Source organism: Cohaesibacter sp. ES.047 (genome assembly GCF_900215505.1).
Taxonomy (GTDB): Bacteria; Pseudomonadota; Alphaproteobacteria; order Rhizobiales; family Cohaesibacteraceae; genus Cohaesibacter.
The window spans coordinates 632,265-747,607 of sequence record NZ_LT907844.1 but is presented as its reverse complement, the minus strand read 5'-3'; the positions used below and the strand labels follow the sequence as shown (position 1 = coordinate 747,607).

100 protein-coding genes and 3 pseudogenes (2 of these 103 cut by a window edge) are annotated in these 115,343 nt (G+C 54.7%); 52 read left to right on the top strand and 51 right to left on the bottom strand.

The genetic code is table 11. The features are described from left to right. Positions 1–46, top strand: the final stretch of a protein-coding gene (locus CPH65_RS03285) for a glycosyltransferase family 25 protein (protein ID WP_172891445.1). Its footprint begins 773 nt before the window's first position; only the last 46 of its 819 coding nucleotides appear in the window; the start codon falls outside the window, past its left edge; the stop codon is at positions 44–46. Positions 47–127: 81 nt separating this feature from the next. Here CPH65_RS03285 and CPH65_RS03280 read toward each other — a convergent pair. Continuing rightward, positions 128–1,194 (bottom strand): IS630 family transposase gene (locus tag CPH65_RS03280; RefSeq protein ID WP_096171592.1). Its coding sequence is split into 2 segments (ribosomal slippage): positions 128–690 and positions 690–1,194, totalling 1,068 coding nucleotides; the frame shifts between segments, so codons are not numbered across the junction. Between the two features lie 475 nt (positions 1,195–1,669). Here CPH65_RS03280 and CPH65_RS03275 point away from each other — a divergent pair. After that, on the top strand, positions 1,670–2,302 hold the full coding sequence (locus tag CPH65_RS03275) for a DUF3592 domain-containing protein (RefSeq protein ID WP_172891444.1): 633 nt from the start codon (positions 1,670–1,672) through the stop codon (positions 2,300–2,302). Between the two features lie 262 nt (positions 2,303–2,564). Here the strand turns inward: CPH65_RS03275 and pyrF are convergent, their stop codons facing one another. From pyrF to dnaK, 6 genes are all read right to left on the bottom strand, one after another. Beyond that, positions 2,565–3,287: an orotidine-5'-phosphate decarboxylase gene (gene pyrF, locus CPH65_RS03270; RefSeq protein WP_096172110.1), complete on the bottom strand. Its 723-nt coding sequence runs from the start codon at positions 3,285–3,287 to the stop codon at positions 2,565–2,567. Between the two features lie 90 nt (positions 3,288–3,377). Beyond that, a complete protein-coding gene (locus CPH65_RS03265; protein WP_096172109.1) occupies positions 3,378–3,962 on the bottom strand; it encodes an NADPH-dependent FMN reductase in 585 nt (194 codons plus the stop codon). 76 nt (positions 3,963–4,038) lie between these two features. After that, positions 4,039–4,641, bottom strand: a complete 603-nt coding sequence (locus CPH65_RS03260; RefSeq protein WP_096172108.1) for a class I SAM-dependent methyltransferase — start codon at positions 4,639–4,641, stop codon at positions 4,039–4,041. Between the two features lie 350 nt (positions 4,642–4,991). Further along, the gene (gene dnaJ / locus CPH65_RS03255) at positions 4,992–6,116 is read right to left on the bottom strand and encodes a molecular chaperone DnaJ (protein ID WP_096172107.1); all 1,125 of its coding nucleotides are present in this window, start codon (positions 6,114–6,116) and stop codon (positions 4,992–4,994) included. 25 nt (positions 6,117–6,141) lie between these two features. Further along, positions 6,142–7,287, bottom strand: a complete 1,146-nt coding sequence (locus tag CPH65_RS03250) for a glycosyltransferase family 4 protein (protein WP_096172106.1) — start codon at positions 7,285–7,287, stop codon at positions 6,142–6,144. Between the two features lie 118 nt (positions 7,288–7,405). Then, positions 7,406–9,325 (bottom strand): molecular chaperone DnaK, encoded by a 1,920-nt coding sequence (dnaK, locus tag CPH65_RS03245; protein WP_096172105.1) that lies wholly within the window; start codon positions 9,323–9,325, stop codon positions 7,406–7,408. Positions 9,326–9,810: 485 nt separating this feature from the next. Here dnaK and CPH65_RS03240 point away from each other — a divergent pair, with 485 nt between their 5' ends. The 3 genes from CPH65_RS03240 to CPH65_RS03230 all read left to right on the top strand — a co-directional run bounded on the left by CPH65_RS03240 (position 9,811) and on the right by CPH65_RS03230 (position 11,761). Then, positions 9,811–9,999 carry a hypothetical protein gene (locus CPH65_RS03240; protein ID WP_096172104.1) on the top strand — a complete coding sequence of 63 codons (189 nt, stop codon included), beginning with the start codon at positions 9,811–9,813 and terminating at the stop codon, positions 9,997–9,999. Between the two features lie 208 nt (positions 10,000–10,207). Then, on the top strand, positions 10,208–10,813 hold the full coding sequence (locus CPH65_RS03235) for an alpha-ketoglutarate-dependent dioxygenase AlkB (RefSeq protein ID WP_096172103.1): 606 nt from the start codon (positions 10,208–10,210) through the stop codon (positions 10,811–10,813). 21 nt (positions 10,814–10,834) lie between these two features. Beyond that, a complete protein-coding gene (locus CPH65_RS03230; RefSeq protein ID WP_096172102.1) occupies positions 10,835–11,761 on the top strand; it encodes a diacylglycerol kinase family protein in 927 nt (308 codons plus the stop codon). A gap of 41 nt (positions 11,762–11,802) precedes the next feature. On the opposite strand, the gene CPH65_RS03225 is transcribed toward CPH65_RS03230, so the two are convergent. Continuing rightward, on the bottom strand, positions 11,803–12,252 hold the full coding sequence (locus CPH65_RS03225) for an Lrp/AsnC family transcriptional regulator (protein ID WP_096176205.1): 450 nt from the start codon (positions 12,250–12,252) through the stop codon (positions 11,803–11,805). Positions 12,253–12,493: 241 nt separating this feature from the next. Between CPH65_RS03225 and putA the strand changes: the two genes are divergently transcribed. Next, a complete protein-coding gene (gene putA / locus CPH65_RS03220; protein WP_096172101.1) occupies positions 12,494–16,180 on the top strand; it encodes a bifunctional proline dehydrogenase/L-glutamate gamma-semialdehyde dehydrogenase PutA in 3,687 nt (1,228 codons plus the stop codon). Between the two features lie 251 nt (positions 16,181–16,431). After that, positions 16,432–17,322 (top strand): LysR family transcriptional regulator, encoded by an 891-nt coding sequence (locus CPH65_RS03215; protein ID WP_172891443.1) that lies wholly within the window; start codon positions 16,432–16,434, stop codon positions 17,320–17,322. Positions 17,323–17,728: 406 nt separating this feature from the next. Here the strand turns inward: CPH65_RS03215 and grpE are convergent, their stop codons facing one another. From grpE to hrcA, 3 genes are all read right to left on the bottom strand, one after another. After that, a complete protein-coding gene (gene grpE / locus CPH65_RS03210) occupies positions 17,729–18,391 on the bottom strand; it encodes a nucleotide exchange factor GrpE (RefSeq protein ID WP_096172099.1) in 663 nt (220 codons plus the stop codon). Positions 18,392–18,540: 149 nt separating this feature from the next. Beyond that, positions 18,541–19,068: a hemerythrin domain-containing protein gene (locus CPH65_RS03205; protein ID WP_244574530.1), complete on the bottom strand. Its 528-nt coding sequence runs from the start codon at positions 19,066–19,068 to the stop codon at positions 18,541–18,543. A 283-nt stretch (positions 19,069–19,351) separates the two neighbouring features. Continuing rightward, positions 19,352–20,443, bottom strand: a complete 1,092-nt coding sequence (gene hrcA, locus CPH65_RS03200) for a heat-inducible transcriptional repressor HrcA (protein WP_096172098.1) — start codon at positions 20,441–20,443, stop codon at positions 19,352–19,354. Between the two features lie 273 nt (positions 20,444–20,716). Here hrcA and rph point away from each other — a divergent pair, with 273 nt between their 5' ends. The 3 genes from rph to hemW are packed head-to-tail and all read left to right on the top strand — an operon-like array spanning position 20,717 to position 23,291. After that, positions 20,717–21,442 (top strand): ribonuclease PH, encoded by a 726-nt coding sequence (rph, locus tag CPH65_RS03195; protein ID WP_096172097.1) that lies wholly within the window; start codon positions 20,717–20,719, stop codon positions 21,440–21,442. A gap of 9 nt (positions 21,443–21,451) precedes the next feature. Beyond that, positions 21,452–22,093 carry an RdgB/HAM1 family non-canonical purine NTP pyrophosphatase gene (gene rdgB, locus CPH65_RS03190; protein WP_096172096.1) on the top strand — a complete coding sequence of 214 codons (642 nt, stop codon included), beginning with the start codon at positions 21,452–21,454 and terminating at the stop codon, positions 22,091–22,093. 7 nt (positions 22,094–22,100) lie between these two features. Beyond that, entirely contained in the window at positions 22,101–23,291 is a 1,191-nt protein-coding gene (hemW, locus tag CPH65_RS03185; RefSeq protein WP_244574529.1) for a radical SAM family heme chaperone HemW, read from the top strand. Positions 23,292–23,368: 77 nt separating this feature from the next. Here hemW and CPH65_RS03180 read toward each other — a convergent pair whose 3' ends face one another. Next, complete coding sequence (locus CPH65_RS03180) at positions 23,369–24,646, bottom strand: penicillin-binding protein activator (RefSeq protein ID WP_096172095.1); 1,278 nt, start codon at positions 24,644–24,646, stop codon at positions 23,369–23,371. A 357-nt stretch (positions 24,647–25,003) separates the two neighbouring features. Between CPH65_RS03180 and rsmI the strand changes: the two genes are divergently transcribed. The 4 genes from rsmI (at position 25,004) to CPH65_RS03160 (ending at position 28,156) form a co-directional block, all read left to right on the top strand. Beyond that, entirely contained in the window at positions 25,004–26,002 is a 999-nt protein-coding gene (gene rsmI / locus CPH65_RS03175; RefSeq protein ID WP_096176202.1) for a 16S rRNA (cytidine(1402)-2'-O)-methyltransferase, read from the top strand. Next, positions 25,995–26,411 carry a YraN family protein gene (locus tag CPH65_RS03170; protein WP_157747476.1) on the top strand — a complete coding sequence of 139 codons (417 nt, stop codon included), beginning with the start codon at positions 25,995–25,997 and terminating at the stop codon, positions 26,409–26,411. The genes rsmI and CPH65_RS03170 overlap by 8 nt, the downstream gene beginning before the upstream one ends. A gap of 134 nt (positions 26,412–26,545) precedes the next feature. After that, the gene (gshB, locus tag CPH65_RS03165) at positions 26,546–27,508 is read left to right on the top strand and encodes a glutathione synthase (protein ID WP_096172093.1); all 963 of its coding nucleotides are present in this window, start codon (positions 26,546–26,548) and stop codon (positions 27,506–27,508) included. A 153-nt stretch (positions 27,509–27,661) separates the two neighbouring features. Continuing rightward, complete coding sequence (locus tag CPH65_RS03160) at positions 27,662–28,156, top strand: isoprenylcysteine carboxylmethyltransferase family protein (protein ID WP_096172092.1); 495 nt, start codon at positions 27,662–27,664, stop codon at positions 28,154–28,156. 3 nt (positions 28,157–28,159) lie between these two features. Here the strand turns inward: CPH65_RS03160 and CPH65_RS03155 are convergent, their stop codons facing one another. Then, complete coding sequence (locus CPH65_RS03155) at positions 28,160–28,690, bottom strand: methylated-DNA--[protein]-cysteine S-methyltransferase (protein ID WP_096172091.1); 531 nt, start codon at positions 28,688–28,690, stop codon at positions 28,160–28,162. A 184-nt stretch (positions 28,691–28,874) separates the two neighbouring features. Here CPH65_RS03155 and CPH65_RS03150 point away from each other — a divergent pair, with 184 nt between their 5' ends. Next, positions 28,875–30,401 carry a YifB family Mg chelatase-like AAA ATPase gene (locus CPH65_RS03150; RefSeq protein ID WP_096172090.1) on the top strand — a complete coding sequence of 509 codons (1,527 nt, stop codon included), beginning with the start codon at positions 28,875–28,877 and terminating at the stop codon, positions 30,399–30,401. A 16-nt stretch (positions 30,402–30,417) separates the two neighbouring features. Here CPH65_RS03150 and arfB read toward each other — a convergent pair whose 3' ends face one another. The 3 genes from arfB to CPH65_RS03135 all read right to left on the bottom strand — a co-directional run bounded on the left by arfB (position 30,418) and on the right by CPH65_RS03135 (position 33,459). Further along, a complete protein-coding gene (arfB, locus tag CPH65_RS03145) occupies positions 30,418–30,846 on the bottom strand; it encodes an alternative ribosome rescue aminoacyl-tRNA hydrolase ArfB (RefSeq protein ID WP_096172089.1) in 429 nt (142 codons plus the stop codon). A 127-nt stretch (positions 30,847–30,973) separates the two neighbouring features. Continuing rightward, positions 30,974–32,443, bottom strand: a complete 1,470-nt coding sequence (locus CPH65_RS03140; protein ID WP_096172088.1) for an NAD(P)/FAD-dependent oxidoreductase — start codon at positions 32,441–32,443, stop codon at positions 30,974–30,976. Between the two features lie 212 nt (positions 32,444–32,655). Further along, a complete protein-coding gene (locus tag CPH65_RS03135; protein WP_096172087.1) occupies positions 32,656–33,459 on the bottom strand; it encodes a TVP38/TMEM64 family protein in 804 nt (267 codons plus the stop codon). Between the two features lie 398 nt (positions 33,460–33,857). On the opposite strand from CPH65_RS03135, the gene rpmH reads away from it, so the two are divergent. From rpmH to CPH65_RS03100, 7 genes are all read left to right on the top strand, one after another. Beyond that, positions 33,858–33,992 carry a 50S ribosomal protein L34 gene (gene rpmH, locus CPH65_RS03130; protein WP_096172086.1) on the top strand — a complete coding sequence of 45 codons (135 nt, stop codon included), beginning with the start codon at positions 33,858–33,860 and terminating at the stop codon, positions 33,990–33,992. A gap of 177 nt (positions 33,993–34,169) precedes the next feature. Beyond that, complete coding sequence (gene rnpA, locus CPH65_RS03125) at positions 34,170–34,595, top strand: ribonuclease P protein component (RefSeq protein ID WP_096176201.1); 426 nt, start codon at positions 34,170–34,172, stop codon at positions 34,593–34,595. Positions 34,596–34,915: 320 nt separating this feature from the next. Further along, on the top strand, positions 34,916–36,742 hold the full coding sequence (gene yidC, locus CPH65_RS03120; RefSeq protein ID WP_096172085.1) for a membrane protein insertase YidC: 1,827 nt from the start codon (positions 34,916–34,918) through the stop codon (positions 36,740–36,742). A 337-nt stretch (positions 36,743–37,079) separates the two neighbouring features. Then, positions 37,080–37,769, top strand: a complete 690-nt coding sequence (locus CPH65_RS03115) for a CatB-related O-acetyltransferase (RefSeq protein WP_096176200.1) — start codon at positions 37,080–37,082, stop codon at positions 37,767–37,769. Positions 37,770–37,862: 93 nt separating this feature from the next. After that, positions 37,863–38,600 (top strand): ribosome biogenesis GTP-binding protein YihA/YsxC, encoded by a 738-nt coding sequence (gene yihA / locus CPH65_RS03110; RefSeq protein WP_096176199.1) that lies wholly within the window; start codon positions 37,863–37,865, stop codon positions 38,598–38,600. Positions 38,601–38,757: 157 nt separating this feature from the next. Then, positions 38,758–39,663 carry an acetylglutamate kinase gene (gene argB / locus CPH65_RS03105; RefSeq protein ID WP_197703950.1) on the top strand — a complete coding sequence of 302 codons (906 nt, stop codon included), beginning with the start codon at positions 38,758–38,760 and terminating at the stop codon, positions 39,661–39,663. Positions 39,664–40,428: 765 nt separating this feature from the next. Continuing rightward, complete coding sequence (locus CPH65_RS03100) at positions 40,429–40,917, top strand: DUF2301 domain-containing membrane protein (protein ID WP_197703949.1); 489 nt, start codon at positions 40,429–40,431, stop codon at positions 40,915–40,917. Positions 40,918–40,940: 23 nt separating this feature from the next. Here the strand turns inward: CPH65_RS03100 and mutM are convergent, their stop codons facing one another. Both mutM and CPH65_RS03090 read right to left on the bottom strand, forming a co-directional pair. After that, on the bottom strand, positions 40,941–41,828 hold the full coding sequence (mutM, locus tag CPH65_RS03095) for a bifunctional DNA-formamidopyrimidine glycosylase/DNA-(apurinic or apyrimidinic site) lyase (RefSeq protein ID WP_096172083.1): 888 nt from the start codon (positions 41,826–41,828) through the stop codon (positions 40,941–40,943). A gap of 9 nt (positions 41,829–41,837) precedes the next feature. Continuing rightward, complete coding sequence (locus tag CPH65_RS03090) at positions 41,838–43,007, bottom strand: aminotransferase class V-fold PLP-dependent enzyme (RefSeq protein ID WP_096172082.1); 1,170 nt, start codon at positions 43,005–43,007, stop codon at positions 41,838–41,840. Positions 43,008–43,222: 215 nt separating this feature from the next. Between CPH65_RS03090 and ubiE the strand changes: the two genes are divergently transcribed. From ubiE to CPH65_RS03030, 12 genes and pseudogenes are all read left to right on the top strand, one after another. After that, a complete protein-coding gene (ubiE, locus tag CPH65_RS03085; RefSeq protein ID WP_096172081.1) occupies positions 43,223–44,020 on the top strand; it encodes a bifunctional demethylmenaquinone methyltransferase/2-methoxy-6-polyprenyl-1,4-benzoquinol methylase UbiE in 798 nt (265 codons plus the stop codon). Between the two features lie 17 nt (positions 44,021–44,037). Next, positions 44,038–45,624 (top strand): 2-polyprenylphenol 6-hydroxylase, encoded by a 1,587-nt coding sequence (gene ubiB, locus CPH65_RS03080; RefSeq protein ID WP_096172080.1) that lies wholly within the window; start codon positions 44,038–44,040, stop codon positions 45,622–45,624. 42 nt (positions 45,625–45,666) lie between these two features. Next, positions 45,667–46,878, top strand: coding sequence for a bifunctional phosphopantothenoylcysteine decarboxylase/phosphopantothenate--cysteine ligase CoaBC (gene coaBC, locus CPH65_RS03075; protein ID WP_096172079.1), 1,212 nt, complete (start codon positions 45,667–45,669; stop codon positions 46,876–46,878). Between the two features lie 73 nt (positions 46,879–46,951). After that, positions 46,952–47,239 (top strand): annotated as a pseudogene (gene dut, locus CPH65_RS03070) (dUTP diphosphatase); the annotation flags it as partial. A gap of 102 nt (positions 47,240–47,341) precedes the next feature. After that, complete coding sequence (locus CPH65_RS03065) at positions 47,342–48,682, top strand: site-specific integrase (RefSeq protein ID WP_096172077.1); 1,341 nt, start codon at positions 47,342–47,344, stop codon at positions 48,680–48,682. Continuing rightward, positions 48,679–50,937, top strand: coding sequence for a hypothetical protein (locus tag CPH65_RS03060; protein WP_096172076.1), 2,259 nt, complete (start codon positions 48,679–48,681; stop codon positions 50,935–50,937). Before CPH65_RS03065 ends, CPH65_RS03060 begins: the two co-directional genes overlap by 4 nt. Further along, positions 50,934–52,958 carry a site-specific integrase gene (locus CPH65_RS03055; RefSeq protein WP_096172075.1) on the top strand — a complete coding sequence of 675 codons (2,025 nt, stop codon included), beginning with the start codon at positions 50,934–50,936 and terminating at the stop codon, positions 52,956–52,958. Before CPH65_RS03060 ends, CPH65_RS03055 begins: the two co-directional genes overlap by 4 nt. Continuing rightward, positions 52,958–53,449, top strand: coding sequence for a hypothetical protein (locus CPH65_RS03050; protein WP_096172074.1), 492 nt, complete (start codon positions 52,958–52,960; stop codon positions 53,447–53,449). Before CPH65_RS03055 ends, CPH65_RS03050 begins: the two co-directional genes overlap by 1 nt. Next, positions 53,446–53,898, top strand: coding sequence for a dUTP diphosphatase (dut, locus tag CPH65_RS03045; protein WP_096172073.1), 453 nt, complete (start codon positions 53,446–53,448; stop codon positions 53,896–53,898). The genes CPH65_RS03050 and dut (CPH65_RS03045) overlap by 4 nt, the downstream gene beginning before the upstream one ends. A 10-nt stretch (positions 53,899–53,908) precedes the next feature. Next, positions 53,909–54,400 carry a hypothetical protein gene (locus tag CPH65_RS03040; RefSeq protein WP_096172072.1) on the top strand — a complete coding sequence of 164 codons (492 nt, stop codon included), beginning with the start codon at positions 53,909–53,911 and terminating at the stop codon, positions 54,398–54,400. Next, a complete protein-coding gene (locus tag CPH65_RS03035; RefSeq protein ID WP_096172071.1) occupies positions 54,375–56,432 on the top strand; it encodes an AAA family ATPase in 2,058 nt (685 codons plus the stop codon). The genes CPH65_RS03040 and CPH65_RS03035 overlap by 26 nt, the downstream gene beginning before the upstream one ends. 45 nt (positions 56,433–56,477) lie before the next feature. Beyond that, a protein-coding gene (locus CPH65_RS03030) for an IS630 family transposase (protein WP_096176197.1) occupies positions 56,478–57,538 on the top strand; the annotation gives its coding sequence in 2 pieces (ribosomal slippage) (positions 56,478–56,970 and positions 56,970–57,538; 1,062 coding nt in all). Positions 57,539–57,794: 256 nt separating this feature from the next. Here the strand turns inward: CPH65_RS03030 and CPH65_RS03025 are convergent. The 4 genes from CPH65_RS03025 to CPH65_RS24940 form a co-directional block, all read right to left on the bottom strand. Beyond that, positions 57,795–58,091 carry a type II toxin-antitoxin system Phd/YefM family antitoxin gene (locus CPH65_RS03025; RefSeq protein ID WP_244574528.1) on the bottom strand — a complete coding sequence of 99 codons (297 nt, stop codon included), beginning with the start codon at positions 58,089–58,091 and terminating at the stop codon, positions 57,795–57,797. Continuing rightward, positions 58,088–58,372 (bottom strand): HigA family addiction module antitoxin, encoded by a 285-nt coding sequence (locus tag CPH65_RS03020; protein ID WP_096172069.1) that lies wholly within the window; start codon positions 58,370–58,372, stop codon positions 58,088–58,090. The genes CPH65_RS03025 and CPH65_RS03020 overlap by 4 nt, the downstream gene beginning before the upstream one ends. A 44-nt stretch (positions 58,373–58,416) precedes the next feature. Continuing rightward, complete coding sequence (locus tag CPH65_RS03015; RefSeq protein WP_096172068.1) at positions 58,417–59,349, bottom strand: restriction endonuclease; 933 nt, start codon at positions 59,347–59,349, stop codon at positions 58,417–58,419. 493 nt (positions 59,350–59,842) lie between these two features. After that, positions 59,843–60,007: a DUF1778 domain-containing protein gene (locus CPH65_RS24940; protein ID WP_096172067.1), complete on the bottom strand. Its 165-nt coding sequence runs from the start codon at positions 60,005–60,007 to the stop codon at positions 59,843–59,845. 177 nt (positions 60,008–60,184) lie between these two features. Between CPH65_RS24940 and CPH65_RS03005 the strand changes: the two genes are divergently transcribed. Continuing rightward, positions 60,185–60,748 carry a recombinase family protein gene (locus tag CPH65_RS03005; protein WP_096172066.1) on the top strand — a complete coding sequence of 188 codons (564 nt, stop codon included), beginning with the start codon at positions 60,185–60,187 and terminating at the stop codon, positions 60,746–60,748. A gap of 179 nt (positions 60,749–60,927) precedes the next feature. On the opposite strand, the gene CPH65_RS03000 is transcribed toward CPH65_RS03005, so the two are convergent. The 3 genes from CPH65_RS03000 to CPH65_RS02985 all read right to left on the bottom strand — a co-directional run bounded on the left by CPH65_RS03000 (position 60,928) and on the right by CPH65_RS02985 (position 64,883). Beyond that, a complete protein-coding gene (locus tag CPH65_RS03000; RefSeq protein WP_096172065.1) occupies positions 60,928–62,352 on the bottom strand; it encodes a UvrD-helicase domain-containing protein in 1,425 nt (474 codons plus the stop codon). Positions 62,353–62,358: 6 nt separating this feature from the next. Continuing rightward, positions 62,359–64,143, bottom strand: a complete 1,785-nt coding sequence (locus CPH65_RS02995) for an ATP-dependent endonuclease (protein ID WP_096172064.1) — start codon at positions 64,141–64,143, stop codon at positions 62,359–62,361. Between the two features lie 320 nt (positions 64,144–64,463). Continuing rightward, complete coding sequence (locus CPH65_RS02985) at positions 64,464–64,883, bottom strand: helix-turn-helix domain-containing protein (protein WP_244574526.1); 420 nt, start codon at positions 64,881–64,883, stop codon at positions 64,464–64,466. Positions 64,884–64,981: 98 nt separating this feature from the next. Here CPH65_RS02985 and CPH65_RS02980 point away from each other — a divergent pair, with 98 nt between their 5' ends. Further along, entirely contained in the window at positions 64,982–65,728 is a 747-nt protein-coding gene (locus CPH65_RS02980; protein ID WP_096172062.1) for an SDR family oxidoreductase, read from the top strand. Positions 65,729–66,061: 333 nt separating this feature from the next. Here the strand turns inward: CPH65_RS02980 and CPH65_RS23715 are convergent, their stop codons facing one another. After that, positions 66,062–66,499, bottom strand: a complete 438-nt coding sequence (locus CPH65_RS23715; RefSeq protein WP_157747474.1) for a hypothetical protein — start codon at positions 66,497–66,499, stop codon at positions 66,062–66,064. Positions 66,500–66,950: 451 nt separating this feature from the next. On the opposite strand from CPH65_RS23715, the gene CPH65_RS02970 reads away from it, so the two are divergent. Together CPH65_RS02970 and CPH65_RS02965 are read left to right on the top strand one after the other, a co-directional pair. Next, on the top strand, positions 66,951–67,583 hold the full coding sequence (locus tag CPH65_RS02970; RefSeq protein WP_096176195.1) for a tyrosine-type recombinase/integrase: 633 nt from the start codon (positions 66,951–66,953) through the stop codon (positions 67,581–67,583). A gap of 338 nt (positions 67,584–67,921) precedes the next feature. Continuing rightward, a complete protein-coding gene (locus CPH65_RS02965; RefSeq protein ID WP_096172060.1) occupies positions 67,922–69,370 on the top strand; it encodes a DUF6880 family protein in 1,449 nt (482 codons plus the stop codon). Between the two features lie 174 nt (positions 69,371–69,544). On the opposite strand, the gene CPH65_RS23710 is transcribed toward CPH65_RS02965, so the two are convergent. The 3 genes from CPH65_RS23710 to CPH65_RS02935 form a co-directional block, all read right to left on the bottom strand. Then, complete coding sequence (locus tag CPH65_RS23710; RefSeq protein WP_157747472.1) at positions 69,545–72,781, bottom strand: autotransporter domain-containing protein; 3,237 nt, start codon at positions 72,779–72,781, stop codon at positions 69,545–69,547. Between the two features lie 188 nt (positions 72,782–72,969). Continuing rightward, a complete protein-coding gene (locus CPH65_RS02940; protein ID WP_096172056.1) occupies positions 72,970–73,788 on the bottom strand; it encodes a sulfotransferase in 819 nt (272 codons plus the stop codon). Between the two features lie 528 nt (positions 73,789–74,316). Beyond that, positions 74,317–74,757, bottom strand: a complete 441-nt coding sequence (locus CPH65_RS02935; protein WP_096172055.1) for a hypothetical protein — start codon at positions 74,755–74,757, stop codon at positions 74,317–74,319. Between the two features lie 271 nt (positions 74,758–75,028). On the opposite strand from CPH65_RS02935, the gene CPH65_RS02925 reads away from it, so the two are divergent. Then, positions 75,029–75,766, top strand: a complete 738-nt coding sequence (locus CPH65_RS02925; protein WP_244574525.1) for a TetR/AcrR family transcriptional regulator — start codon at positions 75,029–75,031, stop codon at positions 75,764–75,766. Then, positions 75,759–76,736, top strand: coding sequence for an NAD(P)-dependent oxidoreductase (locus tag CPH65_RS02920; RefSeq protein ID WP_096172053.1), 978 nt, complete (start codon positions 75,759–75,761; stop codon positions 76,734–76,736). Before CPH65_RS02925 ends, CPH65_RS02920 begins: the two co-directional genes overlap by 8 nt. A gap of 380 nt (positions 76,737–77,116) precedes the next feature. Here CPH65_RS02920 and CPH65_RS02915 read toward each other — a convergent pair whose 3' ends face one another. Next, the gene (locus CPH65_RS02915) at positions 77,117–78,016 is read right to left on the bottom strand and encodes a LysR family transcriptional regulator (RefSeq protein WP_096172052.1); all 900 of its coding nucleotides are present in this window, start codon (positions 78,014–78,016) and stop codon (positions 77,117–77,119) included. A gap of 119 nt (positions 78,017–78,135) precedes the next feature. Here CPH65_RS02915 and CPH65_RS02910 point away from each other — a divergent pair, with 119 nt between their 5' ends. Next, a complete protein-coding gene (locus CPH65_RS02910; protein WP_096172051.1) occupies positions 78,136–78,999 on the top strand; it encodes an NAD(P)H-binding protein in 864 nt (287 codons plus the stop codon). A 426-nt stretch (positions 79,000–79,425) separates the two neighbouring features. Beyond that, positions 79,426–80,421: a hypothetical protein gene (locus tag CPH65_RS02905; protein ID WP_096172050.1), complete on the top strand. Its 996-nt coding sequence runs from the start codon at positions 79,426–79,428 to the stop codon at positions 80,419–80,421. 43 nt (positions 80,422–80,464) lie between these two features. Here the strand turns inward: CPH65_RS02905 and CPH65_RS02900 are convergent, their stop codons facing one another. Both CPH65_RS02900 and CPH65_RS02895 read right to left on the bottom strand, forming a co-directional pair. Further along, positions 80,465–81,019, bottom strand: coding sequence for a TIR domain-containing protein (locus CPH65_RS02900; RefSeq protein ID WP_096172049.1), 555 nt, complete (start codon positions 81,017–81,019; stop codon positions 80,465–80,467). 65 nt (positions 81,020–81,084) lie between these two features. Next, positions 81,085–81,918 (bottom strand): macro domain-containing protein, encoded by an 834-nt coding sequence (locus CPH65_RS02895; protein ID WP_096172048.1) that lies wholly within the window; start codon positions 81,916–81,918, stop codon positions 81,085–81,087. 926 nt (positions 81,919–82,844) lie between these two features. Here CPH65_RS02895 and CPH65_RS02890 point away from each other — a divergent pair. Beyond that, positions 82,845–83,021 (top strand): annotated as a pseudogene (locus CPH65_RS02890) (dUTP diphosphatase); the annotation flags it as partial. Positions 83,022–83,255: 234 nt separating this feature from the next. Here CPH65_RS02890 and proX read toward each other — a convergent pair. The 4 genes and pseudogenes from proX to CPH65_RS24080 all read right to left on the bottom strand — a co-directional run. Further along, positions 83,256–84,266: a glycine betaine/L-proline ABC transporter substrate-binding protein ProX gene (proX, locus tag CPH65_RS02885; protein ID WP_096172047.1), complete on the bottom strand. Its 1,011-nt coding sequence runs from the start codon at positions 84,264–84,266 to the stop codon at positions 83,256–83,258. A gap of 84 nt (positions 84,267–84,350) precedes the next feature. Continuing rightward, positions 84,351–85,274 carry a proline/glycine betaine ABC transporter permease gene (locus CPH65_RS02880; protein ID WP_096172046.1) on the bottom strand — a complete coding sequence of 308 codons (924 nt, stop codon included), beginning with the start codon at positions 85,272–85,274 and terminating at the stop codon, positions 84,351–84,353. 13 nt (positions 85,275–85,287) lie between these two features. Further along, positions 85,288–86,484, bottom strand: a complete 1,197-nt coding sequence (locus CPH65_RS02875; protein ID WP_244574524.1) for a glycine betaine/L-proline ABC transporter ATP-binding protein — start codon at positions 86,482–86,484, stop codon at positions 85,288–85,290. A 99-nt stretch (positions 86,485–86,583) separates the two neighbouring features. Then, positions 86,584–86,891: pseudogene (locus tag CPH65_RS24080) on the bottom strand (IS21 family transposase); the annotation flags it as partial. Positions 86,892–87,235: 344 nt separating this feature from the next. Between CPH65_RS24080 and cysK the strand changes: the two are divergent. From cysK to CPH65_RS02855, 3 genes are all read left to right on the top strand, one after another. Further along, positions 87,236–88,204 (top strand): cysteine synthase A, encoded by a 969-nt coding sequence (cysK, locus tag CPH65_RS02865; protein ID WP_096172044.1) that lies wholly within the window; start codon positions 87,236–87,238, stop codon positions 88,202–88,204. 284 nt (positions 88,205–88,488) lie between these two features. Further along, positions 88,489–89,238, top strand: a complete 750-nt coding sequence (locus CPH65_RS02860) for a DUF2259 domain-containing protein (RefSeq protein ID WP_096172043.1) — start codon at positions 88,489–88,491, stop codon at positions 89,236–89,238. Positions 89,239–89,294: 56 nt separating this feature from the next. Further along, positions 89,295–90,053 carry a molybdopterin-synthase adenylyltransferase MoeB gene (locus tag CPH65_RS02855; protein ID WP_096172042.1) on the top strand — a complete coding sequence of 253 codons (759 nt, stop codon included), beginning with the start codon at positions 89,295–89,297 and terminating at the stop codon, positions 90,051–90,053. Between the two features lie 88 nt (positions 90,054–90,141). Here CPH65_RS02855 and CPH65_RS02850 read toward each other — a convergent pair whose 3' ends face one another. After that, entirely contained in the window at positions 90,142–91,131 is a 990-nt protein-coding gene (locus tag CPH65_RS02850) for a D-glycerate dehydrogenase (RefSeq protein ID WP_096172041.1), read from the bottom strand. Between the two features lie 349 nt (positions 91,132–91,480). Here CPH65_RS02850 and CPH65_RS02845 point away from each other — a divergent pair, with 349 nt between their 5' ends. Next, on the top strand, positions 91,481–92,005 hold the full coding sequence (locus tag CPH65_RS02845) for an SH3 domain-containing protein (protein WP_096172040.1): 525 nt from the start codon (positions 91,481–91,483) through the stop codon (positions 92,003–92,005). 126 nt (positions 92,006–92,131) lie between these two features. Here the strand turns inward: CPH65_RS02845 and irrA are convergent, their stop codons facing one another. Further along, positions 92,132–92,563: an iron response transcriptional regulator IrrA gene (gene irrA, locus CPH65_RS02840; RefSeq protein ID WP_096176192.1), complete on the bottom strand. Its 432-nt coding sequence runs from the start codon at positions 92,561–92,563 to the stop codon at positions 92,132–92,134. A gap of 595 nt (positions 92,564–93,158) precedes the next feature. On the opposite strand from irrA, the gene fabA reads away from it, so the two are divergent. The 5 genes from fabA (at position 93,159) to CPH65_RS02815 (ending at position 99,585) form a co-directional block, all read left to right on the top strand. Further along, positions 93,159–93,668 carry a 3-hydroxyacyl-[acyl-carrier-protein] dehydratase FabA gene (gene fabA, locus CPH65_RS02835; RefSeq protein ID WP_096172039.1) on the top strand — a complete coding sequence of 170 codons (510 nt, stop codon included), beginning with the start codon at positions 93,159–93,161 and terminating at the stop codon, positions 93,666–93,668. Between the two features lie 232 nt (positions 93,669–93,900). Continuing rightward, entirely contained in the window at positions 93,901–95,118 is a 1,218-nt protein-coding gene (gene fabB / locus CPH65_RS02830) for a beta-ketoacyl-ACP synthase I (protein ID WP_096172038.1), read from the top strand. Between the two features lie 12 nt (positions 95,119–95,130). Further along, positions 95,131–95,931 carry an enoyl-ACP reductase FabI gene (fabI, locus tag CPH65_RS02825; RefSeq protein WP_096172037.1) on the top strand — a complete coding sequence of 267 codons (801 nt, stop codon included), beginning with the start codon at positions 95,131–95,133 and terminating at the stop codon, positions 95,929–95,931. A gap of 154 nt (positions 95,932–96,085) precedes the next feature. After that, the gene (locus CPH65_RS02820) at positions 96,086–97,621 is read left to right on the top strand and encodes a bifunctional diguanylate cyclase/phosphodiesterase (protein WP_096172036.1); all 1,536 of its coding nucleotides are present in this window, start codon (positions 96,086–96,088) and stop codon (positions 97,619–97,621) included. A gap of 413 nt (positions 97,622–98,034) precedes the next feature. Further along, entirely contained in the window at positions 98,035–99,585 is a 1,551-nt protein-coding gene (locus CPH65_RS02815) for a bifunctional diguanylate cyclase/phosphodiesterase (protein ID WP_172891442.1), read from the top strand. A gap of 128 nt (positions 99,586–99,713) precedes the next feature. Here the strand turns inward: CPH65_RS02815 and pnp are convergent, their stop codons facing one another. The 13 genes from pnp to ybeY form a co-directional block, all read right to left on the bottom strand. Beyond that, positions 99,714–101,840: a polyribonucleotide nucleotidyltransferase gene (gene pnp / locus CPH65_RS02810; protein WP_096172034.1), complete on the bottom strand. Its 2,127-nt coding sequence runs from the start codon at positions 101,838–101,840 to the stop codon at positions 99,714–99,716. A 377-nt stretch (positions 101,841–102,217) separates the two neighbouring features. Beyond that, positions 102,218–102,487: a 30S ribosomal protein S15 gene (gene rpsO, locus CPH65_RS02805; protein ID WP_096172033.1), complete on the bottom strand. Its 270-nt coding sequence runs from the start codon at positions 102,485–102,487 to the stop codon at positions 102,218–102,220. A 9-nt stretch (positions 102,488–102,496) separates the two neighbouring features. Then, positions 102,497–103,546 carry a tRNA pseudouridine(55) synthase TruB gene (gene truB / locus CPH65_RS02800; RefSeq protein WP_096172032.1) on the bottom strand — a complete coding sequence of 350 codons (1,050 nt, stop codon included), beginning with the start codon at positions 103,544–103,546 and terminating at the stop codon, positions 102,497–102,499. A 12-nt stretch (positions 103,547–103,558) separates the two neighbouring features. Further along, on the bottom strand, positions 103,559–103,993 hold the full coding sequence (gene rbfA / locus CPH65_RS02795; RefSeq protein WP_096172031.1) for a 30S ribosome-binding factor RbfA: 435 nt from the start codon (positions 103,991–103,993) through the stop codon (positions 103,559–103,561). Positions 103,994–104,262: 269 nt separating this feature from the next. Further along, positions 104,263–107,142: a translation initiation factor IF-2 gene (infB, locus tag CPH65_RS02785; RefSeq protein WP_096172029.1), complete on the bottom strand. Its 2,880-nt coding sequence runs from the start codon at positions 107,140–107,142 to the stop codon at positions 104,263–104,265. Positions 107,143–107,152: 10 nt separating this feature from the next. After that, positions 107,153–107,824, bottom strand: coding sequence for an RNA-binding protein (locus tag CPH65_RS02780; protein ID WP_096172028.1), 672 nt, complete (start codon positions 107,822–107,824; stop codon positions 107,153–107,155). A 63-nt stretch (positions 107,825–107,887) separates the two neighbouring features. Then, the gene (gene nusA, locus CPH65_RS02775; RefSeq protein ID WP_096172027.1) at positions 107,888–109,543 is read right to left on the bottom strand and encodes a transcription termination factor NusA; all 1,656 of its coding nucleotides are present in this window, start codon (positions 109,541–109,543) and stop codon (positions 107,888–107,890) included. Between the two features lie 12 nt (positions 109,544–109,555). Beyond that, positions 109,556–110,161 carry a ribosome maturation factor RimP gene (gene rimP, locus CPH65_RS02770; RefSeq protein WP_197703948.1) on the bottom strand — a complete coding sequence of 202 codons (606 nt, stop codon included), beginning with the start codon at positions 110,159–110,161 and terminating at the stop codon, positions 109,556–109,558. A gap of 304 nt (positions 110,162–110,465) precedes the next feature. Next, complete coding sequence (trmB, locus tag CPH65_RS02765) at positions 110,466–111,203, bottom strand: tRNA (guanosine(46)-N7)-methyltransferase TrmB (protein ID WP_096172026.1); 738 nt, start codon at positions 111,201–111,203, stop codon at positions 110,466–110,468. Positions 111,204–111,486: 283 nt separating this feature from the next. Beyond that, complete coding sequence (locus tag CPH65_RS02760) at positions 111,487–111,900, bottom strand: helix-turn-helix domain-containing protein (RefSeq protein WP_096172025.1); 414 nt, start codon at positions 111,898–111,900, stop codon at positions 111,487–111,489. A 207-nt stretch (positions 111,901–112,107) separates the two neighbouring features. Beyond that, positions 112,108–113,697, bottom strand: coding sequence for an apolipoprotein N-acyltransferase (gene lnt, locus CPH65_RS02755; protein WP_096172024.1), 1,590 nt, complete (start codon positions 113,695–113,697; stop codon positions 112,108–112,110). 165 nt (positions 113,698–113,862) lie between these two features. Then, positions 113,863–115,083: a hemolysin family protein gene (locus CPH65_RS02750; RefSeq protein WP_244574522.1), complete on the bottom strand. Its 1,221-nt coding sequence runs from the start codon at positions 115,081–115,083 to the stop codon at positions 113,863–113,865. Positions 115,084–115,196: 113 nt separating this feature from the next. After that, positions 115,197–115,343, bottom strand: the final stretch of a protein-coding gene (gene ybeY / locus CPH65_RS02745) for an rRNA maturation RNase YbeY (protein WP_096172023.1). Its footprint extends 384 nt past the window's final position; only the last 147 of its 531 coding nucleotides appear in the window; its start codon lies beyond the right edge, outside the window — the gene reads right to left on this strand; it ends in the stop codon at positions 115,197–115,199.

The following is a 115,343-nucleotide window of genomic DNA, read 5'->3' as shown; positions in this document are numbered from 1 at the left end:
CATGCTTGGCCGCAGGCGCAAAGGTCAGGTGCCTTTTCTCAAATAGGTGTCTTTTCTCAAATTGGTGTCTCTGCGGCAACGGGCTTCATTTTATCTGGTTGTCCGGACCGTTTGATACCAACGGCATTTAATTCTGACCTTCTTGAGCCCATTTTCTCATACCTATTGAATGGATGATGGTTGGGTTGGCGGAGAGGCTCTTCCATGCTTGGCAACCAGCATCAAGAATGGCGGCATAGTCTTCGAAGACCCGATTGGACAGGAAGGTACCGCGCAGATACTGCCAAATATTCTCAACTGGGTTCAGTTCCGGTGATTTGGAAGGCAACAGGAGGATGGTGATATTCTTGGGCACGTTGAGTCTGCTTGTCGTATGCCATCCGGCACGATCCATCAGCACCACGGCATGAGCGCCGCGCGCCACTGTCCTTGAGACTTCTTCGAGGTGCATTTGCATGGCCTGTGTATTTGCAAAAGGCATCATCAATCCCGCGCCAACGCCACGCGCTGGACATATTGCACCGAACAGATAGGCATTTTTATATCGCTGATCGGCTGGCAGACGTGGTCTGGTTCCCTTTTTTGCCCATAGTCGGGCCAGTCCATTCTTCTGACCAAGCCTAGCCTCATCTTGCCACCAAATCTCGATGGGCTTGTTCTTTGGCAAATGGCCTACATGCGCTGCCAACGTTGCGGAGAAGTTTTTTTGAAAGCATCAATGACTTCAGGCTTTTGTTCTGGATGTTGAGGTCGACCAGATATGCGCACATACCCCATGCGGCGCAAAAGATCCCGTACTCCACGTTCCTTGTAGGAGACCCCAAACCGCTCTTGGATCACACGCACCAGATCCTGGCTACGCCAGACAGAGACGCCGTCCTTCTCAGGATCAGGACCGGTTTCAACGATAGCAACAAACTCTTCGAGCTGTTCTGGGCTCAAGCGCATGGGAGCGCCGGTTGCTTTGATGTCGACAAGACCATCGGTGCCTTGCTCATTGAAGCGAAGAACCCAATCTCGCAAAGTCTGGCGGTCCATACCGCCGACTTTGGCGGCATCAGCACGGTTCATGCCGTCATAGACAGCCGCAATGGCCAGTAGGCGGCGGCTCTGTTTGGCATTGCGGCATCCTTTGGCAAGACGGCGCAAACTATCGGCGTCAAAAGCATCGCTAAGAATCAAAGCGGCAGACATGGCAAAATCTCCTTTGCCATGTTGAATCACGCCAGTGCTAAAAATGGAATCCCTAAAGAGTCAGAACTTCACGCCCTTGGTATGACACACGGCTGACAAGAATTCCCGCGTCAAAAGCTGTTTTCTGATTTTCGTCGAATCTATAAGATGTTTCTGATCTTTGTCCCGACATAGAATTGTCGCATCACCCGTCAGTGAAGACTCTGGGCGCGGCCTGATTTTTACAAAATTTCTTGCGAAAGACTCTGGCGGAATAAATGATTAACAAAGTGTTCCCTGTGAAGACTCTGTGGATAATAAATCCTAACGAATGGTTAACAGGAAATGTCTTCTCCAATATTTACATTATAAATAAAATTTTTTCGATGACTCGAGTCTTTCGTCAAACATTTGTTATACGGTCGATATTACTTTTGCCACAATTGAAAAAGTGTGATTCCATAAGTTTATAATTGTTAACCTTTCGGTATTCATGATGCGATATCAGCCAGCCTATATTTATCCGGGCTCTCAGAAGGTGAACCGAAATCCGGTTGAAATTTCCACCTCCTGGCAATTCCCGAGCCTCAAGTTCGACGTGAGTCAGCACAGTTTCGTGCGTCTTGCGCGCTTTCTGATGGTGGTTTTCGGCATGCTGCTTCTGATCGTCGGCATGGCGCACTATTTTACAGCCTACACCGCTAAGAGCTGGGATCAGGTCTCTGCGACCGTGACCCGTGCAGAGGTGGTCCGCACCAAAAAGGACTCTGGTGCTCCGGTCTTTTCCGCCCGGATCGAATACAGCTATGTCAAGGATGGAAAGACATTCACCGGAACGCGCGTGTCGCTTCGTCCGATCCGCTCTTTGTCACCCGGTGAAGTCAAGCGCTCGTTGGCTGGCTATGCGGTTGGACGCACGATTCTCGCACACGTCAATCAGGATCGGCCACACAAGGCCTACCTCAAGACGCATCCTGAGCGCTATCTCTACGGACTCATCCTGCCGGGATTGTTGCTTTTGGCTCTGAGTTTGGCGATCGGGCAAGCGATCTACATGCACACGCTGCGACAGCGGCGAAAAGCATGGCGCTTCGGCGATTTCAAGGCACCCCAATCCGGCGTCTCGTGAGGCTTCAAGCCCGGCCCTGCTTTGAACAGACTGCCTCGACATGAGCTGTGTGGCTGCACCAGTGCTTGCAGCCCAATAATGCGCTGATCAAATCAAGCCTTCGAGCGTTGCCTATTTCACGTGAATCAAATCAAGATGTCTCTCAGGGCGCAATTCAGGCGGAATGGCGTTACAAAAAAACGGCTGTCGAGGGTGCCCGCACAGCCGTTTCCTGAATTTCCATAGGCGTGTTCAAGAGCCTCGAGGCTCTTGAACGGTCTGATTAGCTGCGTGAGGCAAGAGCCGCCTCGATTTCGTCAATGATCGACAAGGCAGTCATGGACCGTTTGCGGGCCCCCAAAATCGGACGACCGACCACCAGATAATCCGATCCTTCCGAGATCGCACGGCCCGGTGTCATGACGCGTTTCTGATCGTCTGCACTGGTGCCTTCCTGACGGATGCCCGGGGTTACAATGGCCATGTCGGGACCGACAATCTTACGCATGGCAGCCGCTTCCTGAGCGGCACACACGATCCCATCCATACCGGCTTGCCGCGCAGCCGTGGCACGCTTGGCCACGAGGTCTTCGGCTTTGGAACTGTAACCTGCTTCCTTGAGGTCCTCGTCATCCATCGACGTCAGCACCGTGACACCCAGCAGTTTGAGGTCGCTTTTACCCCGCCCGGCGACAGCAGCGCGCATCGCACTCGGATAGGCATGGATCGTCAGGAACTTAGCATCCAGGGCGCGAATGGATTCAACGCCCTTTTCGATCGTGTTGTCGATGTCGAGCAGCTTCAGATCCATAAAGACATTGTTCTCGGCTTCAATCAGCTCCTTGGCCAACTCGAATCCGCCCGCATAGGCGAGCTGGTAGCCAATCTTGTAGAACGAGACACTGTCTCCCAGATCCATGACGATCTCGCGAGCATCTTCCACGGAAGATACATCAAGGGGAACAATGAGACGGTCTTTGGCTGGGATGGAAAGGTTCGACGTCATGGGGGAGTGCTCCTTTGTTCTTCATTTGCAAAGAGCCATAGCACCGGTAGCGGATCTGGTCCAGATCCACAAGAGAACTAGCTGCGGCCCTTATGCGGATTCAAGCGGTTTGAACTTTTTGGCGGTTTTCATCAGGCTGGAGGCACAATCGGCAAGAAAACGCGCCTCTCGGTCCCCGGTCAGATCCCCCTTGTCATCAAAGGCAGTGCTGGCGGAGGCGATGGATATCTGTTGTGGAATGCAAAAGGCGCCCAAAGCGACCAGTATGTCGCGCAAATGGGCCAGCGACCGCGTCCCGCCCAGAGCTCCGGGAGAGGCAGCACCAATGGCAAACACCGGAGAGCGGAATGCATGGCGCGATTCGGGCGGCACGCGGGAGATCCAGTCGAGTGTGTTCTTCAGCAAGGGAGTGACGGAACCGTTATGCTCGGGAGATGCGAGGAATATGCCGTCCTGTCGGGCAAACAACCTGGCAAGGCGAACGGCATTTTCCGGCAGGCCCTTTTCGGCCTCGTCGTCGGCATTGAACAGGGGCAGTGGATAGTCCGTGAGCGACAGGAAGGTTACATCCATCTCGGAGAGACTAAGATGTTTGGCCATTGCTCCGGCAAGGGCCTGATTGCAGCTACCAGACCGCACGGAACCAGCCAGACAGAGGAGACGAGGAATCTGCATTGACATTCCTTTTCTTATAGTCCCGTTACGCGCCATTGGTGAGTTTGGAAGCATACCCCAAACCCTGAAATGAAACTCACGCGGCAGGCCGTCTGTAGACCCAAACACGCGCTGGCGGCAGGTTGCCAATAATCCAGTTGCTGCTCTCAATGCAGAACGCGCCATCCCCTTGCGGGACGGGCGGCACCAGAGCGTATGAGAACTGTATGAAGGGAGCGCCCGGGGACAGGGCATCAAGGCACAGTTCGATCAGGCGTCTACGCATCGGCTTGGGTTGATTGAAGAGCGGCAGACTGGACACGACAGCAGACAGAGGCTGGTGAATGTGGGCCTGCCGGATCGCTTCGAAATCATAGGCGTCGCCCTGAATGACCGTCGCACCGGCGAAGCGATCTTTAAGAATATCGACGAACTCGTCAGAATATTCGACAGCCAGGATGCGGGACGGATCGACACCGTGATCAAGCACGGCCTGTGTTACAACGCCTGTTCCCGGCCCCAGTTCCACGACCGGGCCGGTATCGTCGACATTGATGTAGGACGCCATCTTGCGGGCGAGCGCTGGGCTGGACGGTGCAACGGCCCCGACTTTGAGCGGATTCTCGAACCATTGGCGCAAAAAGCGGATTTCATCTGGCAAACGGTCGATGACAGGGTGGTTGCGTAGTTGTTTGAGCATCTAGCCCTCAAAGAAGACAATCAGAGCATGCTCCATAAAAGCGCTTCACACGCTCGAACAATGCCATGCACTGAAACAATGGCTTGAGTGGCTTTCACGGATCCTTCAATCCGTCAAAACACCCTCCATGACCCCGATGCCAGACAAACTGGACATCTGATTGGGCCCGATCACCTCCCCCAAAGTGCTTCATGTGGGATGCAATCTGACCGCTTCTTTAAGATGTAGGCGGGTTTTACGCCGAATGAAAGACCAAACCGGACTGAGCGATGCGTTTTTTTACCCTCATTATATAAAAAAGGGGGAGGCGCTCGATCAGCACCTCCCCCTTGCAACAAAACTGGGAATTCTTACTCGGCAATGCGCTCGAAGAAGTCCTTCACCTTGGCAAAAAAGCCATTGCTGTCAGGGTGATTGTCCGCATGGGTCAGCCCTTCGAATTCTTGAATGAGTTCTTTCTGCCGCTTGGTGAGCTTGCGCGGTGTTTCGAGCTCAACCTGAATATACATGTCGCCATATTGCGGGCTGCGCAGTACAGGCATCCCCTTGCCCCTGAGGCGGAACTGCTTGCCGGTCTGGGTTCCTTCCGGCACACGGACGCGGGTCTTGCCGCCATCCACGGTCGGAACCTCGAACTGGCCGCCCAGAATGGCGGTGGTGATCGAAATCGGGACGCGGCAGAAGATGTCCGCACCGTCGCGCTGGAACAGATCGTGCGGCTTTTGCGTCAGAAAAATATAAAGATCGCCCGGAGGGCCACCTCTCACGCCGGCTTCCCCTTCGCCTGACAGGCGGATGCGGGTGCCATCTTCGATCCCGGCGGGGATGTTGACCGACAGAGAGCGGTTCTCGGTTGTGCGCCCGACACCGCCGCAGCTGTCACAAGGATCTTCAATGAGTTCCCCCCGGCCATGACAGCTCGGGCAGGTTCGCTCGACCGTGAAAAAGCCCTGAGTTGCGCGCACTTTGCCCATGCCACCGCACGTCCGGCACGGTTTGGGGCTTGTACCGGGCTTGGCACCGGTTCCCGAGCAATTGTTACAGGTCACCGATGTGGGAACCTCGATCTCGGCGGTTTTGCCATGGAACGCCTCTTCCAGCGTTATATCCATGTTGTAGCGCAGATCAGCGCCACGCTCGCGGCCGCGAGACCGGCGACCACCACCCATCATGTCGCCGAAGATATCTTCGAAGATATCGGACATGGATGAGCCAAAGTCAGAACCAAAGCCCTGCCCCATGCCACCCTGTTCGAAGGCGGCGTGGCCATAGCGATCATAGGCAGCCCGTTTCTCGGCATCCTTCAGAATCTCATAGGCTTCATTGAGTTCCTTGAACTTGGCCTCCGCCTCCGGATTGCCCGGGTTGCGGTCCGGGTGAAACTGCATCGCCTTTTTGCGAAAGGCACTTTTCAGTTCCTTGTCGTCAGCCCCGCGGGACACCCCGAGCGTTTCATAAAAATCGGCTTTAGACATAATTGCGTGATCCACCTGTTAAGCGTTAGGTCGCTACCCTGTTAACATCATGTACCGGCTTTTCTGCTCGCGGCTCAAGGCCAAACGGTGCAAGAATCTGCGTGATCCGGTTGCGCCAGAGACATGCCGTGCCGTGTGCCTTGGCAGCCACACGCATGTCTTTATGCCGGGTTTTGTCGCCCAGCACGGTGAGTACGGCTTCCGAAACGTTGCCCGTCACCGTTGCATCGACCACCAAACCGCTCTTGCCGTCGACGATCGCTTCGGGAGCGCCTCCGGCGTCGCCACTGATGGCGGGCAACCCCTGAAGCGCTGCTTCGACGTAGGTAATGCCGTAACCTTCCCGCTCCTCGACAATCTGGCGTCCTGGCTGCAGGAAAAGGTCGGCACTGCGATAAAGCGCTGTTTTGGTCGAATCCTCGATCCAGCCCAGAAACTCGACATGATCCTCGACATCGAGATTTTTCACCAAAGCCTGAAGACGGTCCAGATCATTGCCAATACCGGCAATGGCCAGTTTGGCTTGAGGATGATCTAGAAGGATGGCGGGCATCGCGGCAATGGCCTGATCAAGGCCCTTCCAGTCGATCAGGCGGCAGGTGCTCAGAAGGCGTGGAGAATGGGATCCCCAGATCGCCTCAACGCGGCCTTCGTCTTCCGCCATCGGCTCCACCGCCTCGAAAATCGGCGGGTTGACGATGCTGGATGGAACCGTTTCGGGTGTGAAAGCCTTGGCCCTATCCTTGGTTTCCTGCGAATTGAAGACGATGTGATCAGCCTTTGACAGCGCTGCCTTGATGCGTTCGGCCTTGCCGCTCACATTGGGAAACTCGTTGCCATGCGCCCAAGTTACGATCGGAAAGGGAAACGGGGGGCGGAGAAGCTCGAGGCTTTTCCACGTGTCCGCAAACAACCCTTCGATGCTGTTGTCTTTGGCAAGCTGCATCACGCGCCGTGCTTTGCGCCAGCGGCGGATTGGACGGGGGCCGGAGAACCACTCCACCTTATAGGGTAGATTGGCACCTTTGGCCCATGTGCGCGCATCCTTTCCGTCATCTGCCAATACCAGTACCTCATAGCCTGCCCGGGCGATAGACTCCGCCGTCCCGGCCAGCAAATTCTGGATGCCACCGGTTCTGGGAGGAAATGCCTGTGCAGTGATAAGGATCATGGCCTGTCCCGGTTTTGAGGAAGTCTGTGTCTTGCATCCCTTTGACGCAAAAGCCGACGCCAATGTTGGTGACGCCGGCTTTTGTCATCGGGTCTCTACAAAGCCACAGCCCTTGTGCTTAGGAGCGTTTCTCTTCGTCGTCCTGGACTTCTTCGAAGTCGGCGTCGACGATGTCATCTTCCTTGGCAGCATCGCGGGCAGCGTCGGCTGCTGCGCGGGCTTCCTCTTCGGACTGCTGATCCGAATACATCGCTTCGCCCAGTTTCATGGATGCCTGAGCCATGGCTTCGGTCTTGGCCTTGATCGCTTCGAGATCGTCGCCTTCCAGAGAAGTTTTCAGCTCTGCAATGGCGGCCTCGATGGCGGATTTGTCGGCTTCCGAAACCTTGTCGCCGTAGTCGGCCAGAGATTTCTCACCGGAGTGAACAAGGGCTTCACCCTGGTTCTTGGCTTCGACCAGCTCCTTGCGTTTCTTGTCGGCTTCAGCGTTGGCTTCGGCGTCCTTGACCATCTGTTCGATCTCGTCATCGTTGAGACCGCCAGAAGCACGGATGGAGATTTTCTGTTCCTTGCCGGTGCCTTTGTCGAGAGCCGACACATTCACGATGCCGTTGGCGTCGATATCAAAGGTCACTTCGATCTGCGGAACACCGCGCGGTGCTGGCGGAATGCCGACAAGGTCGAACTGGCCGAGCACCTTGTTGTCAGCCGCCATTTCACGTTCGCCCTGGAAGACCCGGATCGTCACCGCATTCTGATTGTCATCAGCGGTGGAGAAGACCTGGCTCTTTTTGGTCGGGATCGTGGTGTTACGGTCGATCAGGCGAGTGAACACACCACCGAGGGTTTCGATGCCCAGAGACAGCGGGGTCACGTCAAGCAGCAGAACGTCTTTCACGTCGCCCTGCAGAACACCGGCCTGAATGGCAGCGCCCATGGCGACCACTTCGTCCGGGTTCACACCCTTGTGCGGCTCTTTACCGAAGAACTGTTTTACCGACGCCTGAACCTTGGGCATGCGGGTCATGCCGCCGACCAGAACGACTTCGTCGATTTCCGAAGCGGAAAGACCGGCATCCTTGAGCGCTGCTTCGCAAGGTTTGATGGTCCGTTTGACCAGATCGTCAACCAGCGCTTCGAATTTGGCGCGGGTGAGCTTCAGGGTCATATGTTTCGGACCGGATGCATCGGCAGTGATGTAAGGCAGGTTGATCTCGGTCTGCGTGGCAGAGCTAAGCTCGATCTTGGCCTTCTCGGAAGCTTCCTTGAGGCGCTGCAGAGCGAGATTGTCCTTTTTCAGGTCAATGCCGCTTTCTTTTTTGAATTCTGCGACCAGATAGTCGACAAGCCGCATGTCGAAGTCTTCACCACCAAGGAAGGTATCACCATTGGTGGATTTCACTTCAAACACACCATCGCCGATTTCCAGAATGGACACGTCGAAAGTACCGCCACCAAGGTCATAGACCGCGATGGTTTTGCCTTCGTTTTTGTCGAGGCCATAGGCCAGCGCTGCAGCGGTCGGCTCGTTGATGATGCGCAGCACTTCCATGCCAGCGATCTTGCCGGCGTCTTTGGTGGCCTGACGCTGGGCATCGTTGAAGTAGGCAGGAACGGTGATCACAGCCTGCGTCACGGTTTCGCCAAGGTAGCTTTCTGCGGTTTCCTTCATTTTCTGAAGGATGAACGCCGAAATCTGGGAAGGAGAGTATTTTTCACCCTCGACTTCGACCCATGCATCGCCGTTGTCGCCTTTGACGATCTTGTAGGAAACCAGATCCTTGTCCTTGGCCACGGCCGGATCGTCATACCGACGACCGATCAGGCGCTTGACCGCAAACAGGGTGTTCATAGGGTTGGTAACGGCCTGACGTTTCGCAGGCTGACCGGCAAGGCGCTCACCATCGTCGGTGAAGGCAATCATCGAAGGCGTGGTACGTGTACCTTCCGCATTCTCGATTACCTTAGGCTCTTTGCCATCCATAATGGACACGCACGAGTTGGTCGTGCCCAAGTCAATACCAATGACTTTGCTCATCTTATTTCTCCTTATCGGCAGGCCGGTCAAACCCTTAAAAAGCGGTTAGTAGGTGCCGATGAAATCGGCCCGACCCCCATGAAGATGCGCGTTTCCGCGCGGGTTGGACTTATATTCAAGGGGACATATAAGGCTCGCGTCTGCTTCCTGCAAGGCGCAAACCCCATCTAAACGAGCATTTTCGGCGATCTTTGATCGTCCAAAACACTCAAACCGTTTTTGGGGCCCATCCCTCTGGAGCCGGAGGGCTCTTTCAGGATACGGTCCAGATCGCTTTCGCGATAATTTCCAAAATGTGGCACTCCTCATATAAGAGTGCAGCGGCAAAATAAAGAGGGGCATCCCGTTAAAGGCAGGTTAAGCGGAAAAAATCCCCACAGCGATGTGAGAATCTGCTTGATAAAAGCATCTTTGCATCTCCTCGTTGTCATCGCGCTCTTTCGAACCAACCCATCAGATGGAATTCCGCTTTAAAAAAATCAAGCTTGGTTCTTGCGCTTTTTGCAAGTCTTCTCATTGTCCAGCCTGCCAGTGTGATGTCTGCAGCCGCCCAACAGGTCCACACCCCGGAAAGAGGCGACCCGCAACGCAAGCAGATTCTCAATGCCATCAAGCCGGTTCTCGAGGTGCGCGTGGGAAAACCGATCGAATGCGTGGTCAACTCAACTCTTTAGCCAGTTTCCCCCTGCCTTTATCAATCCGTGAACTTGGCCTTGATCTTGTGTGAGGCCGGATGCGGCTCTGCCTGCCTGCTTGCCCGTCTGCACGCACGCGGCCATTCGATCTTGAATGACAATTGCGCTTGGTTCCCGACATCCCCACATCAAGACAACCAAGGTTTTTGCAAAATAACGAACGACGGATTACCAAGGACCGGATACCATGCAGCTTCATTCGCCCTTCCTCGATCAGGATGCCCAGAAGGCGCTCCTTGCCGACATCCGGAGTGTGGTTGCCAAGGCTCCGCTCTTCACGCCCACCATGCCGCGATGGGGACGTCCGCTCTCTGTGCGCATGTCCAATTGCGGCCCACTGGGCTGGCTGTCAGACAAATCCGGCTATCGCTACGAGCCGGTGCATCCGGTGACCGGTGAGCCCTGGCCTGCAATCCCTGAGAGCCTCATCGATATCTGGTTTGAACTCACCGCCTATGATGCGCCTCCGGAAGCCTGCCTGATCAACTATTATAGCCCAACCGCCAAGATGGGATTGCACGTCGACAATGACGAAGACGACCGTGATGCTCCGATTCTGTCCCTGTCGCTCGGAGATGATGCGCGATTTCGGCTGGGGGGATTGGAACGAAATGGGCCAACAAAGAGTTTTCTGCTAAGGTCGGGCGACGCCTTGTTGCTCGATGGAGCGGATAGAATGGCCTATCATGGCGTGGATAGGATCTATCCGGGCACCAGCGCGCTGCTGGCTGAGCCGGGACGAATCAATCTCACTATGCGCCGGGTGACGCTCCCGTTCAGATCAGCGCCGTGACCAACCAGAGGCAAGAACTAAGTGACCGAACATAAAAAGAAGGCGATGGCCTTCATCAACGAAAACAGCGGCACTTTCCAGATGCTGAATGTCGGTGATGTTGAGCGCATGATCAAAAGCAGGTTCAAGGCGAGCGGTCACGACGTCACCATTTACACGGCACCGGGCAAGGAGCTCATCGAGGCCATGCAGAAATCGGTGAAAGAGGATGCGTTTGACATTCTCATCGCCGGAGGTGGGGACGGCACCATTTCCGCAGCTGCCGATCTTGCCTGGCGTCATGGCAAGACACTGGCGGTGGTGCCTGGCGGCACAATGAATCTCTACGCCCGCACCTTGGGGATTCCCCTCGACGTCGAAACGGCAATCGGGGAGCTCGCTGGTGGCCATGCCATGGCCTGCGACATTGCGACAGCCAATGGCAAATCATTCGTGCATCAATTCTCGATCGGCCTTCACCCGAGAATGGTTCGCATGCGAAACAACATTGCCTTTGGCGCGCGCTTCACAAAGATGCTTGCCAGCGTCAGGGCCTATTGGGGAGCGACCTCTCAGATTCCCGTCCATGAAATGACCATTCGGATCGACGGTGAAGACTTCGAGCGAAACATCAGCGCCCTGTCGATCTCGAACAATCTCTACAGCAGTTCCGCTCCGCCTCATGCGGAAATTCCCGATGGCGGCAAGCTGGGTATCTATATGGTCGGCGCGATGAACCGTGGCGATGCGCTTACCCTTGGCGCTGATCTGTTTCTCGGTCTGTCGGAACAAAATGAAAATCTCGAGGTCCGGACCGGCCAGAAGGTAGAGATTATCCTTCACAACAAGAAACACGCTTCCCGCTGTGTTCAGGACGGTGAACTCTATTCCCTTCCCGATCAGGTCGCTATCGAGCTACACCCCAAGGAGCTCAATGTTCTGGCAGTAGAAAATCCGGTCCACGCCTAAAAACCACCGGGACCGCATTCGAAGGCTTGCGCGAGACCGTACTAACTCCGGTCCTTGACCGCTTCCATCACCACGAAGGTGGAGGTATGCGAGACATGGGGCAGGGCGGAGATCTTTTCGCCTAGCACTTTTCGATAATTGCTCATGTCGCGGGTACGAATTTTCAAAAGATAATCAAAATTTGATGCTATCATGTGGCATTGCTCGATTTCGCGGATGTGCCGCACCGCCTCGTTGAAGGCGTTCAGCGCCTCTGATCGCGTATCACTGAGGGAAACTTGGACAAAGGCAACATGCCCTTCACCGAGTTTTTCCGGATCGAGCACCGCCGCATAGCCGCGGATAAAGCCTTTTTCTTCAAGGCGCCGCATGCGAATCTGGCAAGGCGTTTTGGATAGGCCGACATGGCGCGCAAGGTCTGTGACAGTTATGCGCCCCTGATCGGCAAGCACATCAAGTATTTTGCGATCAAGATTATCCAAATTGTCCATTTTGGGCTCCATTCATGGGTAATCTGCAAGAAATTCGCCCAATATTCAAGAAAATTCTCTAATTCCAAGATGATTATAGTCACTCTGACTAGGCGTTTTTCGATAAATTGAGCGCCAGCAATCAACGCAATCAAAGCCTTCGCGGACTATTGAAATCGCCAACGCCCAAGCAATCGGCGAAAACGGCAAATATAAAAAACAGATCTTCATATCGGCGAAGCGCATCTTTCAGGAGCGACCCATGGATCAGTCGATCACCACAGATTTCGATAGCCGCCTCGTCATGCTTCGTCAGGTCATTCGTGATCATAATCTGGCTGACGAAGCGACCAATATTCGCCGTCTTGTCGAGGACGCGCAATTGAGCGACGGGCTCTGCCGCCGGGCAAGTGAGCATGCCGCCGAGCTCATCCGGGCCATTCGCGAGACGACCAATCCCACCATGATGGAGAATTTTCTCGCCGAATATGGTCTGTCCACCCGTGAGGGGGTTGCCTTGATGTGTCTTGCCGAGGCGCTGCTGCGCGTCCCTGATGCAGAGACCATCGACGCGCTTATCTCCGACAAGATCGCCCCCAGCGAATGGGGCCAGCATCTGGGTCAATCCTCCTCACCCCTGATCAACGCATCCACCTGGGGCCTGATGCTCACCGGTCGGGTGCTCAAGACCAACGATGAAGCGGGCCTAGCCAACACATTGCACGGAATGGTCAAGCGGATGGGCGAGCCTGTTGTGCGGACCGCTGTCGGTCAGGCGATGAAGGAACTGGGCCGTCAGTTTGTACTGGGCACGAACATCGAACGGGCCACCAACCGCGCCAAGGGCATGGAGAAGAAGGGCTACACCTATTCCTATGACATGCTGGGCGAGTCGGCCCGGACTGAGGAAGACGCTCGCAAATATCATCTGGCCTACTCCGACGCGATCACCGCCCTCGCACCGCTTTGCAAATCCGACGTGTGCATCGAAAACCCGGGCATTTCGGTCAAGCTGTCCGCCTTGCATCCCCGCTATGAAGCAGGAAAGCGGGAGCAGGTTCTCTCGGAGCTGACCTCACGCACGTTCGGCCTTGCGCTGCTTGCCCGCTCAGCCAACATGGGCTTCAACATCGATGCCGAGGAAATGGACCGGCTCGATCTGTCCCTCGACGTGATCGAGAAGGTGCTGTCCGATCCGGCCTTGAAAGATTGGGACGGCTTTGGCGTCGTGGTACAGGCCTATGGGCACCGCGCCTCCTTTGTCATCGACTGGCTGTATATGCTGGCCAAAAAACTGGATCGCCGCATTACCGTGCGTCTGGTCAAGGGTGCCTATTGGGATGCAGAGATCAAGCGCGCCCAGACCATGGGGCTGGAGAGCTTCCCGGTTTTCACCCGCAAGGTCAATTCAGACGTTTCCTATCTGTCCAACGCCCGGCGTCTGCTGGACATGACGGATTGCATCTATCCGCAGTTTGCTTCGCACAATGCCCACTCGGTTTCAGCTATCGTCGAAATGGCCAGATCCAGCGGCATCTCCAAGAAAGCTTACGAATTCCAGCGCCTGCATGGCATGGGCGAAAGCTTGTTTGAAACCCTGATGAAGAAAGAGAAGATCAGCTGCCGCATATATGCGCCGGTCGGGGCTCACTCCGATCTTCTTGCTTATCTGGTTCGCCGCCTGCTGGAAAACGGCGCCAACTCTTCCTTCGTCAACCAGATCGTTGATGAGAGCATCGCACCCGAAGAAATCGCCAAGGATCCTTTCGCACAGGTCAAGGCGCTCGGTGACAACATCGAGAACGGGTTTCTCACCCGTCCCGCTGATCTGTTCGGTGACAAGCGGCGCAACGCCAAGGGCTGGGATCACACCGAGCCGCTCACCATTGCTCAGCTTGATGAGAAACGCGGCAACTTCCTGACCCACAAATGGGTGGCAAAGCCAATCATCGCTGGCGATCTTTCCGCAACCGAAACAATAGAGCTGCGCAATCCCGCCAACCCGTCCGATATCGTCGGGGAAGTCATCGAAGCCACTGCCGCGGACGTGGAGACGGCCCTTGCGGCATCCGCAGATGGCTGCGCACAATGGTCGGCGGTTCCCGCCAGTAAACGCGCTGAGGTCTTGCGCAAGATCGCCGATCTCTATGAAGACAACGCAGAAGAGTTCTTTGCCCTTGCCAGCCGTGAAGCGGGCAAGATCATGCTCGACTGCATCGGTGAAGTGCGTGAAGCGGTCGATTTTGCTCTCTTCTACGCCAACGAAGCCGAACGTCTTGATCCTGAGGGTGCCCAAAAGGCCCGCGGCACTATCACCTGCATTTCGCCATGGAACTTCCCGCTGGCCATCTTTAGCGGCCAGATCCTCGCCGCTCTCGCAGCGGGCAATGCGGTGATCGCCAAGCCTGCAGGCCAGACACCGCTTATCGCGGCCCGCGCCATCGAGCTCATGCATGAAGCGGGCGTACCCGCTGCGGCTCTTCAGCTTCTGCCCGGTGATGGCCCGACCGTGGGTGCGCCCTTGACCAGCGATCCGCGCATCGCAGGGGTCTGCTTCACCGGTTCGACCGCGACCGCCCAGACCATCAACCGCGCTATGGCTGAGGCCATGGCGCCAGACGCTCCGCTGATTGCGGAAACTGGTGGCCTCAATGCTATGATCGTCGATTCCACGGCTCTGCCGGAACAGGCGGTGCGCGATATCGTTGCCTCAAGCTTCCAGTCCGCGGGCCAGCGCTGCTCGGCGCTGAGAATGCTTTATGTGCAGGAAGATGTCTTTGACAAGGTGGTCCACATGCTCATGGGCGCGATGCAAGAGTTGGAAATCGGCGATCCATGGTCCTGGGCAACCGATGTCGGCCCGGTCATTGACCAGGCAGCCAAGGCCAAAATCAACAGCCATTGCAGCAAGATGCGCGCTTCAGGCAAGGTGCTCAAGCAACTTGATGTGCCAGAAGGCGGGCTTTTCTGTGCTCCAACCCTGATCGAGCTTTCGGGTATTGAGGAGCTGGAGGAGGAAATCTTCGGGCCGGTGCTTCATGTCGCCAAATTCTCGGCCAAGAGCATCGAGAAGGTGATCGCCTCCATCAATGCCAAGGGCTTCGGCCTCACCTTCGGTCTGCACACCCGCATGGACAACCGTGTGCAGGAAGTTGTTGATCGCATCAAGGTCGGCAACATGTATGTCAACCGCAACCAGATTGGCGCTGTTGTCGGCTCTCAGCCGTTCGGTGGCGAAGGGCTGTCCGGTACCGGACCAAAGGCAGGCGGGCCGCACTATGTCGAGCGATTCTTTAATCAGGCCCCGCGCTATGTACCAGTAAAGGGCAGCGAAGCCTTCTCGGGTGTCGAGTTGCAAAATGCGGTGCATGGCCTCAACGCCAAGAAAGACCTGCAAGCCGAATGGGCGTCGAACAACTATCGCTTTGCGGCTCTGAAAGGTGTTTGCGACATGCCGCTGAAATTTGATGAGTGCATCAAGGATGATCTGGAGCCGCGGGAACTGCCCGGGCCGACGGGCGAATCCAACAGGCTGTCATTTGCGCCCCGTGGTACGGTGCTGGTGACCGGACCTGATGAAGAGGCGGTGCTTCAGCAGGCAACGGCAGCTCTTGTTGCGGGCAACGCGGTCGTGGCCGTTGCGCCCGGAGCCAAAGCTCTGGCAGAAAAACTGAAACAGGCCGATGCCCCGATTGTCGGCTTTGACGGTCATATCGATCCCGATATTCTGGGTCGTCTCGAAGGCGTGGCCGCAATTGCCAGCAACGCTGAAAGCGACACCCTCAAGGCGATGCGGGTGATCCTTGCCAAGCGCAAGGGCATGCTGTTGCCGCTGATCACGGAGTTTGATGTGCATCGGTACCTGCTTGAGCGGCACCTGTGTATCGACACCACAGCCGCAGGCGGCAACGCCACGCTGCTCGCCGCAGCCGAAGGCAAACAAGCCTAAAAACCAATCTGGCGCATGAGCCAAACCGATGGTTAGAGAGACCCCGATCATGAACATGGTCGGGGTTTTTCGTACGGGGTGATCGCGAAGCCTGCAATCGGGGCCCCGATGGCCGGAAGGGGGTGCGACAAGTGGATGCGACAGGGCGGCATCCGACTTGTTTTGATAGAAAAACACCGGAAAACAGGCTAAGAAAAAGTAACCCTCTTATCGCATGTCGAAGAATGACCACAGCATCATCGGGGAAACCATTGTCTCGCAGCCTTCCACCCTTCAGCGCCATCAAGGCCTTTGAAGCCGCAGCGCGCCACGGCTCTTTCGCACGGGCAGCACAGGAGCTGGATGTGACAGCCACCGCCATCTCTCAACATGTCAAGGGACTGGAAAAATGGCTTGGGAAACCGCTGTTCGTCAGACGATCAAACGCGGTGGAGCTGACAGAGCATGGTCGGGACATTCTCGATGATGTCACGCGCATTCTTGATGACATCGCCAGTCTTCTGCCGCGTGAGCGCGAACCAAGTGCCAAGCAGACAATCCTCATTGCCGCGCCTGCGATGCTCATTGACGGATGGTTGGCACCCGCTCTTGCTCACTTTTATGAAGACAATCCCGGCCTTTTGGTCACGTTGCAGCCAGCTGACCACCAGAAGTCTTTGCAAACCGACAACCGACCGGATTTTCTCATCAGCGATCAGGACAAGATCGCAGACGGCTTGCTGGCCGACTTTCTGTTCGATGATGCGCTTCTGCCCGTATGTAGCGCGCAGTTTCGGGATATTCTGGGGCTGAGGGATCGCACCAATTGGCACAGCGCCCCTCTCATCCATGACGCAACATCCCCCGATGACTGGCAGACATGGGCCAAAAGGCGCGCGCCTGACCTTGACGTTCACTGGAATGATGGCGCTCGCTATGCCAACCACTGGTTGGCGATCGAAGCCGCGCGTCAGGCCCACGGCATGTTCATGGCACATGAACCGCTGATTTCCGGGGCGCTAGATGAAGGTTCTCTTGTTGCGCTGGACGAGACGCCTCTATCACTGGGGAAATCTGTCAAGCTGATCCGGCGGCGCGGTCATGCCAGCCCGGCGGCCATCCAGTTTCGCGCCTGGTTGCTCGAACGCGTTCGAACCCGCTGAAAAGACAAAGACAACAGGCTGTCACCGCATTCCGAATAGGCTTGAAGAGACCAAAAAAAGAAAAGGAGACTCAAAAGAGTCTCCTTGAGAATGTGATCCATGGGCCTGACGCCAGCAGAGGAACGTCGAGGGGAGGAGAGAGACGCACTGGCAAACCCGAACCACAAGGTTGGAATAAATTTAATCCCGCCGCTTGGGCTCAACTTTGACAAAAATCATGTTTCGGATCCGAATTGCGCAGGAGAACTGCGACGAAACAGCGCACGTTCCCGTAAAAGATGAATGGTAAGGACCGATTCTCTTTTCGATTGAAGGTCTACGGATGACACGAAAAACCCTCCTGCCCCAAGGGACAGAAGGGTTGGATCATTGTTTCAAACAGAGCGACCCACCGGTCGCCGGAAGGTCAGACGCTCTTGTCGATGCCTTCAATGTCGGACGGATCGGCAGACGGGGCTTCCTGCTCATCAGGCTTGGCGACGAATTTCGGGCCACCCTTGGCAACGCCGACCATGGCCGGACGCAGAACGCGCGTTCCGATGACATATCCGGCCTGTACCACCTGCACCACCGAATTGTTGGGCACTTCGGGATTGGGTACTTCGAACATGGCCTGATGATAGTTGGGGTCGAATTTCTCCCCTTCTGGGTTCAGCTTCTTGACGCCGTGCTTCTCGAGCGTCTTGAGCATTTCCCGCTCGGTCATTGCGGTGCCATCCAAAAGTGCGCGCAACGTGCCTTCTGCATTGGCTCGCTCTTCATCGGGAATGGTTTCCAGCCCGCGGCGCAGATTGTCGGCCACCGCCAGCATGTCGCGCGCAAAGCTCGTCACCGAGAACTGCTTGGCGTCCTTGACTTCCTTTTCGGTGCGACGACGCAGATTTTCCATATCGGCAATCGTGCGCAGGAGCTGCTCCTTCATCTCGGCAGCGTCCCTTTCCAACTCGGCGATGCGCAATTCTGCGGCTTCCAGAGGATTGAGATACGGCTCTTCGGAAGTGGTATCCCCGGCCTGTGCCTCTGCAACTTGCTCTTCATCAGCTTCAGACTTTTGCATTTCGTCAGACATGTATTAGCCTCTAATTGGTATCTCGCTTCATGCCAGCAACTCGATAACCGGCACACGGGCTTTGGTTAGCCCCGGATATCGAGCTTTCTGACAGAAAAATCAAGTGCTGCGTCTGGATCAGTTGAATACTTCTGATCGTCGTGACGTCATTAGTAGCCGCCGAACTTTGCTTCACCCTGATCCATAAGCAGGGGCAGGATCAGATCTTCCTCATCTTCCAGATGGCGCATCAGACCGCTTAAAAGGCCTTTCGCTTCCTGCGCATAGATATCCAGCGCCTTGCGGGGATCCTGTTGACCTTCGCTCTGCAACACCTGGATGAAATCATTGGCGGCAGCGGCGTTGCGCTCGAGCATGTCATGCAGCAGATGGTGATCTTCGTCCAGAAGATCAAATCCCCCCTTCAGCCGATCGTCAGCGGCTGCGAAAACGGGAAAATATTGATAATCTTCAATCTGATGATGCCCGTTCAGCCCGCCAAGAAAGCTGTTGAGTCGTGGCGCGAACCATTGGGCGAACTCCATTGGTTGCATCTCGCCTTCCAGCGCCTTGTTGGTTCCTTGATCCATCATGGCGGCCATCTGGCGAAAATCGTCATGGCGGTCAAGCCAGAATTGTCCCAGACCGCCAATGGTATGGACTGTACCCCACTCGGCGCGAGGATATTGTTCAATCAAAACACGAAACTCTTCAGGAATTCCTGAGCGAGTCAAAAGAGATGGCTGGTTCACGAGGCTGGGTCTCTCCAGAACGCTTTGACGATAATCCGGGGTGCCAGATTAGATCGAAACGCTGCTTATCAGTATGTCAGTGTATGGTCGGGAACCGAAATTCCCGAAAATTGCTCTCGGCAAGATCAGGTATGATCCGAAACACAGATAGGTATTACACCATGGTTTTTGCAAGAGGCATCTTGTTTAGCGATCAAAAGGCGGAAATTTCAATCCTGGCATTAAGATCTCAAGACGGGTCAGACAGCATGCTGCTGAGCACCCGCGCGGTGTAATCGACCATGGGAACAATGCGGGCATAATTGAGCCGCGTCGGGCCGATGACCCCCAGAATGCCTACGATGTTGCGATCACTGTCGCGATAGGGGGAGACGATAACAGACGACCCGGACAAGGAGAAGAGCTTGTTTTCGGACCCGATGTAGATGCGGACCCCGTCACCCTCGTCAGCCAGTTGCAGCAGCTGGATCAGATCCTTCTTCGATTCAAGATCGTCAAACAGGTGCCGGATGCGTTCCAGATCTTCCCGCGCGGTGACATTTTCCAACAGTTTGGAACGGCCCCGCACAATCAGGCTCTGGGGCTGATCGTTCGATGCGCCCGCCCATGTGGCAAGGCCGGCTTCCACCAGTTTGGCGCTGAGATCATCAAGCTCGGCTTGCAGATCATGCCTGTGGGCCTCAACCTCTTCCTGTGCTGCCAACAGGGTCTTGCCCCGGATATGGGCATTGAGAAAATTGCTCGCTTCGGTGAGAGCCGATGCGGGCAGACCGGAGGGTAGATCGATCAGACGGTTTTCCACCCGATCATCCTCATCGACCAGAATCACCAAGGCCTTGGTGGTTTCCAGTCGCACGAATTCCACATGCTTGAGGCGTTTGTCCTGCTTTGAGCTGAGCACCAGCCCCGCTCCCGACGACATGCCAGAGAGCATCTGGCTTGCCTTGGTCAACAGATTTTCCACCCCGGCTTCGGGGGCATGGGATGAGGCCATCTGACGTTCGATAATGCGGCGTTCGTCGTTGGACAGATCACCGAATTCCATCATCGCATCGACAAAGAAGCGCAAGCCCAACTCGGTGGGCAGGCGTCCGGCACTGGTGTGGGGCGAATAGACAAGGCCCAGTTGCTCCAGATCGGACATGACATTGCGCACCGAGGCGGGCGACAGGGAGATCGGCAGGGCCTTGGAAATGTTGCGTGACCCGACGGGATCACCGGTTTCCAGATAGGATTCGACGATGGTGCGAAAAATATCCTTCAGCCGGTCGTCCATACCGGTCAGGGGGGAGATCTGGTTGAAGCGTTCGAAATCGATCATGTCACCTATTTCCGATGCCGCAATGACAAACTGGGTTGATGAGGGCAACAACCCGCTTGCTTGGCGGTCAAGCAACCTGTTATGCCTCAAAAACTGCAAATGCCGCAAGCCACACCTTGCTTTGAGCTGCAAGCATTTCTAAAACAGCCCAGACACGGGAGCTTGCATGCCTGTTCTGCCCATCCCAACTGGACGGCAGCGACGATAGGCGGCGATGCTCCCCGCAATACTATATGGTCCAGTTGGTCAAAAATGGAAGGCAGGAGAACCCATATGCGCCCATCCAAGCGAAATCCAGATGAGAAGCGCCAGGTGACGATCACCCGCAATGTCTCCAAACATGCGGAGGGCTCCTGTCTGATCAAGGCTGGTGATACCCATGTTCTTTGCATTGCAAGCCTTGAAGAGCGCATCCCGCCCTGGCTGCGTGGTCAGAATCGGGGCTGGGTCACGGCCGAATATGGCATGCTGCCCCGCGCCACTGGCGACCGTATGCGCCGCGAGTCGCAGGCAGGCAAACAGTCGGGCCGCACACAGGAAATCCAGCGTCTCATCGGCCGGTCCTTGCGGGCTGTTGTCGATCTGGGCGCTTTGGGCGAGCGCCAGATCACCGTTGACTGTGATGTCATTCAGGCCGATGGCGGCACGCGCACAGCATCCATCACCGGCGCATGGGTCGCGCTCAACGATTGCATCGAATGGATGCGCGCCCGCGGCATGATTGAAGCGAACAAGAAGGTTCTGAAAGATCAGGTCGCAGCCATTTCCTGCGGTATCTACAATGGCACCCCGGTGCTCGATCTTGACTACCTGGAAGATTCCGACGCCGAAACCGACGCCAATTTCGTTATGACTGGCAGTGGCGGTATCGTCGAGATTCAGGGCACCGCAGAAGGCGAGCCCTTCTCCGAGGAAGAACTGATGGAGCTGATGCGCCTTGCCAAAAAGGGCATTGGCGAATTGCTCGAAGTGCAGACCGCCCCTGACGAAGCCAAATAGGAAGCTCACATGCCAAACAAGCTGACCGCAGAGACCCCTCTTGTTGTCGCCAGCCACAATCAGGGCAAGATCCGCGAAATTCGCGAGCTTCTGGCCCATTATGGCCTCAGGGTCAAAACCGCCTCCGAGCTCAATCTGGAAGAGCCCGAAGAGACCGGCACCACCTTTGAAGCCAATGCGGAGCTAAAGGCGCTGGCATCGGCAAAGGCCACCGGCCTTCCGGCTCTGGCGGATGATTCGGGCTTTGCGGTTGACGCGCTTGATGGCGATCCGGGTATCTATTCGGCTCGCTGGGCCGGTCCGGACAAGGACTTCGCGATGGCCATGCGCAATGTCGAGGAAAAACTGCAACAGAAAGGCGCGACCGCTCCTGAGGATCGCTCCTGCCACTTTGTTGCCGTCCTCTGCCTTGCGTGGCCGGACGGGGAAACGCAGTTTTTCCGCGGCGAAGTAAAGGGCACGGCGGTCTGGCCGCCACGCGGAGACAAGGGCTTTGGCTATGATCCCATGTTCCTGCCCGAAGGCCATGACATCACCTTTGGTGAAATGACCTCCGATCAAAAACACGGCTGGAAGCCGGGCGGCAAGGATGGTCTCAGCCACCGCTCCCGCGCCTTCAAGCTGTTTGCGGATGCCTGTCTTGAAGGATAAGGCGCCAATGGCACAGGGCCAGTCAAACATGCCGGGGCCGGACAATCCCGGCTTCGGCATTTATCTTCATTGGCCCTTTTGCCTTGCCAAATGCCCCTATTGCGACTTCAACAGCCATGTGCGCCACAAGCCGGTCGATCAGGATCAGTTCGGCCGCGCAATGATCTCCGAGTTGCGCCATTATGCAGCCCGCATCAAGGGTGCCGGCGTGGCCCAGCCAGTGACCTCGGTCTTCTTCGGTGGCGGTACGCCGTCCCTGATGCAGCCGTCTGTCGTGGCAAGCCTTCTCGATGAAATTGCCGATCTTTGGGATGTCGCGCCCGATGCGGAAATCACCCTTGAGGCCAATCCCACGTCTGTTGAAGCGGACCACTTCAAGGGCTATGCGCTGGCAGGGGTCAACCGGGTCTCGCTAGGGGTTCAGTCCCTTTATGATGACCAACTGAAATTCCTCGGGCGTCTGCACAGCGCCGAAGAAGCAAAGGCGGCGATCCTTCTGGCGCAAAAGCACTTCCCGCGCATGTCCTTTGATCTCATTTATGCCCGCCCGCACCAGACGCCGGAACTCTGGGCCAAAGAGCTGAATGAAGCCGTGGCGCTGGCCGCTGATCATCTCTCGCTCTATCAATTGACCATCGAGCAGGACACGCCCTTTTTTGCCCTTTATCGCAACGGCAAGTTCGAGCTGCCGGACGAGGACACGTCCGTTGCGCTTTACGAGATGACCCACGAGGCGCTGGAGCGCCACGGTATGCCTGCCTATGAGATTTCCAACCATGCCCGCCCCGGCTTTGAAAGCCGCCACAATCTCACCTATTGGCGTTATGGAGACTATGTCGGCGCTGGCGCAGGGGCGCATGGACGGCTCACCCTGCCCAATGGACGCATTGCGACTGCCAATGAACGCCATCCCGAAAGCTGGCTCAAGCGGGTCGAAGAGAGGGGAACAGGCGCGCTCGATGAGGATATCCTCACCCTTGAACAGCAAGGGGATGAATGCCTCATCATGGGCTTGAGGGTGAAAGAGGGGATCAACCTTGATCGCTATGCCGCCATGGCCGGGCGCAGCATTAGCGATAGGCGCATCGATGATCTTGTGTCCGAGGGGCTTCTGGATCGCATCGAACCAAGGCGCATTCGCGCCACCCGCAAGGGCTTCCTTCTGCTCAATGCACTGGTGGCTGAACTGGCGGGTTGAACACCACTCTGCAAAAGTTGAAACAAAAAAAGGGAGCCTTGAAGGCTCCCTTTTCATTGGAATGGGCGTTCGGTGGCCTATCTAGGAAGGCCGCTTGCCGACATCGGCGCATCGTCGATGATCCGCGCCGAGCCTTTCGAGATTTCCATTACAGCCAGACTGCGCTGGGATGTGCCGTCGGCACGGAAGCGGAAATATCCATCGCCAAAGCCGATAAAGCCTTGCGGATCGGTGAGCGTTTCGTGAGCAAAACGACGCTCACCCGCTTGCGCTACGAGTGCAGCGGCCAGAATGACCGAATCATAGGCCAGCGAAGCCACACGCGGCGGCTGTTGTCCGAACTGGCTCGCATAGCGCGATGCGAAGGTATCAAAGCCGATGGTCCGACCGTCAAGATTGCGCAAGGAGCGTGGCGGTGCCGGATAGACAGCAGAGCGCAGCATCGGCTCCTTGAAGGTCGAGGGATTGTCCCATTGGCTGGAGCCAAGGAACATCACGTCGCCACTGCGAATGCCCTGACCGGCCAGCAATTGGGCTGCGGGCGCGGCGGCAGCGGCTTCGGGGATGAACACACTGTCGATCTGGTTCTTGACCTGACCGATCTGCTCGGCAGCGGTCTGCAGGCCAAACGGATCAGGCGAATTGCCGGATTTGTATTTCTCGATGGTGACGATGCGAATCCCGAAATGGGCGGCATACTGCCGCAAGGCTGCTTCGACCACATTGCCATAAGGCGTGCTGGGAAGGATCGCCGCAATGCTGCGCTTGTTGCGCGAGGATGCATAAGACAAGATGCGCTCGACATCATTCTCGGGCGTGAAGTTGATCAGATAAACGCCGCGCGCGGCAGCACCGGTATCGGTGGTGAAGGCGATCATCGGCACACCAGCTGGCTTGAGCACCTGTCCGGCCTGTTTGACGGCGCTCGATCTGAGCGGCCCGATCACAAGCTGCGCCCCTTCCTGCAAGGCGCGTCCGGCCTGTTGCGAGGCGGCACCGGGACCACGGCCGACATCCTTGACGATCACTTGCAGATCAGCAGAACTGTAATCCTGCAAAGCCATAGCTGCGGCGTTGCGGAGCGCAGTGCCGGTCTGCCCGAACACGCCTTCGGCCCCGATCGGGGCGAGCAAGGCCACGCGAACGCTGCCCGTGCCAAGCACTTCGCCCGTCGGCTCGGCGACATTCACCGTGTTGTTGAAATTGTTGTTGGATGAAAAGCCGGGACCGGACAGGGTCACCGGCTGACAGGCTGCCAACAAAGCAGTTGCGCCGACAAGTGCGACACCCGCTATCCGTTTGAGGCTCGCGGGCAGGAAGGACTGCTTGTCAGGGGACTGCTGAAGAATTCGCATCAAAACTGGCCTCCAGATTCAGACCGAATGTTTGAAGTCTGGTGTGCTGTTGGTCCCAAAGCCGCGAAATTGCCCCGTGGGTCAAAGAAGGTGGGACCTGATCGAGCAGACTGGGTGAAACGGAGCAAGGCAACACACATTTGTTCGTTTGATTTGTCAGAAATAACCTGCCAAAACAAGCATGTTGGGATTGACCGACAGGTTGAGGCCACGATTCGGCGGAACTGTGGCGAATTTGTCGCGTATAGCAAAGAAACTGCACAATGCGTGCCAGACCGGCCTCGATCTCCACTGGAATATGGTGAATCACCCTCCACTGCCGCCGAATCGGCGCAAAGCATAAACATTGGCAGGCACATGAGCAGCAATCCAGAGAGCGAAGAGGACATCACCCAAGAGGCTCTCGCGCAAGAGAATGAGGCCCGGGACGGCGAGGGCGGCAGTGATTTTGTGCTGCTTGGCAACAAGGCATCCGCGCCGCGGTTGGCGCCTGCGCTCTATGTCGTTGCGACCCCTATCGGCAACCTCAGGGACATCACGATCCGCGCGCTCGAAACCCTTGCCGCCGCGGATGTGATTGCCTGCGAGGATACGCGCGTTTCGCGCAAGCTTCTGACGCATTTCGACATCAGAACCCGATTGGTCACCTATCACGAGCACAATGCAGACAGACAGCGCCCCTATCTGTTGCAACTGCTCTCTGAAGGCAAGGCCGTCGCGCTGATCTCGGACGCGGGAACGCCCTTGCTGTCTGACCCCGGCTACAAGCTGGTGGAGGATATGCTGGCTGCTGGGCATGACATCGTGCCAATCCCCGGTGCATCGGCCATGCTGTCGGCGCTTGTCGGCTCCGGCCTGCCGACAGATCAGATCCATTTTGCCGGGTTTCTGCCGCAAAAAGCCGGAGCGCGCGATCGCAAGCTTGCTGATCTGGTGCCCATTCCCGGCACGCTGGTCTTCTATGAAAGTCCGCGCCGCCTCAAGGATGTGCTGCCTGCGATGGCCTCTGCCTTGGGGGGAGAGCGAGACGCTGTCATGGCGCGGGAGCTGACAAAGAAATTCGAGAGCTTTCATCGCGGCACCCTCGCTGATCTCGCCGCACATTACCAGGATGTTGACGCCCCCAAGGGGGAAGCGGTGATCCTGCTTGGCCCGGCAGAAAAGAAACAGGCAGAGGCTGAGGATGTAGAGGCGCTGATCCTTGCAGGGCTAAATGAAGGCAAACACATCAAGCAGTTGTCGGCAGACATCGCCGAAAAGATCGGGGCCAAGAAGAACGAGATTTACAAGCTCGCCCAAACCCTCAAAGACCAACGCGGCCAGAAGAGCGGCCAGAAGAGTAGTCAGGGTGATTGATCCAATGGTCGGCGAACGCGCTCCAAAAGATCCCAAACAGCGACAGCGGGCCCGCAGCTATGATCGCGGTGTGCGCGCCGAACGCTGGGCAGGCTGGATCATGGCCACCATGGGGTTCGCGATCATCGAGCGGCGCTACAAGGCGCAAGGGGGCGAAATCGATCTGATTTGCCAGAAGGAAGATCTGCTGGTCTTTCTGGAAGTGAAATATCGTGCCAGCATTGACGATGCGCTCCATTCCATCACGCCGCGCAATCAGGGCCGTATCATTGCCGCTGCCAACCATTTTCTGGCCAACCACGCACTGGATGACATCGAAACGTATCGCTTTGATGTCATGGCCTTTGCCAGAGGGAAGAGCCCGGTGCCCGTCTGGCAGCATCTGGAGTCAGCATTTGAGCTCTGGTAGGTTCGGTGGCTTCAATGCCTGTTGCCAGCGCTTGAAATTACGGACCAAAGCCGACATATAAGAAAAACCTGCGCGCGGCTGTCTTCAAGCCAGCCTCCCCGCCCGCATTTCACCCATCCGTTCGGAGCCAAGTCATGGTGCAATCCCGCCCCTTAAAAGTCGCGATCCAGATGGATCATATCGAAGGCATCAACATTGCGGGGGATTCCACCTTCGCCCTCATGCTTGAGGCGCAAAAACGCGGCCATCAACTCTTCCACTATACGGTCGATACCATGGCCATGGAGGGCGGCGAGGTCTTTGCTTTTGTCGAACCCGTTGAAGTGCGCGATGAAGTGGGCAACCATTTCACCCTTGGTGAGGGCAAGCGCACCGACCTGTCGACCTTTGACGTGATCCATATGCGTCAGGATCCTCCCTTCGACATGGCCTATATCTCGGCCACCCACATGCTTGATCGTATCCACCCCAAAACTCTGGTCGTCAACGATCCGACCAGCGTGCGCAATGCGCCCGAAAAGATCTTCGTCACCGAATTCCCGGATCTCATGCCGCCGACCCTGATCACCCGATCCGAAGCCGAGTTGCGCGCCTTTCGCCAGAAGCACGGCGATATCGTCATGAAGCCGCTTTATGGCCACGGCGGTGCGGCGGTTTTCCGTCTTGGACCCGATGACAACAACTTCGGCTCGCTCACAGCTCTGTTCGGCGATATTTTCCGCGAGCCATGGGTGGCACAGAAATTCCTCAAGGATGTCAAGGATGGCGACAAGCGCATCATGCTGGTCGATGGCGTCGCAGCCGGGGCGGTTAACCGCGTACCCGCAAGCGATGATCTGCGGTCAAACATGGTGCGTGGCGGGCAGGCTCTCAAAAGTGAACTGACCGATCGCGAGAAGGAAATCTGCGAACGCATCGGACCGGCTTTGAAAGAACAGGGCTTCATCCTCGTGGGCATTGACGTGATCGGTGGCTACCTCACAGAAATTAACGTGACATCGCCGACGGGCATCCGCTCGATCCAGAAGCTGAGCGGCATCGACATTGCCGCCATGGTCTGGGATGCCATCGAGGAAAAACGCGCCAACATGGCATAGCCTAAGATCTGTTTCGATGTCGAAACCATAGTGGGGCCGGGCGATTGGCGCACCGGCCCCTTTTCGTCTTCGTACTATCCCCAAGCTTGTCAGGGTCAGTCTTTAGCCGTATCCTTTCTAAGCAAAAACCCCTGCGCATCAGAAAGGCTCGCCATGGCAGAGGAAAAGATCACGCCTCCGTCTCCCGGCATTTCTCGCGCCATTCCGCCCCTTGTTTTTGCTCTCTGTTTTGTTGGGGCTCTGGTGCTCGAGTGGCTTTTCTTCCAGAGCGTCGCGCCGCTCATTTTCTTGCCTGAATGGATGCGATTGATCCTCGGAATCCTCGTCTGTGCCGCAGGCACTGCCATCATGGCTTGGGGATTCTTCGGCTTCAAGCTAAGCGGGACATCCCCCAATCCTGCGAAACCGGCGAGCCACCTCGTCGACACTGGCGCTTTCGCGATCAGCCGCAATCCCATGTATGTGGGTCTGGTTGCGATTCTCCTTGGCTTTGGGGTCTTTATCGACAGCCTGCCGATGTTGCTCGCGGGCCTCGTGATGTTCGTCTATCTCGACCGATATGTCATCCGGCGCGAGGAAGCCTATCTCATCACAGCCTTCGGCGAGAGCTATCGCTACTATTGTCATCAGGTCCGGCGCTGGCTTTAGCGGCTAGAATCCAAACGTCATTTGCCCCGGCGTTCGGATTTGGCCGGGGTCTATGCCTTCATGCTGCAAAAGCCGCATCTTGAGATCCAGCCCTCCACCGAACCCCACGAGCGACCCGTCCGATCCGATCACCCGGTGACACGGCACGATGATCGGCAATGGATTGGCATTGTTGGCAAGCCCCACCGCCCGTGCTGCACCCGGCTGGCCAATGGCTTTGGCGATATCTCCATAGCTCCTGACGCTGCCAAACGGAATTTGGACAAGAGCAGCCCAGACCGCGCGCTGAAAAACCGTTCCCTCCAGTTGATAGGGCAGGGAAAAGACCTCAAGCGTCCCTGCGAAATAGCCATCGAGTTGGCGGCGAGCCATCTTGAATCCGTCAGGATCAAGTGACCAGCCCGGCTCTATCTCGCGCGCTTTGCCGTCTTTGGGAAAATAAAGAAAGGTGAGCTTGCCTGACCGAGCGCCAAGCAAAAGCGGCCCGATCGGACTGTCGTGCAGGCAGCAGCAAATGGCCTCATCATTGATCATGCTCACCCTCCCGCCGATCCATTGCACGGCAGTTTAGGCGATTCGCTTGTGCAAGACCATGAATATGTTCTCTTTGTGTTCTTGCTATGCAACCGTTAGCATCGTAAGGTTGTTTTTGTGGATCCGACATCCAGAGATGGTTCGGGTGGCAAAAACCCGGATGGCAAAGCAAAGAGTGAGGCCCATGGTCGCGCATGTGAGAACTGTTTCCTTTCAGGGCATAGCGGCCGTACCCGTCGACGTTCAGGTGCAGGTGGCGCCGGGCCTTCCCGCCTTCACGCTGGTTGGGCTGCCCGACAAGGCGGTGGCCGAGAGCCGTGAGCGGGTACGCGCCGCCCTGACGGCGTCCGGCCTGTCGTTGCCGCCCAAGCGCATCACCGTCAATCTCGCTCCGGCTGACCTGCCCAAGGAAGGCAGCCACTTCGATCTTCCCATCGCGCTTGGCCTCATGGCGGCGATTGGCGCGATCCCGCCAGATGCGCTGGATCACTATACGGTTCTGGGGGAGTTGGCACTGGATGGCCGGCTTGCTCATGTGGTGGGAGCGCTGCCTGCCGCCATGGCCGCCAATGCGGATGACCGCGGTCTGATTTGTCCCGCCGATTGTGGTGCCGAAGCAGCTTGGGCTGATCCGGACATGACCATTCTTGCGCCTGACAGCCTCATCGCACTGGCCAATCATTTCAAGGGCAGTCAGGTGCTCTCACGGCCGCGTGCCTCGATCAGAAACGAGACCAATCAGCTCATCGACATGAGCGACATCAAGGGTCAGGAGATGGCCAAACGGGCGCTTGAAGTCACCGCCGCCGGTGGTCACAACATGCTGATGGTTGGCCCCCCCGGATCGGGCAAGAGCATGCTCGCTGCCCGCCTGCCAACGATCTTGCCGCCGCTTACCCCGACCGAATTGCTCGATGTCTCGATGATTCACTCCATTGCTGGCTTGTTGCCACAAGGTGAGCTTTCTGCTGCGCGCCCCTTTCGGGCGCCCCACCATTCCGCATCCATGGCGGCAATGGTCGGTGGCGGGATGAGGGCCAAGCCCGGCGAGGTCGCTCTGTCGCACAATGGCATCCTGTTTCTTGATGAATTGCCCGAGTTTTCGCCGCAGGTGCTCGACAGCCTGCGCCAGCCGGTGGAAAGCGGTGAGGCGGTCATCTCGCGCGCCAACCACCGGGTTACCTATCCGGCGCGCTTTCAGTTGATCGCGGCAATGAATCCTTGTCGATGCGGCCGGGCAGGGGAACCCGGTTATAGTTGCAAACGAGGCCCCAGGTGTGTTTCGGACTATCAGGCCCGCATTTCCGGTCCGCTCGTTGATCGCATTGACATTCGCATCGAAGTGCCCGCCGTATCGGCTTCGGATCTGATGTTGCCCTCTGCAAAGGAAGGCTCGGCCGAAGTCGCAATGCGCGTGCTTCACGCTCGTCTGTTGCAAAAGGAGCGTTATCTGGCCCTTGGTCTCGGTGCGCATACGGTCAATGCCAATTGCCCCGCAAGTACCATCGAGAAGGTCTGTCAGCCTAAGGGCGACGCTAGGCGATTGCTGGCGCAGGCGGCTGAAAGCATGGCTCTCTCGGCACGGGGCTATCATCGGATTTTGAAAGTGGCGAGAACCCTTGCCGATCTCATGGGCAAGGACCAGCCGGGCAAGGCAGAAATGGCCGAAGCCCTGAGCTACCGGATCGCGGCGACGTCTCTGGTGATGTAGGAAAATCCGACCATCGTCAGTCGAAGCTCTTGGAGGACCGTAGTTTCTTGAGCGCGCCGCGCTTGGTTTTGGAATCTGTGCGTTTTTTCTTGGCGGTTCTGGATGGCTTGGTGGCGATCCGCCTCTTGGGTCGATAGGTCGCCGCTGCGATCAGCGCGACAAGACGTTCCACCGCTTCCTCGCGGTTGCGCGCCTGCGTCCGGTGGGTCTGAACCTGCATCACCAGAATGCCATCCTGTGTCATCAGATGGGCCGCCTGTCGCTTCAGGTTGCCTTTGACATAGCCGGGCAGGGAGGGGGAATTGTCAACGTCGAAGCGCAGTTCGACAGCGGTCGAGACCTTGTTGACATTCTGCCCACCCGGACCCGAAGCGCGGATGAACCGCTCCTGCAGTTCTTCCGGGTCAAGACTGATGCCATCCTTGACGAAAATGCGTTCAGACATGATTCGGCCTCGAAACAATCGGCTCCTGCTCTGTCATCAAGGGGATGATCCTCTTCAAGAACGGGCGACGTGAATACAATCTGACAGGGAGCGGCGAGCTTTGCTGTCAGTCTTGTCTGATCGCGCCCTATCCGAAAAATTTGAAAAAGGAGATCGCGCGCCGGATGAGTCCCTTCTTCGGCAAATCCCCATAATAGCTGATGGCTGCCCGCCGTCCGATTTCAGAGAAGGTCGGATAAGGCGAAACATAGCCGGTGATGTCCTTGATATTCATCTTTTGGGACACGATCAATGCCCACATGTTGATGATTTCGCCCGCATTGGCGCCCACGACCGACGCGCCAAGGACCACCCCGCGCTTGTCGACGGCCACTTTGATCAGCCCCTTGGTCTTGCGTTCGGCCTGGGCACGATCATTCTCGCTGTAAGGCCATCTGAGAATTTGAAAGCCCTTGTGTCGTGCCCGTACCTGTTCTTCGGAAAGGCCGACATGGGCCAGTTCCGGATCGGTATAGGTCACCCACGGAATGATGTTGGTGTCCTGCTTGGCATTCATCTTGAAAAGCATCGAACGCACAACGAGCCCGGCGTGATAGCCCGCCACATGGGTGAATTGCAGCCCCCCGATCACATCCCCGATGGCATAGACCCTGCTGTTTGTTGTTATCAGATTGGATTTGACCGCAATGCCTTTCTCATCATATTTGATGCCAGCATTCTCTAACCCCAACCCTTCGACATTGGGTCGCCGTCCGGCTGCGATCAAAAGGTGCGTTGCCTCGATCAGCTCTTCCTCGCCGGTGTCTTCCCCCTTGTCGTCAAACACCTTGAGATAGATGCGCGCGCCATGCGGGTGAATCACTTCATTGAAGGCGAAACTGATGCGCGAAATCTGTACCCCTTCGCGTATTTCAACCCCCTCCTTGCGGAGCTGATCCAGGACGATTGCCGTCAATTCGGGATCATCCTTGGACAGGGCAGAGAAGGCCTCAAGCACGATCACCTCGGCTCCAAGCCGACGTTGAGCCTGAGCCATCTCCATGCCAATCGGGCCGCCGCCGATAATCACCAGCTTTTCCGGGCGTTCCTTGAGCGAGAAAAATGTCTCGTTGGTCAGATAATTGACCTCATCGAGCCGGTCGATCGGCAAAGGAGCGGGGGAGGAACCGGTTGCGATAACGAAATGCCGCGCCTTGATTTCGATTTCGCCATCCGCCGTGACCACCGTCTTGGCATCTTTGAACGAGGCCGCCTGCTGGATGACGCGCACGCCCAGCCCTTCGAAGCGCTCTACCGAATCGTTGGGCTCAATCGCGGCAATCACCGAATGAATGTGATCGTGCACGGCGTTGTAATCGACTTTCGGCTCGACCGAGCTGATGCCGAACGGATGGGCGGTACGCATGGACTGCGCCTGTTTGGCCGCCGCGATCATCGCCTTGGATGGCACGCAGCCATAGTTGAGGCAATCGCCACCCATCTTGCCCTTCTCGAGCAAAACGACATTCTCGCCAAATGCTGCCGCGGCGGCTGCAACGGTCAAACCTCCGGAGCCTGCGCCGATCACACAAATGTCGGTGGTTACTGTTTCGGTCATCGCTCAATCCTCAAAGGCTTTGCGCCTTGCTTGCTGCTCTATTGTTTGCGGCGATTTGACAGCCGGTTCAAGAGCTTTCTTCTAGCTTCGTACAAATCCCGCACACTTGCCAAGTTCAAAGGGCTGCTCGTTGAAAAATCGTTTGGTTCGCGAAAGGTCTGTTGACGGGAGCGGATCCGCCGCATGTGTGGCACTGGCCATTGGCTTTTGGCTCAATCGCTGGAGGTGGGCGCGTTCCTTCGTCGGCGTATGGCTTTGAGAACGGGCGGGATCAGGGCAACGACACCAAGCGCCGCAAAGGCCGCAATGAGCTCGCCCGTGATCAGGGCGCCCGGATCAAGCGTGAGCGAGCAATCGGGATTGGCGCTGCAGGCCGGATCAGCGGCGCGCTGCGCGGCAATCACACTGTCAAAGCCAGCTCCGATGAAGGCATAGGCGAACGTTCCGGGCAAGATGCCCAGCATCGTTGCCAGCACATAGGTGCCAAGGGGTACATTGAACAGTGCCGGGGCGATGTTGATGAGCCAGAAGGGAAAGACCGGGACCAGTCTGAGAAACAAAAGATAATTGAAGGCGTCCGAACGAAACCCTTCGGCAAACCGATGCACAAATCCGGTCGCCCGATCACGCAAGGACGAGCCGAGCACAGAGCGGGCGGCCAGAAAGATCAGCGTCGCCCCAAGGCTGGCCGCAAGCACGGTTGCAATGCCGCCAATGGCCCAGCCAAACAACAGCCCGCCAGCGATGGTGATGAAGGACGCTCCGGGGAAGGACAAGGCGACCGCGGCAATGTAAATCAGGCAATAGCCCAACAGAGTAAGGGCGAAGTGATCGGCAACGAGCTCGGCCAGCGCCGTGCGATGGCTGACCAGCGCATCAAGGGACAGATAGTGATGCCAGCCCTGTGCGTAACCGATCCCCATGAAGAGCAGGATGAGGCCAAGCGGCCCCCACCGCTTGAAGTGGGAGAACGCGCCTTGCTTTTCACGTTCGGTTTGGGTCGTCTGCTCTGCCATGGGCTAACAAGTTGCTCCTGATGCACCACTATAGGCGCGGACTGAATCGATTGCGCCGGATCTTTCGTCGCTGCACCCTATATATCGCGAATTTTGATCAATGTGACGCCTCTCACTGTCATTTGATCGTGGTATGGGGTATGGTCACGACGATGTGACAAGGCGACTTTCCGATCAAAGCGCGATAGCAACCGCCTTCTCGTCAACAAAACCCGCTATCCATTGGTGCAAATGCGCCTTTTTTCCTTCAGCCTGATTGACTCAAGGCGCGCATCAACTTATAAGCCGGGCCAAGTGTATCAGGTTCGCGGCAAGCGTCTCTATCGAGACGTTTTTTTGACCCGATCTGATGGGATTTGAAAAAATCAAAAAAGGGGCCGCGAGAGCGGTAGAAGCCCATGAAACGGACTTATCAGCCAAGCCGACTGGTGCGCAAGCGCCGCCACGGCTTTCGGGCGCGTATGGCAACCAAAAATGGCCGTCAGATTTTGGCGCGCCGCCGGGCAAAAGGGCGCAAGCGCCTGTCAGCCTAAGGCAAGACAATAAAAACCGTCAGACTTTGCGCCATGGCGTCAAATCTGGCGGTTTTGCATGTCTGGGCCTGAACAATGATCCCAAAGCGCACCGACGCGTGCGTCTGGGCGAGCCTTTCCCGGCTGTGGCTGGCAGAGGCGCATCAGGGCTTAGATACGCGCTTGACGGAGACATCGATGCTTCGATTGAAAAAGCGCAGTGAGTTTTTGACCGCGGCCAAGGGAGTAAGGCTCTCTCGTCGCGGTTTTGTGCTTCAGGTCTTGCGCCGCAAGCCCGAGGATGACGGGCCGCCCCGGGTTGGGTTTACCGTCACCAAAAAGGTCGGCAATGCGGTCGTGCGCAACCGCGTCAAACGGCGCCTGCGCGAGATTGCGCGGCTTCACGGGTCGGACCATATGCAAAGTGGCTGGGACTATGTGCTCATCGGGCGCATTGGTGCGCTGCATCTCCCATTCGATGCAATGGTTGCCGATTTCAAGGGAAGTTTGCGCGATGCCAGGGCCGGGAAGGGCACCAAGGGCCGCCCGTCAGGACGGGGTCGCCGCAAACCGGCGGCTGATCCGGTGCCTGCCCAAATGTCGGAAGCGCAAAAAACTCATTGATTTCGCCCACTCGTTGGACCAATAAAGGGGCCATTAAGAGGATCGGTCTAGAAACCGTGGGCATGAGTTCGACTGTCCGGCCTGCATAGAACCGCATGTCTCGGTGCCGGACCAGTTCAAATTGTTGCTCTTGACTCGGTGTCTCATCGTAGCCAAGTGCGACGGAGTAAGATGTGCCAGTTTGGTCGCGCGACAGCATTTGTTCGGTGGCCGTCCGGCGTCATAAACAACAGCATGGCGCGCCAATAATCTGAGCATATCGCCAATGCAGCACTGACCACAGGCATCAGGCTGCCGTTGAAACGGGATGAAGAAAGTCGATGGAAAATAATCGCAACCTCTTCCTTGCCATAGCCCTGTCCTTCATCGTGTTGTTCGGCTGGCAGTATTTTGTCGCCGGTCCGCAACTGGATGCAGAACGGGCAAGGCAGGAAGAACTCGCCGCGCAGGAAGCCGCGAAACAGGCCGATACCGCCAATCAGGAAACGGCTTCGAGCACCACCCCTCATGTGGCGACTGACGGCTCGGCTACGGTGCCCGGCACAGCTACTGCAACACGGGGCGTCGTACCGGCCAGCACGGACGAAGTTCTGGCCCAGTCTGCGCGCATCGAAATCGATACACCACGCCTCTCCGGTTCGATCAATCTGACCGGTGCGCGGATGGATGACCTTCACCTCAAGGATTATCGCGAAACCCTGGACGAAGACAGCCCGACCATCGTGCTTCTCTCGCCTTCTGGGACCGCCAAGCCCTACTACGCCGAATTCGGTTGGGTCGATAGCGCCGGTAACGCCGATTTGCCAAAGGCCGGAACGATCTGGTCCGCAGAGGAAGGCGCCAAGCTGACCCTTGATACGCCTCTCGTTCTGACATGGGACAACGGCGCAGGGCTCACCTTCACCCGCACCATCTCTGTGGATAAAAACTACCTGTTCTCCGTCACGCAGTCCGTTAAAAACAACACGGACGCTGCGCTGGCCCTTTATCCTTACGGCCTCATTTCCCGCCATGGTGAGCAGAAGACCTCTGGTCTGTACATTCTGCATGAAGGTCTGATCGGCGTAGCCGGTGACGAAGGCCTGCAGGAAGTGGACTATGGCGATCTAGAAGAGAACAAGATTGAACAGCCTGCGAAAGTGAGCAATGGCTGGGTTGGCATCACGGATAAATATTGGGCAACCGCGGTCATCCCGCCGCAGGGTCAGCCCTTCCAGCCGACCTTCCGCTACGCTCAGGTTGCTGGCAAGCCAGCCTTTCAGGCCGACTATCTGGGTGATGCGGTGAGCGTTGCCGCAGGGTCGAACGCCGAATACCAAACCTCCCTCTTTGCCGGTGCCAAGGAAGTCTCCACCATCAATCAGGTGGAAGAAACAACCAAGGCGCTCAATTTCGATCTGATGATCGACTGGGGCTGGTTCTACTTCCTCACCAAGCCAATGTTCGCTGCCATTGATTTTCTCTATGGCGTGTTCGGAAACTTCGGTGTTGCCATCCTGCTGATCACCGTCATCGTCAAGGCGATCTTCTTCCCGCTGGCCAACAAGTCCTATGCTTCGATGTCCAAGATGAAGCTGATGCAGCCGAAGATGGAGGAGATCAAGAAGCAATATCCTGATGATCGACAGGCCCAGCAACAGGCGACGATGAAGCTCTATCAGGAAGAGAAGATCAATCCGCTGGCTGGCTGTCTGCCGATTGTCATTCAGATCCCGGTGTTCTTCTCGCTCTACAAGGTGCTCTACATCACCATCGAGATGCGCCATGCGCCGTTCTTTGGCTGGATTCAGGATCTGTCTGCACCGGATCCGACCAACCTGTTCACCCTGTTCGGCCTCATCCCTTGGGATGCGCCCCACTTCCTGATGCTGGGTATCTGGCCGCTGATCATGGGCATCACCATGTTCGTGCAGATGAAACTCAACCCGGCACCGCCGGATCCGACCCAACAGATGATCTTCAACTGGATGCCAATCCTGTTCACCTTCATGCTGGCGAGCTTCCCGGCCGGTCTGGTGATCTACTGGGCATGGAACAACTCATTGTCCATCCTGCAGCAGGCTACGATCATGAAGCGTCACGGCGCCAAGGTCGAGATATTCAAGAATATCAGCGACACCTTCTCTCGCAAGAAGAAGGAAACCTGACAAGGGTTCCCAGTCCTGAGAATGCAAAGGGCGACCAATTGGTCGCCCTTTTTGTTTGGCGGGTGGGTATGTTGCGCGTTTGCCACGCGGTCACAAAAACCCGTGCGGGCATAGGGCTTCAGAGATTGCGCTTGGCACAAAGAATGGTAATTTCGCCCTAGAGTTTCTGATCTCCCTGTAAGGACGATTTTGATGATTTAAGGACCGCAGCGGTCTTCTGAGCGTTCCCGGCTTTCTTACAAAGCTCCACGCAACAATGGCCTGTCATGGTCGGGACTGCGTGTTGGCCGCTGCATGTTTCGTTGCCATCTTTCCTTCAACGAACGGATCTTTCATCATGCAAGACAAGAAACTGACCATCCCGAATCCCAGCGATCCCTATCCGATTCCCGCTTTCAAGCGCACGGCGTTCCTCAAGCCTTTGATCTCCAGCTCGATTATCGAGGTGGGAGACTTCACCTATTATGACGATCCGGACGGACCGGAACGGTTTGAAGAGAACAACGTTCTCTATCATTACGACTTTCTCGGCGATCGCCTAATCATCGGAAAATTCTGCGCTCTGGCGACCGGTGTGACCTTCATCATGAACGGGGCCAACCATGACATGCGCGGGTTGACCTCCTACCCCTTCGGCATCATGGGCGGTGATTGGGGCGAGGGCTTCGACATCGAGGAATTCAAGGCGCAATCGCGCGGCGATACCATCGTCGGCGATGATGTCTGGATTGGCCGGAACGCAACGATCCTGCCCGGCGTCTCCATCGGCTCCGGCGCAATCATCGCCTCGAACAGTGTGGTGAGCAAGGATGTCCCAGCTTACGGCATCGTTGCGGGCAATCCGGCCAAGCTGGTGCGGCACCGGTTTGATGATGACATCATTGGTCGCCTGATGGATCTGTCTTGGTGGGACTGGCCCGTCGAGATGATCACCCGCCACCGCAAGATCATTCAGGGCGCGGACATCACAGCGCTTGAGGAAGCCTCCAAGGATCTGGCCCACTATCTGGCGCTTGAGGCTCAATAAAGCGATTGCCGCTTGTATCCAGATGAAAGGCAGGCTAACCATGGCCTGCTTTTCCCATTTTGACAGATGACCCCTGACAAACGAACAATGACCATGAGCGATTCCGACAAGGCTCGCACCGAGCAAGACCCCACCGATCAGGCTCCTCAGAGTGTGGCCCCAGACAGCCTTGCTGCCCTTGTTGGCGATGACGAGATCGAACCGGCGCTGGCCGAACGCGGGCGTTTGCTCTTTGCGCAAGCGTGGGATTTCATGTGGGGGACCAAATTCTTCCATCAGCTGCCGCCCGTCGAGGGCGTAGAGGTGGCCTTTGCCGGACGCTCCAACGTTGGCAAGTCCTCCCTGCTCAATGCCATCACGGGCCGCAAATCCCTTGCGCGCACCTCGAACACACCGGGCCGCACCAAGGAGCTGAACTTCTTTCGCCCCGAGGTCGATCCGACGCTGGTGATCTGCGACATGCCCGGCTATGGCTATGCCAAGGCCTCCAAGAAGGAAGTTGCGGCCTGGAATGCGCTGATCCACGACTATCTGCGCGGCCGACCCAATCTGCGCCGTGTCTATGTGCTGATCGACAGTCGTCATGGGCTGAAGGACAATGACATCGAGGTCATGACCACGCTGGACAAGGCAGCGGTCAACTATCAGGTCGTGCTAACGAAGGTCGACAAGACCAAGCTGTCGGATCTGAATAAGGTCATGGACAAGGTCAAACTGGGCCTCAAGAAGCGACCGGCAGCCCATCCAGAAATTCTGCTCACCTCATCGGACAAGAAGATTGGCATCACACGCCTGCGCGCCGAGATGTTGCTGCTGTCCGAAGGGCAATGAGGACCGTTCTGTCCATCAAGCCTTCAATCTGGTGGATTGGGGCACCCTCGCATCTGTTCACATGGCATGCAGTGCGCGTCAGCACCGATTGCCCTTGACGGCCAATGACGCTATAGAGCTTGACCAACAGCCCATCTGCAAGCATACGGGACGTGCCATGACAACCGATCCAGCCGACATCCTCACCAAATCCGCAAATCGTGCCAAGACCATTTCCGAAGCACTGCCCTATATGCAGCGCTATGACGGTCAGTCGGTGGTGGTCAAATATGGTGGCCATGCCATGGGTGACGCGGAGCTGGGTCAGGCCTTTGCACGTGATATCGTGCTGTTGAAACAGTCCGGTGTCGAACCGGTGGTCGTGCATGGCGGCGGCCCGCAGATCAAGTCGATGCTTGAACGCCTCGGTATCAAGTCCGAATTCAAGGGTGGCCTGCGCGTGACAGATGCCCACACGGTCGAAGTGGTGGAAATGGTGCTTGCCGGTTCGATCAACAAGCAGATCGTGCGCAACATCAATGCCGAGGGTGGCCGCGCCATCGGCCTGTGCGGCAAGGATGGCAACATGGTGATCGCCGAAAAGCTCACCCGCACCATCCGCGATCCGGACAGCAAGATCGAGGAGATCGTCGATCTGGGATTCGTTGGCGATCCCAAGCAGGTGGATCGGTCCGTTCTCGATATCGTTGCCAAGGATGCCCTGATCCCGGTGATTGCACCCGTTGCACCGGGAGATGATGGCCAGACCTACAACATCAACGCCGATACCTTTGCTGGAGCGATTGCGGGTTCGCTCAATGCCAAGCGCCTTCTGTTTCTCACCGATGTCCCCGGTGTGCTCGACAAGGATGGTAAGCTGATGAAGCACCTGACCATCAGAGAGGCCCATGCGCTGATTGCTGATGGCACCATTTCCGGCGGCATGATCCCGAAAGTCGAGACCTGCATCGATGCTCTCAATAAGGGTGTTGAAGGGGTGGTCATCCTTGATGGCAAGGTGCCCCACGCGGTGCTGCTCGAACTCTTCACCGAGGGCGGCGCGGGTACTCTGTTGACCCACTGACCCGGTGGGGCTGATCACCGATCAAACATACATAAGGGGACAAACGCCCCCTTTTTGTTTGCGGGAAGAACCAAAAAGGGCGAGCCGCGAAGCATCGCGCTCACCCTTTGGATCTTTGTCGTTGCAAGCTGCCAGCGGACGCGCCGCGCCTATACAGCAGTCCGAACTTTGGGCATATGGCGCTTGTGATGAGCACCATGTGTTCCGAAAAGGCGCGACATCAAGCTGTGGAACTGTTTAGACCGTTCGAAATGGCCACGTGCTAGGGCAGCATCGATTTCGGATTGTGGCAAATATCTCATTTTCTGTTCCTCCTATTTGGAAACGAAGACAGATATGTTCCTAATTGACTGTAATATTAGCATAGGTGTTTTAAAGCGAGAAGGGATTCCGCGCTTATTGGAGGGCAGGAACGGCAGGAAAAACGGTTTGTCCTCCATTCGCCACCTGAACGGGCCTTTGGAGAAAAGAAATCAGTTCCTTTTCCCGCTTGATGAAAATATATGTTCTCATTAATTGGTTTATATCTGTGGATTATTCCGGCTTTTCGTTGAATATCGGAATATGTACCCGGGTTTGATATGGCGAAATGCATTCATTCCGCGCTGTTTGGCCGATGTAAGAAAATCGGTGCAGCCCAAAGCATTTGGGATAGTCCCGATTTCCCTTGACCGCTCTCAACCTTTATACTGCACAGTTGGCACCGTTGAACCGACGCACCCGTGAAGGAAGCAAGAATTGGCAGATCCGCACATCAAGTCCGAAATGGACTGGCTCGACTATCTCACCGTCATTACCTACCGGCTTGGATTCATTCTCGCTGTTCCGTCCATCCTGCTTTTGCCGTGGGAAGCGGAGACGGGATTTCCCGCGCTCAAGGCCTGCTACGTGGCGGCGACCATGTGCGCCTGCTGCCTGCACATTTATATGAAGTCCTTCCGGCTGCTTTTGCAGGCCGCGACGTGGGGCGGTCTGGTCTGCTATGTGCTCGGCTTTGGCATGTTCGGTCTGGGTGGGGCCTTCATCACCCTCGGCGGCCTCTGCTTCAAGGAATATTTTTGCTTCAAGGTTCCGGGTCTCAGGGCTCAGCCTGTGATTCTGGCCGCGCTGTGGTTTGCGCTGGTGTTTGACTTTGAGCCCGTCGCGCAGGTGCTGGCCGCCGCCTCGGCCCTGCTGTTCCTGATCGTCAGTATCGCAAAGTGGCGCATGCCGCTGCATTTCGACATCGGCGACAAGACCAAGTTCGAGGTCTGAGCAACTGGCCGCAGTCCTAGCCTTTATTTCTGGCATTTGGGACAGTGGAACGTCGACCGGCCGCTCTGCACGATGCGTGTGATGACCCCTGAGCAACCTTCCTTGGCACAAGGGTCACCCTCGCGGCCGTAGACCTTGAAGCGGTGCTGGAAATAACCCAGCGAGCCGTCAGCGCGGGTGTGATCGCGCAAGGTCGAGCCGCCCGCCTCTATGGCCTCGGCGATGGTGGCCCGGATTTCATCTGTCAGCAAAGAGAGCTTGGCCGACGGTTTGCCTGCCTTTGTCACCAAGGTGCCCGCCTGCCTTTTGGGATCGAGACCGGACCGATAGAGCGCTTCGCAGACATAGATGTTGCCAAGACCGGCGATGATATGCTGATCAAGCAGAGCCGACTTCAGCGGCGTCCGCTTGCCGGCAAATTTCTCTGCGAGATAATCGGCACTGAGCGCATTGCCCACCGGCTCAACGCCCAGCTTGGCAAAATAGGAATGCTCATTGAGCGTCAGGCGCGGAATGAGATCAAAAAATCCAAACCGGCGCGGATCATTATAAAGGATCACTGCCCCGCTTGAGAGCGTCAGCGCGACATGGTCATGCACCGGATTCTTGCCGCGCGCGAGATGAAAGCTGGCCTCTGCCACCAGATGGGCCTCATCGGGCGTCACCACGCGAAACGAGCCGGACATGCCCAGATGCATCACCAAAACCGCTCCGTCATCCAGATCGGCGAGTAGATATTTGGCCCGCCGCCCAAGCGAGAGGACGGTCCTCCCCGCTAGTCGGTCGGCAAGGTGCGGCGGGAAGGGGAAGCGCAGATTTTCGCGCCGGATCTCGGCTGCGGTGATGTCCGCACCTTCCATCACTGGCTGAAGGCCGCGCCGGACCGTTTCCACCTCTGGCAATTCAGGCATGATGCACCCTCACACTAATTCTTCGAGAGCAGCGAAGCAGGCGTCCAGATCACTCTCATTGTTGTAATAATGAGGCGAAATTCGCAGCATTACGGGCAGGTTTCTGCGCTCCGCATCCAGCAAAGAGCTGGCTTGGTTGGTCATGCCGATGGCAATGCCCTTCTCGCGCAGGCTGTTAACAGCGAACTGAGGGTCGAGGCCGTCGATCGTAAAGCTGACAATGGCGCATTTTTCCGCCCCCAGATCCATGATGGAGCAACCGGGCAGCTCGACCAGCTTTTCCCGCAAGTCTGCCGCCAGCATCCAGGCCCGCTGCTGGATAGCGTCCAGGCCAATGTCCATGGCGTAGTCACAGGCTACCTTCAGTCCGGCCCGAAGGGCATAGCTGTTTTCCCATGTCTCGAACCGGCGCGCGTCTGCACGCACGGCATAACGGCTGCTATCCACCAGAGGGGCGGAAAAATGGTCAAGGCTTGCGGGCTCAAGGCTTTCAAGCCATGTCTCCCGGATATAGAGGAACCCGGTTCCGCGCGGTCCGCGCAGGAACTTGCGGCCCGTTGCCGAGAGGAAATCGCACTGCAAGGCTTCGACATCAACCGGCATTTGCCCCACCGCCTGACAGGCATCCAGAAGATAGGGGATGCCGTGCTTCTTGGCGATGGCTCCGACGCCAACCGCCGGATTGACCAGCCCCCCATTGGTGGGCACCCATGTGATCGAGATCAGCGCAGTCCGTTCGGTGATCATGGTTTCCAAAGCCGTTAAATCGAGGGCACCGGTCTCATCATTCGGCACGATGTCGATTTCGATCCCCTCGGTTTTCTGGCGATGCAGATAGGCAACATAATTGGCTGCATATTCTGCCTGACAGGTGATGATGCGATCGCCCTTCTTGAGGGGAAGCGCATAGAAAGCCTGACACCACGCCACAGTCGCATTCTCCAAAATGGCAATTTCGTGCGGCTTGGCTCCGATCAATCGGGCAACCGACCCGTAGGTCGCATCCAGCATCTGGGCTTCCTGCGCATGCGCCTCATAGCCGCCGATCCTTGCCTCAAGGTCGAGATAGGACATCACAGCATCAACAACGGGTCGGGGCGCAAGTGCCGAGCCGCAGGCCAAAAGGTGAATGCCATGGGCGATACCCGGCGTTTCGGCGCGAATTTTTTTGATATCCATGGAGAAAACTCATGAGGCAAGCTGATCAGGAAGAGCGCACGCTAGCAGCAGGCTCAGGCAAGAACAAGGCTACCCTTCAAACCACAGACCAATAGACAGAGCAAGCGCGCGAGAAAACCGCATTCCCATCATGGTCTTTAAAGATAAAGTGGGATAAGGTCCGGCCCAAACAATCGAGATTTCGCCCGCTTCAGCGCGAGGCTCAGGACAAAGACATGTCGGCACAGAACAGACAACGCACGGAAAATGTGACGGAAATGGCCACTTCCTTCGGCTTCGAGAAGGTCGGAGAGGGCGAAAAACAGCCCATGGTCAACAAGGTCTTCCATCAGGTGGCTGACCGCTATGACATCATGAACGATCTCATGAGCGGCGGCATGCACCGGATCTGGAAGGATGCCTTTGTCGCCTGGCTCAATCCGCCGCAAAAACAGCGCGGAAGCGAACCGTTCAAGCTGCTCGATGTGGCCGGTGGCACTGGAGATATTTCTTTCCGTGTTGTTGAGCGCTCGAAAAAGACCGCGCATTCCACCGTCTTTGATATCAACGGCTCGATGCTCGCCGTCGGCAAGGACCGGGCCAAGGAAAATGGCCTGATCAGCAACCTTGAATTTGTCGAGGGCAATGCCGAGGAGCTGCCGTTCGAGGACAAGAGTTTCGACGCCTACACGATTGCTTACGGCATCCGTAACGTGCCCCGCATCGACAAGGCGCTGAGCGAAGCCCACCGGGTTTTGAAGCGCGGCGGGCGATTCATGTGTCTTGAATTCTCCAACGTCGAAATGCCCCTTCTCGACAAGGTCTATGACGCCTTTTCCTTCAATGCCATCCCGCGCATTGGCGACTTTGTCACCGGCGACGCGGAAAGCTATGCCTACTTGGTCGAATCCATTCGCAAGTTCCCCAATCAGGCCCGCTTCAAGGCGATGATCGAGAAAGCTGGCTTCCAGCAGGTCACCTATCGCAACATGTCCGGCGGCATCACCGCCATGCATTCCGGCTGGAAACTCTAAAAAGGGGCGTTACAGACATGATTGGAGCGTCTTCTGCGTTGTTTCGACTGGCGCGCGCTGGCTATATTCTGGCCCGCGAAGGGGTGTTTTCCATCATTGCACCACCGGCGGATCTGCCAGCCGTGCCGCGTATGGGCCTGTCGCTGCTCAAGCTGTTCGAACGCCGCGGCACGTCGCAGCGCAACAAGGGCGAACGCCTGAGCGCAGCCCTCAATCGTCTCGGGCCATCCTACGTCAAGATGGGCCAGTTTCTGGCCACCCGCCCTGATGTTGTTGGCCCTGAACTCGCCGAAGCGCTGACGAGCCTTCAGGATCGAGTTCCGGCCTTTGGTCTTGAAGCAGCGCGCAAGGCCGTTGCCGAGGCGCTGGGCAAACCTGTCGAGGCGGTGTTCGTCGATTTCTCCGAACCCGTTGCCGCAGCTTCAATCGCGCAAGTTCACAAGGCCAGCTTTCTTGATGCCAATGGCGAAGTGCAACAGGTCGCTGTCAAGGTTCTGCGCCCTCACATCGCCGAGCGGTTTCACGCCGATCTCGCCGGTTTCTACATGGTCGCCCGCATGGTCGAGGCGATCCACACGCCCTCCCGCCGCCTGCGGCCCGTCGCGGTGGTGGATACTCTTGCCCGTTCGATCCAGCTCGAGATGGATTTCCGGCTTGAAGCCGCTGCCATGAGCGAACTTGGCGAGAATTGCGCCAAGGATGCCGATTTCCGTGTTCCCACCGTGCATTGGGATAAATCGACCAAGGCCATCCTGACGATGGAATGGATCGAGGGCATCAAGCTCAACGACATGGAAGCACTCAAGGCGTCCGGTCACGATCTCAAAGCCCTTGGCGAGACGGTCATCCAGTCCTTTCTGCGCCATGCGCTGGGGGACGGGTTTTTCCATGCCGACATGCATCCGGGCAACCTGTTTCTCGGCACGGACGGCAAGCTGGTCGCCGTTGATTTCGGCATCATGGGGCGGATCGGCCCCAAGGAGCAGCGCTTCCTTGCTGAAATCCTCTATGGCTTCATCACCCGCGATTATCGCCGGGTGTCTCAGGTGCATTTCGATGCAGGCTATGTGCCAAGCAATCAGGATATCGACACCTTCGCACAGGCCCTGCGTTCGATCGGTGAGCCAATCCACGGACGGGCGTCTTCCGAGATCTCCATGGCGGGCCTTTTGAGCCAATTGTTCGAATTCACCGAGCTTTTCGGCATGGCGACACGCACCGAGTTGATCCTGTTGCAAAAAACCATGATGGTCGTTGAAGGCGTTGCCCGCATGATGGACAACGATCTCAATCTGTGGAACACCTCCGAACCGGTGGTCAAGCGCTGGATGGAACAGAATGTCGGCCCTGCCGCCAAGGTGAAGGAAATGGCCGGAGGCCTTGCCAGCCTTGGCGCCATGTCGGCCCAATTGCCCGAAATGGCAAAACGCGCCGAGCGTCTGTCTGAGAGTTTTGATTCTATGGGCCGCGACGGGATGCGCCTTGATGCACAAACGGTCGCCGCCATAGGCAAGGCAGAAGCCCGCGAAAGCCGCTCGGGCCGCATAGCTCTCTGGATCATCGCTTTGTCGCTGGGCACCATCGCTATCCGTCTCTGGAGCTAAACGATTCGGGGCCAAAACGGATCAATACCGGGAGATACACATATGCTCGCCAACAAGAGAATCCTGCTGATCATTTCCGGCGGTATCGCGGCCTTCAAGGCCGTTGATCTGGTTCGTCTTTTGATGAAAAGGGGCGCGAGCGTCAAGGTGATCCTGACCGAGGCGGCAACCCATTTCGTCTCGCCGCTCACCCTGTCGACCCTCACCGGCGAACCAGTGTTGACCGAGCTGTTCGATCTGACACGGGAAAGCGAAATTGGCCATATCGAATTGTCCCGCGACGCCGATCTATTGGTTGTTGCGCCCGCCACGGCCAATCTGCTCGCCAAGATGGCCAATGGCATCGCCGATGATCTGGCGAGCACGGCGCTTCTTGCGACAGACAAACAGGTGCTTGTCGCGCCTGCAATGAATGTGCGCATGTATCTCCACCCGGCGACCCAGCGCAATCTGGAGACGCTCGCGAGTGACGGCATTCGAGTTATTGGCCCCGATCACGGCATGATGGCCTGCAACGAGGAAGGGCCGGGCCGTATGAGCGAGCCGGAGGATATCCTTGCCGCCATTGCGGCACTTTTGGATGGGACTGCCAAGCCGCTGGCTGGCAAGCATGTGATCATCACCGCAGGTCCGACCCACGAGCCGATTGATCCAGTGCGCTACATTGCCAACCGTTCGTCGGGCAAGCAGGGCTATGCTCTGGCCGAGGCCGCAAGAGCTGCCGGGGCTCGCGTCACCCTCGTCTCCGGTCCGGTGGCGCTCGATGTGCCCCTTGGCGTCGATGTGGTTCGCGTCGAGACCGCAGCCGAGATGCATGCCGCGGTGGCCAAGGCCCTGCCGGCAGATGTCGCCATCATGGCCGCTGCCGTTGCCGACTGGCGCGTTGCCAATCAGGGCACGGAAAAGATCAAGAAAACACCCGAGGGAGGCTTTCCGGCGCTGGCCTTTGCGGAGAATCCCGACATTGCGAAATTCGTCGGCACCCACCCAGACAAACGCCCGACGTTGGTCATTGGATTTGCGGCTGAAACGCAGGATCTCGAAAAGAATGCCGGTGCAAAACTGACCAAAAAGAATGTCGACTGGATCATTGCCAACGATGTGTCACCTGAAACGGGTATCATGGGCGGCGATCACAATCGGATCAGCATCATAAGGGCCGACGGCATCGAAACCTGGCAGGACCTGCCCAAGGCAGACGTCGCCAAGGGCCTTGTCGCCCGCATCGCCCTTGCGCTGGATGAGAGTGCTTGACGGATTTTGGAAGTCTAGAGCAGCCGGACAACTTGGCCCGGCTTGCAATCAGGAAAGCTCAAGAGGATTGCTCATGGCAAAACCGCGTCTCTCCATTCTCCCTCTCGATCATTTCAAGGGGCTCAACCTGCCCGCCTACAAGAGCGATGAGGCAGCAGGGCTCGATATCGAAGCGGCCAATCCTGCCAATGAGCCGGTGACTTTGGCGGCAAGAGGCGGACGGGCTCTTTTGCCCACGGGCTTCTGCATGGCTCTTGAACGGGGCTTCGAGGCCCAGATCCGGCCCAGATCCGGCCTTGCCCTCAAACATGGTGTCACCTTGCTCAACACACCCGGCACCATCGACTCGGACTATCGCGGTTACAGGCGCACCTCCTAATATTAGATACATTGTATTGACATGTGTAACCCTTTCTAACATTATACGCGCACCCAAAATAATGTCGCAAAGGGTTTTGCGTATATGGCTTTTATGGTGCGGCCTGATAAAACAAAATGCGAAGAGCTTGGCTGCCCGGAGCTGGCACATATACCTGTACTTTATTCCTCAGAATGGAAGTTGCTCATAGAGCCATTGGATTACCTGATTGCACGCGCTACGGGGCGGTGGTCATATGTTGGCGCTCGCAGTGAATATGCATCATCAAAAAAGCTATCCGAGAATACCATGAATGCATATGGGCGGGATCTCGAGAATTTTTTCACTTTTTGTGAGCAATATAGTCTGGATTGGCGGACTGTCAGTTATGACCAGCTTCTCGAAACATACCAAACAGCCATGGAAACGGGGTCATATACTGCAGCAGGTGCTGCTCTTTCTGCTGCGACCATAAACAGGCGCATGGGTACGGTAGGTAACTATTTGGATTATGCAGCACATCATGGTTTGCGCGATGAATTCGAAGTGGTCCAGAAGCTCATACCAGCATCTATTCAGAACAAAATGATGGGCAAAACAGGACGGAGGACTGCAAATTTTTCGCAGCGTCTCGGCCATGTGCGTCAAAATCCTGAAGATTTAAGATTGCCAACAGGGATTGAAATCCAGGCTTGGCTCGAAAGGATCAAAGAGCATGGCAAAGGCAATCATGGGATTACCAGATATCTGATGTGCCGGACTATATTGGATGTTGGGCTGCGGTCTGCAGAAGTGCGGCTTTTACGGGCGGAACAAATTCCAGACCCTAACAAGCTACCGGTTGACCAAGACAATGTCATGGTCACAATCATGCATGGAACAAAAGGTGATCGGAAAGTTGGAGATCCTGAATATAAGGGGAAGCCACGCCGAGTTAAATTCAAACGGGATTTCCTTTTTTTTCTGCATTATTACAAACGCGGTGCTAGAAAAGCTGCGTTAGAAGAATTCAGAAAGCAGAATCCAGGCAAGCCATTACCGAAGCAGCTATTTCTGTCTCCTAGTAGCGGAGACTATTACGCTGGCCGGACGCTGATTGATTTTTGGTCGCAGCGTGGCTGGGCTGAAGCTGATAAAAACATGCCATTTAAAGGCTGGTCTCCTCATCTAGGCCGTCATGCCTGGGCCTGCTATGAGGTACTGCATATTCTGCAAAAAGAATTGGACCTAATAAAGATAGAAGAAGGTTTGGATGATAATTACAAGCCGTCTTTTGCCAAGGTCCAGAACTTGGCCAGCACACTCATAGACATGCACATCCGCCCGACAATGGGTCATTGTTCGGCGGAGACGACTGAAATCTATCTCCGTTGGCTGCAAGGTCAGGTCGGCAAGAATGAATATGCGCGCAAATGGACTGCATACCTGGATGGAGATGATGAGTGAGCAGGTTTAACAAAGCCCAACGAAACAAACAGTCAAAAGAGACAATCGAGGCATTAGGCCCTGCCGCTCCTGTTGTTGAACTGCCGGTGGATCCGCTTGTCTGGGAACAAAAGGACGGCATAAAACTCAAAATAGTAGATCTCACGATTTATCGTGATGGAGATGAAAAGAAAGGCTTCACGGGGCGTCCAAAATTGATACATGAACTTGCCCCGGTCATACGGAGAGAAATGCAAGGCAACGCTCACAGCACCATTGCAACAAAATTACTGAATATCACCAAATTTTTTAAGTACCTTGATAAAATTGCAAGAGAAAATGGGCGAAATCTAGAAAGTTGTCATGATATTTGGTCTGCTGATGCCAATGAATTTAAGTATTTTTTACTCACTGGGTCGGGGAAAATTCTCAAAACCAAAAATATCTGTTTAAATTATATTGCAACATGTGTTGGAGAGGCAGTAAATGCTCTTCAAACAGGACAGAATGGTGTGCAATGGCCGACGATTAATACCGAAGGAGACAGAGACTCAGCACCCAAAATGCATCAAGATGTTGATCTGCAGGCTTTAAAAGCAGTTTATAATACGGCTCAAAACATCCATGATGAAAGCCTGCGATATCATGACCGTGGCTTAAAGGGTCTGGAGAGAGGCACAGACCCGCGCATTCTAGGCCAAACAGGCAGATCTGGTCGTACTGATGGACGCCGTGGCGGCAAGCGAAATATGGTTTGGTATCGTTGGTGCAACATATTGGTGCTGTTACATGACCGCATCCGGAAAAAAATTATCAACAGAAAGGATATTGCCAGAGGTGATGCTGGCCGGCTCAACAACACGCGCGCTCAAATTGCACAGCGGGCAAGTGGAGGCTGGCCCACTGCAACACTTTATAATATTTATCGGATGATAGCACCATCTGAGGCCGATACCATGGCTGCTTATGCATTGGTGTCATATCATACAGGTTGGATGGATACAGCGAGAGCCATTACCGTTGTTAATGAAAATTTTGAAGAATGTGACGACTGGTACACTGAATGCACTGACCAACTAGCCAAACCTAAAATCAACCAATCATTTGATGGTCAAAACAAAAATGGCCAAGTGATAATTTTTGCCCCTGAACAAGAAGATCAAGAACAAGATCAGCCTGAAACCATTGAAATTAGGTCTGTTAGACCAAAAACCAGACGCCTGCAAGCGGCTCACTGTCTCAAAGCATCCCGATATCAGCCATTTGCGGTGATCAAGGCACAAATTGAACGCACCCGTTATTTGCGAGATCTCCTCCGGGAAGCGCGTGCAGAGCTGCTGAAACAACCCCAGACATGCGAAGTCCGCATTGAGATTGCAATGATTGAGCAAAAATTGCAATCACCCTGGATTTTTTGGGGCAATAAAGGCACTGGTCATAAGGCTGTTGGATTCTTGGGTGTATCAAGTTCAATTGCTAAATCATTTAATACCAATTTGAAATCAGTAGCCATTGATAATGCTAAAAAGCAGGGTAAAGGTGCACTTGTAGAATCCGTAGAAGCATTGCAGCCGGGTGATATCCGTGATGGTTATGCAGCTTTTGTCTATGATGAGAGTGGGGGTAATATCTTTGCTGTCCAAGGCATCCTCAATCATCGGCATATCAGCAGCACAAGGCATTATTTGCGTCAAAAAGGCCAGATTGGTGAACGATTCAAACAGTTTGGGGCTTTGGCACAAGCAATATTTGAAGAAACATCCAGTGGGCGACCTGTCGATCCTGCCATATTATGGTTTGCGACATCAAAAGATGGTGTGACAGAAGAAGACAGAGCCTTATTGGCATCAAACAGGGTGCAACGCCAATATAGGAGCGCCTATGGCATGGGGTGTGAGGATCCACTGCATCCGCCTGCTGACATTGCCCCCAACCATGTCAAGAACACTCTATGTCAGGCACAAAGATGCATATTGTGCCCACATGCGCGTTTTACCATTGAGGCTCTTGACCCTTTGGCTGAGCGCAATGCTGAGCTGTTGGCGATAAAAGACACTTCAGCTGATGAAGCATTCCTGCGAAGCAGCTTGTATCTGGAACTACAGGGCATAGAAATGATCCGAGACGCTTTGCAGAATAAAATGCTTGCCCAAGAGTATGATGACAATGTTGCAAGAGTCCTCGAAGAAATACAGTCGGGAGCAAGACCTATTTTTGGCGAAGTCCAACTCAATATAGCGCCTGAGATTGCAATAAATGAGGATCAGAACCAATGAAACCATCATATGATGTCTTGTTTGAGAAGCATAGGGATGCCCTTGTCTATGGCTCTGCTCCGTTCAATCTTGATGAAGCCTGGACTTTGCCATGGGACAAAATTGCTGATTACCAGATTTTTAAAGGTGTGGCTATTCAGGATGATGAATGGGTAGTGCCAAAAGATTTTGTCAATGAAAACTATTATCAAGATGGCGAAAGAACTATTGATTTTGTAAAAGCCTTGCCTGATGGCTGGAGCCGAGATGATCCTAAAGCAGAGTTTCTGATCCGGCGGTTGAAACGGTTTGCGTTTCTAAATTTTACTCAAACAATTGTTTTTAATAGAAAAAAATCCACCCCAACAAAACCTCGCACCTGGGTACAATATACAAAAAATTTGATTAATGCTGCCCGATTTGCAATGACCCTGTCCGATCGATTGCCATCCAATCAGATGACCTGCCCAGATTCAGGGATAATATTTGGTAACCTGTCACCTGCGGCCTTTGATCGGCTTCGTACTGAGTATCCAACATTTATCACACAGTGTGGTCCACGGCTGAATGGCCTTTACAATGCTGGTCTATTTGACGATTGGCCTGCCGGAGACATAGAGACTGTCCAACCGGGCACAAGAAAACCCATCCAGCCATTCTCAGATGGCGCATTCACAGAAATTCTCCAAGCGGCTCATTTTTTGGCAAAAATCCAGACAGATCTGGAGGCCTGTTATACAGAGATTGCTGCAATTGATTGTGATGCACAGGGCAGAAAGTATGTTAGCAAGTATGTAACTCCTTATAGAAAGCAACAGATTGCCTTATGGCAAGGTAATGTCCTTCATCCTGGTTTTGCCTTTCCGTATATATTTGAGGTCACTGGTGAGAAAAGGGCAAAGAAGGAATTTACAAGCTGGCCGGTTGATACTTTAGATGGTGTGAAATCACTGCTTTTGCTATGCCAAATTGCCAATGCAATCATTCTGAACACAGCCACTGGTGGGCGGATCTCAGAAATGAAAACTTTGGACAGAGATCCATTGGTTGCATTGAATGGGGAAGAATATCTGACTGGCTATACATTCAAGGAATCTGCAAATGTGAATGGATCAGAACGACATTGGCCATTGCCTGAACTGGCTGTGGAGGCGGTCAGAAAGCAACAAAGTCTCCATAAAACATTTGGATATCAGGGGGATAAGCTTTGGGTGCCTGGTGTGAGCAGTACAACAGGCATTGCAACTCTTGAAGCTATTTTGCCAAAATTTGGGCGATCTGTAAAAACTCTGGATGGTGAGCCATTGGGAGAGATAGATAACAACATCACTTCACATCGGTTCCGCAAAACCATGGCACGTCTTGTTGGGCTTTGCCTTGAAGGTGCCAGTGAGGTGCTCTATACGGTCCTTGGCCATAATGATATCGAAGTCACGATGGGCTATATGCTCTCGTCACCTGAATTTGCGTCTGATGCTGATATTGTTCGCCGCGAAGTGCAACATGTCCGGCGCAAAAAGTTAATTGGTGAGATTGATGATTGTGGAGGCCTTGCAGCCAATACCATTCGGACCACCAAAAAGAATGTGACCGAAATTGCCAACAAGCATTGCATCTCCCCTGATGATCCTGAAATCCTCAAAGTTATTTTGCCAACTATCATCAAAATCAAAGAAAACACCTACTGCACCACAGCTCTCAATGAGAATGGACTATGTTCCATGGGTAAGGGGATAAGGGATATTGGTGCCTGTCCAGCCAATTGTATATATCGGCTGGAAGCGGCAGCTGAGGCCCAAAACAAAGAGCGACTGGTAGAATCTGCCATGCAGATGATGCGGGGAAATCGGGTGTCTGATGGCAGAAAAGCAATGTTCCAAACTCAAATCATTGCTGGCCTTGCCACTTTTGAAAAAACTCTTGATGTCTTTACCAGCGATGAACGCCTACGTGGTGCATTGCGGGATTGTGATCACAGACACTTTAATGGATTGCCGCAACAGACCAAAGATAAACTGATTGATTATCTGGAGAGCAAATAATGGGTGATAGTTCAAAGACCGTACCGTTGGCGGAATACCATCGGGGGCGCAAAGAAAAATCCCAGCAAGCTATCCTGGATGCGATGCGGACCATAGATGCGGTGATAGCTCAAAGAGGCTATTATCATGAACCAGATAATCCGGATAAACCCCGTCGGCTTTCTGTTCAGGAGGTGCAGCGTCAGGCCGGTGTCAGTGAAGCATATCTCCGCAATGCCCGGCACAAGGATTTGAAAAAACAAGTCCAGAATTGGGTCAAAGGTCACAAAAAAGAATCTGCTGTATCAAAGCCGGATGGGGCAAAAGCCCGGCGTGACACTATAGAGTTTTTTGAACAAGCATTGGCGGAAATCTCTTCTCAGGCTATTAGCTGGCGAAAAGATCTGGCAGCCAAAGATAGGCGGATAAAGGCGCTTGAAGCCCAAATATCTAATATGTCTTCTGGCATTTCCAACAATGTCTTGCCAATGCCTCCAAGGAGAACAGAATGACTGTTGTCAAGTTCTTGCGCCTGCCTGAAAATGTAGACCTTCCTCTTCCTTCCTACGCTACGCCAGGTGCGGCAGGAATGGACCTAAGGGCATGCCTTCCGGATGGAGATGTGATTCTTGACCCCGGTTGCATTGCTTTGGTTCCCACCGGATTTGCCGTTGAAATTCCTTCCGGAACGGAAATGCAGATCCGGCCCAGATCAGGTCTGGCTGTCAGACATGGCTTAATGATTCCGAACAGTCCCGGGACCGTGGACGAAGATTATAGAGGTTCCGTAAAAGTAGCCCTACTCAATGCGGGAAAGGAACCCTTTACTATCGGCCATGGCGACAGAATTGCTCAAGCAGTTATTGCCCCAATATTGAAGCCTCAAATAGTCGAGGTTGATACACTGAGCGAAACTGAGCGCGGGTCAGGTGGTTTTGGCTCCACCGGGGTCAAGGAATAGAGGGCATCCTATGGTAAAACGTCAAGGGGCTAAGGCTGGCAAGGAAAATCTCCAATATCTGGAAGGTCTGATTGATGCTTGTGAGCAAGATCGCAAGACCCTGCCGACACGGAATGGTGCGCTGAATCATCAGGCAATCCTGAAGCGCGTTGGTCCTAATGGCGTTAGCCGCAATGTTTTGCAGGACAATCCTGCTTTCCAGCAAAGGCTGCGAGACTACGCGACCGAGAAAGGATTGTTGTACAGCATCAAAGAACGTCGCAATGAATCAAGCGATATTGATGGTGCTTCAATTGGCGAGATGGATCAAGCAGAAGTGCGCCGGTTGCAGCAGGAGAACAATCGGCTTGGACAGATGGTTGCCGTTTTGAAGGCAGAGAATTTTGATCTCAAGCGTAAGATGAAACAGGCAGGTGTTTTGTTAAACGAGCAGGTGCCGATGGGGCGTCGGATTAAACTTGAACCGGGATTTTTTGATGAACAATATCAGAAATCTGAATAAGGAACCTGATTGTTTAATTGCTACACGGAGCAACTGCATCGCTGAAGAGAATGAGACTTTTCCAATGGACGGTTCCCGCCACAGGGCAATGGAACACCCCTACGCAGTTTCCACTCTGGAGCGAGTTTTAAGTCGTGATCCTCGTTTTGAAGGAATAGGTGAAAAGCGTGCGGCAGCTCTTCGCAAGACGTTTGGCGCTTCGCTTCATCAGGTTCTGTCTTCTGTTTCGATGGGGCAAGAAGGCCAGAATAGTCGAGCTATTCTCTATGAAGTTTTGCCGGAAAAGATAGCTGATACGCTTCTGGCTGTTTATCCAGAAATGATTGCAGAAATGGATCTGGCTCAATGGCTGGATGAAATTGGCGTTGATGCCAAGATTGCCGCTAACATTGTAAAAGCATGGGGAGCCGCAGGCGCTTCTTCTATCCGGGCCAATCCATTTCTATTGGTGGGTTGGATTGGATGGAAACAGGTTGTTCGCATTGCCAGAGCCATGGGCATGACTGTTGATGATCGCAGATGGCAGGTAGGGGCAGTTGAAGCAGTCCTTTATCAAGGCCTTGATGAAAAGCACACGATTGTACGAGGGCAAAAGCTTCGCAATGAGATCAATCGGTTGTTTCAGGGCAAAGGAGATCCGCTCGAGGCAGCTCAAGCTGCTTTGGATGACGCTGGGGCAGCGGTGTGGGGGAATGGGCTTCAACCTGTTGGAGCAGCCCTTATGGAAGCTTATTGCGCGGATCGGATCACGGAAATTGCAGGTCAATCAGCACAAACAGATCTGATTGCAAGTCAAATCCAACCACATCAGATTGATGAATTTTTGGCATCATTTGACGAAGCGTCAAAATGGTCTCTGACAGACCGGCAGCGGGAGGCCATTGGCATGGCTTTGACAAACCGTTTGAGCCTTCTTGCCGGATATGCTGGTGCTGGTAAAACCACGGTCCTCAGTACAATTGCTGATCTTGCTGAGACTTATGGTCGAGAATTGCATTTGATGGCTCTGTCGGGCCGTGCGGCTAAACGCATCTCAGAAGCCACTGGGCGGCCGACATCTACAATTGCGAAGTTTTTGATGAGCTTTAGTGATGACTTCATAGAACTTGGTCCAGAGAGCTTTGTCATTATTGATGAAGCGTCGATGGTGGATTTGCCCACTTTTTATCGTGTTTTGAGGCGCCTTGGACAAGGCAATCTGTTGCTTGTTGGTGATCCTGCTCAGCTTCCCCCGATCGGATTTGGTCTTGTATTCCATACACTGATCGAATCCAGAATGGTACCTCGAACGTTTCTTGATCGGGTTTTGCGTCAGGCAGATTCAAGTGGAATTCCAATTGTTGCAAAAGCAATCAGAACTGGGCGAATGCCTGAATTGAAGTCATTTGACGGTCGTGCGTCAGGTGTGAGTTTTGTTCCTTGTGAAGTTGGCGATGCCATTCAATGCATCATGAATGTTGGCAAAGAAATCACCTCTACAAGGGGGGAAACGCAAATCATCAGTCCCATTAAGGCTGGAGATGCAGGCATTGAAGCTATCAATCACACATTCTCAAACTGGCGTGGTAATAGTCGAGATAGCTTTCCAGATCGGTTAGATATCAAGGTGGGAGATCCTGTGATCTGGACCAAGAATGATTATGATCGCAATCTTCAGAATGGGTCTATGGGGCGATATCTGAGAAGGCTGCCTGATGGCAAAGCATTGGTTGATTTGGATGGTCAAGAGTTGGAACTGACCCAATATGACGCTGAATACATAGATCTTGCTTATGCTATCAGTGTTCATAAGGCTCAAGGAAGCCAATGGAACCGCGTGATTATTCCTGTATTCAAATCAAGGATCCTTGATCGGTCATTGATCTACACGGCAATAACAAGGGCAGTTGAACAAATTGTCCTGATTGGTGATTTGGACAGTATTGAAGCTGGTGTGCAGCGTGCCGAAAGTCAGATGCGGCAAACAACGCTATCTGAGCGACTAATACCAACAAGCAGAAGTTATGACTCAAATTCGGGATTCCCTTTTTGATCGTTTTCTGAATCAATGGCTTTCATTGATTTAGAGGATGGCAGAATGGGCAGAGCAGTATCACTTCGTGAAGATTATGACGGGCAGGCCTTGCGGCAGTTGTCCAAGGCTAGCAAGCATGCCAACCAGAGCCGTCGGCTTTTGGCACTGGCCGAAATTTACGATGGCGGCAAACGGAGTGATGCAGCCCGCATTGGCGGCGTTACCTTGCAAATAATCCGGGATTGGGTGCTTCGCTTCAATACCGAAGGCCCAACGGGGCTGATCGACAAGGCACGTTCTGGAGCCCCCAGCAAACTGGATGATGAACAGCGCAAGGGTCTCGCCGCAATTGTCGAACAGGGACCTATCCCGGCCATTCATGGTGTTGTGCGCTGGCGGCGCAAGGATCTGGCTCGCTGGATCTATGAGGAATATGGCATCTCCTTGGAAGAATCCTCTGTTGGTCGTGAACTACGTGCCCTTGGGTTTACGAAGCTCTCGGCTCGCCCCCGCCATAGAGGGCAGAATCAATTCGCGATGGATGAATTTAAAAAAACTTCCCAGCCGAGTTGGCAGAAGTCTGCAAAAAGCTCCCGAAAGGAACCCCGATAGAAGTGTGGTGGCAGGACGAGGCGCGTGTCGGACAGAAAACCAAGATCACACGTCGTTGGGCAAAGCGCGGAACCCGCCCTGTTGCACCGAAAGATCAAAGGACAAAGTCAGTCTATATCTTCGGGGCTATCTGCCCGGCCCGTGGTGTAGGGGCTGGATTGGTTCTGCCCTTTTGCAACATCCAAGCCATGCAGTGGCATCTGGAAGAAATCTCCGGCCAAGTCGCTGATGGAGCCCACGCAATCCTCATTCTCGATCAGGCCGGCTGGCACACAACGCAAAATCTCGACGTGCCGGACAACATCACATTGCTCCCGCTACCACCAAGGTCGCCAGAATTGAACCCGGTCGAGAATATATGGCAGTTCATGCGGGAAAACTGGCTTTCCAATCGGATCTTTTCATCCTACGAGGAAATCCTCGCGATATGTTGCGAAGCTTGGAACAAACTCGTCGGTCAACCTTGGATCATCATGTCCATCGGATTGCGAGAATGGGCATATCGGTTCTGAATTCTGCTCGATGGTATAATTGCATTGAGTCAAAGCAATATTATGCACGAAAACTGAACGAGTTCTCAGTAAGCTTACAGAGTGTCCGTTTGGTCGCGTCTCGGTTCGAGCGGACCGCCAAGTGTCAAGCCGAACAGAGACGCATTGGCCCATAGGGCCAATTTCCAAGAACAGGACGATATGTCTCTTCTGGTAACGCGGATTCCCAGTTTCTGTACCACCAGTGGTGACGGAGTTTCCAGAATCGGTCGCCTCATCATTCCTCCAGCCCGAACATGACGGAGAGCTTGACATCACCGTCATGAATGCCTTTACCCATCGAAATACCGTCCTCCTTGTAGAGGCCCAACCTGCAAGGATTAGGATCAACTTCGTATTTGATAAGTCGCACGAGCGGCTTACCCGCTTTGGTGATAATAACTTCTTCGCCGGCAACGCTTCTCTCGACAAGCTCCGAGAGTTTGGCTTTCGCTTCGAGAAGATTGACCTCCATATTACACCCCTGAATCTCTCTACGATTTTTTTGCACCGTCAGTGATGACGAACCGGTCATTTGACTGTATCGCGCCAGTGTTCCAACAAATCATAATCAGATTGCAGCCCGAGGAAAAAGCCCTCGGACAGACCAAAGTAGCGGGCAAATCGTCGATCCATATCTGCAGAAATCTCACGCTTTCCAATAACGATCTCGTCAATTTGGCTGCAAGGTGTATGAACGGCTCGTGCGAGTTCATCTTGGCTCAGGTGCATAGGCTTCAGAAACTCTTCCAGCAGAACTTCACCAGGATGAGGGTTTGGCAAATGATCCGTTGGTATATTCGATGATTTCGGCATTGCTCTGTCCTTCTTCGCGCCGGGGAACACTCTGCCGGCTGGTTCTATCCGTCTTCAGAAAAGAAGTCCTCGTCCAGGCGCTGAACCTGAATGGTGCGATAGGCCCGGGTACCCACACCATGTTCAATCATCAGCTCCGCCAAACGAACCCCGTCTATTTGTATCACGCGTTGTGGCAGGCTTCTCGTATATTTCGTCGCACTGTCAGTGAAGGATGAGGTGGTCACGAAAACACCTTTTGTTACGCCGAAGCCAACCAGAGAGCCAACAAATGCCTGCATGTCCGGCCTTCCGATCTTGTTCGACGAAGCATGCCTCTTGGCCTGAACATATATGCGATCAAGACCCAGTCGATCCTCATTAATGACGCCGTCAACGCCACCATCCCCAGATCGGCCCAATTGCTCTGCTGCGTTTTTATGAGACCCGCCATATCCCATGGCAATGAGAAGTTCGACGATTACCTGCTCAAAGAATGCTGGAGAATTCTCCCTTATTCGATCAAGCAATTCGGTTTGAAGAGCCGTGTTAAGGGCTGCAAATGCATCTTCAATCTGCTCCTCTGGGGTCGATGCCTCTTTCGCTGTATCGTCACCATATTTCAAACGCGTTGAGGCGCCATTGCCTTGCTTCTTATTTGCTGCATGGTAAGCGGCAAATTGTGGGATGGACAAAAGGTGTTGATAGTCCAGCCTCTGCGGATTTGTTGCCAGCAGTCTTTTGCCTGCATCGGAGGCGATGAAACGTCCTCGCGCGGGACAATCAACCAATCCAGCCTTGTGCATATAGTATTTCGCCCAGTGTATCCGATTTTTGAGAATACTCTGGCCGCCATTCTGCAGCATCTTTTCGCATTCTGCAGCTGACAGATCAAAGTCGACAGCAATCTTCTCGGAAAGAGGTGGAACCCGTTGTTCCGCCTGAGCCGCATAACGCAAGACCGGCAGCATTAGTGATTGATAGCCAGGAATGGTCATTTTGCGGTCTGCTTATGATCTTGCAGTGTCGATGATTTTCGACACAATGGTCCTCGTTGGCCTTTTACGCGATAACATGCTGTTTCATCTGTTTTTACCTTGAGGTTCCAGCTCGACATTGCGCCCCCTACTCTTCTCAATCCAAGGAAATGGTCACCAAGAATGACTTGGTGACCGGGGAGTTGAGAAGTCGTACCAGGACGACCGCCGCGACCTTTAAGCCGAAGCTCTGGACATGCGTCGCAGCCTCCCCGACCATAGATCGAGGAGGTGCCAATTCGGTCGACACCGACCGCCTGATATGGAGTTCTCACGCCCCGAGATGGTGAATATATCCATCCTGCGGGCAACTTAATATGTCTTGGATAATTGTGAAAGAGGGAAGATTGATGCGTGAAGAACTACTGGAATACTTAACGGTCGTCGATGAGTTGTTCCGCCGCGTAATGCCTTTCATGCCATGCTGAGGATATGTTGTGATAAATATGGCTCTTCAGTCGGCAAGTGCTTCACGGCTATGATAGTCCTTTGCAGCCTTGATCGCCCTTGCCGTGGGAGATGGCGGAGTGTCCATGGCCATTGAAAATGCCACTACATCCTCTTGAGACAAGACATATCGAGTGCTGTCTTCCAATATTCTTCGCGCCGCCGAGGCAATTGCGCAGCAATTCCAGAGGCTGCTTTCTTAAGTGATCGAAATCGTTGTCCGCAAGAGGATCCTTCATCGTACATTTTTCGACATTTATCGCATTGAGGAATTCTCTTCACTTGATTTGTAACGTAAGGGTGGTACGATTTAATTCTCATTGAAGGCCCCTTTTGCGGACAAATTTCCATGAAAATTGGCTATGCTCGCTGTTCCACTGACAAACAAGACCTAATGGTCCAGAAAACGGCTCTAATAGATCTCGGCGTCAAGGAAGAGAACATTCATATGGATCATGGTTTGACCGGCACCAACAGGGACCGCCCCGGTCTCGAGAGAGCCCTTGCTGCATCCCGAGAAGGCGACACCTTTATTGTTTCAAAACTGGATCGGTTGGCACGATCCGTTCCTGATGCCCGTTCAATCGCTGACCAGTTGGAAAGCAAGGGTGTAAAATTGGCCCTGGGACAATCCATCTATGATCCAGCAGACCCTATGGGCAAGATGTTCTTCAATATTCTGGCCACCTTTGCCGAATTCGAGGCAGACTTGATCCGAATGCGAACGAAGGAAGGCATGGCAATTGCCAAAGCCAAAGGTAAGCTGCGCGGGAAACAGCCGAAGCTATCTCCGAAACAACAGAATGAGCTCAAACGGATGCATGAGACAGGGGATCACTCTATCAGCGACTTGGCCGAAATCTTCGCAGTCTCGAGACCGACCGTTTACAGGACATTGAACAGAGTCAGGTGAATTGGTAAAACGGGCGGAAAGCGGAATTTCGCTGCGACCGCCCCCCGGCTATCCGAGCGATCGATTGCGGACGTTCAAGCGGCGTTGGCAGGGCAACAACTTCGTAATAATGAGGTGTGCGTCATTTTGTACGGTCAATCTCAGGTCAGCATTAGTGGCGTCCAACCGAGAAAAGCGGGTTACGGCAGGTTTGGACTACGCGAGAAGACCGATACGGATCTCGCCCCCCTAGTCAGCGCGACATACAGGTGCTCTTTCGACATCGCGTTACCTGGTCGATCCGCATCTAAGATTACTACGTGATCAGCCTCCAGTCCTTTCAGGAGAAGAGTTGAGCCTACAGCTTTTGGCGGAATTACTCTACCTGCGTGACGGCGTTGTTCGCGAAGACCGGCGATAGCTGCTGGAAGACTACCGCCTGGTGCCGTCAATGCGATTTGGAGTGCCTGGACCATAATGTTGAACGCACTTTGTCGATAGACTCGTCTGTCACGGTCGCCTGCCATCGCTTTCAGAAATTGCACGGCCTCGAGGTATCCGCCCCCTTGAACCAGAGAGATGGCGGCAACCTCAGGGGCGGTTGGAGGTGTGCGATTACGATTTCCTAGGATCGACTGAACGCGCGCATTGAGTTTATCGCCATACACGTTCGTCATGACCTTGATAAGAAATCCAATGCAGGCATCAAGGAGTTCTTGACCTGATTTTCCGTCCATTTGGTTTGCATCGCCTACGACATCACGGAGATCTACTGGCTCGACAACTCCAACTCCCTTTGCGCGGCTTGCGAAATTGTGTCGCGAGGCCGCTTGCATGGAGTCACCAATTATTAGGATCGTCTCATGAGGGTTGGTTTTGGCTACATCGTATTGCAGAGCTATCTGGGCCGCGGCGTTGGCGTTTTGATCCGCGCCGAGAGGATGCCACGCGACGCGCGAGGGTAGAGTGCGAAGATCAATCGTCTGTCCAGCTTCCAACGCCCCGCGAATGGCAAGAAGCCAAGCTCCAAGATCGTTGGCGCCAGTGTTGTTCCAGCGCCAGGGGATATCCAACCGCCCGATTTTAGGAAAGGTTGGGACCACTTGCGTCGTCCAGTCCGGAAGCGGGTCGTCGCCAAACCCAAAGATTGCTTGCATCGGATCGCCGAACACAACCGTTGGAATTGCGTTCGCGAGGCCAGAAATGATCAGGTGTTGGCTGACTGAACAGTCTTGGTACTCATCGACCAAGACCCGCGAATACGTTGCGGCAATCTCTGAATTGATAGCCCCAGATGCACATAGCCCACCAACCGCGTTTTGCACTGCAGTGTAGTTGGGAGCATTTTGCGGATCATGCAGGTATCCTGCTCGCTCCGGAAACATGGAGATAATTGCCAGTGCCCAGCCCGCAATCGTGTTGAGCCTGTAGTTGGACGCTGGCACGCCATCTCGATGCAACCTCTGCCTTAGCGCGGCAACGCCCGCGGTGGTGTGGGTAAGGACGAGGACCGGCTTACCTTTTGCCTGAACAATGGTCTTTGCGATCAACTCGGTCTTGCCGCATCCTGCGGGAGCAATGACATGCCCGCGTTGCGCCTGAAGTATGTCGTGTACGCCAACCATCTGAGTTTACACGCCGACAGGGGGATTCGCTGGCTGCACTGTCGGCGATGTGCTGATCCAATGCCAAAGCGAATTCAGGGGGGCCGTGAAAATTGTACCTGTACTTTGCCAGGCCGGGGCAATGACTTCCCTCAACGCCCGTTCAGCAGGCTCAATGTCTTTGAACCATTTACCATCGCCAGCGCATTGCCCCAACACAGGTCGCATTGCATCGACAAATTGATCTCGGCATTGCTGTAGATTGTATTGACGGTTGCTCGCGTGACGGATTTTTCCGTCAATGGAGTCTTCTGATCGCCATTCGCAGGCAATTGAAAGAAGTCCGGGTATCTGCGCCGCAGGCACGGATGCGAAGATTGCAGATTCGGTGGAATACCCATCTCGCCAACGGAACACGGAAATGCCGTGAGTTGCCAATTCCGAATAACTCGCAGCATCGTAGGCGACATCGGAGTCCATGAACAAAGCGGTTCGATAACCCATACGCGCAAAGATTTTAGCACGTTCCATCATTGTTGAGCCGCCACCATCGGCCCAGTGGCAACCGTTTGCTAGCAAACTCCTCTGACCAAGGCTTTGCCAGCACAAATCCAACCCTCGGATTACGCCAATCTCGGTCTTCCCCTCACAAACAATGACACTCGGCGCGAGAAAGGCGTCTGCGCACGCCCTCAGCGTCTTCTGAGCGTCTTCAGATTCCCCAAGTGGGAACACAGAATTGGAAGTCGTCTTTGTGGTAGGCTGAATGAGTTCACCGTTGTTAACTAGGGCGGGTGTAGTGGTGCGCGTCGCCCGCACTGCGTGTAACTGAATTGACGACAGTTCGCGCAATACAACTGGCGAGTGTGTCGTCAAAAAGACTTGCTGCGAAGAATCGTTTGATTTTGCACCCAGCGAATCAAGCAAGCGGATAATCCGGTAGGGTTCCAAGCCAAACTCTGCTTCGTCGATGATCGAGATACTTGATTGACCTGCGACCTTTTGAAGTCCTGCGACGAGCAAGCGCATGGAACCGGAACCAAGATTCTTGAGCGGAACCTGATCTTCGTCGTGAAGGGCAATTGCACCCCCTGAAAACGTCACCCCTTTTACGTCCAATAGGGCATTCACCTGCTCAACGGGGATTCCCATGTTGTTGGCGATGGTTCTGGAGGTCGCCAGCACTTCATCGACGCCACCACAGCCCTGCTCTGCAAAAGCCTGCCGGGCTTGTCTGGATGCCGCCGCCAATGCGGCTGACGCCTGTGTCTTGTCGGGAGAGAGCTTCCCGAGCACGGATCGCGGGCCCAGAGCCATATGGTGTGATGCAACGGTGCCGAGCCGTATTGGCGCAACTAGCTGCCGATGCTTCCACTGGAGGTTCCGCTCAAGGCCCTGGGCGGATGGGCCTTCAGAAAACAGCAACCATTGCGGCTCCAAATCGTCCCTTACAATCAGACGAATAGTCAATACCGTTTCCAGCGCTGCAGATGTCTCGTTGTGAATAGCCCCGGTTTGCGGGTCCCAACCTCGCAGAAAGTGGCCGTATGCCTCTAGGTTTCGCAACTCATCGGGAAGAGCTCCCAGCGTCACATCGATTACAATTGGCTCATCAACTAGGCATCTGTGGAAGTCAGCATCAGTAAAGACAATGCTCTGTCTAGTCCCTAAGGTGAGTTCTATTGCATCGAGAATGGTCGATTTTCCGCCGTCTCCTGGCCCAATTAAGCAATTGATGCCTGGGTTCGGCCACCACTTTAGCGCCTTGATGCCTCGAAAATTGGAGATCGAAATTTCTCGGATAACAGTCATAATTCACCTCAAACATACTGGGACAGTAGCATGTTTATCTCTTGACCTAAAGTTGTGTTCGGATGTCCTTTTGCAAGCGATTCAGGCCGTAGGAATGAAGCGGTTGTTGGATGGCCGGGGTCGAAGGGCCACTTCGTACCTCCGAGCAACAGTTTGGCAGTTTCTGGGAATGCAGCCGCAGAGAAAGTCCGGAATGATGAGCCGCAGTGCAGCGGCGAGAGATATCGCCCAAGGTCGGCTTTGGGCCGCGATTACGAATTACCTTCTTGACCAATGCCATTCCGTTTGCCGCGATGCACCAGTCAGGAAGGAGCCCTAAGTTACGGCTCTTCGTGCGCTTTTCGATCAGCATAATCACTGCGGGCCTGTTCAATTCTCTCGAAATTGGCTTCGGCCCAAATCCAGACGCCGCAGAATGCCTTGCTCAGACCGAGACCAAGATCCGTCAAGCGATACTCCACCTTCGGGGGCACAACCGGATAGACAGTTCTAGTCACAAGCCCGTCACGTTCCATCGCACGCAAGGTCTGCGTCAGCATCTTCTGGCTGATCCCTTCGCAAGCTTTGGCGAGTTCACCGAAACGGCAACACGTCCGCTCCGTGAGGATTTCGATCAGAAGCATTGTCCACTTGTCGGCAACCCGGCCAATAATCTGTTCCACAAGGCGATCCACAACCGGATCAGTTTCGGGGAGGTTCAGCAAGTCTTGCCGCAACGTGCCATCTGTCATGCGCTTCATACTCTCTTTTGGGTGGGTATAAATCTTTTTGGTGCCTTCTTTCCAAATGATAGCAGAGGAGACATATTCCATCCAGTCAAGGAAAGGAACACATACGCATGATCTTTACCAATCGCACGATCCTCATCACCGGTGGCAACTCAGGGATTGGACAGGCTATCGCCGAGGCGCTCCAGTCCAAGGGCAATCGCATCATCATCACCGGGCGCAAGAGGCATAGCTTGCAAGCTATGCTGCAGAAAAACCCCGCTATGACCGGCTACAGTCTTGATCTCACGGATGAAAGCGCACTTGCGGCCTTCTCCGAAAAAGTTATTGCCGAACATCCGAAACTTGATGCCGTCATCCTGAACGCGGGCATCATGGAAGCGGAGGACTACACCGCCGACCCCGTGCAGATGGATGTCGCCGAGCGCACTATTGCCACAAACCTAACCGCACCCATTCGCCTAGCGGCGGCATTGCTACCCCATTTGCAAACCCAAAGCGAAGCGGCGCTGGTGACGGTATCCTCGGGACTGGCCTTTGTTCCCAAAGCAGCGAACCCGGTGTACTCCGCGACCAAGGCCGCGATCCACGCATGGACGCAGGCGCTGCGTCACCAGCTGCGCGATACGCCGGTGGATGTCTACGAAGTCGCACCACCGCTCGTCGCAACAGAGTTGACGCCAGGCCAATCGCAAGTCGCCGCCGCGATGCCTCTGCAGGACTTCATAGACGAGGTCGTGGAGATGCTGTCGCGCGATGAGGTTCCTGACGAGGTGATGGTGGTACGCGTCAATTTCCAGCGCAAAGCCGAAGCCGAAGGCCGTTTCAAGGAAACATTCGCTGCTATCAACGGCTGAGATATACTGATGCTAAGGAGCGCTGCCCGACCACGAAACGGTTCGGAAAGGCGCTCCGAAGCGAGCAAAATGGAATTCGTGAGGCTTTTGGCAACGGCCGCTTTGTCCGCCCACCGGTCACATCGCCACTGAAAATGCTGCACTTCGTTCGAATGGCAGCAACGGGGAAATTGCTTTGGAGCATTTGTCGACTGGCGAGTGTCCGGTATGGGCCGCCATTGCAAAACGTGGGCATCACGGCTGTTTTCGCATGATAATGCGCTGCGTCAGGCTGTTTGGAGCCCAAGGTGGACGTTCATATCCGGTTCGTAGTCGATATGAAAACCAGCATGCTTATTTCCGAGAGAGATATATTTTCTGCAATTCGGATAAATAGTTTTCAGCAATATCGAGCCGCATTCCGCATCGAGCTTTTTGAGGAATTTGGGAAATTATATCCGTTTGTCCTGCTGTGTTCAAAATTTGAATAAGATGATGCCCACTCAACGGAACGTAGATCGGGTGCTGGCCTGACATCTTGTTATACCAGCGGCCCCACCAACGGCTTGAGCGGTTGTACGCTTGTCGTGTGGTCGTTGTTCTGAAATGAAGAAATTGAATAAGGCTCGCCGCCGTGTGGTTGGTGATCTCGGTCTGAACCGACATCATTCGGCCAATTGCTGCCACTCCTCCCGTCGCCCCTATTCCAAGCGCTTCACCAAAACTTCCAATCGGCTGAGAGAGAGGTTTTCCCTCTAGGACAAATTCGGGAAAACGACTGAGATCATACACTGAAAAAGCTCCAAGAACGACAGCATTTAAAACACGCTATGACTACAGAATGTACAGAGAACTCTTGGAAGCGCACAGCAGTATATAAGGTGCAGTTGACGAAACTCATGCAAAAAAATGATAGTCACTGCTGAAGAGCTGATCACGCAAACAGGCTAATTGTTGAAAGCCCGCTTCGTCCGCCCATCCGTCATCTGTTTGCTGAAAATGCTGCACCTCATTCGAATGACAGCAATGGGGAAGAGGACTTGCCCCAGATGATGGCTGTCGAATGCCCGCATTGGGCCGTTCCTTCCATTCGAAACAATGTTGCGTTTGCGAAAGCTGTCGCGTTGGGAATGACCATAGAGGGCTCCAAGCGGAAATTTGCTCACCCTCCATTTCTATATCAAAGTAATCAGGCTCAATGTCTGAGCGTTGGGATGGAGGGATTGGCTAGGAGAAAATGCAGATGTCTGCTTCCACATTGCCAATGATTGTCCCTCAAAAACGTGCTTGGAACAGAGGCCGGATTATCGGCCAGAAACGCCCGCTTCAACCAAAACATGTTTGGGCCATCCGTGTCAGGCTAGAGCTTGCAGGTGCCATTCGAGATCTTGCATTGTTCAATTTGGCCGTTGATAGCAAACTTCGCGGATGTGATCTGGTGACGCTTCGCGTTTCAGATGTCTTTGCGAGTGGCGCAATCAAGGAACGGGTTTCAATCTTGCAGAGTAAAACCAAGACACCTGTTCGATTTGAAGTCACAGAAGGGACCCGCAAGTCTCTCTTCGAATGGATCATGCACCCATCAATGATTGGCCATGAATATCTGTGGCCCGGTAGGTTTCATGATCGCCAACATATATCGACACGCCAATATGCCCGGTTGCTTAAAGAATGGGTCAAGTCGATCGGGCTGGAACCGAGCGCTTATGGAACACATTCTATGAGAAGAACCAAAGTTGCGCAGATTTATAAGAAGACTGGGAACCTGAGGGCTGTCCAGCTCTTGTTGGGCCACACCAAAATGGACAGCACGGTCCGTTATCTTGGTGTCGATCTAGAAGACGCATTGTCCATTTCCGAAAGCGTCGAAATCTGAATATGACGGGCCGGAGGAAACTCCGGCCCTATGCGGACATTCGCCGGCAATCATATGTTGCAAGGCAGCTTCCGCATTCCTGCCGTTCGAACAAGCTGCAGCATCTTAGTGCACGATGAAGTGCAAATGGAAGATGGAGATGATCTTCCACAAATCTTACGAAGCAAGTGGTGAACCGGTTGATCCTCATATCCTGTTCAAAGATCTTTACGAGAGTTGCGACGAGATCCATCCAACGTCAAAATGAATGATTAGTTTTGGGGAGAAGTCTTTTCCTGAAACAGAGTGTGACATTCATGTTGCTGCCTGCACCACGACAAAACTGATAGGTACGAGCTATGGCGCGCAAAGCTGCAATATCAATCGAAAAGCTGATCGGGCTTGGCGCAGAACAACTGGCGCAACTGATCTTGGATGAAACCGAACAAAATCCTGCTTTTCGCAAGCTGGTGAGTGCCGCTCTTGCCGCGTGTGAAGGGCCGGGGGCCGTCGCAAAACTCATTGATCGCCGACTTGGTGCACTTGAGCGGGCGCGGAGCTTCATTGAATGGAACAAGGCTCCCGCTTTTCGCGACGACTTGGACGCCACGGTATCAAGCATTGCGAGCCAACTGGGCAAGCTTTCTGCCACAATGGCAATTGATCGCCTTCTGCGCTTTATCGCAAGCCATGAAAAGGTGTTCGAGCGAGTGGATGATTCTTCTGGCGCCATTCAAGATGTCTATTATCGGGCGATCACAGCATTGGGTGAGCTGGTTCCAAGTTTGAGAGAAGAAGAATTAGCGCTACTACCCGACAGGATCATGGCCGGTCTAGGGCAAAGCAGCCATGGTTATTTGGTAGATGTGGCTGAAGAGGTGATGGAGCCTTTGCCCGATGATGTGTTGCGCATCTGGGACGCAGAATTGAAGGCCTTGGTAACAGCTCAAGAGGTGGAGGATGCCAAATCGAAAGATCGTTTTGTTTTCTCGAACATTCACCAATATCGTTCCCTCCGGCAATTGATCGCCGACAGGCTTGGCGATCTTGATGGCCTAATCGCTCTTGAAGAATTGAAGCATCCAAACAGTCAGGACATAATGGCAATCGCGGAGCGTCTTCTGGAAGCGGGCCGGTTGCCTGAAGCTCTTGATTGGGTTCGGCAAAAAAAGACCGGCGGTTTGAAAGTTATGGGCTATACCGATCTGGCCGATGGCTTGATGCCGCGCGATGCAGACAATCCGCGCCGCATCAGTCTTGAGGCTAGAATCCTCGAAGCGCTCGATGATAAAAAGGATGCACAAAAACTGCGATGGTCGGTCTTTGAAACGTCACTTGATAGCGCAATATTGCGCGAATATCTTGCGGCGCTGCCGGATTTTGAGGAATTTGACGCATTGGACCGGGCTTTTGACCATGGCCTCATGTCCAAGCAGATCTACACAGCTTTGGTATTCTTCATGGAATGGCCGGAACTTAGCTTTGCAGCCAAATTGGTAATAGCTCACAGAGGTGAGTGGGATGGAGGTCAATATTATTTGCTTCCAACTGCAGCCGATGCCCTGCAACATGAATATGCCTTGGCCTCAACCATCCTCTATCGCGCCCTCCTTGACGATATCCTTTCCCGGGCCCGTTCAAAAGCCTACAAACATGGTGCCCACTATCTTGATCGTCTCGACAGCCTTGCTGACCAGGCGGATAGAGAAGCCAAAGATCTGGAAGGATTCCAGACCCATGCTAACTATCGTGCAAATCTGCAAACGAAACATGCCCGCAAATCAAGCTTCTGGGCGCAGGTCAAATGAAACTTGCGAAATAGTTGGGAGGTGACGGCCCAAACTGAGCCTTCATGCACGGATCGATTTCGCCGGGCAGTATCCGCATTGCCGACATTGATTCTCATAAAAGAAGTATGCGCTAACCACCCAGTGTATTTTAAGTAAACCGTCAGAGACGCCCCCAAGCGCTAGATGCGATCCTTAAAATTGATATTTGAATCCTGCGTGCAAGCCCTGTTCGTTGGCATTTTCTGAGAAGTTGCCCCGATAGGAAACATTTAAAGAAAAATCTTCGTCCTGCTGAAAGGAAACGCCAGCCTCCAGAAACGCGGCGTCGCGATCAAGAGGCGTGCCATAAATCGAGAAACTGTCATTCCCAGAGGCAAACCGCATTGTGGTGGTGCTGTTAACATCGCCTAAAACGTGTTGCCAGGCGGCCGATCCGGTTAAAGAGGCAGAGATACCACCAAACTGGCCTAGCTGCACATCACCTCTCGCACCGAGGGTGGTCATGCCCAGAACCGTTGTAGCGGATGCAGCGCTGAGCGCGGCAGCACCTCCCTGTTCGGTGAAATCATCAGACCACTGGCTGATGATGGCAGCGCCCAGGAAAGGCTGTAATCGGGCTTCGTAAAGCTCATAAGTATAACCAATCTCGGCAAATGCCTGGGTGGTTGCTGCGTTATAGTCAGCGGTCAGATGATCGGAAAAACCGGTAAAGGCAACATCGCGCTCACTGTCAATGTGATGCCAGACGCCACTGACGCCAAGATTGAGATCAACCATCCTGTCGAACGCGTCCCATTGCGTGCCCGCATAAAAGCCTGCGTGAATATGATCGATATCGGCAGCGGAATTGATGCTATCGGCCTTGCTTGATGTCTGGGAATAGCCCGCAAAGGCCCCAGTGCGCCAGTCGCTCCACATCTCGGCATCCATGCCAACAAGAAGTCCCTTGCTCTGGCTCGTGACACTGGCTGTGTTCACCGTAGAACCGATTTTGCTCCAGTTGCCAAAGGCCTGCGCCCATATCTGCGGTGTTGGGTAGAGCGAGGACGGCAGCTCCTCTTCATTGTGAAACCCAACAGACACCTGATCGCCAGACCCGCCGATGCCACCCATGGAAGAACGCAGGCGCTGGTTGGCTGCATTGCGGTCAATGGCACTGTTCAGGGTCATGATTGTCTGCAAGGTCGCATATTGCTCGCCGGTCAACTGATTAAACGCATCAACCGGTTCCCCGTCCGGCAGCACGACGATTGCGTCATAAAGACTGTCTGAAGCGCCGAATCCTTCAATGACATTGGCGACATTTTTCTGGTTGGTTGTGTCTGCGAAATCGGCGAAAGATGAACCAAGGGCTCGCGTCAGGGTCAGGACCGCCTCATCCGAGTTGTAGGACACGGTGGCATCAAGATAGGCGAAATCTTCCTCGATTGTGCTGAATGCTCCGCTCAGGCTGGAGGCTGAAAGGATCGAATAGTCGGTATTGACGGCATAGGTTGAGCCGTCATCGGTGCCATTCTCGGCAATAATGCTAAGCGTCGTACCCTCCTCGATGGACACAGTTCCGGTGGAAACCAGCTTGTCTGAATTGCCTTCATCATCGACCTCAACTTCATAGGTGGAACCAGAGACAAATGCCAGATCGCTATCCACCGTCAGCGTGTCAATGGAATTGCCCGGTGCGATGGTCGAGCCTGAATATAAAGTCACATTGGAAACTGTGCCCGACCCGCCGAGCGTGCCACCGTCCAGAACGGAAATGGCACTGTCAAAGACCGTATTGACCGCCAGGGCACCGCCTGAAATGGAGAAGATTCCCATGGCTTCTCCTGCCGTTCCTGTCAGAGTCCAGGTCGAACTGCCTGTTTTGGAATAGGCTTCAAAGCCGGCATATTGCGAGCCAATGTCATCTAGATCGAAGCTTGCGTCATCGCTCCCCCCAAGGATCAGCGTATCCGAGCTTCCGTTCGCGACCACATTGCCATTGATCACATACCCGGACTGAAGCTTCAGAGAGTTGGTGCCAGAAGTGAATTCAATGGCGTTGGCCCGCGTCAAACCATATGCGGACAAGCCGCCAGAAATCGTGCCGCTGTTGACAAGGGAGATATCGTATCCTGTTACACCAACGCCTCCGGCCCCATCTGTGCCATCGCTTGCAGCATTGCCAGACCCACTTCCGCCAGCGTTGCCACCAGCCCCACCGTTGCCGCCGGTGATGGTGCCACTGTTGGTAAGAGTGATGGCATCTCCGCTGACCCCAGCACCGCCGGAGCCACCATTTGCACCATTCCCACCAATTTGATAGGTAGTATTAAGGGTTGCATGACCGCCATCCCCTCCGGCTCCGCCGTTGCCTCCGGTGATACTGCCACTATTGACCAGAGAAAAGGCAGAGCCACTGACACCGGCCCCTCCGGTTCCACCAACGCTCCCATCGCCCCCATCAAGGCCACTCGAATAAGAACCGGAGGTCCCACCGTTTCCGCCATCACCAGCATCGCCACCAGTAAGCGTCCCGCTGTTGGTTAAAGAGAAGGACGTGCCAGAGATAGCTGTTCCTCCAGCGCCACCTATCCCACCAGTTCCGCCATTACGACCACCCCCACGTCCGCCGGCGCCACCATTGCCGCCACTGCCTCCGGTGACGGACCCACTTGTCACCAGGGAGAAGGAAGTGCCAGAGACACTGGCGCCCCCGACAGCACCTTTGCCACCATGACCGCCACTAGAATCAAGTGAATACCCACCGTTGCCACCATTGCCGCCACTGCCTCCAGTGACGGACCCACTTGTTTCCAAAGAGAAGGAATAGCCAGAGACTGCGGATCCCCCGGCGCCACCAGCCCCACCAGCTCTGCCACTATAAGAAGCGCTCGCACCTTTGCCACCATTTCCGCCATTTCCCCCAGAGATGTATCCTGAACTCTCCAAAGAGAACGCTTGTGCATTGATGCCATTGCCACCGGCCCCACCATTCTGGCCATTGCTTCCTGAATAATAGGAGTAACTGCGAGAAGCGCCATCTCTCGCTTTGCCACCGGTGATATTGGAACTGCTGTCCAGAATGAACCCCGCCCCGGAAAGAGCTGTGGATCCACTTCCCCCAGAGCTTGTCGCATTATGTCCTTGTATGGTGCCAGACAGGGTTGCTTCCAGGGCGGCCGCAGACGACACCCCATTGAGGGTCAGGGATGTCGAGCCGGACCCGCTGAGAGCGGACCCTATGACTTCTACCGCATGGTTTGTCGTAATCGAAATATTCGCCGATGCACTTGGCAGGGAACCCGTTATCGTGATGGAGCTGACACTGGCGTCGATATCGATGACATCGCCATTGCTTGTGGCTTGCAAGATGGCCCAGCTTAATGTTCCGCTTGTGTTGCCCGTTCCATCATCCGCACTTTCTGTCACCGCGTAAGTTGTAGCCATCGCGACATCGCTTCCTGCCACAACGAAAAGAACAGAGGCACAAATGGCGGTAGATGCAAGCAATCGAGATGTCACTCGGCGTCGACATTTAGCGTTTTGAAGTGAGCATCGAAAAAAACGGGAAAGCATGACAATTCTTTAAATAAGTGAAGTGAGATAGAAGGCTGGATGTATAGCTTGATGAAAAACTATATGATCGGCACATTATTGGGATTGAATGTTGGATCGTTCCAAAAGGCATCATTGTCAAAACGATGAAACGCGTCCGGTGGCAGGACCGTCGGGTGTGATATGGCTTCAATCTTTTTACGCACGTGATGGAGCCCCGGCGTACCAAGCGCCTGATCGAAGGCGTCCGCATCAAAGGAGACATTTTCATAGTCGTGCTCGAAAAAGGGCTCGCCGATGAAATCATAAACGGCGCGCATCGCCTGTTGCGGATCGCTTGTCAGCGTTTCATAGCGCAGTAGCATGAGCTGCCCCGGCTCGGAGCCAAAAAAGGCTTCCTTGACGGCATTATAGGCATAGCCGACCATGCCGGATCCCTTAGCCAACATTTCCACCCGATCATAAACCGTGCCCTCGGCCTTGAACCCGAAGATTCCCGAAGTGGTTAGAGTGGACCGCCCTGCGATCCGTTCAATGCTATCGACAATCCAACCTAGATCCCGAACACAGGCGACAATCTTCGACTGCGGATAAAACTCGCTTAGCAGAGGCATCATGGCGCACCACTGGCGACTGGTGTCGAAGATGATTTCTTGCAGATAGTCATCAGAGGAATAGAAATTATCCATAACACCGAGGAGCAAGCGACGGCGTTGTGCGTCAGAAATCAGTCTGGTATTCTCGCGTGGCTCACACATCTGGTCGCGCATACTGCCCATCAGCCGGGAGACCGGCGAGGATATGTCTGCATGAAAACGAGGATTTTGTTGCAAAAGCGCCGATAAAAGCGTGGAGCCAGAGCGTGGCAACCCGGAAATAAAATGATATTGCTTGGGCATTGCTACTAAAGGAGCCTTCCATATTGTTAGTGCGGAACTGAAAGCGCATTCCTAGTTTATTTAAACGGCCTGACTCTGGTTTTATTTGTAGGCGATTGTTAAAAGTCACACCAGTTGCAGTCTGTCTCAATATCTTCCTAAATTCGGAGAATCTTAAGAGCACAAAATGTCACATGTGCAATTGTTTATAGTATTTTTTACGATAGGTGCACATTGAGCTGGAGAGAGGGGTTTCCGTTGCATTTGAAGGCATTATTGCGCATTAAAATTGCTTCACGTGCCGTCAATACGGAGTAACTAAGAATACAACCGCAGCACTATTCGAAAGCCCCTTAGTCGCCATAAAAATATGACATTTAATGAAACATCTCGGCCCTTTGCTGCCGTTCGCCAGTGGCTACATCCCAAAAGCCAGATTCCCTATTCCTGCCGTTCGAACGAAGCGCAGCATTTTGAGCGTGCCATTGCCGGGGTTTGCGGACAAAACAGACCCTCTATATTCAAGGAGGCACCTAGAAACGGTGAGATTTAAGTGATGTTATTCTTTTTAAAATACAGATCATAATAGTCAAGTACGCTCTGCAGCGTGGTCCAGAAGCTGATCTCGCCAGCGTCGGTTTGTAAGACCAAACGTGTTATATCGAAACCTCGACTAAACCCACTTGAAAAAGCCCCTTCGCGCTTTCCAGATGACTTCACCAAGGGGGTATAACGAGTGACTTCTTTGTGCTTTCGTGCATTTGCTATATCTTGAAGATGCTCAAGTTCTTGGCATTCCTTTTTAATTTCATCTTGCAAGTCCCTTAAACTCTCGTAGCCGAGACGTTGGCCGTCACATTTAAATATCCAGTCCGGCACGGTCCAACCGGCGATTGCGCATTCCATAGCCAGAGACGTATTAAGATTGTCTTTGTCAAACTGATAGATCTTGTTTTTAAAGTCTTGCTGGCAATCTCCTGCTGAATTCATTCCAAAAGTTAATGACAAAGCTTTTCCAATTCAGTTGCTATGTTAAAGCATACAATATGCTCGCTACAGCTCCAAGTAATGCCAAAGTGGGCTCGGAGCAGCCTGACGCAGTGCATCATCATGTGAAAACGCTCATCCTGAGCATGATTTGCAGTCGCGGCCCTTTGCTGACATTCGCGGGCGATCATATCCCACAAGCTCGCTTCCCCATTGCAGCCGTTCGAGCACAGCGCAATATTTTCAGCGCTCAGGTGACAGATGAGCGGACAGAGTGAGCTTTCGCAACGGCTGCGCCAGCGACAGCTTTCCGCAGCCTCCCAAGACTCTCTTGTTTAGTCGCCTGATCGTCAAGGGAGGTTCGGCGGCGCCATTTGGTGGGTTGACAGCTAAGATCCACCTGTTTATTTCCGAATGGTCGGAAATAAACAGGTGGTACATGGCACGTCCCAGAAAACATGATCAAGATCAGATCCTCGATGCGGTAGAGCACGTGATTGCCCGCGATGGCGTGCTGACCATCGACGCAGTGGCGAAAGTAGCCGGCGTATCGAAAGCTACGGTGCTTTATGAGCATACAAGCAAACCTGATCTCGTTGCAGCGCTCGTGGATCGCACAATAAAGGCCGACAACGCTTATAATGCGTCGTGCCAAGCCGAGTTCGCCAGTGAGCCTGATGCACCGCTTCGGGGTCGCGTCGAGGCCGCCCGGCGCAATCCCCCAATGCCGGGCGAGAACGGTGCTGTGCTAAGCCTTGTTTCAGCGTTGATGCAAGACACAATGCTGCGCGCCAGATTTCGCGAAAATCAAAGCACCCTCCGCCAGGAACTGTTGGAACAAGCGAGCCACCCCCGTGCCGCCCGGCTGGCTTGGCTGGCGCTGGAAGGTCTGAAGTTCCAGCAGCACCTCGAGTTGCACGACTGGACAGAGGCCGAGCGTGCCGAGGTTCTCCAGGACATTGAAACACTTGCCCGGCAGGGTATGGACACTTGTGAGGATCGTGATGCCTGAGTGCGACATCGTTATCACTGGCGCGGCGGGCTATGTCGGCCGCAATTTGCTGCGCCACTTCATCGCGCAGGGCCATCGGGTCACCGGGCTGGTCCGCAGCGCAGAGGCGGCAGACCGCGTGAGATCTTGGGGCGGGGAACCGGTCCTTGGCGACATGCTGAACGCCGACCTTGTGCCACTTATGGCAAGGGCGGATATGTTGATTCACACGGCCGCGAGCGTTGATCATGGTTCCGGCTCGGCCGCTGCATTCGTCAATCCCGAGGGCACCCGGCGCGTTCTGGACGCCGCCAGACAGGCGAACGTCATCAAGGCAATTCACATCAGCACAGACTCCGTGCTTCAGGATGGCCGCCCCCTGCGCAACGTCGACGAGACAACGCCGTATCCGTCCCGACCAGCCGGAGCCTATTCGGTTGGCAAGGCAGAAGCGGAAAAGGTCGCCCGACGCGCTGCTGCTTCAGGCCAGCACGTAGTCATACTGCGTCCCCGCATGGTCTGGGGCCGCGATGATACCACAGCCCTTCCGACACTGGTCGAAGCTGTCGAAAGTGGAAAGTTCGCTTGGATCTCTGGCGGAGGGTATCGCTCATCCACCATGCACATAGCTAACTTGTGTCACGTCGTCGGCCTGGCTCTGGATCGCGGACGATCTGGCGAGATCTACCATGTCTCGGATGGCCCAGCACGCACCTTCCGAGAAACTGTCACCGGCCTTTTGGCAAGCCAGGGGCTTCCGGCCCCCACGAATGTGGTGCCACGCGGAGTGGTTCGCACGATCGCCCGGATTGGAGACGGGCTCCATCGCGCAAGCGCTGGCCGATACCGTGGACCAATTAGCTATCAAGACTATGCGACCAGTGCGGTCGAGATCACGCTCGACACCCGGAAGGCGGAACGCGAACTCAATTATGAACCGGTCATGGCTTGGGAGGATGGGCTGGCTGAATTGCAGGCATATCAGGCGTAGCGGTGTGCGGGTTGAATTGACCGAAACATTCGTCGGTAGCGCGGACCTTGATCAACTTTCAAGAACACTTTCTCTTGGAGGATGCAATCCGGCCCACTCTGCCATTTGCCGCCTCCAAAACATGAGTAGCGATTGAAGGTAATTGGCTATTTAGCGACAGCTGCCATTCGCTGCGTTGCAATATGGGATCGAACCAGGCTGACGCAGTGCATCAGGAGCCGACAACGCGAATCCAGAGCCGTGATATGCAATGACGGCCCAAAGGTGACATTCGCCCAATCTAGAAATGCAACATTACCGTTTCTTTGAAGCGGACATTCGCCACGCTCCTAATCGTATTGTCAGGTTTCAACATCTGAAACGGACCTAGAGCAACACATCTAAACGGCGGACCGGCAAATTTCGATAAAGCTGCGCAGTGGCTGCGGCGCGGACCGATTGGGATAGTAAAGACGTGGTCCATCCATCTCGGGCCACCAATCTGGAAGAACCGGTACCAGCCTGCCGTTGGCAAAATCCTCGTCCAGCCAGTTACGGAATGTTTGAATGATACCCATACCCGCTCTCGTGTAACGCAGCCCCGTGTCAATTGCATTCACACTCAAGATGAGGGCATTGTTTGGCTTTACCTCCATGAACTGCCCCTCTCTGCACAGCGTCCACGGCAACAGCGGGCCGTCCTTCAGGCGGTACCGGATCGCGCTGTGTGCCGTTAGATCCTCCGGTTTAAGAGGCATACCATGTTCCTGCAAATATGCGGGGGCTGCAGCCAATGCCATCTGCTGTGTGCGAGGGCCGATCGGGATAGAGATCATGTCTTGCTCCAGAACGCTGCCATAGCGGATACCCGCATCACAACCAGCGGCTACGACATCCACCAGATCGTTTTCGACCATGATCTCCACCTCCACCCCTGGATGTTGGAGGCGGTACTCGGCAAGAAGTGGTGGCAGGATATCTGGCATAACCGCACCGGGTACGTTCAGTGTCAGACGCCCTTGCACCTGCCCGCCAAGATTGGCCACCTCAAGACAAGCGGCATCCACGGCGGACAAGAGCGGTGTAACCCGGTCCACGAGCAGTTTGCCTGCATCGGTGAGATGCAGGCTTCTGGTAGTGCGACGCAAAACCGGCACACCAAGCTGTGCCTCGATTCTCGAGATTGTCGTACTGACCTTTGAAGGTGCAACACCAAGTCGGCGCGCGGCCGCGCGAAAGCCCCCGTCACGAAGCACTGCGAGCAGGACGGTTAGATCATCAAAGGAAACTTTGTTCTCCATACAGAGCAACCCGTTCGAATTTGGCTCTCTTATCTTACTATTTGAAAACAGTCATTGTGTCGAACAATTAAAATGAACTGGGCGTCAGTGCCACCAAACTTACGATTGGAGATTGAACAATGCTTGTTGTTACCGGGGGCTCGGGAAAACTTGGCGGATTTGTCTTGGAGGCGCTGTTGCGCCTCGTGCCCGCAGAGCAGATTGGTGTAAGTGTTCGAGAACCAGAAAAGCTCTCTCACCTTGCCGCTCGCGGTGTCCGTGTCAGAAAGGGCGATTACAATGATGCTGACAGTTTGCGCTCTGCTTGGGACGGTGCAGCGCGACTGCTGCTTGTGTCTTCAAATGCAGCTGCATCCGGAGGCAATGCACTGGCCCAACATGAAACAGCCATAGCTGTGGCAAAGGAGTTGGGCGTGAAACGGTTGCTCTATACCAGTCAGGTCTCAAGCAACTCACAATCACACTTCCCTCCGGGCAGAGATCACGCAGCGACCGAGGCGATGCTGGCACATTCCGGCCTCGCATGGACGGCGTTACGTCACGGGTTTTATGCTGATAGCGCCATCAGTATGCATGCAAGAGGGATTGAGAGCCGCTGTCTGACCGGCCCCGAGGACGGCAAGGTTACCTGGACGACCCACCAAGACCTGGCCGAGGTGGACGCCCTGTTCCTGAGCGGTCACGAAACGCACGAAGGCCCAACACCTCCTTTGGTCGGCGGTGAAGCACTCGATATGGGGGATCTTGCACGGCTGGCAGGAGAAATCGTCGGCAAAACCATCGAGCGGAGTCTCATTAGCGAAAGCACCATGGTTGAGAATGCTCGGCGTCATGGGCTTCCGGAAAGCGTCATTAGAGTTATGACGGGCTATTATCGCGCTGCCCGGGAGGGAGAATTCGCGATGATAGATCCAACCTTGAAAAGACTATTGGGGCGAGAGCCCCAGCGCATCAAAGATCTTCTTGCCCGAAAGTTCGGATAGCGATCGGTTTGGCCGGTTCGTATCAAGCTCGAACTTGCAGAGGCAGTTCGCGAGTTGGCCCTCATAAATCGGGCCGCCTATCGCAACTCGAAAAGGCGGCCCGAACCGGACATTGACCAGCGGTCTCGCCCGCTGCGTTGCGGTCCGTGAGACCGGACTTTCGCCGAGGGTGCGAAATCAAACGACGGGTGAATTCACACAACGCGGATGGAGCGCCAATTCGCTGCGGCTGCGCCAAGGTCCGCTTCTACCCAACTGTGGGCGGCAAAAACCGATACGATGGGCCGTCATATCTACAAGGTTGCTGATCCGGGAGACCAGACGCTCTGGCTCATATAGCCAGGAGAAGCGCATTGAATTTACTGGATCGCGCGCCTCTATATGAGGTATTATAAGTTTTAAGAAGCACGATATAAAGCGCGTCAAATGTTCAAAAACCTACAGCGTGAACTCGAAAGGCTTGGACGGATGAAGGAGCTATCCGTCCCCATCGAGCCTGACTCCGAAGGGTATCTCGACAAGGAATGCCCTTCCGAGCCATGCCTTTTCCTCTTCAAGATTTATGGTGATGACTGGTCGAATATCGTTCGAGACGAGGAGGTGTTTTGTCCATCCTGCAGGCATGTGGCTCCTGCCGCGTCTTGGTATCCGAGGGCGCAGGTTGAGGCCGCCCGAGAGTACGCGCTCGGCAAAATCACCAACTCTATGAACAAGGCGATGAGAGCGGACACGGCGGCGTCGAAGCGTCGCCAGAACCGCCATTCCTTCCTGAGTATCACCTTGGACGTGAAAGGAGGACGGGACGCCGTGCTTGTGCCAGTAGCAGCAGCGGAGCCGATGCGGCTTCGTACCGCCTGTGAGAGCTGCGGTTGCCGCTATTCCTACGTTGGAGCTGCATACTTTTGTCCAAGCTGTGGGGCAAACTCTGCAAGCCATACCTTCACGCAAACCTTGAATACCATCCGCACCGCCGCAGGACTTGGGGAAACCTTGCGGAACACGCTCGGTCGTGATGAGGCCGAGGTTATGATCAGAACGCTCTTGGAGAAGGCCGTTCAAGATACTGTAATGTCGTTCCAGAGGCTGAACGAGCAGCTATACGAACGTCAGAGCGGAAAGACGGCTCGCCGCAATGCCTTCCAGAATCTTGATGTCGGGTCGGACCTGTGGAGCGCGGAGATCGGGCTTGACTACGTCGATCTGATCGGACAAGACAAACTTGACCAGCTCAGGGTTTACTTCCAACAGCGCCATCTTCTCGCTCATCAGCAGGGAATCGTAGATCAGGGCTACATTGATCGAAGCGGCGACCAAACCTATGCTGCAGGACAACGAATTCTGATCCGAGACTCCGCAGTGCGAGAATTCGCTGACCTGATTGAAGAACTCAGCTACGAGCTATCGAAGAAAGTCGGGCCATAAACACCGAGGTTTTATTGCTGACCATATAGCTCCCCAAGAGGCGCTATCTGATATAACCCCAACTCCTATGGGTCGCTTCATCGTAGTACACAAAGGACCCATTCAATTTCTCTCCATTTACTGTGAAGCGTTGAATGGCGTCAAAAATGGCATCCTGTTTGAAAGGTATGTGGATTGCTTTCGCTGATCCATCATTTAACCTAGTGGCCAAAGTTTTAGGCCAGCGATCCGATAAACCTTTCGGGTTCATCACGGAATCATAACCCGCATGCGCTATGATTAAAGGAAGATCGTAGTCATCCACGGCCTTCTTTATTTCCCAAGATAGCACACTGCCGCTCTTTCGCGTATCATTCGACAGCACAATTAACGTGTTCTTGGAAGCCTGAAGCCTCTGCCGGATGCTGGCTTGCAAGGTGGCGAGCTTACTTGTGTCTCGGACAGCACTTGCTTTCTCATGGCTATTGGTGAGGCGAAAATCTGAACTCTTCGAGGCGCTCCACCCCTGGATCGTGGCGTAATATCGGAAATCTGATTTTGTCGGGTCTTGCTGCCCGAGCCCGTCAAAGGCGATGTAAGTTCCAGTTCGATTTACCATATCGGCCTCAATCTACGTAGAGCGCGTTCGAAGTTCGAATTTGACTTGGAGGTGAGAGGAAGGCATTACACGCCATTCCGCAAGGACTTCAGGTCGAGAAAATTTATTTGATCAATCTTGCCAGTGTGAACGACTATCGTAAGCTTGGCAGGGTATTTAAAGCGCATTTCACTAATGCGGAAAGTCCACAGCATTATTTTTAGCAGATCTTCATCACTAATATCCCTATGTCCGCGGATGCGTGTAATTCCCGACCCAAATATGGGCGTCACCACAGAGCGTTGCGCATAAACTTTGTTCACCCTGTCCCAGAAATTTATTAGAAACTCCAAGTATTCCGGCATGGTGAGATTGGCTCGATTGCTGGAGTCGAACTTAGACATTGCGGTTAAGAGAAAGTCGTCTTTAACAAAGATCGTACCCAACCTGAATTTTACCGTCTTTCCGGTGGTTCGAGGCACCTCTTGCTGTAAGATTTCCCCTTCCTCAAACGGGTGAGACTCAATTTCCGCATCTAATTCTGAAATGGTTCCATTGAGCTTCGAACATAGGAATATGCCATTTAGAGAGCGATCACTAATCAAAACATTATCTACAACCGTATCGAAATATTCGTTGAATGCGATAGCCTTCAACCCTTCCTCATTGAAGATATCCCCAGACTTAACCGTCACTGTTGTACCATCTATTTTGATAGCGACCTCTTTTAGATTATTGGCGCGCCACCATATCACAAGGTAAAAGATGAACAGGATTGTTGCGAGACCGATAAGTGAGTAGAGCTTACGGTCGTCTGGAATATTTACAAAAAGTAGCAATGTGGAGAGCGCGGTTCCTATGCCCGCAGCGACTCTAAAGAATGAATCGCGAACCTGCCTATCGAATATCGTTACTTTCAAACTTGTTCCTCCTAGCTACCCACTGTGTGTGAGAGTATAGCGATGAGATGATGATGTGCAATGATAACGTGCATTGTCGGTTGGGCTTCGCCTCGCGGCGCCTATCGTCCCTTGGTAGAGCACGAAGGCCCAGTGGAATGACCTAAACAATCCAGAACACCAAGGCTTGCTTGCCCAGTATACCGTTTTCGCCGCATAGCTGACGTTGCTCCTCGTTGCAGCATAGGGACTGTTGAATCTGAAGCGCGAATGGCCGCTTTCACGTCTTGACCGGATGCTTTCGTAAGAGCAACGAATGGCCGCTTTCCGCCCTCTATGACAGTTGACGTCAGATCGACCTGAGCCGCACGAGAGTGTCCGCTGTGCCGAATATATGCAACAGCGTTATTGCACCGCCGCAAGTCCGCAATCCGCCCGGTTTGCCAAAAGGCTGTTCCGATGGGAATGGAAACACTGCGCTGCAGCAAATTGGTGCTTTGTCCGCCAACCTACCATTTGACCGCACCAAATGCTGCGCTTCATTCAAACGGCTGAAAAGAGGAAAAGATTTTACCGTCAATACCGGAAGGCGAGCAGCTGCTCTGGGCCGATTCCGTTGAAGACAGAGAATCTTGATCTGAAAAGGAAACTGAAACAGTCTGGCGTCGTATTGAATGAGCAAGTGCAGACGGGTCGCCGCGTGCCGCCGAACAGGTGGTTTTGATTGGCAAAATGGAGTGCATCAAGGCAGGGATTGACCATGTTGCAAGTCAGATTAGGAAGACCACTCTTGGCCAACGGCTGGATAGCAAACAATGGTAAAACCGTTACACAATGGGGCCATTTTGCAAAATTTTGGGAGCTATGAAACTAACCAAAATAGATTCTTTGCAAAAAATGAAGGAATCCTCCCTACATAACTGTTTTACCACACTTGTAAGTAGAGCGAAGTGAAGATCATCATGATCAACCACGGCGAGGAGGATTTCGTCGTCGAGCGCGGCATGCGCATCGCCCAGATGGTCGTCGCGCCGGTGCTGCACATGAAGGTCAAGAAGGTCTCCGAACTGCCCAAGACCGAGCGCGGAGAGGGCGGTTTCGGCTCGACGGGAAAAAAAGACTGACACTCCGCCATTACTGATTGGATGGAAAATTATTCTCCATTTCGCGCTGCATCTTTGCAAAGGAAGGAGTGGCACGCACTCCCTGATCCGGTCTTCTTGATGTGTCTGAATAGCGTGTAGGCATCCGATAAGCACATGGACCACACAAAAAAGCCGCCACGATCTTTCAATCGTGACGGCTTGTTATTTGAGACTGCCAAGGTCAGGCAAGAGGAGCCTGATCTTTCAGGTCCCTTATTTCGCAGCTGCGCGTGCGTCATCGAGCCATTTGTTGACTTCGTCCTGATTCTTTTCGATCCATGCAGAAGCCTGTGCTTTCACATCATCATCGCCTTCGTTCATGGCTGCATTCTGTGCATAGATGTCTTGAACCGGAATACGGACTTCCTCAAGAAGTGTCTTGACCGCAGGGTTCTTCTCGATGAAGGCATCGTTGGCAACCGGCAGGATATCGGTTGCAGCAAAGCCCATGGAGCAAGGATCGGATACACAGGTATCAAGACCTTTCACGGCTGGAGCTGTTTCAACACCATCACGTTCCGGCACGGTGATCCACATGACATCTTTACCCGGCTTCAGCTGGTTCACGGTCCAGTTCGGGGTCCATGTGTAGAACAGGATGTGTTCGCCAGCTTCATAGGAAGCAACGGCATCGGCCATGGAGGCCGAATAGCCTGCCTTGATCAGGTTGACATCATCGCCCAGATCATAGTCTTCCATATGCTTGGCAATGGCCATTTCACAACCCCAGCCCGGAGGGCAGGCAACCATGTCTGCTTTGCCGTCACCATTGCGGTCAAAGGCCTCTTTGACTTCAGGGCGTTTGAAATCTTCCAGAGACTTGATGTCGAATTTATCAACGGCAGCTTTGTCGACGAGATAACCCTGCAGAGCACCTTTTGGCGCAACTGCGCCAACGATGGACGCGGTATCTTCAAAAGCAGGCTTATAGGTATCATGCAGCGGGAACCAGCCGTTGACCCACAAATCCAGATCGCCAAATGCGACGGACTGATAGAAAACCGGCACGTCAAGCGTGGTCGGGCCATCAACAGCGTAGCCGAGCTTCTGGAACAGCTGGCTGTAGATTTCAGAATGGAACCAACCGGTGTCCCAGGTTGCCTGACCCATTTTAATGGTTACGCCTTCACCAGGCATGTCGGCTGCGAAGGAAGGGGCAGCACCAATCATAACGGCGCCGGACAGAGCTGCGGCTGCAGCAAATTTGCGGATAGCATTCGCCATAATAAATTCTCCTCTAGTAATTCAGTGGTTAAAAATAGCGAAAGCCAGACAGACAGAGTCCATCCGGCTTTCGCTGTCGTTTCATCAAGCTTTTTGTTTGTCGGAATCCGTTGCTGGTTGTCCCTTGAAAATGGACGTAATGAAACCAAACAAAGACGTGTTGTTTGTGTTTGGTTCAGCAAAACCCTGCGTGATGCGGTCAAGAATGATCGCCAGAATGACGATACCGACGCCACCAGCCGTCGCCCCACCAACATCAAGGCGTCCAAGACCGGTGTTGACCACCAGACCAAGACCGCCAGCTCCAATGAGGGCGGCGATAACGACCATGGACAAAGCCAGCATCAGGGTCTGGTTGAGACCTGCCATGATTGTGCGCAAAGCCAGAGGAATCTGGACTTCCCACAAAATCTGGAAATAGGTCGCGCCGAAGGACTCTGACGCCTCGATCAGATCCTCGCGCACATTGCGAATGCCGAGGTTGGTCATGCGAATGATCGGCGGCAAGGCGAAGATAATCGTTGCAATGATGCCCGGAGCCATGCCGACACCGAAGAGCATGACAATTGGCACAAGATAAACGAAGCTTGGAACCGTCTGCATGATATCCAGAATGGGACGGACGATTTTCCAGGCTGTGTCGCTGCTTGAGGCGAGAATGCCGACGGGGATACCGATCAGGGCGCAGAAGAGCACTGATGTGATAATCATCGACAGGGTCGTCATGGTTTCCGGCCACAGGCCAATCATGTCAATAAAGCAGAAACCGATAATGGTTGCTATGGCCATGGTACGGTTTACAACGCGCCAGGCGACAAAGGCAAAAAAGAGGGTGATAATGATCATCGGCACCCAGGCAAAAAAGCCATCAAGTGCCTGAAGAACTTCGTTCACCGGCACCTGCATTGCCCTGAAAAACGGGCGAAAGTTAGGAACCAGAAACCCGCGAACGAAGCTGTTGACCACTTCATCAAACGGAATGCTTAAAAAGTCTGAAGGGCTGATCAAGTCAGTCTCCTAATTATAATGCTGCGCTTGTGGTGCTGTCCTGTCCGGTTTCTTCTTCATCTGAAGCCAGATGTTCGAAGATATTCTCGGCGGAAACAACACCAACCAGCCTGCCGTCATCATCGGTTACGGCCAAAGGCATACCGGTTTGCGCTTCTGAATAGATTTCATTGAGATAAGCGTCTTGAGGTACGGTCGGTGGATGGGCATGCATGATGTCCATGACGCGCGTTGACGGCTTGGCATTCTCAACGTCACTTCGCGTCAGAAGTCCGGCTGGAACGCCATCCTTGACCACATGAATGATCTCGGTTCCGGTCCGGTCCATGGCTGCCGTTGCATCGGAAACTCGCGCGGTGAGTGAAACGCGAGAGGCATCCTCGGCAATGTCGGACGCGGTGTAAACGCGGCTGCGGTCAATATCGGCAACAAACGCTCTCACATAGGCGTCTGCCGGATCGGAAACAATGTCCTGAGCCGTTCCCACCTGAACGAAAGCGCCGTCTTTCATGATCGCGATGCGATCACCCAGAAGCAGGGCTTCGTTGAGATCGTGGGTGATGAAGATGATGGTTTTCTGCAGCTCGCGCTGGAGAACGACCAGTTCATCCTGCATCTCGCGGCGGATCAACGGATCAAGCGCACCGAACGGCTCATCCATCAACAGGATTTCCGGATCATTGGCCAGACCACGTGCCAGACCGACACGCTGCTGCATGCCGCCCGAAAGCTCGCCGGGATAGCTGTCTGCATGAGCATCCAGCCCCACTTTATCAAGGGATTCAAGTGCTGTCTTGTAACGTTCCTCTTTGGGAACCCCGTTGACCTTCAAACCGAAGGCCACATTATCCAAGACAGTCTTGTGCGGAAAAAGCGCGAAATGCTGGAATACCATGCAGCATTTCTCACGCCGAACCTTTCGAAGCTCTTCCTTTGTGCAAGAGGCCACGTCGACATCGTCGACCCAGATTTCCCCTGCTGAGGAAGGGATCAAGCCGTTCAAAGTGCGTACCAGTGTGGACTTGCCGGATCCGGAGAGACCCATGATCACGAAGATCTCGCCTTCGTTCACGTCAAAGCTGACATTGTTGATCCCGACGGTGACGCCGGTTTCGCGAAAAATCTGCTCTTTGCTTTGTCCTTGCTGAACGCGCTTCCAGCCTTCACCACTCTCATCATTAAAGAGCTTGGAAACGTTCCTAACTTTCATTTTAATAGGCATGGGTAGGGATTTAACACACTCGTGCTCGAAAGGAAACAGTGATCACAATTTTCGTCTGTCAACGTCGGAGTAAAAACCAGCCATAGCGTTGAAGCTCTCCCAGTCAGAAAAGTGGGGGATCGGCACCATATGGTTGCGGCGCGTGTAGCCGACCATCCCTTCAACATTACCTTTGTCATTCCCCTTTCCCGCCCCTTTCCCGGGCGTTCATAGCGATCCCGGAACAGGTAATGCGACAGCAGCGCGCTGAACAACGTAGCGCGAAGGCGTGTTCCATCCGGCTCTATCGTAGAGACCAGACAGCAGTCGGTATCATCAAGGATTGATTGCGGCACTCCGCCAAAAAAAGCAAAGGCATGAACATGCCCGTCCATCCAGGCCTCCGCCGTTGCCGATTGGATGGAAAAATATTCTCCATTTTGCGCTGCATCTTTGCAACAGGGGGCCGTGATTTCTGAATCGTGCCTTTTGTTGGCGAACTATTCCTCACTATCCAGAAAAGTTGGCAACAGATTTCTCGCACTTCTCCATTGAAGCTCTTACATTGTGGGGACAGCATTTCTCCGCGCACCTGACTGCGCGGAGAAAACACGAGACATAAGGCACTTTCCACTCAGCTTTCCATGCCATTCGATCTGATCGGAAAGTGCCTTGGAGCAAACAAAGAAAAGACGACCAACGCAGCTTCCCTCTGGCTCGTCACAGGAAGGCAGGTTGGTCCCTTCGCGAGGAAACAATCATGACACATACACCGATCAAAACCGAAGGGCGCGGTCGCATCTATGATTCCATCATCGACACCATCGGCAATACGCCTCTGGTGCGCTTTGACAAGGTTGCCAAGGAATATGGCGTGAAAGCCAACCTCATGGGCAAGCTTGAATTCTTCAACCCCCTTGCCAGCGTCAAGGATCGCATCGGGGTCAACATGATCGCCAGCATGGAATCTGCAGGCACCATTGAGCCGGGCAAGACCACGCTGATCGAACCGACTTCCGGCAACACCGGCATCGGGCTTGCCTTCGCGGCGGCCGCCAAGGGCTATCGTCTTGTCCTCGTCATGCCCGAAACCATGTCGATCGAACGCCGCAAGATGTTTGCCTTCCTTGGCGCGGAGCTTGAGCTGACCGAAGGCCCCAAAGGCATGAAGGGCGCCATCGCCCGTGCTGAAGAGCTGCTTGGCGAAATCGAAAACGCGGTCATTCCGCAGCAGTTCCAGAATGCTGCCAACCCGGAAATCCACCGCAGCACCACCGCCGAGGAAATCTGGAACGACACCAATGGCGAAGTGGATGTCCTGATTTCCGGCATTGGCACCGGCGGCACCATCACCGGTGTTGGCTCGGTCCTCAAGGAGCGCAAGCCCTCGGTTCATGTGGTCGCGGTCGAGCCGACCGAAAGCCCGGTGCTCTCGGGCGGCAACACGGGCCCGCACAAGATTCAGGGCATTGGCGCCGGGTTCGTTCCCGGTGTGCTGAACACCGAAATCTACGACGAAATCGTCACGGTCGCCAGCGAAGATGCCTTCTCCTACTCGCGCGCTCTGGCGCGCATTGAAGGTGTTCCGGGCGGCATTTCCTCCGGTGCAGCATTGGCCGCGGCAATCGAGGTGGGCAAACGCGACGAGATGGCGGGCAAGAACATTGTCATCATCATTCCAAGCTTTGCCGAGCGCTATCTCTCGACCGCCCTTTTCGATGGCGTCTGAGATGGTTCGGCCCTGTGATCCGCAGATAGCAAGGCCACCCAATTGAATGATTCAAGCCATCTCGACCGGCGTGTAAAAGCTGGTTGAGGTGGCTTTTTTTGTGCTAGCATTTTTGCAACTGGGGCTATGAAAGACGAATCGATGAGAAGCCCCGACCCGTCATGGAGAAGGTTCATTGCCGCTGGATCCTTGCATTTCGCGGGACCACGGTATTTCAAGCACAAGGCTGCAGGCTGCCGATACACTGATCGTATCGGAGCCGATATGAAACGGAGAGCCTATCGATGCCAACCATTGTGACCCGTCAAAGCCTGCTGTTTCGCCTTTGTCTTCTTCTCTGTCTGTTCCTGCCGATCTCCGCCGCACGGGCTGGCGACGCGGCGGAATTTCGCTCGCATGGCTTTTCCTCTGATCAGAACGGGCGCTATTTCGCCTTTGAGGAATTTGGTGTTCAGGACGGATCCGGTTTCCCCTATTCCAACATCTACATCGTTGATCTCAAAAACGACAGCTGGGTGTCCGATACCCCGATCCGCGTGTTGATCGAGCAGGACAATCAGCCCATGCTCGCCGCGCGCATCCGGGCCTTCGAAGAAGCAACACCCCTCATGCAGCGCTACAATATTTCGACGACCGGCGTGTTGATGGCTGCCTCCCCCCTCAATGAGCATGGCAAGAAGGATGAGCTGGTCTTCAACCAGACCATCCATCCCATGCTGACCGGTCAGCCAGGCCCCTATCGTCTGCAATTGAGCAACATCGATGTTCAGGATCTCAATGATTGCGCCACGCCGAACGACCGTGTTATGGGATTTGCTTTGTCCATGACCAAGCCCGACGGCACGCAGGTGGATCTTCATGATGAGGGCAGCGCCCCCAAATCCCGTGGATGTCCGGAGCGCTATCATCTGATTGCGGCCTTCGCACCCGATCGCCATCTTGGCAACCATTACGGAGCCGCCCTCGTCGGTATTTTCAGTCGCGGTTTTGAAGGTCCGGATCTGAGATATATAGCCGTTCCCTTCTCTTTCTAGTCTCAGGGGCTCCTTCAGTCTCCGAGGCTCCCTCGAACACAACAAAGAGCCAAGTCATGCTCGACGATCTGGAACTTGAACGCTACGCACGTCACATCCTGTTGCGGGATGTCGGGGGTGCGGGGCAGCAGAAACTGAAACAGTCCCGCGTACTCGTGGTCGGAGCTGGCGGATTGGGCTCACCCGTGCTGGCCTATCTCGCCGCTGCTGGTGTGGGTGTGCTGGGCAGCATCGATGATGACGTGGTTTCGCTGTCAAACCTGCAAAGGCAGGTCATCCACGATACGGAAAGCATCGGTGAGCCGAAGGTGGAAAGCGCCGCTCGCAGTCTTGCGCGCATCAATCCCCATGTTGAGATCAGGACGCACCAGACGAGGCTTGACACGACGAACGGGCTCGCGCTCATTGGTGAATACGATCTTGTGATCGATGGCACAGACAATTTCGACACGCGCTATGCGGTGGCTGACCTTTGCGAAGAGGCGAAAGTGCCGCTGATCACCGCTGCGGTGGGGCTGTTTGATGGCTCGATCACGACGCTCAAGCCCTTTGAAAGCGACGAAAAAGGCAAGCTCAACCCGCGTTATCGGGATCTGTTTCCCAAAAAGCCCGAGCCGGGCAGCATTCCCTCCTGTGCCGAAGCGGGTGTGCTTGGTGCGCTCACCGGTGTCATCGGTTCCCTACAGGCGGTGGAAGCCATCAAGGAAATCGTCGGCCTTGGTGAGGGATTGGTCGGTCGACTTTTGCTCTATGACGCCAGATCGGCCCGGTTCGAGACCATCCGCTATCGCCGCAGGCCAGATAAGGCCAGATAAGGCCAGATAAGGCCAGATAAGATCAGAATAGGCCAGATAAGGTCAAATGGATCGCGTGCGTGACGGGGGGGCATCTCGCCCCCGCCTTCTATAGCATCGACATCAACACGCGATCGGGCGGGCGATGGCCATCCATGAAGGTCTTGATGTTGATGATGACCTTGTCGCCCATATCGGCACGTCCTTCCTTGGTGGCCGACCCCATGTGCGGGATCAGCACCACGCGATCACAATCGACCAGCTTCGGATTAACCGCCGGTTCATGCTCGAACACGTCAAGCCCCGCCCCGGCGAGTTCGCCATTGAGCAGCATGCGCGTTAAGGCATTTTCGTCGATCACCTCACCGCGGGCCGTGTTGACCAGATAGGCATCCTGCCTGATCAGCTTCAAACGGCGCGCCGAGAGCAGATGATAGGTCGCCGGAGTGTGCGGACAATGGATGGAAATGACGTCCATGCGGGCGAGCATCTGATCAAGACTGTCCCAATAGGTCGACTCCAGCTCCTGTTCGATGGCCTCCGGCAATCGCCGGCGATTGTGATAATGAATCTGCATCCCGAAAGCCTTGGCCCGGCGGGCGACGGCCTGACCGATTCGACCCATGCCGATGATCCCGAGCCTTTTGCCCCAGATGCGGTTGCCCAGCATCCAGGTTGGTGACCAGCCAGTCCAGGACGGCTTTTCCTTGATGACTGCAACGCCATCCATCAGGCGGCGGGGCACGGCCAGCATGAGGGCCATGGTCATATCCGCGGTATCCTCGGTCAGCACGCCGGGGGTGTTGGTGACGGTGATAGAGCGCGCATTGGCGGCGGCCACATCGATATTGTCGACACCATTGCCGAAATTGGCAATAAGCTTGAACGAGTCACCGGCCTGCGAAATGACGTGGGAATCGATCCGGTCCGTGACCGTCGGCACCAGCACATCGGCCATTTTGACCGCCTCGACCAGCTCTGCCTGACTCATCGGCCTGTCACTTTCATTCAGGCGCGTGTCGAACAACTCGCGCATCCGTGTTTCCACAACATCAGGAAGCTTGCGCGTCACAACAACGATAGGCTTGGTTTTCGCCATAGGTTTGCCCTATTCATGCCTCATTGCACAGAGCCGCCGCCGGGGAGATGGATGACAGAGAAGACAGACCGCAGTCTTGTCTTTCGTGTCGTGTCCAATCACCTCTCGGGTGTGACAAGCGCTGTGCGACTTTGGTTTGCAGCGCACAAAAATCACGCCAAATTTAACAGTGGGATCGATGCTATAAGCAAAGTCGGGCTCTTGGCCAGTCATTACATGGTTTGAGAAGGGCTTAACTTTCGCGGGCTTTTTCAATGAGGGTTAAAGGAATCTTTAGCGCTGAAAGCCTATCCTTGCAGAAGTTTTTGCATAGCAGCGAGACAAAGGGACGCAACGCGCGAGATCCAGAATGAAGAAGAGACAGATCCTTGCGAAATTGATGTTGGCAGCGACCCTTTTGATGGTGATGTCTTTGCCGTCGTCCGCTCAGACAAGGATCGGCCCATCCGGCCTCAAGCTGCCTCGTTTTGTTTCCTTGAAATCCGATCGGGTCAATGTTCGGGCTGGTCCGTCCACCGACCATAAGGTTCTCTGGGTGTTCCGCCGGGCAGGGTTGCCGGTGGAAATCATCGAGGAATCAGACAATTGGCGCAAGATTCGCGACAGCGAAGGGGAAATGGGCTGGGTCTATCATTCCCTGTTGTCGGGGCGCCGCACTGCCCTCATCAGCCCCTGGCAGACGGCTGGCACGATTGTGCCCTTGCGCGCAAAACCAAAAGAAAGCACGGCCACCACCGCCAAGGCACAGATCGGCGTTCAGGTCGATGTCAATCAGTGCGAAAATGAATGGTGCGATGTCGGCGTTCAGGGCTATGAAGGCTGGATCAAGTCCAACCTTTTGTGGGGCGTCTACCCAAGAGAAGAGATCGAGTAGCGCGTGTCGCGCCTGAGATCCGTATCCATAAGCGCCAAGCCAAAAAAAACGCGCAATCAAAAAGGGCCTTCCTTTTGTCAAAGCAGGCCCTTTTGGCGTCGTGCGGTCAGATTTGGCTGAAGATGATCAGGTATCTTGTTTGCGGCGCAGCCGAACGACAACGTCAACACGAGTGATTTCCATGCCTTCGGGCACTTCAGGCAATTCGGAAACCCGCAGACTGTCCGGAATATCGACCACTTTGCCGTCTTCTTCCATGTAGAAATGATAGTGGTCCGACACATTGGTGTCGAAATAGGTCTTGGTGCCTTCCACAGCCACTTCGCGCAGCAACCCGGCCTGCGTGAACTGATGCAGCGTGTTGTAGACCGTGGCAAGTGACACCGAGACATTGACGCGTTCGGCCTCTTCGTGCAGCAATTCTGCCGAGACATGCCGGTCGCCCTTGGCAAAGAGCAGCTCAGCCAGCGATAATCTCTGACGGGTAGGGCGCAATCCGGCTCCGACCAACAGGTCGCGTGCCGAGCGTTTGTCAAATGTTTCTGTCTCTGCGTTCATACTCAACAGGTCCTTGATGTCTTGCTTCGCTCTGTCCCGTGCGACACCTTTATCAGGATCGAATGGCCAGGCCTTCATCGACAGAAGCGGGCGGTCAACGCACCGTAGTGCTGCAGATATAGTATTTTTTGCAGACTTCGGCAAGAGAACGAAAGGCGGCGAGGGGTCGTAAAGGCTGAAACGCTGCCGATTTTCTCGATCAAGCCCGATAAAGGATGCTTGAAGGGCGCACAAAACGCTCCTGTAATCTCGATCAGGCAGGACCTGTGAGGGACTGAGATGCACTTGATTGGTGCGGAACCTGTGTATCAGCACACAAACTTGGCAGAACTACTCCTTTTTGCCTGATTTCTCTGTAGAACAAATGTTAACTTAGTCATTGGCGAGCCTAGTGCTGCCCAAAAGAAAAGGCTATAAGCAAACTCAGAAGGCGGACATGCAATGCCCCGTCGAGTTCGGAGCAGCTGTTTCCGGCTCCGACAGGCGTTTTGCCTACAGTGGACATCAGAATGATTGTTGACTGATTTACCTCCCGCATCAAAGAAGACACCGCCCAACATATGGGCGAACTGAAAAGGATAAGAGTGGAAACCGCATGGAACAGCGCCAATCCAGCTATACCTACGAAGAGATTCTGACCTGCAGCCGCGGTGAAATGTTTGGGCCGGGCAACCCCCAGCTGCCCTTGCCGCCAATGCTGATGCTGGACCGGATTACCGACATTTCCGAACAAGGTGGCGAGTACGAGAAGGGCAATATTCTGGCTGAATATGATATCAACCCTGAACGCTGGTTTTTTGACTGCCATTTTCAGGGTGATCCCGTGATGCCGGGCTGCCTTGGACTGGATGCGCTTTGGCAGATGACCGGCTTTTATCTCGGCTGGTTGGGATTGCAAGGCAAAGGTCGCGCCATTTCCGTTGGTGAGATCAAGTTCTCCGGCATGATCACGCCATCGACAAAGCTTGTTCAATATGGTGTGGACTACAAACGCGTCATGAAGGGCCGTCTCAATCTGGGTATTGGAGATGGCTGGGTGAAAGCCGATGGCGAGACCGTCTTCAGCGCCAAGGATTTGCGCGTCGGTCTGTTCAAGGACGCCTGATCAGACACCCCGACGACAAGGGCGGACCTCCGCCGAGACTTTATTCGACCCGCGATCCGACCAAAGCCAGGGGCAGGCTGCCAACATAAGGCCTTGAGACAAGCAAAGCGCATCACGATGATCAGATGCAACCTTGTCGAGGCCATCGGCAACGCCCACCTAAGGCACAAGTCAGTCATATGAATCGCGACAGAACCAAAGCGCCCCGAAATTTGATAGTGAGGCCAAGATTATGAAACGTGTTGTCATTTCCGGCTTGGGTATTGTTTCCTCTCTGGGAAACGACGCTGACGCCGTCACCGCATCGCTCAGAGATGCCAAATCCGGTATTTCCTTTTCCCAGGACTTTGCCGATCATGGATTCCGCAGTCAGGTCTGGGGCGCTCCGGACATCGACACGACAGAGCTTGTTGATCGTCGCGCCAAGCGCTTCCTGTCCAAGGGTGGGGAATGGAACCACATTGCGATGGTTCAGGCCATTACCGATGCGGGCCTCGAGCAGGACGACATCACCAACGAGCGGACCGGTATCATCATGGGCTCCGGCGGCCCGTCAACGCAGACCGTCGTCGGTGCTGCGGACATCACCCGCAAGAACGGTTCGCCCAAGCGCATCGGGCCTTTCGCCGTGCCCAAGGCCATGTCGTCCACCGCATCTGCGACCCTTGCGACCTGGTTCAAGATCCACGGTGTGAACTATTCCATTTCTTCGGCCTGCTCCACCTCCGCGCATTGCATCGGCAATGCCTATGAACTGATCCAGATGGGCAAGCAGGACATCGTCTTTGCCGGTGGTCATGAGGATCTCGACTGGACCATGTCGAACCTGTTCGATGCCATGGGCGCCATGAGCTCGAAATTCAACGAGACACCCGAAACCGCGTCCCGCGCCTTCGATGCCACACGTGATGGCTTCGTGATTGCTGGCGGGGCTGGTGTTCTGGTGGTTGAAGAACTCGAGCATGCCAAGGCCCGTGGTGCCAAGATCTATGCCGAAATCGTCGGTTATGGTGCAACGTCCGATGGCTACGATATGGTGGCTCCGTCTGGCGAAGGCGCAAGGCGTTGCATGCGTCAGGCCATGTCCACCCTCGATGGCAAAGTTGACTATATCAACTGCCACGGCACCTCCACGGTGGTTGGCGATACCGCCGAGATCGGTGCCATCAAGGAAGTCTTTGGCGACGATCAGCCTTACACCGCTTCGACCAAGTCCCTTTCGGGCCATTCCCTCGGGGCGGCCGGTGCTCAGGAATCGATCTATTCGCTGCTGATGATGCAGGCCGGTTTCATTGGCGAGTCGGCACACATCACAGAGCTTGATCCGGAATGTGTTGGCATGAACATTGTCCGCGAACGGATCGAGAAGCCGATCGACGTGGCTCTTTCGAACTCCTTCGGGTTCGGTGGCACCAACGCGACGCTGATCTTCCAGCGTTATAACGGCTAAAGGCGAACCAAGATGAGCGGATTAATGCAAGGGAAGCGCGGCCTGATCATGGGCGTCGCGAATGCAAACTCGATTGCCTGGGGCATTGCCCAGACACTTCATGACCAGGGCGCCGAACTGGCCTTTACCTATCAGGGAGACGCGCTGGGAAAGCGCGTCAAGCCGTTGGCTGAAAAGGTCGGATCCAATATCGTTCTGCCATGTGATGTTGAAGATCTGGACTCTGTTGATGCGGTCTTCGACACCTTGAAGGAAACGTGGGGCAAGATTGACTTCATCGTTCATGCCATCGGCTTTTCCGACAAGAGCGAGCTCAAGGGGCGTTACGCGGATACCAGCCGGGACAATTTTTCCCGGACCATGGTGATTTCCTGCTTCTCCTTCACCGAAGTGGCCAAGCGGGCCGCCGAGTTGATGACAGAAGGCGGCTCCATGATCACAATGACCTATGCTGGCTCAATCCGTGTCATGCCCAACTACAATGTTATGGGTGTTGCCAAGGCGGCGCTTGAAGCATCGGTGCGCTATCTGGCTGCAGACTTCGGGCCAACCGGCATTCGCGTCAATGCGATTTCTGCCGGACCGGTTCGGACATTGGCCGGGGCAGGCATATCGGATGCGCGCATGATGTACAACTATCAGCGCGACAACAGCCCGCTGAGGGATGTTTGCACGATTGAGGATGTGGGCGGCACCGCTCTCTATCTTCTGTCTGACATGTCCAAAAAAGTCACGGGCGAGACCCATTTTGTGGATTCCGGGTACAATTGCATGTCCATGCCGACGCTGGAATCCTTGTCCAAGCTCTACTAGTCGGCCATAGAGCGCAGATGACCAAACAATTTCAAGGAGGGCGTTGCCCTCCTTTTTTATACACGTATAAGGAGAAATTTAACCAAGCCCATTAGGCTCACTTTTAGAGGTTTTGGTATAGGCTGCCCGAAATGACAGATGCATCAGGTTTGGTATGATCAGCTTTCTGGCAAAATTTGACAAGGGCATGAGACGGCAAATCCTCGCGATGGGAGGGTTGATCGTCGTCAACTTCATCATCGCACTCGCTGTCATTGTATCGATCGAAAATCAGGATACCCGAACCTTGTTCATCGTACAGATGGCGATGATCGGGGTGATCTCGGCGTTTTCCTGCCTGTTTCTTCTGCACTTGAACCGCGACCGGCTCAATGCGGGCAAGGCGCTGGACAGATTGTCCTCCAAAGACAAGCTGACCAGTATTGCCAACCGCGAGGCATTCCACGAACAGTTGGAGCACCGTGTCGAGCAGAACAAGGACCAGTTCCCCTTTGCGCTGTTTTGCTTCGATATCGACCGGTTCAAGGAACTGAATTCTTTTCTGGGTTATACCTCTGCCGATCTGTTGCTACGGCAAGTGGGAGAGCGCCTTGACAAGCTGGCTTGCTACGATCGTGATGCGGCGCGGCTGAGCGGTGACGAATTTGCCCTCATTTTAACGTATGATGGCAGCGATGCCGATCTCGAAAACAAGGTCTGCGATGTCTTTGGTGCCCTCTACAAATCCTACAAATGCCACAACCAGTCTGTCGATCTGACATTTTCGGTCGGCCTCACCCTGTTTCCAGACGATGCTGTCGACGCAGACCAGCTGTTCCAGAATGCGCATTTTGCTCTTGAGCGCGCAAAGCAGGACGGGTTTGACAGAATTTATTGCTACGATGACGTGGCCGACCCCAAGATGCTCGACAGCCATTTTCTGTCCCATGACATGGAAAGAGCGTTGCAGGATGGCGAGTTCAGGCTCTACTACCAACCGCAATATAGTTTCGCCAACGGTGAGTTGGCCGGCTTCGAGGCGCTGATCCGCTGGCATCACAAGGACCGGGGCATCATTTCGCCAACCGTCTTCATTCCCATTGCCGAAAAGAACGGTCTCATTCTGCCTCTGTCCGATCTTATCCTGAGAATGGCCTGCGAAACCGCAAGCCGGTGGGTCAATCCGCTCAAGGTGGCCGTCAATCTGTCTCCTGTTCAGATGCAGCAGTGCGAAATCAATGAACGGGTATCTGAGATCCTGATTGATACCGGTCTTGATCCCAATCGTCTGGAGCTGGAAGTCACCGAAAGCCTGTTCATCGACATCGATGACCGGGTTGCAACCGATCTTCGGCGTTTGCGGAAAAAAGGGATCTCGATTGCCCTTGATGACTTCGGCACGGGCTATTCGTCGCTCGCCTATCTGACAAGTTTTCCCTTTGACAAGATCAAGATTGATCGCAGCTTTGTGCAGAATCTTGCCACAGACAACAGCTGCATGGCGATCATTTCCGCAGTCATCGGCATGGGCAAGAGCCTCGACATGCGCATCACAGCGGAAGGCATCGAGGACGAGAAAGCCTACGAGATGCTGCGCCTAGCCGGCTGTGATGAAGCGCAAGGCTATTTGTTGGGCAAGCCTCGGGATCTTTCGGTCGAGCCTGGCGAGGAAATGGAAAGGCCAGCGCGGGATATTGCCATATCGGCCTGAGACCTGTCTGTCACGCACTTGACGGCCTGAGCGTTCTGTCCTTCAAATTCAGCCATCATATGCTAGTCACTGAGCATCGCTCAATCGACCGCCCATTAGCCCATTTTTTCATCCTACAGCAGCAATGACGTCTCTCGTTTTTTAAAGGAGCGGGCACACGCGCTTGCCGGATGAAAATGCGTGTTCTTGAACAAAACTTTGGTTTTCGCGGCTAGGTCTAATGCACGCAGGGCGAGTATTAAACTATAACTTCGCGCAAGCGTCTGAATTAAAAGAGGAAACTGACAGGTTAAATTGGCGATACTGTTCAAAAAGCACTTTGTTAACCAGATAATTTTCCCTTTTTTTTAGAAGCGCTTCGTATTCTTCAGCAAGGTTTACAATAGCTGAGCATGATAATGCGAGAACCTTCGATGACATCTGCATCCCTCAACCCAAAGGGCTATGCAGCCGCGAAAATGGCCATCTTTGTCATGCTGATTGGCGTTGCCATCTCATTTTCAAGTTCGGCCAATCCGCAAACGAGACAACTAACGATTCTGGCCATGGGGGCCTTTGCCGCATACTTCTGTCTCTATCTGGCCTATGCCTACGACAAGCTGCGCAAAAAACATCGCCAGCAGGTCGACGAAATCAAACGCTCTGACAGTCTCACAGGACTCGCCAATCGGCAGTTGTTTCTCTCTTCGATGTACGAGCGCCTCAGGTCAGCCAGTTTCCAGAACAAACCCTTCGCTCTGCTCATTGTTGATATTGATCGCTTCAAGGAGCTTGATACGATTCTTGGCACCGAAAATGGCGACCTCTTGCTGCAGGAATTTGCCTCCAGGCTGCAGCATTTCCAAAATCAGAAATTTCTGGTCGCGCGACTGTCGGGAAACGAGTTTGCCATCATTCTGGAAGATCGCGGGTCCAGCGCCTCGTTGGAAGAACGCATTCAGATCCTGCATTCCTATCTCAAGCAATCCTATCGTTTTCATGGTCGCCCCATCGATATCACTGTGTCCGGCGGCTATGTGCTTTTCCCCCAGCACGGCTATCGAGCAGATTCGCTTCTGCAACAGGCCAAAATGGCGTTGCTGCGCGCCAAGCAGGAAGGGCGTGATCAGATCTGTGTCTTTGAGCAGCGACAGGATGTGCGCGCTCACATTGACCACCAGCTATCGCAGGAAATGGGCAAGTCCATCACTCAGGGCGAGTTCCACCTGCATTATCAGCCCCAGTTCTGTACCGAAACCGGGCGCCAGACGGGATTTGAAGCCCTCATGCGCTGGGATCATCCTCAGCGGGGCTGGGTTTCGCCCGGTTCGTTCATTCACCTCGCAGAGCGCAATGGCATGATCCTACCCCTGTCCGAATTTGCTCTGTGGGAAGCCTGCCGCCGAGCCGCAAGCTGGAAACAGCCCCTTCGGGTTGCGGTGAATCTGTCGCCGATCCAATTCAAGAAAACCGATCTGGTGTCGACCGTTCAGCGCATCTTGCGGGAAACCGGTCTTTCGCCGAAGCGCCTTGAACTCGAGGTGACCGAAAGTCTGTTCATTCATACCAGTCAACGCACCATTGAAACCTTGCGCCAGTTGCGTGACATGGGCATCACGATTGCCTTGGATGATTTCGGAACGGGCTACTCGTCTCTGAGCTATCTGTCGGCGTTCCCGATCGACAAGATCAAGATTGACCGCTCCTTTGTCAGCGAACTGGCACAGAACAACGGCAATATGGCAATCATTTCTGCCATGATCGGCATCGGCAAGAGCCTCGATATCGAAATTCTGGCCGAGGGTATCGAGGACAAGGAAACCCTTGAAATGCTGAGGATTGCCGGCTGTCAGGAAGCACAAGGCTTTCTGTTGGGCCGCCCGCGCGATCTTGACGCCGAACCCGGCTTCGAGATGACCTTGCCTGAACCCGAGATCCAGCCGAGCAAACTCAAGTTGATCAAGAATCGCAATCTCTGCGCCTGAAGTTTTGATCCCGGTTGAAGGGGATAAGGCTGGAGGCATATGGCAGTCATGAAAAAGGCCCGTCAGTTTTCTGACGGGCCTTTTCCGATAGTCATTGCATTTCACGCAAGGGTGCGCTGGCCGAAGCCTTACTCGCCCTTGTCGTCCGACTTGATTTCCTCGCCGGACTCCTGATCCACAACCTTCATGGACAGGCGAACCTTGCCGCGATCATCAAAGCCCAGAAGCTTGACGAAGACGCTATCGCCTTCCTTGACCACGTCGGTGACCTTGTTGGTCCGGGTCGGGGTCAGCTGCGAGATGTGCACGAGGCCATCGCGCGCGCCGAAGAAGTTCACGAAGGCGCCGAAATCAACGGTTTTGACCACTTTGCCTTTGTAGACTACGCCCACTTCAGGCTCGGCGGCAATGGATTTGATCCAGTTGAGTGCAGCGGTGATGGCAGCACCATCGGACGAAGCAACCTTGATGATGCCGTCGTCGTTGATATCGACTTTGGCGCCGGTTTTCTCAACGATTTCACGGATCACTTTGCCGCCAGAACCGATCACTTCACGGATCTTGTCAACCGGGATCTGCAGGGTTTCGATGCGCGGTGCGTGCTCGCCGACTTCAGGACGGGCCTCACCCAGAGCAGTGCCCATTTCGCTCAGGATATGCAGACGGCCGCCTTTGGCCTGCTCAAGAGCAATCTGCATGATCTCTTCGGTGATGCCGTCGATCTTAATGTCCATCTGCAGTGACGTGATGCCTTCAGAGGTACCAGCCACTTTGAAGTCCATGTCGCCAAGATGATCTTCGTCACCGAGAATATCGGAGAGGACTGCGAACTTGTCGCCTTCCTTGATCAGGCCCATGGCAATACCGGCAACAGGTGCCTTGAGCGGAACGCCAGCATCCATCAGAGCGAGTGAGGTGCCGCAGACGGTTGCCATCGAGGAAGAACCGTTGGATTCGGTAACTTCGGAAACCACACGCAGGGTGTAGGGGAACTCGTGATGTGCCGGAAGCATCGGATGCACAGCGCGCCATGCAAGTTTGCCATGGCCGATTTCGCGGCGTCCCGGAGAGCCCATGCGGCCAGCTTCACCCACGGAATAGGGGGGGAAGTTGTAGTGCAGCATGAAGGTTTCCTTGTAGGTCCCACTCAGGCTGTCAACGAACTGTTCGTCATCACCGGTACCAAGCGTTGCTACGACCAATGCCTGGGTTTCACCACGGGTGAACAGGGCAGAGCCATGGGTGCGAGGCAGGAAACCAACCTCAGAGGTGATCTGGCGCACGGTGGACAGGTCACGACCGTCGATACGGCTGCTGGTTTCGATGATCTGGCCGCGAACGATTTTCGCTTCGGCTTTTTTGAACAGATCGCCGACAACAGTTTTTTCAGCAGCATTCTCGTCTTCGGGATCGCAGAGCGTTTCGAAGACTTTTGCCTTCACTTCGTCGATGGCTGCATAGCGTTCGGTCTTGGCAGCGATCTTGAAAGCAGCGGCGAGGCCTTCACCAGCGATGTCTTCAACCTTGGCAGCCAGTTCGGAATAGTCCGGCATGGAGAATTCACGCGGTTCCTTGGCGGCTTTCTCGGCGAGCTTGATGACCGCATCGATGACCGGCTGGAAGCCGCGATGACCGAACATAACCGCATCGAGCATGGTTTTTTCGCTGAGGTTCTGGGCTTCTGATTCCACCATCAGAACAGCGTCCTGCGTACCAGCGACGATGAGGTCCAGCTTGCTGTCTTCCATCTGGTCGATGCGCGGGTTCAGCACATATTCGCCGTCGATCAGGCCAACACGGGCACCACCGATCGGACCCATGAAAGGCACACCGGAAATCGTCAGGGCAGCAGAAGCGGCGACCATGCTGACGATGTCCGGGTCATTTTCCAGATCATGGCTGAGCACGGTGAGGACGACCTGGGTTTCGCATTTGTAACCGGAGACGAACAGTGGGCGGATCGGACGGTCGATCAGGCGAGAGACAAGGGTCTCTTTTTCGCTCGGACGGCCTTCACGTTTGAAGTAGCCACCCGGGATCTTGCCGGCGGCATAGGCTTTTTCCTGATAGTTCACTGTCAGGGGGAAGAAATCCAGACCCGGCTTGGGCTGCTTTGCAGACACGACTGTTGCAAGCACGGTCGTGCCGCCCAGAGTGGCGACAACGGCGCCATCAGCCTGACGGGCAATCTTGCCGGTCTCCAGAGTGAGGGTTTCATCGCCCCACTGAATTTCTTCACGTTGGATATCGAACATTCATATGTCCTTTCTTGGACGCTCCTGTCCGGATTCGGATAATCCGGGAGCATGATTTTTTCATTTTTCTCACGGGCAAGACAACGAGGGGCTCTGTTGATTGCGTGGGGAAAGCCGCTGGCAATCCTGCCTGTGAGCGATGTGAATCGCTGCCCCCTCCACGGGGGCTGACTCTGTTTAACTGCTCCGCACAAGATGTGCCAGAGCGACGCGCCTGTTTCTCCTCAGGATTGCTGTCAATTTATGGCGCAACCCAGAAGACGCAGGCCTGCGGATCTTACACAAGATCCCGTCTGCAATCGGATTTGGTCTTGGTGCAAAGGGGATATGCGATATCAAAAACGCGGTGACTGAGTGGCCACCGCGTGTTTATCAGCTTATCGGCGCAAGCCCAGTCGGGAGATCAGCTCCTGGTACCGGGACACTTCTTTTGCTTTGACATAGTCAAGCAACTTACGGCGCTGGGAAACCAGTTTGAGAAGGCCACGACGCGAGTGGTTGTCTTTCTTGTGAGACTTGAAGTGCTCAGTCAGATTGTTGATCCGCTCGGTCAGAACAGCTACCTGGACCTCAGGGGAACCGGTGTCGCCGTCTTTGGTGGCAAATTCCTTGATCAGTTCTTGCTTGCGTTCAGCAGTAATCGACATCGGGGTCTCCTATTCGTTTGGCTGATCGTTGCCGCCAAAGACGGGCGGATGATCAGGCAGGTTGAAAACGCGCCTGGGCCAGAGTTCGCTCTCGATGATTTCGCAGATCGCCACGAGCATGCCTGCATTCATGGCAGCGGCGAAACCCTCGATTGGAGCGTCTTGGCCACGCAGCAGCACCGATTGACCTCGGCGTAGTCTTGCTGCGGCATTCCTGTTGATGGCCAGAGCCGGGATGTCGTCCAGCGCGGTCTCTACAGGAAGCAAGGCATCGGCAAGCCCGGAGTGGTCTCCAGCCTCGCCGGGCGCACTATGGCTCAAGCTTTCCAGATCGTCCAGCGAAATTAGCATTTCCTCACTGAATGGCCCGGAAATGAGCCGACGCAAGGCCACAACGTGGCCACGCGTTCCAAGATGCCGACCGATATCGCGCGCAAGCGACCTGACATAGGTCCCTTTCGAGCATTGGGCGACAAATATAGCGGTATCCTCATCGGGGCATTCGATGAGGTCCAGATGATGCACATCGATCGGGCGGGCGGCGAGTTTGACCTCTTCGCCATCACGCGCCAGATCATAGGCGCGTTCTCCATTCACCTTGATGGCAGAAAAAACAGGCGGCACCTGCATGATGGTGCCGGTAAAGGTATCAAGACAGGCCTCGATTTCTTCCTCGGTCGGCCGGTGGGCGGAGCTGTCGATCAACTCCCCTTCGGCATCGTCCGTCGCGGTTTCCTCGCCCCAGCGCACCGTGAATTCATATTCCTTTGAGCCGTCCATGACGAAGGACACCGTCTTGGTCGCTTCGCCGATTGCGATTGGCAGGCATCCGGTCGCCAAAGGATCCAGCGTGCCGGCATGGCCCGCTTTCTTGACGTTGAAAATCCGCTTGATCGCACCGACGGCTTGCGTCGATGTCATGTTGAGCGGTTTGTCCAGCGCGACCCAGCCATGAACGTCAGTTCTGCGCTTGGCGCGAAACTGCTGCTTTTTCTTTTTTGGCTGGTGTGGCAAGTCGTCGGAGCGTGTCATGGCACCGGTTTCGGTCTGTTCGGTCATGATGAATACACCCTAATCCTTGCCTGCTTCATTGTCGTCATTGTCATCATCGCTGTGCAAATCACGCTGAACTTCAGGCGAATTGAGCAATGCATCGATGCGCGAGGCTTCGTCAAAGGTCTTGTCGTAGCGAAACCGCAGGTCAGGGGTATGCTTCATGGTCAAATCGCGACCGAGGCGACCACGCAGGAATTTCTTGTGGCTGTTGAGTGCATCCACGATCTCGGTTTCCTTGCCCGGTGCACCAAGCGGCATGACAAAGGCCGTGGCCAACGTCAGGTCCGGGCTCATGCGGACCTCTGGAATCGAGATTACATGGATCTCGAGCAGTGGATCGATGATTTCACGGCGTGTCAGGCATTCGGAGAGAGATTTGCGAACCATCTCGCCAACACGCAATTGGCGTTGAGACGACATGCCGCCGCCTTTTCGAGAACTACGTCCCATTTGATTACATCCATTCAGCTAGAGCGTCTTGCGTTCAGATCGGGTTGCCCGGATGAGAGAAAACGCTTTGCATGAGGCAACGTCGGAATTGGACCGTTCGCTACCGGTTTGTCTGGGGCCACTCTGCGACCCCGTCGTCACGAGCCTTGGCACGTTTGGGCCAGCCAAAAGACAGCCACTGCGCGAAAAGGCTCTATCGCAAAAGAGGCGAAGGTCAAAGCCATCGCTTCGACCTTCGCCCGAATTGGTTAAGGGATTGCCTGCACGCATCACAGCGAACGGGCGATTTCCTCGACACGGAAGCACTCGATCAGATCACCCTCACGGATATCCTGATAATTCTCGAATGCCATGCCGCATTCCTGTCCCACATGCACTTCCTTGACCTCGTCCTTGAAGCGCTTGAGGGTGGACAGGGTGCCGGTGTGGATCACAACATCGTCGCGCAGCAGGCGAACGCCCGTTCCGCGCTCCACGACACCTTCGGTGACGCGGCAACCGGCAACCTTGCCGACCTTGGTGATGTTGAACACCTCGAGGATTTCGGCGTAACCGATAAAGGTTTCGCGTACTTCCGGGCTCAGCATGCCGGACATCGCCGCTTTCACATCATCTGTCAGATCATAGATGATGTTGTAATAGCGGATTTCAACACCCTTCTGTTCTGCAGCCAACTTGGCCTGCGCGTTAGCACGGACGTTGAAGGCGATGATCGGTGCGCCGGATGCGGATGCCAATGTGACGTCGGATTCGGTCACACCGCCAACACCTGCATGCAGGATCTGAGCGGAGACTTCTGCGTTGCCGATGCCTTCCAAAGCGCCGAGAATGGCTTCGACAGACCCTTTCACATCGCCTTTGATGACGAGCGGGAAGGACTGGGAATCCGTTTCCTTCAGGCTTCTGAGCATCTGCTCGAGCGACCCACGGTTGGCTTTGGCTGCTGCCAGATCCTTGTTCTTGCGGATGCGGTAATCAGTGATTTCACGCGCCCGGCCTTCGGTTTCGACCACAGCGAACGGGTCACCCGCATTCGGAGCGGCGTCAAAGCCGAGGATCTCAACCGGTTTGGAGGGCTCTGCAAGCTCTACCTTATCACCCGTGTCATCAAGAAGCGCACGAACCTTGCCCCACTGTTCGCCAGCAACAACAATGTCGCCGACATTCAGCTGGCCATTCTGAACCAGAACGGTGGCAACAGGGCCGCGGCCCTTGTCGAGTTTGGCTTCAACAACAATACCGTCAGCTTCACGATCCGGGTTGGCCTTGAGCTCAAGCAATTCAGATTGCATCAGAATGGCTTCGAGCAGACCGTCAAGGTTGGTTTGTGCCTTGGCGGAAACCTCGACTTCAAGGATCTCACCACCCAGGCTTTCAACGAACACGTCATTCTGTAGCAGTTCGTTGCGAACCCTGAACGGATCAGCTGCCGGCAAGTCGATCTTGTTGACCGCCACGATGATCGGCACACCAGCCGCACGGGCATGGTTGATCGCTTCGATGGTCTGCGGCATCACGCCGTCATCGGCAGCAACAACCAGAACCACAATATCGGTGGACTTGGCACCACGGGCACGCATTTCGGTGAAGGCAGCGTGGCCCGGCGTATCGATAAAGGTGATCTTCTGACCATCCTGCTCGACCTGATAGGCGCCGATATGCTGGGTAATGCCGCCAGCTTCGCCCCGTACCACGTTGGCGTGGCGGATGGCGTCAAGCAGCGAGGTCTTGCCGTGGTCGACATGGCCCATGATCGTAACGACAGGCGGACGATCCTGAAGGGTTTCCTTGGAATCTTCCTTGTTGAACAGACCTTCTTCCACGTCAGCTTCGGACACACGCTTAACGGTATGGCCCAGTTCCTCGGCCACCAGCTGTGCGGTATCGGCATCAAGCACGTCGACGGTTTTAACCATCATGTCCTGTTTCATCAGGATCTTGATGACATCCACGGCGCGTTCGGTCATGCGCTGGGCCAATTCCTGAACGGTGATCGTTTCAGGAAGGATCACTTCACGGAAGACCTTTTCACGATGGGCATCCTGCTGACCGCCCTTTTGCTTCGCACGGCGGCGGCGCATGGAGGCCAGCGAACGTTCACGTTGTTCCCCGGCATTCAAAGCATTGGTGAGCGTCAGCTTGCCGCGGCGACGGTCATCCGTGCGCGGTTTTGCAGGCGCTGCACGGTTGGCATCTTCTGGACGCGGGCGTTTTGGCGCAGGCTTGAGCGTTTTGACACCGGGTTTGCCATCGGCGGTCCGATCGGCAACGGGCGGTTCGAAGGCTGCGCCACCGGGGCGGTTGCCTGTCTGAGCACCAGCAGGGCGGGGACCCCGGTCTGTGCGTGGGCGATCCGGACGATCACCAGTGCGTGGCGGACGATCTCCCGTGCGCTGAGGCCGGTCACCCTGACGCGGACGCTCGGTGCGTGTCTTGGGCGCATCATCAGAGCGCTGCGGTTTGGCATCGGCCACCGCATCATCGCTTTTGGGCGCTTGTTCGCTTTTCGGCTTGGCCGCTTCGGCTTCCTTAGCCTTGCGTTCTTCTTCAGCGCGTTTGGCGTCTTCCTCAGCCTTGATCTTGGCGTCTTGTTCTGCCTGGATCTTGGCTTCTTCCTCGGCCTTGCGACGGGCTTCCTCTTCGACCTTGCGCTTGGCTTCGTCTTCCTTCTTGCGCACTTCCATTTCGCGCGCACGGGCCTTTGCGGCCTCAAGCGCCTGCAGGCGCTTGGCATTCTCGGAAGACGTCAGGTTGCGCTGGCCCGAGGCGTTGCCGCCCTGACCACCACCGCCATTGTTGGGTCGACCCCGCTGCCCGGACCGCTGGCCCTTGCCGCCGCCCTTGCCTTGAGCGCCACCCTGAGGCTGGCCGGTTCCGCGGCCTTCGCCACCCTGACGGGACTGGGACTTGGCTGCCGGTGCAGCTGCTTTATCGGGCTGGGCTGCCGGAGACGAGCCCTCACCCTTGGCCGCCGGTTTGGCTTCGCCAGGTGCGGTGAAGCGGCGTTTGCGCTTCTCGACAACAACGGCCTTGGAGCGTCCATGCGAAAAACTCTGTCGCACAGTCCCCTGACCCACGTTTTTACCCAGTGAGAGAGTCTTTTTCTCGTTTGGGCCGTTGTTGCTGTCGTTGTTGTTTTCGTTGCTCATATCTCGGTCATTATCCTTCGTTGCCTCTCTCGGAGGCGTGGGCAGCGGACCGCTCTGGTAACGCGCTGCCTGAATCTCGTTTGTGTGGTCGCAGATAGGTGTCCAGCATCGCGACCTGTTTGAGAAAGCTCTTGCTTGCACTGCCCGCAAGCAAAGCTGCATGTACAACATTGCCCTGACCCAGAGCTGCGCTGAGTGCCTCGGCGCTGAAACGACGAATTACCGGTAACTCGCCATCGCTGCCATATCGGCGCCGCACCGCCTGGGCCAATTTTTTCTGTCCATCCTCTGCGGCATCGGCCGCATGCAAGAGGCTTTTGACCTCACCCTGTGCAATCGCACCTTCGACCTTGCCAAATCCGGTTACGATCTGACCCGCCTTTCGTGTCATGGACAGAGCAGAAAGACAACCGCTTTCCATCTGTCCGGCGATGAGATCGGCCATGCCGTCGTCACATTGCACTTTTTGTTTGAAGCCGCGAGCAAAATGACCCTTTTTTACGGCCTGCACAACGGTTTCGTAGTTAGCCATCACCCAGACACCGCGTCCGGGTAATCGCATTTTCAGATCTGGTACGACCTGCCCATCCGGCGAAAGGACAAATCGGATCATATTTGCCTTGGGAAGGATATCCCGCGTGACCAGGCATTGTCTGGTCGTCTCTTCGCTCTTACGCGGCACGGTTTATCCTTTCCAGCCCGATTTTGTCAAATCCAGACGCTATTTGACGTCAAGATTCCGTTCTCAAGCCTTCTCGTCAACAGTTTCTGCGTCTTCAGCGACGAATTCTTCGTCCTCTTCACCCGCTTCCAACTGTTCATACTCGGCGGCCTCTTCTTCGCTGAGCAGTTCGGATGGCTCGATCCAGCCTGCAGCAACGCGGGTCAGCATGATGACATCCTCGGCTTCTTGACGAGAGATATCAAAATCAGACAGCGACCCGTTGAAGCGCTTGACTTCGCCATTCTGCCGTTCGGTCCAACCAACCAGATCATCGGTTGCACAACCGGCAAGATCTTCGATCGACTTGATGTCGTCCTTGCCAAGGGCGACCAGCATGCCAAGGGTCAGACCGGAGATCTCCAGAAGATCGTCCGAAACGCCCAGTGCGATGCGCTCTTCGTTGAGTTTGGCTGCTTCCGCTTCGAGATATTCGTTGGCGCGTGCCTGAAGCTCCTGAGCGGTTTCTTCGTCAAAGCCTTCAATGTCTGCGACTTCGTTGACCTCGACATAGGCCACTTCCTCGATCGAGGTGAAACCCTCGGATGCGAGCAGTTGGGCAACGATATCATCCACGTCAAGGGCATTCATGAACAGCTCGGCGCGTTCGTTGAATTCCTTCTGGCGACGTTCGGATTCATCTTCCTCGGTCATGATGTCGATATCCCAGCCGGTCAGCTGAGAGGCGAGGCGTACATTCTGGCCGCGACGACCAATGGCCAGAGACAACTGATCATTGGGGACGACAACCTCGATACGCTCACTGTCTTCATCAAGCACGACCTTGGCCACTTCGGCAGGCTGCAGAGCATTGACGATGAAGGTCGCGGGATCTTCCGACCACGGAATGATGTCGATCTTTTCGCCCTGAAGCTCGTTCACCACAGCCTGCACGCGCGAACCGCGCATACCGACACAGGCACCGACCGGATCGATGGAACTGTCGCTCGACAGCACCGCGATTTTGGCGCGCGAACCCGGATCACGGGCAACGGACTTGAGGGTGATGATGCCATCATAGATCTCTGGCACTTCCTGTGCAAACAGTTTGGCCATGAATTGCGGATGGGTGCGCGACAGGAAGACCTGCGGGCCACGCTGTTCGCGGCGAACATCATAGATGATGGCGCGAATGCGGTCGCCGGGGCGGAACGCTTCGCGGGCGATCAACTCGTCGCGGCGCACGATGGCCTCGCTGCCGGCCAGATCGACCGTAACGTTGCCATATTCCACCCGTTTGACCTGACCGTTGACGATCTCGAACTGGCGGTCCTTGAATTCTTCATACTGATGATCGCGTTCCGCTTCGCGGACTTTTTGCACGATCACTTGCTTGGCAGACTGGGCCGAAATCCGGCCGAATTCAAGCGGTGGAAGCAGATCGGCAATGGTGTCGCCAACCTTGGCCTCCGGGTGCTTGATCTGTGCATCAACCAGAGCGATCTGGGTCGAAAAATCCTCCACGACCTCAACCACTTCAAGCAAACGTTCCAGACGCGTGTCGCCGGTTCGCGGGTTGATGGTTGCACGGATTTCGGTTTCTTGACCATATCGGGAGCGCGCAGCCTTCTGGATGGCGTCTTCCATGGCTCCGATCACGATCATGCGATCAATCGATTTTTCTCGCGCCACGGCATCTGCGATTTGCAGAAGCTCAAGACGGTTTGCACTGATGGCCATCGTCAGCGTCTCCTATTCTTGCCTGTCAGCCGCGTCTTCCTCGATTTCCGCAGCACCATTCACTGGCTGCGCTTTTAGCGCCAGCTCCAGCAATTTGTCGTTCATTACCAATTTTGCCTCGGACAAGTTTGAAAGAGGCACCCGAACATTGGCATCGGTCCCTTGCGGGACATCGGGCAATACGATCTTCAGGTCTTCTCCATCGACACCATCGAGCATGCCGCGATACCGGCGGCGGCCGTCTACAGGGGTCGACAATTCGATCTTTGCTTCATGGCCTGCCCATGCGATGAAATCGCGACGGCGGACGAGAGGTCGATCCACACCCGGAGAGGAAACCTCAAGATGATATTCACCACTTATCGGGTCTTCCACGTCGAGCGCAGGCGAAATCGCCTTGCTGACGGCTTCACACCCTTCGATGGACATCGTGCCATCCGGGGATTCGGCCATAATCTGCACGGTGCAGCCGCGTTCTCCGGTGATTCGAACGCGCACCAGATCAAAGCCGAGATCCACGATCACCGGCTCGACGATGCTTGCGACACGGGCATCCACGCCCCGTTCACCAAAGAGTCTGGGCTCTTGCCCTGCTGCCATTTGACTGCTTTCTGTCATGAGGAAAGCCTGTCTCCATTCCATGATGGCCCGCCGACCGTGCGACAAGGCCCATTCAAATTCGTCCCGATCATGCCTGACTGATCTGTCGCCCCTAAAGGCATTCCTGCGAGTGCGTCGGCTTGATCCTGATGGATCCGATCCGATCCATGCATTTTATCAGACTTTGCTGTGAATTCGCAGTGACAAGATACAAAAAAGAGCGGGTCCGGAAGGCCCACTCTAAACAGCATGTCTAGATTTTGAAGATTTACTACACCAATTCGGTGGGTAAATGCAAGGCTTGTCTTTCCCCGGACCGCTTCTATTTGCGCCGGAAGGTCAAATAATGCGGCCTGCGGCCTTCGCGAAAGGCCTTTTCTTCATAGCGGGTGGTCTGCCAGTCGGGCCAGGCCTGAAGGCGCGCACTCGGGTCGCCATCGATCTCTTCCAGGGCGGGGAAACGGGCGACATGCTCGAGCGTCCATTCCACATAGGGCTCAATGTCGGAGGCGAAACGGAACAGCGCTCCGGGTTTGAGCACGCGGATGATGCGCTCAAGATTGGCATCCGAAACAAAGCGGCGCTTCCAGTGGCGCTTCTTGTGCCATGGGTCCGGATAGAGAATAAACAGCCGGTCAAGCGATGCATCGGGCAGCCAGTCGAGAATATGGGCTGCATCCTCATCATAGATGCGGATGTTGCTGACGTCCTCAGCTTGCATCTGGGTCAGCGCCTTGACCACGCCATTGACGAACGGCTCACAGCCAATCAGGCCGACAGACGGATTGGTCTTGGCCTGACGCACGATATGCTCGCCGCCGCCAAAGCCGATTTCCATCCAGATGGTTTCGGGCTGATGATCAAAGACAGCGGCGATGTCATCAATCGGTTTGGTCGGATTGAGACTGATCCGGGGCAGGACGTCCTCCATCAAGGCCTGTTGTCCGGGGCTGAGCGGCTTGCCCTTGCGCCGGCCAAAGAAGGTGGTGGCAATCTGCTCCTCGATGAGACGGGATTGAGACGGGCGGAACCGGGGCTTGTCATTCGAAGATAGGGTCATGGTCTTGCTGGCGTCTCGATCAGGTCGGGTTGTGTCTTGCGCCGTGTCGCGCGAAAACTGGGCGACGTGCGGCACTGCCGAACGTGGCTGGGCCTTTAACGTGGCAAGGTCTTTAGCGCACCCGGTAAAGAGGAATCAACCCCAATCAGGCCATCAGACCGGCCTCAAGAACGGGTCGAAGGGTCCAAGACGCAAAAAGGCCGAAAGACGCAAGCATCTTTCGGCCTGATTGAGACGGCTCGATTTGAAAAGCTGTACCTTGGCTTGCGCCAAAGCAGGGGGATCAGCTTCCGGCTTCGTCGCCGGCAATTTCGCGAACCAGTTCGACGATCTTGCGTCGGACTTTCTGTTCCTTGATCTGAACAAAAGCACGATTGAGCTGAAGGCCTTCCGAGGAAGACAGGAAGTCAATCACATAGTTTTCGGTTTTTGACTCCGCCAAACCGGCAGCTTCTTGCGGGGTGCCTGGTGCATCTTCAAAGAAGAAGGCAACCGGCACTTCCAGAACGGTTGCAATATGCTGCAGACGGCTTGCGCCGATGCGGTTGGTGCCCTTTTCGTACTTTTGAATCTGTTGGAATGTAATGCCGAGATGCTCGCCCAGTTTTTCTTGGCTCATGGAGAGCATCATACGACGAAGCCGAACTCGACTCCCAACATAGATGTCGATCGGATTTGGTGCTTTTTTACTGGCCATTTGGCTCTCTTTATATTTTGTAGCGCATGTTGATTGTGACAACTTTGGTTAGCGCCGCTGGTTATAAAATCACGAGTTCCGCTTCTCGCGTTTCATTCCTCCAAAGCTTGGAGACTCGCGCTTTTGATTGTATTTTGCGCCTTCCACTTTCACCCGGGAGGTTGTGCAATAGTGCCGTGTATTCCCTATATTTGTCAATTCTTCCTGTCAATCCTTGCCGAACTTTCTCGATATACTTGCGGTTGTTAGAATTAATAACACGCAAACGGCGAAGAATATCCAATTGCCGAATCTCGCATAAGGTGTTGCCGAAAGCTTGAGAGGAACATGTGTCTGAATTAAGCCTTCCGCGCCCAATTCAAGCTGTTTCTCAACCTTACCTCGCGCATCGATAACCGCAGAAATGCCAGTGTTTGCAACGCGTAACACCGGCAATCCGGTTTCAACAGCACGCATGCGCGCTATATGCAAATGCTGGGACGGACCGATGGTTTTTCCGAACCAGGCATCATTTGTGACATTGATGATCAGATCTGCGCTCTTGGGAAAGGAGAGGATGTCACTTGAAAAGGCAATCTCATAACAAATCAGAGGCAACAGCTTTCCCAACTTGGGGTTGTCGAGAAGCGTACGCTTTGTCCCCACTTTGAAGCCTATTTTCTGGGCCGTCAGTTGTTCAAGGCCCAGCTTATCTAGCAAGGGTTGCATGGGCAGATATTCGCCGAAGGGGACAAGATGCACCTTGTCATAGGCCTGAAGGATCGTTCCGTCCGGCCCCAATTGATAGATCGAGTTGTAAATCTCGTCTGTCCGCGGTGAATCAGGATTGCGCCGAAGCGCACCCGTCAACAGCCCGGCTCCGGCGGGCAGCGAGGATTTGATCGCTGTAAGGGCGCCGGATTGCTCCATCAGAAAGAAGGGAACGGCTGACTCCGGCCAGATCACCATGTCGATAGCATCAAGCGGATGCTCCTCGGTATCCAGTGAGGTCAGAGCCAGAAGTCGGTTGAAGATCCACGACCTATTCTCGAATTTCCACTTTTCGGTCTGGGGAATGTTCGGTTGTACGAGGCGCACAACCGGCGCGTCTTCGGCCAGCTCTGTTGGCAAATTGGATCGGTAGAAACCGAACGCAACTTGCGCGACGAACACGGTGAGGACAAGCACCACCATCATGCGCCCAAGGACCTTGAAGCGGTCCTCCTGAAAAAGACAGACGGGCAATGCGAACAGCAGGACCGAAAAGAGACTGAGGGTATTGGGACCAACCAGCGAAAGCGCCTGCATCAGAACGCCGCTAGAGGCAAGAGCAGGGCCAAAACCGCCCCAGGGCAGCCCCGTGAACAGCGTCCCGCGCAGATACTCCGCCACGGCCAGCAACAGGGCCAGCCAGACGATCCGCAAGGGCGATGTGGACCAGACAAGGGCGCTCACACCGGCTGCAACACACCAGAACAGCGCCAGCCCCGCCGGCAGTATCACCACCGCCAGTGGCATGGCCCAGGCGAACTTGTCCGCCTCAACCAGAAAGGCTGCGCCAAGCCAATAGAATGTGCAAAGGAAAAAGCCGAAGCCGAACATCCAGCCCACGCGCGCCATGGCAAAAGCGGCCCGCTTCGTGTTTTGCCCTAGAGCGGCTGAGTCGAGCAGCCAGACAAGAAGCGGCATCGAGAGCCACAACAGAGGAAACCACCCGAAGGGGTCTTGCGCGAAACTGGCAATGATCCCCGCGATGAAGGCCGCGGCAAGGCGCCGCCAACCATCCAGCAACAACAGGTTGGAAACAAACAGGGGCATCGTGAAGAAGCTGCCGAATCAGGGTTACAACGGATCTTTGGACAACAAGTGCCAGATCCCCTCTCAAGGTCAAGAGCGTGCACCCCGTTTTGGGCAACAATCTGGTCGGAGCCGCTATGGGTGGCAAAAAGGGCCAGTTATGCCCTCGGAGGGACGCGCTTTTTGCTAAGTGCCATTCGTCTGGTTTAGCTTTTGGGCCGCCTGAGAGGTTGTGTTGTCTTCATCGTCTTGTCGGTCCTGTCCCTCATCGGATGAACGGGTCAGAGCCACCGCACGCTTGATCTGCTTTTTCGTTGGCTTGATACGGATCTTGACGCGCCGGATGCGCCGGCGGTCTGCCTCCATGATTTCAAATTCAAGCCCTTCAGACACCGCGATCAATTCGCCGCGAACCGGGATGCGGCCAATCAGCGTAAAGATGAAGCCACCCAGACTGTCGACGTCTTCGAGTTCTTCATCATCCAGTGGCAGGGAGACGCCAATGGTCTTCACCACGTCATCCAGATCGGCCTTTGCGTCGGCAATGAAGAGATTGGGTGCGGCTTCGGCGATGAAGACTTCGCTCTCGTCGTCATGTTCATCCTCGATGTCGCCCACCACTGTTTCGACCACGTCTTCCAGTGAGACAAGCCCGTCCGTGCCGCCATATTCGTCAATCACGAGCGCCATCTGGGTGCGCGCCGCCCGCATGCTTGCCATCAGGTCGACTGCTGGCATTGAGGGCGGGACGAACAGCACGTCGCGAATGAGCCCCAGATCCTTGAGGGGACGATCAAGATCGATATTCTCGAGCGAGCGGATATGGTTGCTGGCAGCAAGGGCCTCGATCGTTTTGTAGGCCGGAAGACCCGCGTCCTCGTCAGCCTCGGTCCCTTCCATGGAATCGAGTGCTGATCTTGAACTGACTTTTTCCACCTTCGGGGCAATGTCGCTTTCCTGCGTCATCAGGCCGACCACGTCCTTGATATGCACCATGCCGACCGGGTCATCGAGGGTTTCGCGATAGACCGGAAGGCGCGAATGGCCCACATCTTCATAGACCGCCAGCAGCGTGCCAAGGGTCACATCATGCTCGACCGCATCAATGTCTGCTCGGGGGATCATGACGTCATCGACGCGCATCTCCCTAAGGGACAGGATGTTGCGCAGCATCGCCTTCTCTTCGGCAGAAAAAGCGTCATCCCCGCCATCTTCTGCAAGCGCACCTTCCATTTGTGTGCGCAGTGAGGTGTTGGGCAGTTTTGCGACGAGGTTCTGGGTAAGGCGTTGCAGCCAATTGCCTTCATGAGGCGCGGAATCGTCACCGGTCTGGTCATCAGAAGAGGCAACGACAGCATTGCCGTTGATCTTGGTGGAGGCCGGTTGGGAAGGGTCTGGGTCGTTCATCGTGTCTTGGCGCTCATGCAATCACTGCGCCCTCAATCCAAAATCCTGGCCGATCTTGCGGCCAAACAGGGTGGCAGGATATGACCGAAAGGAAAAATTCGCAATTCCAAAGGTCATTCCAGCATATCCGTGACGATCGTTCCCTCGTAAGGGTTTTCAAGGCCTAACTCGGCCAAGATGGCCACTTCGACACTTTCCATCTTGTCAGCTTCGTCCGGTTCTATGTGATCGTAGCCAAGCAAATGTAAGAAACCATGAAT

What these genes read in the sequence shown, in the direction of transcription:
- mutM (WP_096172083.1), bottom strand. Translation starts at nt 41,828, where the DNA reads ATGCCTGAATTGCCAGAGGTGGAAACGGTCCGGCGCGGCCTTCAGCCA.
- pnp (WP_096172034.1), bottom strand. Translation starts at nt 101,840, where the DNA reads ATGTTCGATATCCAACGTGAAGAAATTCAGTGGGGCGATGAAACCCTC.
- CPH65_RS03020 (WP_096172069.1), bottom strand. Translation starts at nt 58,372, where the DNA reads ATGCCGAAATCATCGAATATACCAACGGATCATTTGCCAAACCCTCAT.
- CPH65_RS02900 (WP_096172049.1), bottom strand. Translation starts at nt 81,019, where the DNA reads ATGGTAAATCGAACTGGAACTTACATCGCCTTTGACGGGCTCGGGCAG.
- rpsO (WP_096172033.1), bottom strand. Translation starts at nt 102,487, where the DNA reads ATGTCGATTACTGCTGAACGCAAGCAAGAACTGATCAAGGAATTTGCC.
- dnaJ (WP_096172107.1), bottom strand. Translation starts at nt 6,116, where the DNA reads ATGTCTAAAGCCGATTTTTATGAAACGCTCGGGGTGTCCCGCGGGGCT.
- CPH65_RS03055 (WP_096172075.1), top strand. Translation starts at nt 50,934, where the DNA reads ATGAAACCATCATATGATGTCTTGTTTGAGAAGCATAGGGATGCCCTT.
- rdgB (WP_096172096.1), top strand. Translation starts at nt 21,452, where the DNA reads ATGCCAAACAAGCTGACCGCAGAGACCCCTCTTGTTGTCGCCAGCCAC.
- hemW (WP_244574529.1), top strand. Translation starts at nt 22,101, where the DNA reads ATGGCACAGGGCCAGTCAAACATGCCGGGGCCGGACAATCCCGGCTTC.
- nusA (WP_096172027.1), bottom strand. Translation starts at nt 109,543, where the DNA reads ATGGCCATCAGTGCAAACCGTCTTGAGCTTCTGCAAATCGCAGATGCC.
- CPH65_RS03025 (WP_244574528.1), bottom strand. Translation starts at nt 58,091, where the DNA reads ATGACCGGTTCGTCATCACTGACGGTGCAAAAAAATCGTAGAGAGATT.
- CPH65_RS03040 (WP_096172072.1), top strand. Translation starts at nt 53,909, where the DNA reads ATGGTAAAACGTCAAGGGGCTAAGGCTGGCAAGGAAAATCTCCAATAT.
- CPH65_RS02905 (WP_096172050.1), top strand. Translation starts at nt 79,426, where the DNA reads ATGTTCAAAAACCTACAGCGTGAACTCGAAAGGCTTGGACGGATGAAG.
- yihA (WP_096176199.1), top strand. Translation starts at nt 37,863, where the DNA reads ATGAGCGATTCCGACAAGGCTCGCACCGAGCAAGACCCCACCGATCAG.
- rimP (WP_197703948.1), bottom strand. Translation starts at nt 110,161, where the DNA reads ATGACAGAAAGCAGTCAAATGGCAGCAGGGCAAGAGCCCAGACTCTTT.
- arfB (WP_096172089.1), bottom strand. Translation starts at nt 30,846, where the DNA reads ATGTCTGAACGCATTTTCGTCAAGGATGGCATCAGTCTTGACCCGGAA.
- CPH65_RS03150 (WP_096172090.1), top strand. Translation starts at nt 28,875, where the DNA reads ATGGTCGCGCATGTGAGAACTGTTTCCTTTCAGGGCATAGCGGCCGTA.
- CPH65_RS02910 (WP_096172051.1), top strand. Translation starts at nt 78,136, where the DNA reads ATGCTTGTTGTTACCGGGGGCTCGGGAAAACTTGGCGGATTTGTCTTG.
- CPH65_RS03065 (WP_096172077.1), top strand. Translation starts at nt 47,342, where the DNA reads ATGGCTTTTATGGTGCGGCCTGATAAAACAAAATGCGAAGAGCTTGGC.
- truB (WP_096172032.1), bottom strand. Translation starts at nt 103,546, where the DNA reads ATGACCGAACAGACCGAAACCGGTGCCATGACACGCTCCGACGACTTG.
- CPH65_RS02915 (WP_096172052.1), bottom strand. Translation starts at nt 78,016, where the DNA reads ATGGAGAACAAAGTTTCCTTTGATGATCTAACCGTCCTGCTCGCAGTG.
- dut (WP_096172073.1), top strand. Translation starts at nt 53,446, where the DNA reads ATGACTGTTGTCAAGTTCTTGCGCCTGCCTGAAAATGTAGACCTTCCT.
- CPH65_RS03135 (WP_096172087.1), bottom strand. Translation starts at nt 33,459, where the DNA reads ATGGCAGAGCAGACGACCCAAACCGAACGTGAAAAGCAAGGCGCGTTC.
- pyrF (WP_096172110.1), bottom strand. Translation starts at nt 3,287, where the DNA reads ATGACGTCGAACCTTTCCATCCCAGCCAAAGACCGTCTCATTGTTCCC.
- CPH65_RS03180 (WP_096172095.1), bottom strand. Translation starts at nt 24,646, where the DNA reads ATGCGAATTCTTCAGCAGTCCCCTGACAAGCAGTCCTTCCTGCCCGCG.
- CPH65_RS03250 (WP_096172106.1), bottom strand. Translation starts at nt 7,287, where the DNA reads ATGATCCTTATCACTGCACAGGCATTTCCTCCCAGAACCGGTGGCATC.
- CPH65_RS02845 (WP_096172040.1), top strand. Translation starts at nt 91,481, where the DNA reads ATGAAGAAGAGACAGATCCTTGCGAAATTGATGTTGGCAGCGACCCTT.
- rbfA (WP_096172031.1), bottom strand. Translation starts at nt 103,993, where the DNA reads ATGGGACGTAGTTCTCGAAAAGGCGGCGGCATGTCGTCTCAACGCCAA.
- grpE (WP_096172099.1), bottom strand. Translation starts at nt 18,391, where the DNA reads ATGTCTGACGAAATGCAAAAGTCTGAAGCTGATGAAGAGCAAGTTGCA.
- CPH65_RS02855 (WP_096172042.1), top strand. Translation starts at nt 89,295, where the DNA reads ATGCTCGACGATCTGGAACTTGAACGCTACGCACGTCACATCCTGTTG.
- fabB (WP_096172038.1), top strand. Translation starts at nt 93,901, where the DNA reads ATGAAACGTGTTGTCATTTCCGGCTTGGGTATTGTTTCCTCTCTGGGA.
- CPH65_RS03090 (WP_096172082.1), bottom strand. Translation starts at nt 43,007, where the DNA reads ATGGATATCAAAAAAATTCGCGCCGAAACGCCGGGTATCGCCCATGGC.
- CPH65_RS03160 (WP_096172092.1), top strand. Translation starts at nt 27,662, where the DNA reads ATGGCAGAGGAAAAGATCACGCCTCCGTCTCCCGGCATTTCTCGCGCC.
- CPH65_RS02750 (WP_244574522.1), bottom strand. Translation starts at nt 115,083, where the DNA reads ATGAACGACCCAGACCCTTCCCAACCGGCCTCCACCAAGATCAACGGC.
- ubiB (WP_096172080.1), top strand. Translation starts at nt 44,038, where the DNA reads ATGATTGGAGCGTCTTCTGCGTTGTTTCGACTGGCGCGCGCTGGCTAT.
- coaBC (WP_096172079.1), top strand. Translation starts at nt 45,667, where the DNA reads ATGCTCGCCAACAAGAGAATCCTGCTGATCATTTCCGGCGGTATCGCG.
- CPH65_RS03140 (WP_096172088.1), bottom strand. Translation starts at nt 32,443, where the DNA reads ATGACCGAAACAGTAACCACCGACATTTGTGTGATCGGCGCAGGCTCC.
- CPH65_RS02860 (WP_096172043.1), top strand. Translation starts at nt 88,489, where the DNA reads ATGCCAACCATTGTGACCCGTCAAAGCCTGCTGTTTCGCCTTTGTCTT.
- CPH65_RS02980 (WP_096172062.1), top strand. Translation starts at nt 64,982, where the DNA reads ATGATCTTTACCAATCGCACGATCCTCATCACCGGTGGCAACTCAGGG.
- CPH65_RS03015 (WP_096172068.1), bottom strand. Translation starts at nt 59,349, where the DNA reads ATGACCATTCCTGGCTATCAATCACTAATGCTGCCGGTCTTGCGTTAT.
- CPH65_RS03115 (WP_096176200.1), top strand. Translation starts at nt 37,080, where the DNA reads ATGCAAGACAAGAAACTGACCATCCCGAATCCCAGCGATCCCTATCCG.
- putA (WP_096172101.1), top strand. Translation starts at nt 12,494, where the DNA reads ATGGATCAGTCGATCACCACAGATTTCGATAGCCGCCTCGTCATGCTT.
- CPH65_RS03260 (WP_096172108.1), bottom strand. Translation starts at nt 4,641, where the DNA reads ATGCTCAAACAACTACGCAACCACCCTGTCATCGACCGTTTGCCAGAT.
- CPH65_RS03050 (WP_096172074.1), top strand. Translation starts at nt 52,958, where the DNA reads ATGGGTGATAGTTCAAAGACCGTACCGTTGGCGGAATACCATCGGGGG.
- fabA (WP_096172039.1), top strand. Translation starts at nt 93,159, where the DNA reads ATGGAACAGCGCCAATCCAGCTATACCTACGAAGAGATTCTGACCTGC.
- yidC (WP_096172085.1), top strand. Translation starts at nt 34,916, where the DNA reads ATGGAAAATAATCGCAACCTCTTCCTTGCCATAGCCCTGTCCTTCATC.
- lnt (WP_096172024.1), bottom strand. Translation starts at nt 113,697, where the DNA reads ATGCCCCTGTTTGTTTCCAACCTGTTGTTGCTGGATGGTTGGCGGCGC.
- CPH65_RS02940 (WP_096172056.1), bottom strand. Translation starts at nt 73,788, where the DNA reads ATGCCCAAGCAATATCATTTTATTTCCGGGTTGCCACGCTCTGGCTCC.
- CPH65_RS02965 (WP_096172060.1), top strand. Translation starts at nt 67,922, where the DNA reads ATGGCGCGCAAAGCTGCAATATCAATCGAAAAGCTGATCGGGCTTGGC.
- rpmH (WP_096172086.1), top strand. Translation starts at nt 33,858, where the DNA reads ATGAAACGGACTTATCAGCCAAGCCGACTGGTGCGCAAGCGCCGCCAC.
- argB (WP_197703950.1), top strand. Translation starts at nt 38,758, where the DNA reads ATGACAACCGATCCAGCCGACATCCTCACCAAATCCGCAAATCGTGCC.
- CPH65_RS02850 (WP_096172041.1), bottom strand. Translation starts at nt 91,131, where the DNA reads ATGGCGAAAACCAAGCCTATCGTTGTTGTGACGCGCAAGCTTCCTGAT.
- rph (WP_096172097.1), top strand. Translation starts at nt 20,717, where the DNA reads ATGCGCCCATCCAAGCGAAATCCAGATGAGAAGCGCCAGGTGACGATC.
- CPH65_RS03155 (WP_096172091.1), bottom strand. Translation starts at nt 28,690, where the DNA reads ATGATCAATGATGAGGCCATTTGCTGCTGCCTGCACGACAGTCCGATC.
- rnpA (WP_096176201.1), top strand. Translation starts at nt 34,170, where the DNA reads ATGCTTCGATTGAAAAAGCGCAGTGAGTTTTTGACCGCGGCCAAGGGA.
- proX (WP_096172047.1), bottom strand. Translation starts at nt 84,266, where the DNA reads ATGGCGAATGCTATCCGCAAATTTGCTGCAGCCGCAGCTCTGTCCGGC.
- CPH65_RS03005 (WP_096172066.1), top strand. Translation starts at nt 60,185, where the DNA reads ATGAAAATTGGCTATGCTCGCTGTTCCACTGACAAACAAGACCTAATG.
- fabI (WP_096172037.1), top strand. Translation starts at nt 95,131, where the DNA reads ATGAGCGGATTAATGCAAGGGAAGCGCGGCCTGATCATGGGCGTCGCG.
- gshB (WP_096172093.1), top strand. Translation starts at nt 26,546, where the DNA reads ATGGTGCAATCCCGCCCCTTAAAAGTCGCGATCCAGATGGATCATATC.
- dnaK (WP_096172105.1), bottom strand. Translation starts at nt 9,325, where the DNA reads ATGAGCAAAGTCATTGGTATTGACTTGGGCACGACCAACTCGTGCGTG.
- infB (WP_096172029.1), bottom strand. Translation starts at nt 107,142, where the DNA reads ATGAGCAACGAAAACAACAACGACAGCAACAACGGCCCAAACGAGAAA.
- CPH65_RS02920 (WP_096172053.1), top strand. Translation starts at nt 75,759, where the DNA reads ATGCCTGAGTGCGACATCGTTATCACTGGCGCGGCGGGCTATGTCGGC.
- trmB (WP_096172026.1), bottom strand. Translation starts at nt 111,203, where the DNA reads ATGACCCTATCTTCGAATGACAAGCCCCGGTTCCGCCCGTCTCAATCC.
- CPH65_RS02760 (WP_096172025.1), bottom strand. Translation starts at nt 111,900, where the DNA reads ATGGCCAGTAAAAAAGCACCAAATCCGATCGACATCTATGTTGGGAGT.
- CPH65_RS02820 (WP_096172036.1), top strand. Translation starts at nt 96,086, where the DNA reads ATGATCAGCTTTCTGGCAAAATTTGACAAGGGCATGAGACGGCAAATC.
- CPH65_RS03225 (WP_096176205.1), bottom strand. Translation starts at nt 12,252, where the DNA reads ATGGACAATTTGGATAATCTTGATCGCAAAATACTTGATGTGCTTGCC.
- CPH65_RS03035 (WP_096172071.1), top strand. Translation starts at nt 54,375, where the DNA reads ATGAACAATATCAGAAATCTGAATAAGGAACCTGATTGTTTAATTGCT.
- CPH65_RS02935 (WP_096172055.1), bottom strand. Translation starts at nt 74,757, where the DNA reads ATGAATTCAGCAGGAGATTGCCAGCAAGACTTTAAAAACAAGATCTAT.
- CPH65_RS03000 (WP_096172065.1), bottom strand. Translation starts at nt 62,352, where the DNA reads ATGGTTGGCGTACACGACATACTTCAGGCGCAACGCGGGCATGTCATT.
- rsmI (WP_096176202.1), top strand. Translation starts at nt 25,004, where the DNA reads ATGAGCAGCAATCCAGAGAGCGAAGAGGACATCACCCAAGAGGCTCTC.
- CPH65_RS02995 (WP_096172064.1), bottom strand. Translation starts at nt 64,143, where the DNA reads ATGACTGTTATCCGAGAAATTTCGATCTCCAATTTTCGAGGCATCAAG.
- CPH65_RS02875 (WP_244574524.1), bottom strand. Translation starts at nt 86,484, where the DNA reads ATGAAAGTTAGGAACGTTTCCAAGCTCTTTAATGATGAGAGTGGTGAA.
- CPH65_RS03100 (WP_197703949.1), top strand. Translation starts at nt 40,429, where the DNA reads ATGGACTGGCTCGACTATCTCACCGTCATTACCTACCGGCTTGGATTC.
- CPH65_RS02985 (WP_244574526.1), bottom strand. Translation starts at nt 64,883, where the DNA reads ATGAAGCGCATGACAGATGGCACGTTGCGGCAAGACTTGCTGAACCTC.
- CPH65_RS02815 (WP_172891442.1), top strand. Translation starts at nt 98,035, where the DNA reads ATGACATCTGCATCCCTCAACCCAAAGGGCTATGCAGCCGCGAAAATG.
- CPH65_RS23710 (WP_157747472.1), bottom strand. Translation starts at nt 72,781, where the DNA reads ATGGCTACAACTTACGCGGTGACAGAAAGTGCGGATGATGGAACGGGC.
- CPH65_RS03265 (WP_096172109.1), bottom strand. Translation starts at nt 3,962, where the DNA reads ATGCAGATTCCTCGTCTCCTCTGTCTGGCTGGTTCCGTGCGGTCTGGT.
- cysK (WP_096172044.1), top strand. Translation starts at nt 87,236, where the DNA reads ATGACACATACACCGATCAAAACCGAAGGGCGCGGTCGCATCTATGAT.
- hrcA (WP_096172098.1), bottom strand. Translation starts at nt 20,443, where the DNA reads ATGATCGATTTCGAACGCTTCAACCAGATCTCCCCCCTGACCGGTATG.
- CPH65_RS03275 (WP_172891444.1), top strand. Translation starts at nt 1,670, where the DNA reads ATGCGATATCAGCCAGCCTATATTTATCCGGGCTCTCAGAAGGTGAAC.
- CPH65_RS02970 (WP_096176195.1), top strand. Translation starts at nt 66,951, where the DNA reads ATGTCTGCTTCCACATTGCCAATGATTGTCCCTCAAAAACGTGCTTGG.
- ubiE (WP_096172081.1), top strand. Translation starts at nt 43,223, where the DNA reads ATGTCGGCACAGAACAGACAACGCACGGAAAATGTGACGGAAATGGCC.
- CPH65_RS03235 (WP_096172103.1), top strand. Translation starts at nt 10,208, where the DNA reads ATGCAGCTTCATTCGCCCTTCCTCGATCAGGATGCCCAGAAGGCGCTC.
- irrA (WP_096176192.1), bottom strand. Translation starts at nt 92,563, where the DNA reads ATGAACGCAGAGACAGAAACATTTGACAAACGCTCGGCACGCGACCTG.